Source organism: Citrobacter sp. RHBSTW-00017 (assembly GCF_013797615.1).
In the GTDB taxonomy this organism is placed as follows: domain Bacteria; phylum Pseudomonadota; class Gammaproteobacteria; order Enterobacterales; family Enterobacteriaceae; genus Citrobacter; species Citrobacter braakii.
The window spans coordinates 173,015-288,357 of sequence record NZ_CP056899.1; the positions used below are offsets into that span (position 1 = coordinate 173,015).

At 50.7% G+C, this 115,343-nt stretch carries 97 protein-coding genes, 1 tRNA gene, 1 other RNA gene, 2 pseudogenes and 1 riboswitch (2 of these 102 running past the window's edge); of the genes and pseudogenes, 49 read left to right on the top strand and 52 right to left on the bottom strand.

Annotation, left to right across the window (positions count from 1 at the left end; all coding sequences use genetic code 11):
- Both glyQ and glyS read left to right on the top strand, forming a co-directional pair.
- A protein-coding gene (gene glyQ, locus HV037_RS00810; RefSeq protein WP_181624249.1) for a glycine--tRNA ligase subunit alpha crosses the window boundary here: on the top strand, positions 1 to 543 show its 3' portion. The gene continues 369 nt to the left of window position 1, outside the view; 543 of the gene's 912 nt are visible here — the last part of the coding sequence; the start codon falls outside the window, past its left edge; the stop codon is at positions 541 to 543.
- A gap of 9 nt (positions 544 to 552) precedes the next feature.
- On the top strand, positions 553 to 2,622 hold the full coding sequence (gene glyS, locus HV037_RS00815; protein ID WP_103283331.1) for a glycine--tRNA ligase subunit beta: 2,070 nt from the start codon (positions 553 to 555) through the stop codon (positions 2,620 to 2,622).
- 63 nt (positions 2,623 to 2,685) lie between these two features.
- Here glyS and cueP read toward each other — a convergent pair whose 3' ends face one another.
- The 3 genes from cueP to HV037_RS00830 all read right to left on the bottom strand — a co-directional run bounded on the left by cueP (position 2,686) and on the right by HV037_RS00830 (position 4,195).
- Entirely contained in the window at positions 2,686 to 3,225 is a 540-nt protein-coding gene (gene cueP, locus HV037_RS00820) for a copper-binding periplasmic metallochaperone CueP (RefSeq protein ID WP_046275781.1), read from the bottom strand.
- Positions 3,226 to 3,412: 187 nt separating this feature from the next.
- Complete coding sequence (gene cspA, locus HV037_RS00825) at positions 3,413 to 3,625, bottom strand: RNA chaperone/antiterminator CspA (RefSeq protein ID WP_000014594.1); 213 nt, start codon at positions 3,623 to 3,625, stop codon at positions 3,413 to 3,415.
- 279 nt (positions 3,626 to 3,904) lie between these two features.
- Positions 3,905 to 4,195, bottom strand: coding sequence for an HTH-type transcriptional regulator (locus tag HV037_RS00830; RefSeq protein WP_016157726.1), 291 nt, complete (start codon positions 4,193 to 4,195; stop codon positions 3,905 to 3,907).
- A 380-nt stretch (positions 4,196 to 4,575) separates the two neighbouring features.
- Between HV037_RS00830 and HV037_RS00835 the strand changes: the two genes are divergently transcribed.
- Entirely contained in the window at positions 4,576 to 5,286 is a 711-nt protein-coding gene (locus tag HV037_RS00835) for a DUF3053 domain-containing protein (RefSeq protein ID WP_103283332.1), read from the top strand.
- Between the two features lie 58 nt (positions 5,287 to 5,344).
- Here the strand turns inward: HV037_RS00835 and ghrB are convergent, their stop codons facing one another.
- The 6 genes from ghrB to HV037_RS00865 form a co-directional block, all read right to left on the bottom strand.
- Positions 5,345 to 6,319, bottom strand: coding sequence for a glyoxylate/hydroxypyruvate reductase GhrB (ghrB, locus tag HV037_RS00840; protein ID WP_103283333.1), 975 nt, complete (start codon positions 6,317 to 6,319; stop codon positions 5,345 to 5,347).
- Between the two features lie 22 nt (positions 6,320 to 6,341).
- Positions 6,342 to 7,622, bottom strand: a complete 1,281-nt coding sequence (locus HV037_RS00845; protein ID WP_003827389.1) for an MFS transporter — start codon at positions 7,620 to 7,622, stop codon at positions 6,342 to 6,344.
- A gap of 70 nt (positions 7,623 to 7,692) precedes the next feature.
- A complete protein-coding gene (locus tag HV037_RS00850; RefSeq protein ID WP_046275780.1) occupies positions 7,693 to 8,631 on the bottom strand; it encodes a sugar kinase in 939 nt (312 codons plus the stop codon).
- 3 nt (positions 8,632 to 8,634) lie between these two features.
- A complete protein-coding gene (locus tag HV037_RS00855) occupies positions 8,635 to 9,384 on the bottom strand; it encodes a xylose isomerase (RefSeq protein WP_103283334.1) in 750 nt (249 codons plus the stop codon).
- A 99-nt stretch (positions 9,385 to 9,483) separates the two neighbouring features.
- Positions 9,484 to 10,500, bottom strand: a complete 1,017-nt coding sequence (locus tag HV037_RS00860) for a LacI family DNA-binding transcriptional regulator (protein ID WP_005133828.1) — start codon at positions 10,498 to 10,500, stop codon at positions 9,484 to 9,486.
- Between the two features lie 101 nt (positions 10,501 to 10,601).
- Complete coding sequence (locus HV037_RS00865; protein ID WP_103283335.1) at positions 10,602 to 11,264, bottom strand: OmpA family lipoprotein; 663 nt, start codon at positions 11,262 to 11,264, stop codon at positions 10,602 to 10,604.
- Positions 11,265 to 11,423: 159 nt separating this feature from the next.
- On the opposite strand from HV037_RS00865, the gene HV037_RS00870 reads away from it, so the two are divergent.
- The gene (locus HV037_RS00870) at positions 11,424 to 13,757 is read left to right on the top strand and encodes a molybdopterin guanine dinucleotide-containing S/N-oxide reductase (protein ID WP_181500163.1); all 2,334 of its coding nucleotides are present in this window, start codon (positions 11,424 to 11,426) and stop codon (positions 13,755 to 13,757) included.
- Here the strand turns inward: HV037_RS00870 and HV037_RS00875 are convergent.
- Together HV037_RS00875 and tag are read right to left on the bottom strand one after the other, a co-directional pair.
- Positions 13,726 to 14,166, bottom strand: a pseudogene (locus HV037_RS00875) (N-acetyltransferase). The gene HV037_RS00870 and the pseudogene HV037_RS00875 overlap by 32 nt on opposite strands.
- Positions 14,156 to 14,725 carry a DNA-3-methyladenine glycosylase I gene (tag, locus tag HV037_RS00880; RefSeq protein WP_047358205.1) on the bottom strand — a complete coding sequence of 190 codons (570 nt, stop codon included), beginning with the start codon at positions 14,723 to 14,725 and terminating at the stop codon, positions 14,156 to 14,158. Before tag ends, HV037_RS00875 begins: the two are co-directional and overlap by 11 nt.
- Positions 14,726 to 14,884: 159 nt before the next feature.
- On the opposite strand from tag, the gene HV037_RS00885 reads away from it, so the two are divergent.
- The 12 genes from HV037_RS00885 to HV037_RS00940 all read left to right on the top strand — a co-directional run bounded on the left by HV037_RS00885 (position 14,885) and on the right by HV037_RS00940 (position 26,923).
- A complete protein-coding gene (locus HV037_RS00885) occupies positions 14,885 to 15,586 on the top strand; it encodes an autotransporter outer membrane beta-barrel domain-containing protein (RefSeq protein ID WP_016154907.1) in 702 nt (233 codons plus the stop codon).
- 251 nt (positions 15,587 to 15,837) lie between these two features.
- Positions 15,838 to 17,040 carry an MFS transporter gene (locus HV037_RS00890; protein WP_016154906.1) on the top strand — a complete coding sequence of 401 codons (1,203 nt, stop codon included), beginning with the start codon at positions 15,838 to 15,840 and terminating at the stop codon, positions 17,038 to 17,040.
- Between the two features lie 210 nt (positions 17,041 to 17,250).
- Entirely contained in the window at positions 17,251 to 18,945 is a 1,695-nt protein-coding gene (gene eptB, locus HV037_RS00895; protein ID WP_016157716.1) for a kdo(2)-lipid A phosphoethanolamine 7''-transferase, read from the top strand.
- A 91-nt stretch (positions 18,946 to 19,036) separates the two neighbouring features.
- Positions 19,037 to 19,113: transfer RNA gene (locus tag HV037_RS00900), tRNA-Pro, on the top strand.
- A 33-nt stretch (positions 19,114 to 19,146) separates the two neighbouring features.
- A non-coding RNA gene (locus HV037_RS00905) (RtT sRNA) lies at positions 19,147 to 19,278 on the top strand.
- Positions 19,279 to 19,697: 419 nt separating this feature from the next.
- Positions 19,698 to 19,934: a hypothetical protein gene (locus HV037_RS00910; protein ID WP_137398959.1), complete on the top strand. Its 237-nt coding sequence runs from the start codon at positions 19,698 to 19,700 to the stop codon at positions 19,932 to 19,934.
- Entirely contained in the window at positions 19,849 to 21,456 is a 1,608-nt protein-coding gene (dppA, locus tag HV037_RS00915; RefSeq protein ID WP_181500164.1) for a dipeptide ABC transporter periplasmic-binding protein DppA, read from the top strand. Before HV037_RS00910 ends, dppA begins: the two co-directional genes overlap by 86 nt.
- A 161-nt stretch (positions 21,457 to 21,617) precedes the next feature.
- A complete protein-coding gene (gene dppB, locus HV037_RS00920) occupies positions 21,618 to 22,637 on the top strand; it encodes a dipeptide ABC transporter permease DppB (RefSeq protein WP_016154903.1) in 1,020 nt (339 codons plus the stop codon).
- Between the two features lie 9 nt (positions 22,638 to 22,646).
- A complete protein-coding gene (gene dppC, locus HV037_RS00925; protein ID WP_016154902.1) occupies positions 22,647 to 23,549 on the top strand; it encodes a dipeptide ABC transporter permease DppC in 903 nt (300 codons plus the stop codon).
- Positions 23,550 to 23,559: 10 nt separating this feature from the next.
- Complete coding sequence (gene dppD, locus HV037_RS00930; protein WP_019078085.1) at positions 23,560 to 24,543, top strand: dipeptide ABC transporter ATP-binding protein; 984 nt, start codon at positions 23,560 to 23,562, stop codon at positions 24,541 to 24,543.
- Positions 24,540 to 25,544, top strand: coding sequence for a dipeptide ABC transporter ATP-binding subunit DppF (gene dppF, locus HV037_RS00935; protein WP_103283337.1), 1,005 nt, complete (start codon positions 24,540 to 24,542; stop codon positions 25,542 to 25,544). Before dppD ends, dppF begins: the two co-directional genes overlap by 4 nt.
- A 176-nt stretch (positions 25,545 to 25,720) precedes the next feature.
- On the top strand, positions 25,721 to 26,923 hold the full coding sequence (locus tag HV037_RS00940) for a sigma 54-interacting transcriptional regulator (protein WP_103283338.1): 1,203 nt from the start codon (positions 25,721 to 25,723) through the stop codon (positions 26,921 to 26,923).
- 33 nt (positions 26,924 to 26,956) lie between these two features.
- Here the strand turns inward: HV037_RS00940 and HV037_RS00945 are convergent, their stop codons facing one another.
- Both HV037_RS00945 and megL read right to left on the bottom strand, forming a co-directional pair.
- Positions 26,957 to 28,255: an amino acid permease gene (locus HV037_RS00945; protein ID WP_181500165.1), complete on the bottom strand. Its 1,299-nt coding sequence runs from the start codon at positions 28,253 to 28,255 to the stop codon at positions 26,957 to 26,959.
- A gap of 117 nt (positions 28,256 to 28,372) precedes the next feature.
- Positions 28,373 to 29,569 (bottom strand): methionine gamma-lyase, encoded by a 1,197-nt coding sequence (megL, locus tag HV037_RS00950; protein ID WP_003023295.1) that lies wholly within the window; start codon positions 29,567 to 29,569, stop codon positions 28,373 to 28,375.
- A gap of 425 nt (positions 29,570 to 29,994) precedes the next feature.
- Between megL and HV037_RS00955 the strand changes: the two genes are divergently transcribed.
- From HV037_RS00955 to HV037_RS00970, 4 genes are all read left to right on the top strand, one after another.
- Positions 29,995 to 30,102: a type I toxin-antitoxin system toxin Ldr family protein gene (locus HV037_RS00955; RefSeq protein WP_016154898.1), complete on the top strand. Its 108-nt coding sequence runs from the start codon at positions 29,995 to 29,997 to the stop codon at positions 30,100 to 30,102.
- A 226-nt stretch (positions 30,103 to 30,328) separates the two neighbouring features.
- A complete protein-coding gene (gene hmsP / locus HV037_RS00960; RefSeq protein WP_103283340.1) occupies positions 30,329 to 32,335 on the top strand; it encodes a biofilm formation regulator HmsP in 2,007 nt (668 codons plus the stop codon).
- Positions 32,336 to 32,492: 157 nt separating this feature from the next.
- On the top strand, positions 32,493 to 33,779 hold the full coding sequence (gene dctA / locus HV037_RS00965; protein WP_003023301.1) for a C4-dicarboxylate transporter DctC: 1,287 nt from the start codon (positions 32,493 to 32,495) through the stop codon (positions 33,777 to 33,779).
- A 222-nt stretch (positions 33,780 to 34,001) separates the two neighbouring features.
- Entirely contained in the window at positions 34,002 to 35,495 is a 1,494-nt protein-coding gene (locus HV037_RS00970; RefSeq protein ID WP_103283341.1) for a pitrilysin family protein, read from the top strand.
- A gap of 64 nt (positions 35,496 to 35,559) precedes the next feature.
- On the opposite strand, the gene HV037_RS00975 is transcribed toward HV037_RS00970, so the two are convergent.
- Positions 35,560 to 36,489, bottom strand: a complete 930-nt coding sequence (locus HV037_RS00975; RefSeq protein ID WP_016157709.1) for a sugar kinase — start codon at positions 36,487 to 36,489, stop codon at positions 35,560 to 35,562.
- A gap of 230 nt (positions 36,490 to 36,719) precedes the next feature.
- On the opposite strand from HV037_RS00975, the gene pdeH reads away from it, so the two are divergent.
- Together pdeH and HV037_RS00985 are read left to right on the top strand one after the other, a co-directional pair.
- The gene (gene pdeH, locus HV037_RS00980; protein WP_047415877.1) at positions 36,720 to 37,487 is read left to right on the top strand and encodes a cyclic-guanylate-specific phosphodiesterase; all 768 of its coding nucleotides are present in this window, start codon (positions 36,720 to 36,722) and stop codon (positions 37,485 to 37,487) included.
- Positions 37,488 to 37,563: 76 nt separating this feature from the next.
- On the top strand, positions 37,564 to 39,624 hold the full coding sequence (locus HV037_RS00985) for an AsmA family protein (protein WP_103283342.1): 2,061 nt from the start codon (positions 37,564 to 37,566) through the stop codon (positions 39,622 to 39,624).
- A 93-nt stretch (positions 39,625 to 39,717) separates the two neighbouring features.
- Here HV037_RS00985 and HV037_RS00990 read toward each other — a convergent pair whose 3' ends face one another.
- The 3 genes from HV037_RS00990 to HV037_RS01000 form a co-directional block, all read right to left on the bottom strand.
- Positions 39,718 to 41,040, bottom strand: a complete 1,323-nt coding sequence (locus HV037_RS00990; protein ID WP_003023312.1) for an MFS transporter — start codon at positions 41,038 to 41,040, stop codon at positions 39,718 to 39,720.
- Between the two features lie 294 nt (positions 41,041 to 41,334).
- Complete coding sequence (gene yhjD / locus HV037_RS00995; RefSeq protein WP_019078090.1) at positions 41,335 to 42,363, bottom strand: inner membrane protein YhjD; 1,029 nt, start codon at positions 42,361 to 42,363, stop codon at positions 41,335 to 41,337.
- Between the two features lie 47 nt (positions 42,364 to 42,410).
- Positions 42,411 to 43,310, bottom strand: a complete 900-nt coding sequence (locus HV037_RS01000) for a LysR family transcriptional regulator (protein ID WP_016157706.1) — start codon at positions 43,308 to 43,310, stop codon at positions 42,411 to 42,413.
- Between the two features lie 119 nt (positions 43,311 to 43,429).
- On the opposite strand from HV037_RS01000, the gene HV037_RS01005 reads away from it, so the two are divergent.
- Together HV037_RS01005 and HV037_RS01010 are read left to right on the top strand one after the other, a co-directional pair.
- Positions 43,430 to 44,188 (top strand): SDR family oxidoreductase, encoded by a 759-nt coding sequence (locus HV037_RS01005; protein ID WP_016154890.1) that lies wholly within the window; start codon positions 43,430 to 43,432, stop codon positions 44,186 to 44,188.
- A 547-nt stretch (positions 44,189 to 44,735) separates the two neighbouring features.
- Positions 44,736 to 45,338, top strand: coding sequence for a response regulator transcription factor (locus tag HV037_RS01010; protein WP_103283343.1), 603 nt, complete (start codon positions 44,736 to 44,738; stop codon positions 45,336 to 45,338).
- A gap of 18 nt (positions 45,339 to 45,356) precedes the next feature.
- Here HV037_RS01010 and HV037_RS01015 read toward each other — a convergent pair whose 3' ends face one another.
- Positions 45,357 to 45,707, bottom strand: a complete 351-nt coding sequence (locus HV037_RS01015) for a lysozyme (RefSeq protein WP_181545568.1) — start codon at positions 45,705 to 45,707, stop codon at positions 45,357 to 45,359.
- Positions 45,708 to 45,778: 71 nt separating this feature from the next.
- On the bottom strand, positions 45,779 to 46,333 hold the full coding sequence (locus tag HV037_RS01020; RefSeq protein WP_103283345.1) for a GNAT family protein: 555 nt from the start codon (positions 46,331 to 46,333) through the stop codon (positions 45,779 to 45,781).
- A 167-nt stretch (positions 46,334 to 46,500) separates the two neighbouring features.
- On the opposite strand from HV037_RS01020, the gene HV037_RS01025 reads away from it, so the two are divergent.
- Entirely contained in the window at positions 46,501 to 48,090 is a 1,590-nt protein-coding gene (locus tag HV037_RS01025) for an STY4199 family HEPN domain-containing protein (RefSeq protein WP_016154886.1), read from the top strand.
- A 27-nt stretch (positions 48,091 to 48,117) separates the two neighbouring features.
- On the opposite strand, the gene HV037_RS01030 is transcribed toward HV037_RS01025, so the two are convergent.
- The gene (locus HV037_RS01030; RefSeq protein WP_047501376.1) at positions 48,118 to 49,767 is read right to left on the bottom strand and encodes an alpha,alpha-trehalase; all 1,650 of its coding nucleotides are present in this window, start codon (positions 49,765 to 49,767) and stop codon (positions 48,118 to 48,120) included.
- Between the two features lie 425 nt (positions 49,768 to 50,192).
- Here HV037_RS01030 and HV037_RS01035 point away from each other — a divergent pair, with 425 nt between their 5' ends.
- The gene (locus tag HV037_RS01035; protein ID WP_016157700.1) at positions 50,193 to 51,587 is read left to right on the top strand and encodes a cytochrome-c peroxidase; all 1,395 of its coding nucleotides are present in this window, start codon (positions 50,193 to 50,195) and stop codon (positions 51,585 to 51,587) included.
- A 41-nt stretch (positions 51,588 to 51,628) separates the two neighbouring features.
- On the opposite strand, the gene gorA is transcribed toward HV037_RS01035, so the two are convergent.
- Both gorA and HV037_RS01045 read right to left on the bottom strand, forming a co-directional pair.
- On the bottom strand, positions 51,629 to 52,981 hold the full coding sequence (gene gorA / locus HV037_RS01040; RefSeq protein ID WP_046274489.1) for a glutathione-disulfide reductase: 1,353 nt from the start codon (positions 52,979 to 52,981) through the stop codon (positions 51,629 to 51,631).
- 104 nt (positions 52,982 to 53,085) lie between these two features.
- Positions 53,086 to 53,928, bottom strand: a complete 843-nt coding sequence (locus HV037_RS01045) for a 23S rRNA (adenine(2030)-N(6))-methyltransferase RlmJ (protein WP_016154881.1) — start codon at positions 53,926 to 53,928, stop codon at positions 53,086 to 53,088.
- A gap of 214 nt (positions 53,929 to 54,142) precedes the next feature.
- Here HV037_RS01045 and prlC point away from each other — a divergent pair, with 214 nt between their 5' ends.
- Together prlC and rsmJ are read left to right on the top strand one after the other, a co-directional pair.
- Positions 54,143 to 56,185 carry an oligopeptidase A gene (gene prlC, locus HV037_RS01050; protein ID WP_103283346.1) on the top strand — a complete coding sequence of 681 codons (2,043 nt, stop codon included), beginning with the start codon at positions 54,143 to 54,145 and terminating at the stop codon, positions 56,183 to 56,185.
- Positions 56,186 to 56,193: 8 nt separating this feature from the next.
- Positions 56,194 to 56,946: a 16S rRNA (guanine(1516)-N(2))-methyltransferase RsmJ gene (rsmJ, locus tag HV037_RS01055; protein ID WP_094761590.1), complete on the top strand. Its 753-nt coding sequence runs from the start codon at positions 56,194 to 56,196 to the stop codon at positions 56,944 to 56,946.
- 98 nt (positions 56,947 to 57,044) lie between these two features.
- Here rsmJ and HV037_RS01060 read toward each other — a convergent pair whose 3' ends face one another.
- The 8 genes from HV037_RS01060 to HV037_RS01095 form a co-directional block, all read right to left on the bottom strand.
- Positions 57,045 to 57,332: an HPr family phosphocarrier protein gene (locus tag HV037_RS01060; RefSeq protein ID WP_029139725.1), complete on the bottom strand. Its 288-nt coding sequence runs from the start codon at positions 57,330 to 57,332 to the stop codon at positions 57,045 to 57,047.
- Positions 57,333 to 57,566: 234 nt separating this feature from the next.
- Positions 57,567 to 58,547: an IS5-like element IS5 family transposase gene (locus HV037_RS01065; RefSeq protein WP_220131381.1), complete on the bottom strand. Its 981-nt coding sequence runs from the start codon at positions 58,545 to 58,547 to the stop codon at positions 57,567 to 57,569.
- 40 nt (positions 58,548 to 58,587) lie between these two features.
- Positions 58,588 to 59,706, bottom strand: coding sequence for a mannitol dehydrogenase (locus HV037_RS01070; protein ID WP_181500166.1), 1,119 nt, complete (start codon positions 59,704 to 59,706; stop codon positions 58,588 to 58,590).
- Positions 59,707 to 59,723: 17 nt separating this feature from the next.
- The gene (locus HV037_RS01075) at positions 59,724 to 60,422 is read right to left on the bottom strand and encodes a DeoR/GlpR family DNA-binding transcription regulator (protein WP_016157694.1); all 699 of its coding nucleotides are present in this window, start codon (positions 60,420 to 60,422) and stop codon (positions 59,724 to 59,726) included.
- Positions 60,423 to 60,461: 39 nt separating this feature from the next.
- Positions 60,462 to 60,890, bottom strand: a complete 429-nt coding sequence (locus tag HV037_RS01080; protein ID WP_016157693.1) for a PTS sugar transporter subunit IIA — start codon at positions 60,888 to 60,890, stop codon at positions 60,462 to 60,464.
- Entirely contained in the window at positions 60,887 to 62,335 is a 1,449-nt protein-coding gene (locus HV037_RS01085) for a PTS mannitol transporter subunit IICB (protein ID WP_016157692.1), read from the bottom strand. The genes HV037_RS01080 and HV037_RS01085 overlap by 4 nt, the downstream gene beginning before the upstream one ends.
- A 30-nt stretch (positions 62,336 to 62,365) precedes the next feature.
- Positions 62,366 to 63,175, bottom strand: a complete 810-nt coding sequence (locus HV037_RS01090; protein WP_016157691.1) for a sorbitol-6-phosphate dehydrogenase subunit — start codon at positions 63,173 to 63,175, stop codon at positions 62,366 to 62,368.
- Between the two features lie 451 nt (positions 63,176 to 63,626).
- On the bottom strand, positions 63,627 to 64,826 hold the full coding sequence (locus HV037_RS01095; RefSeq protein ID WP_103283347.1) for an NAD(P)/FAD-dependent oxidoreductase: 1,200 nt from the start codon (positions 64,824 to 64,826) through the stop codon (positions 63,627 to 63,629).
- 232 nt (positions 64,827 to 65,058) lie between these two features.
- On the opposite strand from HV037_RS01095, the gene HV037_RS01100 reads away from it, so the two are divergent.
- Positions 65,059 to 65,562 carry an Rrf2 family transcriptional regulator gene (locus tag HV037_RS01100; protein ID WP_103283348.1) on the top strand — a complete coding sequence of 168 codons (504 nt, stop codon included), beginning with the start codon at positions 65,059 to 65,061 and terminating at the stop codon, positions 65,560 to 65,562.
- A gap of 200 nt (positions 65,563 to 65,762) precedes the next feature.
- On the opposite strand, the gene dtpB is transcribed toward HV037_RS01100, so the two are convergent.
- Positions 65,763 to 67,235, bottom strand: coding sequence for a dipeptide/tripeptide permease DtpB (gene dtpB, locus HV037_RS01105; protein WP_016157689.1), 1,473 nt, complete (start codon positions 67,233 to 67,235; stop codon positions 65,763 to 65,765).
- A gap of 280 nt (positions 67,236 to 67,515) precedes the next feature.
- Positions 67,516 to 67,953, bottom strand: a complete 438-nt coding sequence (uspA, locus tag HV037_RS01110; RefSeq protein WP_003023368.1) for a universal stress protein UspA — start codon at positions 67,951 to 67,953, stop codon at positions 67,516 to 67,518.
- Between the two features lie 393 nt (positions 67,954 to 68,346).
- On the opposite strand from uspA, the gene uspB reads away from it, so the two are divergent.
- On the top strand, positions 68,347 to 68,682 hold the full coding sequence (gene uspB / locus HV037_RS01115) for a universal stress protein UspB (RefSeq protein ID WP_003023371.1): 336 nt from the start codon (positions 68,347 to 68,349) through the stop codon (positions 68,680 to 68,682).
- 64 nt (positions 68,683 to 68,746) lie between these two features.
- On the opposite strand, the gene pitA is transcribed toward uspB, so the two are convergent.
- Positions 68,747 to 70,246 (bottom strand): inorganic phosphate transporter PitA, encoded by a 1,500-nt coding sequence (gene pitA / locus HV037_RS01120; RefSeq protein ID WP_016154875.1) that lies wholly within the window; start codon positions 70,244 to 70,246, stop codon positions 68,747 to 68,749.
- Between the two features lie 229 nt (positions 70,247 to 70,475).
- On the opposite strand from pitA, the gene HV037_RS01125 reads away from it, so the two are divergent.
- From HV037_RS01125 to HV037_RS01190, 15 genes are all read left to right on the top strand, one after another.
- Positions 70,476 to 71,675, top strand: coding sequence for an NAD(P)/FAD-dependent oxidoreductase (locus tag HV037_RS01125; protein ID WP_103283349.1), 1,200 nt, complete (start codon positions 70,476 to 70,478; stop codon positions 71,673 to 71,675).
- A 137-nt stretch (positions 71,676 to 71,812) separates the two neighbouring features.
- A complete protein-coding gene (locus tag HV037_RS01130) occupies positions 71,813 to 72,634 on the top strand; it encodes a TnsA endonuclease N-terminal domain-containing protein (RefSeq protein ID WP_000190554.1) in 822 nt (273 codons plus the stop codon).
- Entirely contained in the window at positions 72,624 to 72,794 is a 171-nt protein-coding gene (locus HV037_RS24395) for a hypothetical protein (protein ID WP_220131382.1), read from the top strand. Before HV037_RS01130 ends, HV037_RS24395 begins: the two co-directional genes overlap by 11 nt.
- 25 nt (positions 72,795 to 72,819) lie before the next feature.
- Positions 72,820 to 74,736: a transposase gene (locus tag HV037_RS01135; protein WP_220131383.1), complete on the top strand. Its 1,917-nt coding sequence runs from the start codon at positions 72,820 to 72,822 to the stop codon at positions 74,734 to 74,736.
- 3 nt (positions 74,737 to 74,739) lie between these two features.
- Positions 74,740 to 76,167 carry an ATP-binding protein gene (locus HV037_RS01140; protein ID WP_001250588.1) on the top strand — a complete coding sequence of 476 codons (1,428 nt, stop codon included), beginning with the start codon at positions 74,740 to 74,742 and terminating at the stop codon, positions 76,165 to 76,167.
- A 170-nt stretch (positions 76,168 to 76,337) separates the two neighbouring features.
- On the top strand, positions 76,338 to 76,787 hold the full coding sequence (locus tag HV037_RS01145; protein WP_001218123.1) for an antitoxin Xre/MbcA/ParS toxin-binding domain-containing protein: 450 nt from the start codon (positions 76,338 to 76,340) through the stop codon (positions 76,785 to 76,787).
- 949 nt (positions 76,788 to 77,736) lie between these two features.
- On the top strand, positions 77,737 to 78,264 hold the full coding sequence (locus HV037_RS01150) for a toll/interleukin-1 receptor domain-containing protein (RefSeq protein WP_000985599.1): 528 nt from the start codon (positions 77,737 to 77,739) through the stop codon (positions 78,262 to 78,264).
- An 11-nt stretch (positions 78,265 to 78,275) separates the two neighbouring features.
- On the top strand, positions 78,276 to 78,761 hold the full coding sequence (locus HV037_RS01155; protein WP_001151554.1) for a TIR domain-containing protein: 486 nt from the start codon (positions 78,276 to 78,278) through the stop codon (positions 78,759 to 78,761).
- Positions 78,762 to 79,298: 537 nt separating this feature from the next.
- Entirely contained in the window at positions 79,299 to 80,915 is a 1,617-nt protein-coding gene (locus HV037_RS01160; protein WP_001395489.1) for a CBASS cGAMP-activated phospholipase, read from the top strand.
- 72 nt (positions 80,916 to 80,987) lie between these two features.
- A complete protein-coding gene (locus HV037_RS01165; protein ID WP_103283350.1) occupies positions 80,988 to 81,821 on the top strand; it encodes a toll/interleukin-1 receptor domain-containing protein in 834 nt (277 codons plus the stop codon).
- 45 nt (positions 81,822 to 81,866) lie between these two features.
- Positions 81,867 to 83,009: a toll/interleukin-1 receptor domain-containing protein gene (locus HV037_RS01170; RefSeq protein WP_000008533.1), complete on the top strand. Its 1,143-nt coding sequence runs from the start codon at positions 81,867 to 81,869 to the stop codon at positions 83,007 to 83,009.
- Between the two features lie 2 nt (positions 83,010 to 83,011).
- On the top strand, positions 83,012 to 83,581 hold the full coding sequence (locus HV037_RS01175; protein WP_000718920.1) for a hypothetical protein: 570 nt from the start codon (positions 83,012 to 83,014) through the stop codon (positions 83,579 to 83,581).
- Positions 83,582 to 83,844: 263 nt separating this feature from the next.
- Entirely contained in the window at positions 83,845 to 84,417 is a 573-nt protein-coding gene (locus HV037_RS01180) for a toll/interleukin-1 receptor domain-containing protein (RefSeq protein ID WP_000974844.1), read from the top strand.
- Positions 84,418 to 84,804: 387 nt separating this feature from the next.
- Positions 84,805 to 86,193, top strand: a complete 1,389-nt coding sequence (locus tag HV037_RS01185; RefSeq protein ID WP_001395486.1) for a TnsD family Tn7-like transposition protein — start codon at positions 84,805 to 84,807, stop codon at positions 86,191 to 86,193.
- A 111-nt stretch (positions 86,194 to 86,304) separates the two neighbouring features.
- Positions 86,305 to 87,414 carry a hypothetical protein gene (locus tag HV037_RS01190; RefSeq protein WP_001025076.1) on the top strand — a complete coding sequence of 370 codons (1,110 nt, stop codon included), beginning with the start codon at positions 86,305 to 86,307 and terminating at the stop codon, positions 87,412 to 87,414.
- Between the two features lie 166 nt (positions 87,415 to 87,580).
- On the opposite strand, the gene HV037_RS01195 is transcribed toward HV037_RS01190, so the two are convergent.
- The 3 genes from HV037_RS01195 to HV037_RS01205 all read right to left on the bottom strand — a co-directional run bounded on the left by HV037_RS01195 (position 87,581) and on the right by HV037_RS01205 (position 96,125).
- Positions 87,581 to 89,008, bottom strand: a complete 1,428-nt coding sequence (locus tag HV037_RS01195; RefSeq protein ID WP_000986687.1) for a hypothetical protein — start codon at positions 89,006 to 89,008, stop codon at positions 87,581 to 87,583.
- Positions 89,005 to 93,957 carry an AAA domain-containing protein gene (locus tag HV037_RS01200; RefSeq protein ID WP_032339738.1) on the bottom strand — a complete coding sequence of 1,651 codons (4,953 nt, stop codon included), beginning with the start codon at positions 93,955 to 93,957 and terminating at the stop codon, positions 89,005 to 89,007. Before HV037_RS01200 ends, HV037_RS01195 begins: the two co-directional genes overlap by 4 nt.
- Positions 93,958 to 95,111: 1,154 nt before the next feature.
- Complete coding sequence (locus HV037_RS01205; protein WP_103283351.1) at positions 95,112 to 96,125, bottom strand: magnesium transporter; 1,014 nt, start codon at positions 96,123 to 96,125, stop codon at positions 95,112 to 95,114.
- Positions 96,126 to 96,180: 55 nt separating this feature from the next.
- A riboswitch (M-box (ykoK) riboswitch) is annotated at positions 96,181 to 96,364 on the bottom strand.
- A gap of 411 nt (positions 96,365 to 96,775) precedes the next feature.
- Between HV037_RS01205 and HV037_RS01210 the strand changes: the two genes are divergently transcribed.
- The 3 genes from HV037_RS01210 to HV037_RS01220 are packed head-to-tail and all read left to right on the top strand — an operon-like array spanning position 96,776 to position 101,711.
- Entirely contained in the window at positions 96,776 to 97,843 is a 1,068-nt protein-coding gene (locus HV037_RS01210) for an HlyD family efflux transporter periplasmic adaptor subunit (RefSeq protein ID WP_046274495.1), read from the top strand.
- Entirely contained in the window at positions 97,840 to 100,587 is a 2,748-nt protein-coding gene (gene rbbA / locus HV037_RS01215; protein ID WP_103283352.1) for a ribosome-associated ATPase/putative transporter RbbA, read from the top strand. Before HV037_RS01210 ends, rbbA begins: the two co-directional genes overlap by 4 nt.
- Positions 100,587 to 101,711, top strand: a complete 1,125-nt coding sequence (locus HV037_RS01220) for an ABC transporter permease (RefSeq protein ID WP_016157684.1) — start codon at positions 100,587 to 100,589, stop codon at positions 101,709 to 101,711. The genes rbbA and HV037_RS01220 overlap by 1 nt, the downstream gene beginning before the upstream one ends.
- A gap of 79 nt (positions 101,712 to 101,790) precedes the next feature.
- Here the strand turns inward: HV037_RS01220 and nikR are convergent, their stop codons facing one another.
- The 3 genes and pseudogenes from nikR to HV037_RS01230 form a co-directional block, all read right to left on the bottom strand.
- Positions 101,791 to 102,192 carry a nickel-responsive transcriptional regulator NikR gene (nikR, locus tag HV037_RS01225; protein WP_005121550.1) on the bottom strand — a complete coding sequence of 134 codons (402 nt, stop codon included), beginning with the start codon at positions 102,190 to 102,192 and terminating at the stop codon, positions 101,791 to 101,793.
- Positions 102,193 to 102,206: 14 nt separating this feature from the next.
- Positions 102,207 to 102,287 (bottom strand): annotated as a pseudogene (gene nikE, locus HV037_RS24480) (nickel import ATP-binding protein NikE); the annotation flags it as partial.
- Complete coding sequence (locus HV037_RS01230; protein WP_103283353.1) at positions 102,284 to 103,144, bottom strand: LysR family transcriptional regulator; 861 nt, start codon at positions 103,142 to 103,144, stop codon at positions 102,284 to 102,286. The pseudogene nikE and the gene HV037_RS01230, both read right to left, overlap by 4 nt.
- 99 nt (positions 103,145 to 103,243) lie before the next feature.
- Here HV037_RS01230 and HV037_RS01235 point away from each other — a divergent pair, with 99 nt between their 5' ends.
- Positions 103,244 to 103,750, top strand: a complete 507-nt coding sequence (locus HV037_RS01235) for a phenolic acid decarboxylase (RefSeq protein WP_016157682.1) — start codon at positions 103,244 to 103,246, stop codon at positions 103,748 to 103,750.
- Here HV037_RS01235 and acpT read toward each other — a convergent pair.
- The 13 genes in view from acpT to HV037_RS01300 are tightly spaced (at most 3 nt apart) and all read right to left on the bottom strand, a layout consistent with a single transcriptional unit that may run on beyond the window.
- The gene (gene acpT / locus HV037_RS01240) at positions 103,742 to 104,332 is read right to left on the bottom strand and encodes a 4'-phosphopantetheinyl transferase AcpT (RefSeq protein ID WP_103283354.1); all 591 of its coding nucleotides are present in this window, start codon (positions 104,330 to 104,332) and stop codon (positions 103,742 to 103,744) included. The two genes, HV037_RS01235 and acpT, sit on opposite strands and share 9 nt — an antisense overlap.
- Position 104,333: 1 nt before the next feature.
- Positions 104,334 to 105,563, bottom strand: a complete 1,230-nt coding sequence (locus tag HV037_RS01245; protein WP_047415909.1) for a beta-ketoacyl-ACP synthase — start codon at positions 105,561 to 105,563, stop codon at positions 104,334 to 104,336.
- Positions 105,560 to 106,291: a 3-ketoacyl-ACP reductase FabG2 gene (locus HV037_RS01250; RefSeq protein WP_103283355.1), complete on the bottom strand. Its 732-nt coding sequence runs from the start codon at positions 106,289 to 106,291 to the stop codon at positions 105,560 to 105,562. The genes HV037_RS01245 and HV037_RS01250 overlap by 4 nt, the downstream gene beginning before the upstream one ends.
- A complete protein-coding gene (locus HV037_RS01255; protein ID WP_103283356.1) occupies positions 106,288 to 106,764 on the bottom strand; it encodes a 3-hydroxy-fatty acyl-ACP dehydratase in 477 nt (158 codons plus the stop codon). The genes HV037_RS01250 and HV037_RS01255 overlap by 4 nt, the downstream gene beginning before the upstream one ends.
- Positions 106,761 to 107,930, bottom strand: a complete 1,170-nt coding sequence (locus tag HV037_RS01260; protein ID WP_103283357.1) for a beta-ketoacyl-[acyl-carrier-protein] synthase family protein — start codon at positions 107,928 to 107,930, stop codon at positions 106,761 to 106,763. Before HV037_RS01260 ends, HV037_RS01255 begins: the two co-directional genes overlap by 4 nt.
- A gap of 1 nt (position 107,931) precedes the next feature.
- The gene (locus tag HV037_RS01265) at positions 107,932 to 108,606 is read right to left on the bottom strand and encodes a DUF3261 domain-containing protein (RefSeq protein WP_233896672.1); all 675 of its coding nucleotides are present in this window, start codon (positions 108,604 to 108,606) and stop codon (positions 107,932 to 107,934) included.
- Positions 108,603 to 110,921, bottom strand: coding sequence for an MMPL family transporter (locus HV037_RS01270; RefSeq protein WP_103283358.1), 2,319 nt, complete (start codon positions 110,919 to 110,921; stop codon positions 108,603 to 108,605). The genes HV037_RS01265 and HV037_RS01270 overlap by 4 nt, the downstream gene beginning before the upstream one ends.
- Positions 110,890 to 111,495: an outer membrane lipoprotein carrier protein LolA gene (locus HV037_RS01275; RefSeq protein WP_019078114.1), complete on the bottom strand. Its 606-nt coding sequence runs from the start codon at positions 111,493 to 111,495 to the stop codon at positions 110,890 to 110,892. Before HV037_RS01275 ends, HV037_RS01270 begins: the two co-directional genes overlap by 32 nt.
- The gene (locus HV037_RS01280; RefSeq protein ID WP_046274504.1) at positions 111,492 to 111,914 is read right to left on the bottom strand and encodes a thioesterase family protein; all 423 of its coding nucleotides are present in this window, start codon (positions 111,912 to 111,914) and stop codon (positions 111,492 to 111,494) included. Before HV037_RS01280 ends, HV037_RS01275 begins: the two co-directional genes overlap by 4 nt.
- A 3-nt stretch (positions 111,915 to 111,917) precedes the next feature.
- A complete protein-coding gene (locus HV037_RS01285) occupies positions 111,918 to 113,609 on the bottom strand; it encodes a glycosyltransferase (protein WP_181500167.1) in 1,692 nt (563 codons plus the stop codon).
- Complete coding sequence (locus HV037_RS01290; protein ID WP_016157672.1) at positions 113,600 to 113,953, bottom strand: hypothetical protein; 354 nt, start codon at positions 113,951 to 113,953, stop codon at positions 113,600 to 113,602. The genes HV037_RS01285 and HV037_RS01290 overlap by 10 nt, the downstream gene beginning before the upstream one ends.
- Positions 113,940 to 115,301 carry an AMP-binding protein gene (locus HV037_RS01295; protein WP_016154857.1) on the bottom strand — a complete coding sequence of 454 codons (1,362 nt, stop codon included), beginning with the start codon at positions 115,299 to 115,301 and terminating at the stop codon, positions 113,940 to 113,942. Before HV037_RS01295 ends, HV037_RS01290 begins: the two co-directional genes overlap by 14 nt.
- A protein-coding gene (locus tag HV037_RS01300) for a hypothetical protein (protein ID WP_016154856.1) crosses the window boundary here: on the bottom strand, positions 115,298 to 115,343 show its end. The gene runs 536 nt beyond the window's last position; only the last 46 of its 582 coding nucleotides appear in the window; the start codon falls outside the window, past its right edge; it ends in the stop codon at positions 115,298 to 115,300. Before HV037_RS01300 ends, HV037_RS01295 begins: the two co-directional genes overlap by 4 nt.

Sequence of the window (115,343 nt, forward strand, 5' to 3'; positions counted from 1 at the left end):
CCAACGCTGGGTGCCTGGGGTCTGGGTTGGGAAGTGTGGCTGAACGGCATGGAAGTCACGCAGTTCACCTACTTCCAGCAGGTTGGTGGTCTGGAATGTAAACCAGTGACCGGGGAAATTACCTACGGTCTGGAACGTCTGACCATGTACATTCAGGGCGTAGACAGCGTTTACGACCTGGTCTGGAGCGACGGCCCGCTGGGTAAAACCACTTACGGCGACGTGTTCCATCAGAACGAAGTGGAGCAATCCACCTACAACTTCGAATACGCCGACGTGGACTTCCTGTTCACCTGCTTCGAGCAGTACGAGAAAGAAGCGCAGCAGCTGCTGGCGCTGGAAAATCCGCTGCCGCTGCCTGCGTATGAACGTATTCTGAAAGCCGCCCATAGCTTCAACCTGCTGGATGCGCGTAAAGCCATCTCCGTCACCGAGCGTCAGCGCTATATCCTGCGTATTCGCACCCTGACCAAAGCAGTGGCAGAAGCTTACTACGCTTCCCGTGAAGCCCTTGGCTTCCCGATGTGCAACAAAGACAAATAAGAGGCGGCCATGTCTGAGAAAACTTTTCTGGTGGAAATTGGCACTGAAGAGCTGCCACCAAAAGCACTGCGCAGCCTGGCTGAGTCCTTTGCTGCGAACTTTACCGCGGAGCTGGATAATGCTGGCATCGCGCACGGCAACGTGGAGTGGTTCGCCGCGCCGCGTCGTCTGGCGTTGAAAGTCGCTGCCCTGGCTGAAGCACAACCCGACCGTGAAGTAGAAAAACGCGGCCCGGCTATCGCCCAGGCGTTTGACGCCGAAGGTAAACCGAGCAAAGCGGCCGAAGGTTGGGCGCGTGGCTGTGGCATCACGGTTGATCAGGCTGAGCGTCTGACCACCGACAAAGGCGAGTGGCTGCTGTATCGCGCGCATGTGAAAGGCGAAAGCGCTGAAGCGTTGCTGCCGAATATGATCGCCACCTCACTGGCGAAGCTGCCGATCCCGAAACTGATGCGCTGGGGCGCGTCTGACGTTCACTTCGTGCGTCCGGTTCACACCGTGACGTTGCTGCTGGGCGACAAAGTTATTCCGGCAACTATTCTGGGTATTCAGTCCGATCGCGTGATCCGCGGGCATCGCTTTATGGGCGAGCCGGAGTTCACCATCGATAATGCCGATCAGTACCCAGAAATTCTGCGTGAGCGCGGCAAAGTGATTGCGGATTACGCTGAGCGTAAAGCCAAAATCAAAGCCGATGCCGAAGACGCGGCGCGTAAAATTGGCGGCAACGCCGATCTGAGTGAAAGCCTGCTGGAAGAAGTCACCTCGCTGGTGGAATGGCCGGTCGTGCTGACCGCGAAGTTCGAAGAGAAATTCCTCGCTGTTCCGTCCGAAGCGCTGGTTCACACCATGAAAGGTGACCAGAAGTACTTCCCGGTATACGCGAACGACGGCAAACTGCTGCCGAATTTTATCTTCGTTGCCAACATCGAATCCAAAGACCCGCAGCAAATCATCTCCGGTAACGAGAAGGTGGTTCGTCCGCGTCTGGCGGATGCCGAATTCTTCTTCAATACTGACCGTAAAAAACGTCTGGAAGACCATCTGCCGCGTCTGCAAACAGTGCTGTTCCAACAGCAACTGGGTACGCTGCGCGACAAAACTGACCGTATCCAGGCGCTGGCGGGCTGGATTGCTGGTCAGATTGGCGCTGACGTTAACCACGCAACGCGTGCTGGCCTGCTGTCCAAGTGCGACCTGATGACCAACATGGTCTTCGAGTTCACCGATACCCAGGGCGTGATGGGCATGCACTACGCGCGTCACGATGGTGAAGCGGAAGATGTCGCTGTGGCGCTGAACGAGCAGTATCAGCCGCGTTTTGCCGGTGATGACCTGCCATCTAATCCGGTTGCCTGTACCGTGGCGATTGCCGATAAGATGGACACACTGGCGGGTATCTTCGGTATCGGTCAGCATCCAAAAGGCGACAAAGACCCGTTTGCGCTGCGTCGTGCCGCGCTGGGCGTACTGCGTATCATCGTTGAGAAGAACCTGAATCTGGATCTACAAACGTTGACCGAAGAAGCGGTTCGTCTGTATGGCGACAAGCTGACTAACGCCAACGTGGTGGATGATGTGATCGACTTTATGCTCGGTCGCTTCCGCGCCTGGTATCAGGATGAAGGTTACACCGTCGATACCATTCAGGCAGTACTGGCGCGTCGTCCGACTCGTCCGGCTGATTTCGACGCACGTATGAAGGCGGTTTCGCACTTCCGTACGCTGGAAGCCGCGTCCGCGCTGGCTGCAGCGAACAAGCGTGTATCGAACATCCTGGCGAAGTCTGAAGAGACGCTGAATGACCGCGTAAATTCGGCAACGCTGAAAGAGCCGGAAGAAATTGCGCTGGCGCTGCAGGTTGTGGTGCTGCGCGATAAGCTGGAGCCTGTCTTTGCAGCTGGTCGTTACCAGGAAGCGCTGGTTGAGTTGGCGGAACTGCGTGAACCGGTTGATGCGTTCTTCGAGAAAGTGATGGTCAACGTGGAAGATAAAGATCTGCGTATTAACCGTCTGTCTATGCTCGCAAAACTGCGCGAACTGTTCCTGCGCGTAGCGGATATTTCTCTGCTGCAGTAACGCTCCTGAGCTGACTTAGAAAAGCCGGATAAGCATTGTGCCATCCGGCTTTTTTGTATGTAGTTAGCGCAGCTGTAATTTTGTCAGACAGGTCTGGCTGTCTTCCATCGTCTTGATGGGATACTCCGCCGTTTTACCGTTGTAACTTACCGCGATTGTGCCTGCCATATTGCGCGGTAGCCATACCCCGACAAAGCCATTTCGACCACTCTTCATCACTTTTTGTACCACCACCTCACCCTTGTTATCCGTCACTTTGACATTGAATGCCTTCTCCGGCATTTCGCCCTGGCAGCCAGAAAGGCTGTGGTTGAAGCAAGGATGTGTTTGCCATTCATAAGGGGCAAATGACAGATAGAACTTGTCACCGAGCGGTAGGGTATAAATCTGATCGCCCGAAGAGAGCTTCAGTTCGGTACTGGTGATAGATGCTGAGTACGGCAGCGGGCGGTTCTGTGGCGACTGGTCAATGGTCTCGACGATTTGCTCGACGGATTTACCGCTGAGCCCGTGTTCCGCCAGAAAAGCAGCTTCCGGAGTTGCTGCGAACGCGCTACCGGTTGTGAGCAAACCTAAAACCAGCAGCAGTGAGGATTTCGACATAACTTCAATTCCTTGTGAATATTGTGGAATACAGACTGGCTCACTATAAAGCTTGCCCTTAGGGAAAGGTCAAAGGGAGGACGGGTAAAGTAATGCAAAGAAGCGTTTGGGCGGGGAGTCTTGCGAAGTACAGATAAAAAAAATCCCCGCCGTTTGGCAGGGATTCAGAATTTTGAGCTTTTTAAGCTTACAGGCTGGTTACGTTGCCAGCTGCCGGGCCTTTAGCGCCGCTTTCGATGGTGAAGGAAACTTTCTGACCTTCGTCCAGAGATTTGTAGCCATCGTTCTGGATAGCAGAGAAGTGTACGAACACGTCTTTAGAGCCATCGTCAGGAGTGATGAAGCCGAAACCTTTGTCAGCGTTGAACCATTTTACGATACCAGTCATTTTACCGGACATAGTGTATTACCTTTTAAAAAATAAGTGTGCCTTTCGGCGATATGGCGTGCTTTACAGATTTTTTAACAGTAAAGGAAATGCTCACTACGAAGGGTATCAACGATAACTCTTGAAGGGACTTGCCTTACTAACTGCTGTAATGGTCTGTACGTCAAACCGTTGAGGGCATTAACTCATTTTACGCATGTGGATGCAACTACTATTTTCTTTTTTGTGGATAACCCCCTTAAGGGAACGGCCCTTTTACAGGGCCGTTCATAAGTAAAATTAAAAAATAGTTCAATCCATCAGTTGCTTACTTAATCTTGGGTCTGCCTGAATCAGGCGCATTAACTTCAATTCGGTATTGGAAGGCTTTACGCGTTTAGACTCCCATTCATGAACCGTCGCGACCGTCACGCCCATCACCCGGGCAAAATCATCTGTTTTTAAACCTGTCCCTCGTCGTAGCTGTTCAAATTCGGTGAAAGGGTTGGTTTTTTGCGTCAGAGTAACCGTCTGCGATACATCTTTAAAAACAATCTGCTCCAGACTGCTCAGCAGTTCAAACATAGGATCTTTGTATTCCATTGAGAACTCCTACAAATCACACAGCGGGATCGTGAATTTCATCGAAGCTCATTAAGAGTAGTCGGAAAAAATGAAGCCGGATTTTAGGTTTGCGTGATGGATTCGTTTCAGCGGATCGGGGTCGACAATCTTTTGCAGGCTAACGAACTGATAAAGGTCGTGATCTGCGAACGATCGATCCCGATTGTAAAGATGACTAAAATATGACGTCGTGTGGTAAATGGCGCATTGTTTAGCAAAACGATGGGTGGCGGGAGCGGTTATTTTCCCCCACAAGATTACGCGGAAAGGGTATCTTGCGGGGCTGACCTGGACTATCCTTGTCAACGTCAGGCACGCGGGTGTCGTTGTGCGCATTTTTGGGTGAAAGGAGTATTAAAATGGCGACAGGTAAGTCCTGCTCTCGCTGGTTTGCGCCTGTTTTGGCGCTCTTAATGGTAGTTGGCCTGAGTGGGTGTTTTGATAAAGAAGGCGATCAACGCAAAGCGTTTATCGATTTTCTGCAGAATACTGCAATGCGTAGCGGAGAGCGTTTACCAACGCTGACCGCCGATCAGAAAAAACAGTTTGGCCCGTTTGTGTCCGATTACGCGATTCTGTATGGCTATTCGCAGCAGGTTAATCAGGCAATGGACTCCGGTCTGCGCCCGGTGGTTGATAGCGTAAATGCGATTCGTGTTCCTCAGGATTATGTGACTCAGCGTGAACCGCTGCGTCAGGCAAATGGTGCGTTGGGCGTATTAGGGCAACAGTTGCAGAATGCGAAACTGCAGGCAGATGCTGCGCATGGCGCGCTGAAGCAGGGCGAGGATCTGAAGCCGGTCTTTGACCAGGTCTACAATAAAGTCGTCACTGTACCTTCAGAGGCGCTACAGCCGCTGATCCCTGCCGCGCAAATCTTCACGCAGCAGTTAGTACAGGTTGGTGATTTTGTGGCACAGCAGGATACGCAGGTGAGCTTTGTCGCTAACGGTATCCAGTTCCCAACTTCACAGCAGGCAAGTCAGTACAACACGCTGATTGGCCCGTTGGCCTCTCAGCATCAGGCATTTAATCAGGCCTGGACTGCTGCGATGAATGCCGCTCAGTAATGAAGGCGCTGTAATACATAAAAGGCCGGGTAAGCGTAAGCGCTACCCGGCCTTTTGTTTATGGCGCGACCTGCGGGTTCACGCAATTCTTCTCAACGCGTCCTTGCAGCGCATCGATTAAGTTATCCACCGCACAGCCCGCCATGTTATAGCGCGTTTCATGCGTCGCTGAACCTATGTGCGGTACGGCTACCACGTTTGGCAGCGCCAATAGCGGTGAGTCTGCTGGTAATGGCTCCTGCTCAAACACATCCAGGCCTGCGGCATGAATTTCCCCGCTTTGCAGGGCGGCAATCAGCGCTTTTTCATCGACCACTGGCCCACGCCCGGCGTTAATGAAAATGGCGGAGGACTTCATTTTGGCAAACTGTTCGGTACTAAACAGATGATGCGTTTCTGCGGTTAACGGCAGGATCAGGCAGACAAAATCGGACTCCTGCAACAGCGTATCGAGGTCGCAGTAACGCGCGTTGAAGCGTTCTTCCGCCTCCTGGTGATGACGGCGCGCGTTATAAAGAATCGGCATGCTAAAACCAAAATGCGCGCGTTGCGCCAGCGCCAGACCAATACGGCCCATGCCGACAATCCCCAGCGTTTTGTGGTGTACATCCGTACCAAACCAGTCCGGCCCGATACTTTTGGTCCACTCGCCAATTTTCACCCGTTCAGCAACTTCTACCACGCGGCGAGCGGTGCTTAACACCAGCGCCATTACCGTATCGGCGACAGTTTCCGTCAGCACGGTTGGCGTGTGCATCAACAGCACCTTGCGCGCGTTGAGGGCATCGACGTCGAAGTTGTCATAACCTACGGAAATCGTGGATGTCGCACGAAGCCTGGGCATTCTCTCCAGTAGGGCGGTATTGACGGCTTCACTGGAACCCAGCAGACCTTCCGCGTTGGCAAAAGCCTCGGCGTGCTGTGCGACCGTTTCCGGGCGCAGGTTAGGCACATGAGTCACAGTAAAATGCTCTTCCAGGCGATGCAGTAAATCGTCAGGTAACGCTTTATAGAGAATAATGGACGGCTTCATGCGAATCTCCGTAAGTTAAAATTTAAGCGTGGCGTGCGCCAATAGGTAATTGCTGATTATTAGCAGGCTTAACAATTAAAGTTAGCCATACTGAGACAAAAAGCGCTACCCCCATAAAAATGTACGAGGCGGATGGGCTGCCGGTTGCGCCATTGAGGTAGCCGACAAACCATGAACCAAAGAATGAGCCTAGCGCGCCCATGCTGTTAATCAGCGCCATTGCACCCCCGGCGACGTTGCGCGGCAGCATTTCCGGGATGATGGCGAAGAAGGGGCCATATGGGGCGTACATTGCCGCACCCGCAATAACTAACAGCGTGTAAGAAATCCAGAAGTGGTCTGCACCCACGGCCCAGGAGCCGATAAAAGCGAAAGCGGCTATCAATAACAGCGGCCAGACAAACAGTTTACGGTTTTGCAGCTTATCGGAGGCCCAGGAGACGAGGATCATCGCCGCCGTCGCCGCCAGATAAGGTACGGATGACAGCCAGCCAACCTCTACCATGCCCAGATTTGCGCCGCCGTTGCGGATAATCGACGGTAGCCACAGGACAAAACCATAGACGCCAATACTCCAGGCGAAATACTGCATGCACAGCAGGATGACGTTACGTGAGCGGAAGGCCTCGCTATAGTTACGCACGGCTTTGATGCCTTGCTGCTCTTTTTCCAGTTGCGCCTGAAGGGCGGCTTTTTCAGATTCTGACAGCCAGCCGACCTGAGACGGTTTGTCTTTTACCAATACCCACCAGCAGAACGCCCAGATGATGGCCGGGAAGCCCTCGATGATAAACATTTCCCGCCAGCCCAGCGCCTGGATCAGATAACCGGAAACCACAGACATCCACAGGACGGTAACCGGGTTACCGAGGATCAGGAAAGTGTTAGCGCGCGAGCGCTCGGATTTCGTAAACCAGTTGCTGATATAAATCAGCATTGCGGGCATCACCGCGGCTTCAACGACGCCAAGAATAAAGCGGATGGCGGCAAGCATTGGAATATTGCTGACCATACCGGTTAACGACGCGCATGCGCCCCAGAGGATCAGACAGACAAAAATCAGTTTTCGTACGCTGCGCCGTTCTGCGTAAATCGCGCCTGGGATCTGAAAGAAGAAATAGCCGAGGAAAAACAGAGCGCCCAGCAGGGAAGAGATCCCTTTGGTAATGCCGAGGTCCTCGTTGATACCGGCGGCGGAGGCGAAGCTGAAGTTCGCACGGTCAAGGTACGCCAGGCTATACGTGATAAACACGATTGGCATAATGTACCACCAGCGTTTTGCTGCATTAGTTGAGCTATTCATAGACTGCCCTCTGGTTATGCTGATACGCCGCCTCTGTATGTAGGGTACAGAGACAGAGTTGGCCGGGAGTTTATTCCCCTAATTGTTCACGTGTGGGTAATCCTTCGCTGTCGCCCTGAACCTGAATGGCCAGTGCGCCGATTTTATTGCCGCGGGTCACCGCCTGATGCAGCGAACGGCCTTCCAGCAGGGCGCTGATAACGCCCACGGCAAAGCCATCGCCTGCGCCGACCGTATCGACCACGTTGTCGACTTTTACCGGTGCAACGCAACCTTGTTCACCGCTGGCTGTTTTGTACCAGGCACCATCAGCCCCGGTTTTGATGATCACGGCCTTCACTCCGTGACGCAGATAAAAGTCGGCGATGGCTTCAGGCGTCTGTTGGCCGGTTAAAATCATCCCCTCTTTTAATCCAGGTAAAACCCAGTCAGCCTGGAATGCCAGCCGGTTCAGTTTTTCCACCATTTCGGCTTCGCTTTTCCACAGTACCGGACGCAAATTTGGGTCGAACGAGATGGTCTTCCCCTGGGCTTTCAGCGTGCGGGCGGTGTGCGCCAGTAGTTCATAGGAACTGGCAGAAAGCGCCGCCGCCACGCCGCTCAGGTGCAAGTGGCGCGCGCTGGCGAAATAGTCCTCGTGATAATCCTCAACGCTGAGGTGGCTGGCGGCGGACCCTTTTCGGAAATACTCCACAATGGGATCGGTTCCATTTTCGACCTTAGATTTAAGCTGAAAGCCGGTAGCGTAACGCCCGTCCTGGGTAACTCCCTGCGCATCTATCCCTTCTTTTTCCAGCGACTTAACGATAAAACGACCAAAACTGTCGTTGCCTACGCGGCTCACCCAGCCGACCTTCAGGCCCAGACGAGCAAGACCGGTCGCCACGTTGAGTTCAGCGCCTGCAACGCGCTTGATAAACTGCTCTACATCCGTCAGTTCGCCGGTTTGCGTGGCGACAAACATCGCCATCGCTTCACCAATAGTGACCGCATCCAGTGAATTTTTCATGTGTTACTCCTCGCGTAACAGCTCGACGTAGTGGCGGGTAACCGCCGTCAAATCCTGCCCTTCCAGGGGGAACTCAATACCGCGCGGAACATCGTTGGGCAGCGTTTTTAACAGCGCCAGCCAGCGTGAATCTGCTTCATCAGGCGGTACGGCACGGTAGCTATCGCGATGCGTAACTGCGGCTTTGACATGGATATATCCGACGGTTGGCGCCAGGTTCTGCGCGGCCTGTTCCGGGGAGTCGCCAACCCACAGCCAGTTGCCCATATCGAAAGTCAGAGATATCGGCAGGCTTTGCGTCTGACAGGCTTCATTAAAACGTTGCATCGGCTGCAGGCGTCCGCAGGCGGTCTGATCGTTTTCCACAACCAGCTCCATACCGCTGTTGTCCAGCCATTCACGTAAATCGTCGAACTGTTCGGTATGGGAAAAATGACCGAGAGAGACTTTTAACCACAGTGCCTGTAGGGCCTGCGCTTCTTCGAGAAGCTGCGGAAGTCGGGGATTCAGGTTCCCATCGTCAAGGAATAACGGTTCAGGCGCTGAATAACAGGCCAGCAGGCCGAAGAGTTCGATTGCAGAGGCCATTGTGGACAGCGTTTTCAGCTCGGCGTCGGTTAATAACTCGCGGCGGATTTCGACGCCGTCAGCACCGGCTTCGGCAATGATGGGCAACATTGCCGTTTGCCCGCCTGCGGCCCGCACCTGGTCGTAGCCGTAGGCGGCGGTAACCACCATAATTTTTCTTTTCATGGAAACTCCAGACTAGCATTCTTGTTATAACGCTAGATGGAACCGGTTCCAAAGAAAAGCTCATGATGTCGAATTTATGATCACCATCACGAAGGAAATTTAACGGGCGGTTGAGCCGCGTACGATCAGCTCGCCGGAGAATACCTGTTCCTGAATGGCAGCAGAGCCGCCATCAATTCGGCGTACAACCTGCTCAACGGCGGTGTAGCCAATCTGCCATGTGGGTTGTTTCAACGTGGTGATACCGACGCCCGCCAGCTCCGCCCATTCCAGTTCGTCAAAACCGAGCAGGCCGATATCGCTGCCCCAGTTAAGGCCAATGCGCTTCAGGGCGCGGGCAACCTGCAGCGTGAGAGCGCCGTTGGCAGAGATAACGGCTTTGCGCATCCCCCGATGCTGCTGGTGAAACTGGCGCAGCGTGTCATCCAGTTGCGTATTGTCCGTTAGCGGGACTTCGGCATTTTGCGCGATAACGCCGGGGTACTGTGCGAGCGTGGCGCGAAAAGCGCTCAGGCGTTCGCGGCGGGTATTCACCATGCCCAGCGGTTCGCTGAGGAACAGGATGGCTTCAAAGCCTTGCTCGACCAGATGTTCAGTGGCAACCGTTGCCGCCTGGGTGTTATCCAGCCCGACCATATCACAGGCGAAATCGGGGATTTTACGGTCAATCAGTACCATCGGTAGCGCAGACTGTTGCAGGCGGTTCAGCCCCTCTTCGCGCATTCCAACGGCGTTGACCACAATCCCTTCGACCTGGTAGCTGCGCAGCAGGTCGAGATAATGCAGCTCCTGATCCACTTCGTTGTTGGTGTTACACACCAGCGGGGTAAAGCCCTTATCGCGACAGGCGGCTTCAATACCGCTTAACACGTTGACGGAGTAGGGATTAGTAATATCGGCGATGATCAGACCAATCAGACGGGTACGACCGTGTTTCAGGCCTCTTGCCATCAGGCTGGGACGGTAGTCGAGATCGGCAATGGCTTGTTCAATGCGGGCCAGTAGCGCGTCGGAAAGCAGGTGCTTTTCACCGTTGAGGTAGCGTGAAATGCTGGTCTTGCCGGTTTTTGCGGCTTTCGCCACATCGCTGATGGTTGCCCGTGTTGATTTGCTCATCGCTGATTTCCCTAAATTTGGTGACAACACCTTAACGCGAAAATCAACGATGGCAAGTGCTTCATGCCGGATAAGACGCTGCCATTATCCGGCACAAAACGTTACTGGAGCGGGCTTAAGGTGATCTCTACGCGGCGGTTTTGCGCTTTACCTTCCGCCGTGCTGTTGCTGGCGATCGGGTTTGCCGGGCCCATACCCTGAGTGCGGATACGGTTAGCGGCGACGCCTTGAGTGATTAAGGCGCTGGCCACGGAGTCCGCGCGCTGCTGCGACAGGCGCATATTCAGATCCTGACTGCCGGTGCTGTCGGTGAAGCCGAGCACGTTGACGGCGGTTTTATTGTACTCTTTCAGTACCATTGCCACGCCGGTCAGGGTGTTGGCACCCGCAGGTTTCAGGTTGCTGCTGTTGCTGTCGAAGGTGACGTTATTTGGCATATTCAGGATGATGTTATCGCCACTGCGCGTCACGCTGACGCCCGTTCCCTGCATTTTGTCGCGCAGTTTTGCTTCCTGCACGTCCATGTAATAGCCGACACCGCCGCCAACGGCCGCGCCAGCCGCCGCACCAATCAGAGCGCCTTTGCTGCGATCTTTCTTCGAAGAAGAGAGTGCGCCAATACCCGCGCCGACCAGAGAGCCAATACCCGCGCCAATGCCGGATTTACCCGCTTCGCGTTCTCCGGTGTAAGGGTTTGTTGTGCAGCCAGAAACCGCCAGGGCGCCGCTCACGATGGCAGCAATAACAAAAACACGTTTCTTCATCTTAATTCCTTAATGACTTTTTCTTCTTTGCCACAGCGACCGTGGCGGTTGATTATGACGTGTGAACATGAAGAAAATTCCAGGGAAGACTCTGAAATTTGTAAGTAACATTGAACGGCATAATAAATAAGCCGTCACATCGCATTCAGGAGCGCCATCTTGGCTAATTCACCCGCACATTACTCGGTGTTAACCGCCGCCCACTGGGGACCTATTCTCGTCGAAACCGATGGCGAGACGGTTTTCTCCTCTCGCGGCGCGCTGCCCACCGCCCATCCCAACTCTTTGCAAACCGTGGTGCGTGACCAGGTACACAGTAAAACGCGGGTACGTTTTCCCATGGTGCGTAAAGGCTTTCTCGCCTCGCCGGAGAATCCGCAGGGGGTGCGCGGGCAAGATGAATTTGTTCGTGTCAGTTGGGACGACGCGCTGAATCTTATACATACGCAACATAAACGCATCCGTGACAGCTACGGGCCGGCCTCGATTTTTGCCGGTTCCTACGGCTGGCGTTCCAACGGCGTGTTACACAAAGCCGCAACCCTGCTACAGCGTTATATGGCGCTGGCGGGTGGTTATACCGGGCATCTGGGGGATTACTCGACGGGTGCTGCGCAGGCCATCATGCCGTACGTGGTGGGCGGTAACGAAGTTTACCAGCAGCAGACCAGTTGGCCGGTGGTGCTGGAGAACAGCGAAGTGGTGGTGTTATGGAGCGCCAATCCGCTGAATACCCTGAAAATTGCCTGGAACGCCTCCGACGAGCAGGGCCTCGCTTACTTTGAGGCACTGCGTGGCAGCGGGAAGCGGTTGATCTGTATCGATCCGATGCGATCGGAAAGCGTCGATTTCTTTGGCGAGAAGATGGAATGGATCGCTCCACATATGGGAACCGACGTGGCGCTGATGCTGGGTATCGCGCATACGCTGGTGGAAAACGGCTGGCACGACGCGGACTTTCTCGCTCGGTGTACGACCGGATATGACCGTTTTGCCGACTATCTGCTGGGCAAATCTGACGATGTTGCAAAAACGGCAGAATGGGCCGCGGGAATTTGTGGTGTTCCGGCGGCGAAAATACGTGAACTTGCGGCGATATTTCACCAAAACACCACCATGCTGATGGCGGGGTGGGGTATGCAACGCCAGCAGTATGGCGAGCAGAAACACTGGATGATTGTCACGCTGGCCGCCATGCTCGGGCAAATCGGGACGCCTGGCGGCGGCTTTGGGCTGTCGTACCATTTTGCCAACGGCGGCAACCCAACGCGCCGTGCTGCGGTGCTGGCTTCAATGCAGGGCAGCGTTAAAAACGGTACCGACGCGGTAGATAAAATCCCGGTGGCGCGAATTGTTGAAGCGCTGGAGAACCCCGGTGGTTTTTATCAGCACAACGGTATGGACCGCCATTTCCCGGACATCCGTATGCTGTGGTGGGCGGGCGGCGCCAACTTCACCCATCATCAGGACACCAACCGTCTGATTCGCGCCTGGCAAAAACCGGAGCTGGTGGTTATCTCGGAGTGTTTCTGGACAGCTGCAGCGAAGCATGCCGATATCGTGCTGCCGGCGACGACGTCCTTTGAGCGTAATGATTTGACCATGACCGGCGATTACAGCAACCAGCATCTGGTGCCGATGAAGCAGGTTGTATCGCCGCAGGCTGAAGCGCGAAATGATTTTGATGTCTTTGCCGAGCTGAGTGAACGCTGGGAGAAGGGCGGGTATGAGCGATTTACCGAAGGCAAAAGCGAGCTGGAATGGCTGGAGACTTTTTACAACATTGCCGGGCAGCGTGGGGCTAGCCAGCAGGTGACGTTGCCGCCATTCACCGAGTTTTGGCAGCGGAATGCGCTGATCGAAATGCCAGAAAACGCCGCCAGCGCGCAGTTTATCCGTTTCGCGGATTTTCGCCGCAACCCACAGGCGCATCCGCTGAAAACGGACAGCGGTAAAATTGAAATCTACTCCGCGAGGATTGCCGGTTACGGTTACGCGGACTGTGCGGGGCATCCGATGTGGCTGGAGCCGGATGAGTGGTTCGGTAACGCCGAGCCGGGCCAGTTACAGCTGCTTTCCGCCCATCCGGCGCACCGTTTGCACAGTCAGCTAAATTACAGCGCGTTGCGCGAACAGTATGCGGTAGCGGATCGTGAGCCCGTCACGATTCATCCGCAGGATGCCAAAGCGCGCGGTATTGCGGATGGCGACACGGTCAGGGTGTGGAACCAGCGTGGGCACGTTCTGGCGGGAGCGGTCGTGACGACGGGAATTAAACCCGGTGTCATCTGTATTCATGAGGGCGCCTGGCCTGATTTGGATCTTGCCTCCAACGGTATTTGTAAAAATGGCGCCGTCAACGTGCTGACCAAAGATCTCCCCAGCTCGAAGCTGGGGAATGGCTGTGCGGGCAACACTGCGCTGGCGTGGCTCGAAAAATACAGCGGACCAACGTTGACGCTTACGGCGTTTGATCCGCCTGCCAACCCATAATCCACGTGGGATGGTGAGTCTCTTCCTGCCATGCGCCATCTTCAATGCGAAAACCCAGCGCATGGTAGAAGTTCACCGCTGATTGATTCTTCTGGTAGACCTCGAGGCTGAGTAACGAAAAGCGCTGCTGTACATGCTGCACCAGCGCTTTGCCGATCCCGCTTCTGATGGCGGCAGGCGCGACGAACAGCGCGCCGAGAAAGCGGTCGTCAATGACGCTGGCAAACCCTTTGAGCACCCCTTCTTCTTCCCATACCCAGGTTTGTGCGGCTGGCAGATAAACATCCCGCACGATGGATTCACTTTCGCGCCAGTAGCGTTCTTAGATAAACGGATGGGCATGGATCGTGCTTTCCATCCACAGCGCCAGAATCGACGGTAGATCGTCAGCCTTTGATTCACGAATCATGTTGTTCTCCCGGGTAACAGATACAGCTGGTGACATGGTCATTGACCAAGCCGCATGCCTGCATAAAGGAGTAACAGATGGTGGTGCCGACAAACTTAAATCCGCGTTTTTTTAACGCTTTAGACAGAGCATCTGACGCCGGTGTAGAGGTGGGGATATCGCTCAGGTTGGCGGCGCGGGTCAGTTGCGGTTGGTTATCAACAAACGACCAGACGAACTCGCTAAACGATTCTCCGTTTTGCGCCATGGTCAGAAAGGCGCGAGCGTTGCCGATAATGGCCTGAATTTTTCCTCTATGGCGAATAATGCCGGCATCCAGTACCAGTCTTTCCACATCCTCTTCGGTCATGGCCGCCACTTTTTCCGGGTCAAAATGGTGGAAGGCGTGGCGATAATTTTCCCGTTTCTTAAGCACAGTGATCCACGATAAACCGGCCTGTTGGCCTTCCAGACAGATCATTTCGAACAGCTTGTTGCCATCTGTTTCGGGGACGCCCCATTCCTTGTCGTGGTAGGCAATGTAAAGTGGGTCCTGGCTGACCCATCCGCAACGCTGCATATTCTTCCTCGCTGTTTTTACTGGCGTAAAAATTTCATTCGGCCCGCCTTGACGCGCCAGCTAAAAAGACAATATTTAATACAGGGCCTGATGGGCCCGATATCCTTCACACAATGACAATAATATCGCCGAATTCGGCTCTTTTCTGGAGTCGCGTTGATGATTATAAGAAACAGTAGTGGTCGCCAAAGGTTAACTCTGGCGAGCGTCGTAGTTTGTGCGCTGTTCATCAATACAGCATATGGCTGGCAACAAGAATATATCGTTGATGCGATGTCAGGGCATACGGCTGAACGTTATACATGGGACAGCGATCACCAACCACGTTATAACGACATTCTGGAAGAACGTATTCGCTCCACTCAAAACGTGGCGGGTCCCGTGGTGAATCTGGCGGATGAAACGCCTATGGATGCGACCAGCGGCATGAGTATGGGCTGGAACTTTCCGCTTTCAAGGCAGGTGATGACTGGTCCGGTGGCCGCGCTGCATTATGACGGTTCGACCACGTCTACTTACAACGAATTTGGCGATAGCGTGACGTCGGTAACGCAGAACGATCCGCTGTGGCATGCCAGCGTCAGCACGTTAGGCTGGCGAGTCAATTCTCAGTTCGGTGATGTGCGACCGTGGGCGCAAATCAGCTATAACCAGCAGTTTGGCGAGAATATCTGGAAAGCGCAGTCGGGCCTCAGTCGCATGACGGCGGCGGGTCAAGACGGTAACTGGCTGGATGTTACCGTTGGCGCAGATATGCTGTTGAACCGGCACATGGCGGCTTACGCGGCGCTTTCGCAGGCGGAAAATAGCACCAATAACAGCGACTATATGTACACCATGGGAGTGAGTGCCAAATTTTAACGCAAACAATCATCATATAAACATCTCTGTTACATATTGAGATCAACAATCACACGCCCCTCAGCGATAGCGTGTACTAACTCTTACGATAAAATTCAGTAACCCGACTTTTTGTCTCGTCATTCATTCCGCATTCCAGGCATTTCATTCCGTCCTGGTGGCATTTCATGCCGTTTTCTCCTGGCCATAAAAGCGCTTCGGTATGGTTGTTGGCAGAGAATTTCCCATTTTGCTTATGCAGGAAGACTGCCATGAAAACTTCTGATTATCAGCGCACTCGCTGGCTAACACTGATCGGCACGATTATTACCCAATTTGCTTTAGGTTCTGTTTATACCTGGAGCCTGTTTAATGGCGCGCTCTCTTCTAAGCTCGATGCGCCGGTCAGTCAGGTGGCATTTTCTTTTGGCTTGCTGAGCCTCGGGCTGGCGATTTCCTCTTCCGTTGCCGGCAAGCTGCAGGAACGTTTTGGCGTGAAACGCGTCACCATGGCCTCCGGTATTTTACTCGGCGTCGGTTTCTTCTTAACCGCCCATTCCAACAGCCTGATTATGCTGTGGCTGAGCGCCGGTGTGCTGGTTGGTCTGGCGGATGGTGCAGGTTACCTGTTAACGCTTTCCAACTGCGTAAAATGGTTCCCTGAGCGTAAAGGGCTGATTTCCGCCTTTGCCATCGGTTCTTATGGCCTTGGCAGCCTCGGTTTTAAATTTATCGACAGCCAACTGCTGAGCACCGTGGGCCTGGAAAAAACCTTCATGATTTGGGGCGCGATCGTACTGGTGATGATCGTCTTTGGCTCTACGCTGATGAAAGATGCGCCGAATCAGGAAGTGAAAGCGAAGAATGGCGTAGTTGAGAACGACTACACCCTGGCGCAGTCCATGCGCAAACCGCAGTACTGGATGCTGGCAGTCATGTTCCTGACAGCGTGTATGAGCGGTCTGTACGTCATTGGCGTGGCGAAAGATATCGCACAAAGCCTGGCGCATATGGATGTGGCGACGGCGGCGAATGCGGTTACCGTCATTTCTATCGCGAACCTGTCGGGTCGTCTGGTGCTGGGGATTCTGTCCGATAAAATCTCCCGTATTCGCGTGATCACCATTGGTCAGGTCGTTTCGCTGGTCGGTATGGCTGCACTGTTGTTCGCGCCGCTGAATGACGTAACCTTCTTTATGGCCATTGCCTGTGTCGCATTTAACTTTGGCGGCACCATCACCGTATTCCCGTCACTGGTCAGCGAGTTCTTCGGTCTGAATAACCTGGCTAAAAACTACGGTGTTATTTACCTGGGCTTCGGTATCGGTAGCATTTGCGGTTCCATTATCGCCTCGCTGTTTGGCGGGTTCTATGTGACCTTCTGCGTCATCTTTGCGCTGTTAATCATTTCGCTGGCGCTTTCTACCACTATTCGTCAGCCACAACGTAGCGTCTATACCGAGGCGCACGCCTAAATCTATTAGTAGTATGATTAATACCTGGCGCATATATTTACAAAAATTTATGCGCCATTTTCATTCTCTATAAGCACTTTTGCTCCCTCCTGTGGTCTACTTACCCGCGCCCGTAGACAATTCACCTCTGCTGTTGTCGCATTTTTCCTCTGTCAGGTCTGATTGATCGCTGCTCAGGGTTTTTTATCCCGATTTCCAGGGTTTGTTTGCATGAGATACATTAAGTCGATGACGCAGCAGAAACTCAGTTTCTTGCTGGCAATCTATATCGGTTTGTTTATGAACTGTGCTGTATTTTTCCGTCGTTTTAGCGGATATGCGCACGATTTTACCGTCTGGAAAGGACTCTCCGCGGTTGTTGAATTGGCCGGCACTGTGCTGGTGACTTTCTTTTTACTACGACTTCTCTCTTTGTTTGGCCGCCGCGCCTGGCGTGTCCTGGCAACCTGTTTGGTGCTGTGTTCTGCCGGCGCCAGTTATTATATGACCTTCCTGAACGTGGTAATTGGTTACGGTATTATCGCCTCCGTAATGACCACGGATATTGATTTATCGAAAGAAGTCGTCGGCTGGCATTTCATCGTGTGGCTGGTTTCGGTCAGTATTATTCCCTTGGTGCTGATTTGGAGTAACCGCTGCCGCTACACGTTGATGAGACAAATTCGTACGCCGGGCATGAGGTGGCGTAGCGTAGCGGTAGTTTTACTGGCCGGCCTGATGGTATGGGCGCCGATTCGCCTGCTGAGCATGCAACAGAGAAGCGTAGAGCGAGAAACAGGTATCGATTTACCCAGCTATGGCGGGGTTGTGGCGAACTCTTACTTGCCGTCAAACTGGCTCTCTGCGCTGGGTTTGTACGCCTGGGCACAGGTGGATGAATCCTCAGACAACAAATCGCTGATGAACCCGGCGAAGAAATTTACCTATGTTGAGCCTAAGAATCTCGACGACACCTATGTGGTCTTTATTATCGGCGAAACCACCCGCTGGGACCATATGGGGATTTTTGGCTATGAGCGAAATACCACGCCAAGGCTCGCTCAGGAGAAAAACCTGGCCGCGTTCCGTGGATATTCCTGTGACACAGCGACCAAGCTTTCGCTGCGCTGTATGTTTGTGCGTGAAGGTGGGGCGGAAGAAAACCCGCAGCGTACCCTGAAAGAACAAAACGTCTTTTCCGTGCTCGGTCAGTTAGGGTTCAAGACAGACCTCTACGCGATGCAAAGCGAGATGTGGTTCTACAGCAATACTATGGCGGAGAACATCGCTTACCGAGAGCAGATTGGCGCAGAGCCGCGTAACCGTGGCAAGAACGTTGACGATATGCTGTTGATTACCGAAATGCAGCAGTCTCTGCAACCGACGGATGATGATGGCAAACGTCTGATTATTCTGCATACCAAAGGTTCGCATTTTAACTACACGCAGCGCTATACCCGCGAATATGCGCAGTGGAAGCCGGAGTGTGTCAATGTGGATAGCGGTTGCTCGAAAGCCGAGATGATTAACTCTTTTGATAACTCGGTAACCTATGTTGATCACTTTATTACCAAAGTGTTTGATCAACTGCGGGATAAGAAAGCGATAGTGTTCTACGCCGCCGATCACGGTGAGTCGATTAACGAGCGTGAGCACCTGCACGGTACGCCGCGTAAAATGGCTCCGCCAGAGCAGTTCCGCGTTCCTATGCTGGTGTGGATGTCAGACAAATATCTGGAAGACCCAGACCATGCGAAGGCGTTTGCACACCTGAAGCAAGAAGCTGATATGAAGGTGCCGCGTCGTCATGTGGAACTGTACGACACTATCTTGGGTTGCCTCGGTTATACCTCGCCAAATGGCGGTATTAACGAGAATAACAACTGGTGCCGTATCCCGGACGCGAAGAAGGTTACGGCTCAGTAATTGGGCTGCTGACTTTCTCGCCGATCAAATGGCATTTTGATACTAAGGGATTGACGGGGGCGCGGCTGAGCAGTAAGATGCGCCCCGCATTCGGTGATTGGCGCAGCCTGGTAGCGCACTTCGTTCGGGACGAAGGGGTCGGAGGTTCGAATCCTCTATCACCGACCAAATTCAAAACCCTGCTCAACGAGCAGGGTTTTTTGCATTTGAAACCCACGAGGATAAGAACCTCCGGGGGTAAGAGGTTCGACTCGAGCGCAGCGAGAGAACGTTGCGTTAGCAACGGCCCGTAGGGCGAGCCACGTCAGTGGCGAGTAATCCTCTCTCCGACCAAAATTGACCTTCCTTTTATCTGCAAAAATTGTGCACCACTTCCCACTGACTGTTAACGATTCTGTGACATATTCCATTGCCTTTTTTTATATTTGCTTGAAACTTTTTTTGCGCTACTTATGGCTGAACCTGGCATTTTCCGCTGTGCGCTTTAGCGTTCATGGCATTAATCGCTCAGATATGCAGCATTAATTTAGAAAGTTTTAATAATTTGCATAAATGTTAATCACCAAATGTTGCGAAATATGAAGATGTTTATTCTGGCATAGTGCGCGTAGCACAAATTTCCCTGCTGAAAATGTCCTTCTGCACTTTTTTTAATCTTTGTTTGCGAATTCTCACCGTTGGTGTAAATCACGGTTACCTGTATTGACGTTTTCACATTCTGTTGACAGATTGTAGGGCATGAGGGGCATTTCATGGAGAATCCGCACTGCAACTCAGTCGCTTATGTGAACGGAATCCCTATCCTCTTAACGCCGACCCGGCCGGGTAAAAAACAAAAAAGGCCAGGCGGTGCAAACCCACTGCAAAGGGTAAAACAACAAACATCACATTTGGAGCAGAAGAATGAGTATTTCCTTGAAGAAGTCAGGGATGCTGAAGCTTGGTCTGAGCCTGGTGGCTATGACCTGCGCCGCAAGCGTACAGGCTAAAACTCTGGTTTATTGTTCAGAAGGATCTCCTGAAGGCTTTAACCCACAGCTTTTCACCTCTGGCGCGACCTATGATGCCAGCTCCGTACCGATCTATAACCGCCTGGTCGAGTTCAAAACCGGTACAACTGAAGTGATCCCGGGCCTTGCTGAGAAGTGGGAAATCAGCGAAGACGGTAAAACCTATACCTTCCACCTGCGCCAGGGCGTGAAGTGGCAGGACAACAAAGATTTCAAACCGACGCGCGATTTAAACGCCGATGACGTGGTGTTCTCTTTCGATCGTCAGAAAAATGCCCAGAACCCGTACCACAAAGTCTCTGGCGGTAGCTATGAATACTTCGAAGGGATGGGTCTGCCAGATCTGATCTCCGAAGTGAAAAAAGTGGACGATAAAACCGTTCAGTTCGTGCTGACTCGCCCGGAAGCGCCTTTCCTGGCTGACCTGGCGATGGACTTCGCTTCTATTCTTTCCAAAGAATATGCAGACAACATGCTGAAAGCCGGCTCCCCGGAGAAAGTGGATCTGAACCCAATTGGGACCGGTCCGTTCCAGCTGCAGCAGTACCAGAAAGACTCCCGTATTCTGTATAAAGCATTCGAAGGTTACTGGGGCACCAAGCCACAGATTGACCGTCTGGTCTTCTCCATTACGCCTGACGCTTCCGTGCGTTACGCCAAACTGCAGAAGAACGAGTGCCAGGTGATGCCGTACCCGAATCCGGCAGATATCGCGCGTATGAAGCAGGATAAAAACATTAACCTGATGGAGCAGGCCGGTCTGAACGTTGGCTACCTCTCTTTCAACACCGAGAAGAAACCGTTTGATGACGTGAAAGTCCGTCAGGCGCTGACCTACGCGGTGAACAAAGAAGCCATCATTAAAGCGGTATATCAGGGCGCTGGCGTTGCCGCGAAAAACCTGATCCCACCGACCATGTGGGGCTATAACGACGACGTTAAAGACTACACCTACGATCCTGAAAAGGCTAAAGCGCTGCTGAAGGAAGCGGGTCAGGATAAAGGCTTCACCGTTGAGCTGTGGGCCATGCCGGTACAGCGTCCTTACAACCCGAACGCCCGCCGTATGGCGGAAATGGTTCAGGCTGACTGGGCGAAAATTGGCGTTCAGGCCAAGATTGTGACCTACGAGTGGGGCGAATATCTGAAACGCGCCAAAGCGGGTGAGCATCAGGCGGTGATGATGGGTTGGACCGGTGACAACGGGGATCCGGACAACTTCTTCGCCACCCTGTTCAGCTGTGCGGCAGCGAAAGACGGTTCCAACTACTCTCGCTGGTGCTACAAGCCGTTTGAAGATCTGATCCAGCCGGCGCGTGCGACCGACGATCACAACAAACGTATTGAACTGTACAAGCAAGCTCAGGTTGTTATGCACGATCAGGCCCCGGCTCTGATTGTTGCTCACTCCACCGTGTATGAACCAGTGCGTAAAGAAGTGAAAGGCTATGTGGTTGATCCATTAGGCAAACATCACTTCGAAAACGTCTCTGTCGAATAATTAAAAGCAAGCCAGGCAGCGCTACGGACCGTTAAGTCGGGTCACCGTAGCTCCACCTGACAGTAATGCTTTATCTCCCTCTCGCTGGAGGGGGAGATAAGATTTGTGAGCAATACAGATTCACGGTTCCAGGCCGTGCGTCATTAGAGAGAATCCGGGTTATGTTGCAGTTCATTCTCCGACGTTTGGGACTCGTCATCCCCACGTTTATCGGTATCACTCTTCTCACCTTTGCTTTCGTTCATATGATCCCCGGCGATCCGGTAATGATCATGGCGGGTGAGCGTGGAATTTCCCCTGAGCGTCATGCTCAACTGTTGGCTGAACTCGGTCTGGATAAACCGATGTGGCAGCAGTACCTCCATTACATCTGGGGGGTTATGCATGGTGATTTAGGTATCTCGCTGAAAAGCCGATTACCGGTGTGGGAAGAGTTCGTTCCTCGCTTTAAAGCAACGCTGGAACTTGGCGTCTGCGCGATGATTTTCGCCGTTGCGGTGGGTATTCCGGTGGGTGTACTTGCTGCCGTTAAGCGCGGCTCCATTTTCGATCACACTGCCGTTGGCCTGGCGCTGACGGGTTACTCCATGCCGATTTTCTGGTGGGGCATGATGCTGATCATGCTGGTTTCCGTGCAGTGGAACCTGACGCCGGTTTCCGGTCGGGTGAGCGACATGGTGTTCCTTGATGATTCCAATCCCCTGACCGGTTTTATGCTGATTGACACCGCCATTTGGGGTGAAGAGGGCAACTTTATCGATGCGCTGGCGCATATGATCCTGCCGGCAATGGTGCTTGGCACCATCCCTCTGGCGGTAATTGTGCGTATGACTCGTTCATCGATGCTGGAAGTACTGGGTGAAGATTACATTCGTACCGCACGCGCCAAAGGCCTGACCCGTATGCGCGTCATCATCATTCACGCTCTGCGTAACGCGATGCTGCCCGTTGTGACCGTTATCGGCCTGCAGGTCGGTACGTTATTGGCTGGGGCGATCCTGACCGAGACTATTTTCTCGTGGCCGGGACTGGGACGCTGGTTGATCGATGCGCTACAACGCCGTGATTATCCAGTGGTACAGGGCGGGGTGCTGCTGGTCGCGACGATGATTATCCTCGTCAACCTGCTGGTAGACCTGCTGTACGGCGTGGTGAACCCGCGTATTCGGCATAGGAAGTAAGGGGCCATCATGTCACAGGTTACTGAAAATAAAGTTATTGCTGCACCGGTGCCCATGACCCCGTTGCAGGAGTTCTGGCACTATTTTAAACGCAACAAAGGTGCGGTTGTTGGGCTGGTGTACGTTGTCGTGATGATCCTGATTGCGGTCTTTGCCAACGTCCTCGCGCCGTACAACCCGGCAGAGCAGTTCCGCGATACGCTGCTGGCTCCTCCTGCGTGGCAGGAAGGCGGTACCATGGCGCATCTGTTTGGTACTGATGATGTGGGCCGCGATGTGCTGTCCCGCCTGATGTACGGTGCGCGTTTGTCTCTGTTGGTCGGCTGTCTGGTGGTGGTGCTCTCCCTGCTGATGGGCGTGATTCTCGGGCTGATTGCCGGTTACTTTGGTGGGATTGTCGATAACGTCATCATGCGTGTGGTCGATATCATGCTGGCACTGCCGAGCCTGTTACTGGCGCTGGTGCTGGTGGCGGTATTTGGGCCCTCGATTGGCAATGCCGCGCTGGCGCTGACGTTCGTGGCATTGCCGCACTATGTGCGTCTGACGCGCGCCGCCGTCCTGGTGGAGGTTAACCGCGACTACGTTACCGCATCCCGCGTGGCCGGAGCCGGTGCGATGCGCCAGATGTTCGTCAATATTCTTCCTAACTGTCTTGCGCCGCTGATTGTTCAGGCGTCGCTTGGCTTCTCTAACGCCATTCTCGATATGGCTGCCCTCGGCTTCCTGGGGATGGGCGCACAGCCGCCTACGCCGGAATGGGGCACCATGCTCTCTGACGTGTTGCAATTTGCCCAAAGTGCCTGGTGGGTCGTGACCTTCCCGGGGCTGGCAATCCTGCTGACGGTGCTGGCATTTAACCTGATGGGTGACGGTCTGCGTGACGCGCTCGATCCCAAACTGAAGCAGTAAGAGGTTCGAGATGGCGTTATTAAATGTAGATAAATTATCGGTGCACTTCGGCGATGTGGGGTCCGAATTCCGTGCCGTAGACCGCATTAGTTACAGCGTGAACCAGGGTGAAGTGGTTGGCATTGTAGGGGAGTCCGGCTCTGGTAAGTCCGTCAGCTCGCTGGCGATTATGGGACTGATTGACTACCCAGGCCGCGTTATGGCCGAAAATCTGGAGTTTAATGGTCGTGACCTGAAGCGCATCTCTGAGAAAGAGCGTCGCCAGTTAGTGGGCGCGGAAGTGGCGATGATCTTCCAGGACCCGATGACCAGCCTTAACCCGTGCTACACCGTCGGCTACCAGATTATGGAAGCCATTAAGGTGCACCAGGGCGGCAACAAAAAAACGCGTATTCAGCGGGCGATTGACCTGCTGACGCTGGTGGGGATCCCCGATCCGGCCTCGCGTCTGGATGTCTATCCGCACCAGTTGTCTGGTGGGATGAGCCAGCGCGTGATGATCGCGATGGCGATTGCCTGTCGTCCAAAGCTGTTGATTGCCGACGAACCGACAACGGCGCTGGATGTGACCATTCAGGCGCAGATCATCGAGCTACTGCTGGAATTGCAGCAAAAAGAGAACATGGCGCTGGTCTTAATCACGCACGACCTGGCGCTGGTGGCCGAAGCGGCGCACAAGATCATTGTGATGTACGCCGGGCAGGTAGTGGAAACCGGGGCCGCGCAGGATATTTTCCGCGCGCCGCGTCATCCGTATACCCAGGCGTTGCTGCGCGCGTTGCCGGAGTTCGCTCAGGATAAAGCGCGTCTGGCTTCGTTGCCGGGCGTGGTGCCAGGTAAATATGACCGCCCGACCGGCTGTTTACTGAACCCGCGCTGCCCCTATGCGACCGACAAATGCCGCGCTGAAGAACCTGAACTGAACCTGCTGGAAGGCGGTCGTCAGTCGAAATGCCACTACCCACTTGATGATGCCGGGAGGCCTGGGCTATGAGTATGCAAAAGGCCGCTTTGCCACAGCCGCTGTTGCAGGCAATTGACCTGAAAAAACACTACCCGGTGAAGAAGGGGATGTTCGCCCCGGAACGCCTGGTGAAAGCGCTGGACGGCGTCTCCTTTACCCTGGAACGCGGCAAAACGCTGGCGGTGGTAGGCGAGTCGGGCTGTGGGAAATCCACCCTTGGTCGTCTGCTGACGATGATTGAAGTCCCGACCGGCGGCGAGCTGTATTACCAGGGGCAGGATCTGCTTAAGCACGACCCGCAGGCGCAGAAGCTGCGCCGGCAGAAAATCCAGATTGTGTTCCAGAATCCTTACGGTTCCCTGAACCCGCGCAAGAAAGTAGGGCAGATTCTGGAAGAACCGCTGCTGATCAACTCCACGCTAAGCAAAGAGGAGCGTCGTGAAAAAGCGCTGGCGATGATGGCGAAAGTGGGGCTGAAAACCGAACACTACGACCGCTATCCGCACATGTTCTCCGGCGGTCAGCGTCAGCGTATTGCCATCGCTCGCGGGCTGATGCTTGATCCAGACGTGGTGATCGCCGACGAACCGGTCTCGGCGCTGGACGTTTCTGTTCGTGCGCAGGTGCTGAACCTGATGATGGACTTGCAGCAGGAACTGGGACTGTCATACGTCTTTATCTCGCATGACCTGTCGGTGGTAGAGCACATTGCCGATGAGGTGATGGTGATGTATTTAGGCCGCTGCGTGGAAAAAGGAACGAAGGATCAGATATTCAATAATCCGCGTCATCCGTATACGCAGGCGCTGCTCTCCGCGACGCCACGCCTGAACCCGGACGATCGCCGCGAGCGTATCAAGCTGACCGGTGAGCTGCCAAGCCCGCTGAATCCACCGCCGGGCTGTGCGTTCAATGCCCGCTGCCGTCGGCGTTTTGGTCCGTGTACCCAGCTTCAGCCGCAGCTGAAGGATTACGGTGGACAACTCGTGGCCTGTTTCGCTGTTGACCAGGATGAAAATCCACAGCAATAAACGTGGGTTATGACCTGATAACCGGAGCCTTGTGCTCCGGTTTTTTTATATTTTGTTTTTACGTCCACAATGTGAGTCCTCTGGCAGAACATTATTCCACAGCGTCTAAAATGTAGTCAGATTTCCTCTCGTCACAGAAATATCTATTTCGCAGTTGCTAACTGTCAGGAGCAAATGTGGTCACGATACGCTGGGATATTAAAACAATTGATCGTCTGTCGATGGTTGAGGATGTCCTGAAGGAATTTTCCTGCTGCGATATCAATATCATCTCCATGAAAGTCACACCTGGACGGATCCTGATTAAATCCTGGTGCCGCCAGTTACAGGATATTTCCTGCGTGCAATCCTGTTTAGGCCGGCGCGCCGATATTATTAACGTCGCTTACCTGTGTGAAGAGATAAGCGAACTGTCAACGCCTGAGCCGGAACGCCCGCGCTATTTCTCTGACATTATTTGTAGCAGCCAGAGCATGCACTCGCTTATCGAAAAGGCGATAAAAATTGCCGACAGCAAATATACCGTTTTGATCCGCGGCGATACGGGTACTGGCAAAGAACTTCTGGCCCGAGCTATTCATAATTCCGGGCAGCGACGTTTTTATCCGTTTATTCCGATCAACTGCTCTGCGCTACCTGAGTCGTTGATGGAGAGTGAATTCTTTGGCTATGAGAAAGGGGCTTTTAGCGGTGCAGATTGTAAAGGCAAAAAAGGGCTGTTTGAAATGGCCGATAAAGGCACCCTTTTTCTCGATGAATTTGGTGAAATGTCGCTGAGCTTACAGGCTAAATTACTGCGCGTACTTCAGGATGGCGGGATCCGTCGCGTTGGCGGGGCGCAAATTATTCCGGTCAATGTGCGCATTATTGTGGCAACCAACGCCAATCTGGAAGAGATGGTGGAACAACGTCTGCTGCGTGCCGATCTCTATTACCGCATCAATGTACTTTCACTGACCATTCCGCCACTGCGGGAGCGCCCGCAGGATATCAGCCTATTGATTCGCCACTTTGTGCAGAAATACGCGAAGGAATTCCAGCGACGGATCATTCTGGATAAAGCCTGCTTTGATGCCCTGCATCATCACACCTGGCCGGGAAACGTTCGCGAACTGGAAAATACCATCATTCGCCTGATGCTGATGGCGGAATCCGACGTCATTACGCGGGAAGAATTAGGGATGGTGAATTTGCCTGCTGTTGAGCTGACGCCGACAGAACGTCCTTTTAAAGAACAGGTTTTGTGTGCTGAACGCCAGCTTATTGAACAGATGGTGGAAGAGAATGTGTCGTCGCGGCATATCGCTAAAGCGCTGGGGGTGTCACATACCACGGTACTGAATAAAATTCGCAGCTATCAACTGGAGAGTGTGAGTTAAGCGCCGTCAGTGACTGACGGCGCTGTAAACGGATTAGTCAATCAGCTTCAATAATGGCGACAGGCACAGCAGGATCCCGTACAACAGGATTAGCCAGGTTTTCAGCCCGCGTAGTTTTTCCAGTTGCGTTACTTTATAGATCAGGAAAAACGGAATAATACAGGACACAATCCCGTAAAGTGGGCTACCCAACTGGAAGAACACCAGTACCGATACACGAAATGACACCCAGATCACCAGGGTGATAACAATAAAGGTGCAAATACCCAGCGTAAGCACCAGGGGATTAATTTTTTCCACATCAATAATACGGCTCAGAACATTAAGAATAATACCCTTAATCGCCTCGTGGAACCCCAGATAAATACCAAAGAATGCGGTTAATACGGCGAAGATATTTAGCACCGTTGAGGTGATATGAATAATTTGCCCAGGAATGACTTGCGCTGCCAGCGCCAGTGCGGAAATATTTTGTTCGAAGGCCGAAACGGCCTCTTCATGACTAATAGAAAAGGTAAAAGAGAATGAGAAAAACAGAATGACCGCAATCAGCGTAATGTAACTGATGCGATGTGTGCGTATTGCCATGCGGGTGGCCAGAACCCGGTCCGCTACCCGCTTGCGGTAGGCGATGTTCATTGGGTTCAACACCTGAATAAACACCGCCGAGAAGAAGCAGAACGGGATGGTCAGCAGCACGTCGCGAAAGAAGACCGATGCTTCAGGGAATGCGCTGATATTAGCGAAGTTCCAGTGCGGAACCATCGCAAAACCAAACACGATGATGATCCCCACTTTGACTACCACCATCGGGCCGGAGATTTTAAACAGCAGCTTTTCTCCCCCGGAAGCAATGGCCACCAGCACGGCAAAAATGGCCACTTTATAGATTATCGATTGTGAAAGATCGGCATCGGTTAAGCCGAAGGTTTTGATATATGAGGCACTGTCAAAAACCACGGATAAGGAATAGATAAATATGCCGTGAATAATCATCAAAAAATAGATGACGCCAAGAAATACACCCCAGTTTTTTCCCAGGTAATGACTGATAATATCGGTATAGTCATTACAAGTTTCACTTTCTGATAATGTTTTTAAATAAATATCCTGCACAATATAGGTTGCTGGATAGGCAATAATAAAGGCGACGATAAATACCCAAATGCCTGTTAAGCCTATTTGTACCGGCATCAGTACCGTTCCGGCACCAATTGCCATACCGATACACAGTAATACCCAGCCAAAGTCATATTTCGTAAACGGTATTTTCTTTGAGAATGGTACGGTGGTTGCTGTATTCTTGCTTAGTTGTAATGTGTCGTCCTGCATAGAACCCCCTGCCCAAAATACGCGCTCTCCCCGAAACAGGATTGCGCGTATTACCAGACTGTTGTGCCTTGATTCTCAACAACCTGAACCGATCGGCGTCGGTTCAGGTCATAATGGTCAGAATGTTGCCTTTCTGATGGCGTGTTCAAGGTCGTTAATAATATCTTCTGGATCTTCAAGACCCACAGAAAGACGGATAAGCCCGTCGGTAATACCTGCTTTAAGCCGTTCCTCTGGCGCAACGGGCGAATGTGTCATAGACGCTGGGTGCTGAATGAGGGTTTCGGTATCACCGAGACTGACCGCGAGGAGGCACAATTCTACAGAATTGATCATCCGTCTGCCAGCCTCGAGGCCGCCAGCGATTTCGAAGCTGATAATTCCTCCTGGCAGGCTCATCTGTCGCTGGCCCAGCTCATACTGCGGGTGTGAAGACAAGCCAGGATAATAAACGCGGGTAATGGATGGATGCCCCTCGAGGAAGCGGGCGATTTTCAATGCGTTTTCACAGTGGCGTTCCATACGTATACCCAGTGTTTTAACGCCGCGTAGCGTCAACCACGCGTTGAAAGGACTCATGCAGCCGCCGGTGATATCTTTCAGACCAACAAACCGCGCCTGGTCAATAAACTCCTGCTTACCAACAATGATCCCGCCAATCACGTCTCCGTGACCGTTGATATATTTAGTGACGCTGTGCACCACAATATCCGCGCCTAGCTGTAAAGGCTGCTGGCAGTACGGTGACATAAAGGTGTTATCCACCACCAGCAATGCGCCTTGTTGATGGGCGATACCGGCTACCGTTTCAATGTCGACCAGCGACAGCGTCGGGTTAGCGGGTGTTTCGATATACACTACTTTGGTTTCCGGGCGCATGGCGGCGCGGATTTCTTCAGGCTTTGCCGCATCGACGAAGCTGACGTTAATCCCAAACTTCGGCATGCTGTGCGACAAAAACGCGTGGGTGCAGCCGTAAATCGCGCTGGCGGAAACGATATGGTCGCCCTGCTGGCACAACGTCAGCAGCGTGGTGGTGATGGCAGAAATACCGGATGCGGTTGCCAGCCCGGCTTCACCTCTTTCCAGTACCGCCAGCTTTTTCTCCAGCGCATCGGTGGTGGGGTTACCCAAACGGGTGTAAATGTACCCGGACTCCTCGAGCGCAAAGCGGGCGGCACCTTGTTCGGCGCTGTCAAAAACAAACGTTGAAGTCTGGAAAATAGGCGTACTGAGCGCGCCAGTAGAAGGGTCGGGTTGTTGCCCCGCGTGAACGATCTGGGTGTTGAATCCGTAAGTACGACAGTCAGACATGATATCTCCTTTGATTCGGAACAGAACAGCTCACAGTCAAATAGCAATCGCTGTGCCAGAAAATGAAGGTATAGATATCAATGAGATATGTCTTTTTCTGTATTGAAGAGTGGCAGGAATGTTGCCAACTGGCAAGAATCTTTCCAGCGCAATGGTGAGAAAACAGGTGAAGTGCGAGGCGCTACGCAGAGCCGTATATTGCGCAGTGATATGGCAAGTAGGCTACCGTAGAATCAGCGGCAAGCCGGGAATTCCCGGTGAGGCGCAATGTTGCGGGGGCTTGATCCCCGGCGGCATCGGTTGCTGGAAAGAGAAAACCCCCGCACGTTGTTCGGTATAAACCTGGCAACAAAACGGGGGCTAACTTGAACCTGAACAACTCAAGAATAGCCGTGAACAGTTGCCATTGCAACACAGGCGGCTATATGACGCTCGCACAGTTAGGCGTGGCCTTCTGGCACGATTTAGCGGCTCCGATCATCGCTGGCATTATTGCCAGCCTGATTGTGAGCTGGCTGCGTAACAGGAAGTAATGCACCTTGCGGGCGTCTGTCTGCCGTGATGGCAACATGCGCCCGAACCAGGCCGCAGGGGGTAACCTTGCGGCCTTTTTCGGCTTAAATGCAGATAAATCTCGTCGCCAGGTGCCTATCCTGTCGGGATAATGCATGCTGGGAAGTTTTCAGATACCGCCTCTCTTAATACCGCTACGATCGGGTATACTCTGACGGCAGTTTCGTCTATCCGTGGAGAGTCAGTTTGCGTGTCAGTCGCTCGTTAACAATTAAGCAGATGGCAATGGTTGCGGCCGTTGTCATGGTGTTTGTGTTTATTTTTTGCACCGTTTTGTTGTTCCATCTGGTCCAGCAGAATCGCTACAACACGGCTACGCAACTGGAAAGTATCGCTCGCTCCGTCCGTGAGCCTCTGTCGGGCACGATCCTGAAAGGGGATATTCCCGAAGCAGAAGCTATTTTAAGAAGTATTCGACCAGCAGGCGTGGTCAGCCGCGCCGATGTGGTGCTTCCCAATCAGTTTCAGGCGCTGCGGATGAGCTTTATTCCTGAACGCCCGGTTCCGGTTACGGTGACTCGCCTGTTTGAACTTCCGGTACAAATTTCGCTGCCGGTCTATTCTCTTGAGCGTTCAGCGAATCCGCAACCGCTGGCGTATCTGGTGCTACAGGCGGATTCGTACCGTATGTACAAGTTCGTGATGAGTACGCTCTCAACGTTAGTGACCATTTACTTACTTCTCTCGTTAATACTCACGGTAGCCATCTCATGGTGTATTAACAGATTGATTTTGCATCCATTACGTAAAATAGCGCGTGAGCTGAACGACATTCCCCAGCAGGATCTGATTGGCTATCAGCTGGCATTGCCGCGTCTGCATCAGGACGACGAGATTGGCCTGCTGGTGCGTAGCTACAACCTCAATCAGCAACTGATTCAGCGCCGCAGTGAAGAGCAAAGCGACCATTCAATGCGGTTCCCGGTTTCTGAGCTGCCCAACAAGTCGTTTCTGATGGCGCTGCTGGAGCAGGTTGTGAACCGCCAGCAGATAACGGCGTTGATGATTGTCACCTGCGAAACCCTGCGTGATACCGCGGGTGTGTTATCCGAGACCCAGCGGGAAATCCTGCTGCTTACGCTGGTTGAAAAGCTGAAGTCAGTATTGGCCCCCAGAATGGTGCTTACCCAGGTGAGCGGCTATGACTTTGCCATCATCGCACATGGTGTAAAAGAACCCTGGCACGCTATTACGCTAGGTCAGCAAGTACTCACTATCGTTAACGAGCGATTACCGATTCAGGGCATTCAACTCCGTCCAACCTGTAACATTGGGGTGGCGATGTTTAATGGCGATTTGACCGCAGAACAGCTTTACCACCGCGCACTCTCAGCTGTGTTAACGTCGCGTCACAAGGGTAAAAACCGGATTCAGTTCTTTGACCCGTTGCAGATGGAAGAGGCGCAACAGCGTTTGACGGAAGAGAACGATATTCTTACCGCGCTGGATAACCATCAGTTTGCGCTCTGGATGCAGCCGCAGGTGGAGATGTCCAGCGGTAAGGTATTGAGCGCAGAAGCATTATTGCGAATGCAGCAGCCAGACGGAAGCTGGGAGCTGCCAGAAGGGTTAATCGACAGGATTGAGTCCTGTGGCCTGATGGTGACGGTCGGTTACTGGGTGCTGGAGGAGACATGTCGCCAGCTGTCAGCCTGGCAGGAACGCGGCCTGATGCTGCCGCTCTCGGTGAACCTGTCTGCGCTGCAGCTGATGCACCCGAGTATGGTGTCGGATCTGCTGGAGTTGCTAAACCGCTATCGCATCAAGCCTGGGACGTTGATTCTGGAAGTGACCGAAAGCCGGCACATTGATGATCCTAATGCCGCTGTGGCTATTTTACGCCCGCTGCGCAACGCGGGCGTGCGTATCGCGCTGGACGATTTTGGTATGGGGTATGCGGGCCTGCGGCAGCTGCAGCACATGAAGTCGCTCCCGGTGGATGTACTCAAAATCGATAAGATGTTTGTCGATGGCGTCCCTGAAGATTGCAGCATGATCTCCGCCATCATTCAGTTGGCGCATAGCCTCAATTTGCAGATGATCGCTGAGGGCGTCGAAACCGAAGCGCAACGCGAATGGTTATCACAAGCGGGGGTAGAAGTGGCACAAGGGTTCCTGTTTGCCCGGCCGGTTCCGGCGAATATCTTCGAAGAACGTTATCTGACGCCGAAAAATGCTGATTACAAAAGTTAAAAAAGGTCTCGCTTGTGCGAGCCAGCTCAAAATTTTTAACATTTCTGTATCAATTATGATCCAGGCGCATTTCTGTCATGTTGTGTGGGTGTTACTTTAAGGCCGCAGGTTAAACAAAACCTTACAAGACCTGTGGTTTTTACTTTAAGGACACCCTATGAAAACCTCTATATTCAAAAGCCTTTACTTTCAGGTCCTGACAGCAATTGCCATAGGTATCCTCCTTGGCCATTACTACCCTGAATTAGGCGCCCAAATGAAGCCACTTGGTGATGCTTTCGTGAAGCTCATCAAAATGGTCATCGCACCTGTCATCTTCTGTACTGTCGTCACCGGCATTGCAGGCATGGAAAGTATGAAAGCCGTAGGCCGCACCGGTGCGGTTGCACTGCTTTATTTTGAAATTGTCAGTACGATTGCGCTGATCATCGGCCTTATCATCGTCAACGTGGTGCAACCCGGTGCCGGTATGAACGTCGATCCGGCGACGCTGGATGCCAAAGCGGTTGCGATTTACGCCGAACAGGCAAAAGACCAGGGGATCGTAGGCTTCCTGATGGATATTATCCCGGGTAGCGTCATTGGCGCGTTCGCCAGTGGCAACATCCTGCAGGTATTGCTGTTTGCGGTTATGTTTGGTTTTGCGCTGCATCGTTTAGGTAGCAAAGGCCAGATGATTTTCAACGTGATTGAAAGCTTCTCGCAGGTTATTTTTGGCATCATCAACATGATCATGCGCCTGGCGCCTATCGGTGCTTTCGGTGCCATGGCCTTTACCATCGGTAAATATGGCGTCGGGACGCTGGTGCAGTTGGGTCAGTTGATCATCTGTTTCTACATCACCTGTATTCTGTTTGTGGTTGTGGTGTTGGGCTCGATTGCGCGCGCAACCGGCTTCAGCATTTTCAAATTCATCCGCTATATCCGTGAAGAACTGCTGATCGTTCTGGGCACCTCTTCTTCCGAGTCCGCGCTGCCGCGTATGCTCGATAAGATGGAAAAACTGGGCTGTCGCAAGTCGGTTGTCGGGTTGGTTATACCCACGGGCTACTCGTTTAACCTTGATGGGACATCAATCTATCTGACGATGGCGGCGGTATTTATCGCTCAGGCCACCAACAGCCATATGGATATCTTCCATCAGATAACCCTGCTGGTGGTGCTCCTGCTCTCTTCAAAAGGTGCTGCGGGTGTGACCGGGAGTGGCTTCATTGTTCTGGCCGCGACTATCTCCGCTGTGGGCCATTTACCGGTTGCTGGTCTGGCGCTGATTCTCGGTATTGACCGCTTTATGTCTGAAGCCCGTGCGCTGACTAACCTGGTCGGTAACGGTGTGGCAACTGTTGTAGTAGCGAAATGGGTGAAAGAACTGGACCATAAAAAGCTGGATGATGTGCTGAATAATCGTGCGCCGGATGGCAAAACGCACGAAATATCCTCTTAATCTCTCCACTTATGCCCGTAGTCCCTTCCAGGACTGCGGGCGTTTGCGCATAATTAACCCCTGTGCCTGAAACCGCCGATTCGGCGGCGTCGGGATTTTTTCACTTCCTCCGTGACATTTTTATGTTCTTGCGGTCTAACACGAAGTGTTTTTAACGTCATATTCAGAGAGTCCTCTCGCGGGCTGTCTTTTTATTTCCAGGATAGTTGATCAGGGGTTCACATGCAGGGCACAAAAATTCGACTTTTAGCGGGCGGCTTGCTGATGATGGCCACTGCCGGCTATGTGCAGGCAGATGCGCTCCAGCCTGACCCGGCGTGGCAACAGGGCACGCTGGCAAATGGTTTACAGTGGCAAGTCTTAGCCACTCCCCAGCGCCCCAGCGACCGTATTGAGGTTCGCCTGCTGGTCAATACCGGTTCACTCACCGAAAGTACACAACAGAGTGGTTTCAGCCATGCGATCCCGCGTATCGCGCTGACGCAAAGCGGTGGCCTCGATGCTACGCAAGCCCGTTCTCTGTGGCAGCAGGGGTTCGATCCCAGTCGTCCCATGCCGCCCGTTATCGTTTCCTATGATTCCACGCTGTATAACCTCAGTCTGCCTAACAGCCGCAACGATCTGCTGAAAGAGTCACTTTCTTATCTGGCGAATATTTCCGGTAATCTGAGCATCACCCCTGAATCGGTCAATCATGCGCTGAGTAGCGAAGATATGGTTGCAACCTGGCCGTCAGATACCAAAGAGGGATGGTGGCGCTATCGTCTGAAGGGATCGACGCTGCTGGGTCACGATCCTGCCGATCCGCTGAAAACGCCTGTTGATGCGACGAAAATCCAGTCCTTCTACCAGAAATGGTATACCCCGGATGCGATGACGCTGATTATCGTCGGTAACGTAGATGCGCGCAGCGTGGCTGATCAAATCAATAAAACCTTCGGCGAATTAAAAGGTAAACGCGAAACGCCTGCGCCGGTACCCACGCTCTCTCCGCTGCGTGCAGAGGCCGTAAGCATAATGACCGATGCGGTACGTCAGGATCGCCTGTCTATTATGTGGGATACGCCGTGGCAGCCGATCCGTGAATCTGCCGCGCTGTTACGTTACTGGCGCGCTGATTTAGCCCGTGAAGCGTTGTTCTGGCACATTCAGCAGGAGCTCACCAAAAACAATGCCAAAGACATTGGCCTTGGCTTTGACTGTCGGGTGTTGTTCCTGCGCGCGCAATGTGCCATTAACGTTGAATCACCGAACGGTAAGCTGAACGCGAACCTCAGCACGGTTGCGCGTGAGCTGGCCAAAGTGCGCGATAAGGGGCTGCCGGAAGAAGAGTTTAATGCGCTGGTGGCGCAAAAGAATCTGGAACTGCAGAAGCTGTTTGCCACCTATGGTCGCACCGATACCGATATTTTGATCAGCCAGCGTTTGCGCTCGCTGCAAAACCAGGTCGTAGATATTGCGCCTGAACAGTATCAGCGTTTACGTCAGAGCTTCTTGAACAACCTGAGTGTTGAGATGCTGAATCAGGACCTGCGTCAGCAACTGTCGCAAGATATGGCGTTAATTCTGTTGCAGCCGAAGGGTGAACCTGAATTCAATATGAAGGATCTGCAGGCGACGTGGGATAGCATTATGGTGCCGGTTACCGCCGCGGCAACGTCGGTAGAAACGGATGAATCACATTCTGAAGTGACGGACATCCCGCCGGTGCAATAAGGGAATCGTGACCTGCAGGCCGGACGCAACGTTAACGTCTAATCCGGCCTGCTAGAACGCCAGATTATTGCGGCATGGCGTCGCGAGGAATAATCGCCCCACGATGCTGAATAACGGTGCTTGCCGTCAGGTGGCCGCGTTTTGCGGCATCAGCGGCATCGCCACCGGTCAGACGTACCGCCAGATACCCGGCGCTGAAGGAGTCTCCCGCAGCGGTCGTATCGATAACCTTCTCTTTCGGTAGTTTTACGGCCGGAACGTCGATGAGTTCTTCGCCTGCGATGGAAACCAGGCAAGAGTCAGCACCGCGTTTCACAACCACTTCCTGTACGCCAGCCGCGTGAGTACGGGCAATCACCTCGGCAACCGGTTTTTCACCCCACAGCGCGTCTTCATCATCCAGCGTCAGAAACGCGATATCGGTGCATTCCAGCATTTGCTGATACACCTGCTGGGTCTCTTCTTTACTGCTCCACAGACGTGGGCGGTAGTTATTGTCAAAAATGACCTTTCCACCGTTGGCGCGGCATTCTTGCAGCAGCGACAGCAGCTTGTCACGACTTGCCGGGCTTAAAATAGCCAGGCTGATTCCGCTCAGATACAGATAGTCAAATGTCGCCAGTTCTTCGCAAATAGCGGCGGACTGTTCGCTCTCAAGCCAGAATTTTGCGGCGGCTTCATTACGCCAGTAATAGAAGGTGCGCTCGCCGGTGCTATCGGTTTCAATGTAATAGAGGCCCGGCAGGCGGTTTTCCATGCGTTGGGTTAATGAGGTATCCACATTTTCGCTCTGCCAGGATTCCAGCATTTGTTGGCTAAAACTGTCGGTACCCAGCGCAGTCACATAGTGTACGGAAAGTGCCGCAGCATCGACCTGACGGGCGATATAAACGGATGTATTCAACGTGTCTCCACCGAATCCGCGCTGAACGTCAGCGCCTTTCTGTGACAGCTCAATCATGCATTCGCCAATCACGGCAATCTTTCTGGACATAGTCGTAACCTGCTCTGAAAAAAATTAGCGTTAGTGTGCGCTGTGGGTGTTAAGTGGTCAACTATATTAAAACATCGTTCCATTATTTTTTTGAGCCAGCACGTGTTCTGCGTCGTTTTTTGCCGCTTAGTTTCTATTTTGCGTAGGGCTGAACGTAAAGTTCTTCGCCTGAGCGCCGATAACCTTTGACGAGTCCGGTCAGTCACACTCTTATTTACAGGACATCTCAGATGATAAAGCAGGTTACCCAGCAGCTAATTACGCTCGATGCGAGTATTGAAAACTTGCAGGAGAGACGCTATTGGCTGCAGTGCGAGCGTGCTTACACCTACCAGCCGATTTATCAGACCAACGGACGGCTGATGGCCGTTGAGCTGCTGACCGTCGTGAGCCATCCTGAAAACCCCTCCCAACGTATCGCGCCGGACCGCTATTTCGCCGAAGTGGCCGTACGACATCGTGTAGATGTGGTGAAAGAGCAGCTTGTACAGCTTGAACAAAAAGGGGCGTTTTTCAAAGCCAACGATCTGCTGGCATCCGTGAATGTCGATGGGCCAACGCTGATTGCAATGCGCCAGGATCCTGAAATCCTGAAAATCATCGAATGTCTGCCGTGGCTGCGCTTTGAACTGGTGGAGCATATCCGCTTGCCGAAAGGTTCGTCGTTCGCCTCAATGTGCGAGTTTGGCCCGCTCTGGCTGGATGATTTTGGTACCGGAATGGCAAACTTCTCGGCTCTGAGCGAAGTGAGTTACGACTATATCAAAGTGGCGCGGGATCTGTTTGTCATGCTGCGCCAGACGCCGGAGGGCCGCAATCTCTTTACGCTGCTGTTACAGCTGATGAACCGCTATTGCCGCGGTGTGATTGTCGAAGGCGTTGAAACGCTGGAAGAGTGGCGTGATGTGCAAAACTCACCGGCTTTCGCTGCGCAAGGCTATTTTCTCTCTCGTCCAGTGCCTCTGGATACCCTTGAAGACGTAATTCTGTCGCTTTGATAAGGATGTAGAGCGCCTCCTTTCCTCTGCTGGACTATCTTTAGGACAGGCAAGGAAGAAAGTAAGGAGGTTAAACATGACGAGAACAGGCAAAATAACCACTTCAGTAATAGGGGTTTTCTTGTTGTTGATCGTCGTACTCATCATCGTGATTGCGACATTTGACTGGAACCGGCTCAAACCGACCATCAACCAGAAAGTCTCTACAGAACTCAACCGTCCCTTCGCCATACGGGGTGACCTGGGCGTGGTTTGGGAACGCCAAAAACAGGAAACCGGCTGGCGTAGCTGGGTTCCGTGGCCGCATGTTCATGCTGAGGATATCATCCTCGGCAACCCGCCGGACATTCCTGACGTCACCATGGTGCATCTCCCGCGCGTTGAAGCAACGCTCGCCCCACTGGCATTGCTGACAAAAACCGTCTGGCTCCCGTGGATCAAGCTGGTAAAACCCGATGCACGGCTTATCCGCCTGTCGGAGGAAAACAATAACTGGACCTTTAACCTGGCAGGGGATGAAAACCGCGATCCCAATGCGCCGCCATCAGCCTGGTCTTTCCGGCTGGATAACATTCTGTTCGACCAAGGGCGCATCGCCATTAACGATAAGGTGACGAAGTCAAAGATTGAAATCCTGGTCGATCCGCTGGGTAAGCCGTTGCCCTTTAGCGAAGTGACTGGCGCAAAAAGTAAAGAGAGCAACGCCTACATTGAGGACTACGTGTTTGGCCTGAAAGCGCAAGGCCGATATAACGGGGAACCGCTAAGCGGTAGCGGGAAAATAGGCGGAATGCTGGCGCTGCGGGGTGAAGGAACTCCTTTCCCGATTCAGGCTGATTTCCGTTCGGGTAATACGCGTGTGGCGTTTATGGGTACGATAAACGATCCGATGAATATGGGCGGGGCGGATCTGCGGCTTAAATTCTCGGGAGATTCGCTAGGGGATTTGTACGATTTGACCGGCGTGCTGCTCCCGGATACGCCGCCGTTTGAAACCGACGGACATCTGGTCGCGAAAATTGACCCGGAAAAATCCTCTGTTTTTGATTACCGCGATTTTAATGGCCGAATTGGCGACAGCGATATTCACGGAACGCTGGCCTATACCACCGGTAAGCCGCGCCCAATGCTGAAAGGGGATGTTGAGTCACGCCAACTGAGGCTGGCTGATTTGGGGCCGCTGATCGGTGTGGATTCAGGCAAAGGGGCGGAGCGGGCTAAACAATCTGAACAGCGCAAAGGTGAGAAGAGCGTCCAGCCCGCGGACAAGGTCTTGCCGTATGACCGTTTTGAAACCGACAAATGGAACGTGATGGACGCTGACGTACGTTTCAAAGGACGGCGTATTGAGCACGGCAGTAGCCTGCCGATCAGCGATCTCTCCACCCATATCATCCTGAAAAATGCCGATCTGCGCCTGCAGCCGCTGAAATTTGGCCTCGCGGGAGGCAGCATTGTCTCCAGCATCCATCTGGAAGGGGATAAAAAGCCGATGCGGGGGCAGGCGGACATCCAGGCTCGCCGCCTGAAGCTAAAAGCGCTGATGCCGGATGTGGAGCTGATGCAGAAAACGCTCGGTGAAATGAACGGTGACGCCAGGTTTAGCGGGAGCGGAAACTCGGTAGCGGCGCTGCTTGGTAACAGCAATGGCAACCTGAAGCTGCTGATGAACGACGGTTTGATCAGCCGGAATCTGATGGAAATTGTTGGCTTGAATCTGGGCAACTATCTTGTTGGACAGATATTTGGTGATGACGAGGTGCGGGTGAACTGCGCGGCGGCGAATCTGGATATTGTTAACGGCGTAGCCCGCCCGCAGATTTTTGCCTTCGACACGGAAAACGCGGTCATTAATGTCACTGGTACGGCGAGTTTTGCGTCGGAGCAACTGGATTTAACCATCGATCCGGAGAGCAAAGGCATTCGTATTATTACTCTGCGTTCGCCGCTGTATGTTCGCGGCACCTTTAAGAATCCGCAGGCCGGTGTGAAGGCCGGGCCGCTGATTGCGCGCGGTGCGGTTGCTGCCGCGCTGGCAACGTTAGTGACGCCCGCGGCGGCCTTGCTGGCGCTGATTTCACCTTCTGAAGGAGACGCTAATCAATGCCGGACCATTTTGTCGCAAATGAAGAAGTGATTTTTGCCGTTGTCGGATGGCGCTAACGCTTCGCTTCTGCGGCCTACATTTCATGCTCAACGTAGGCCGCAGACGGTGCTTACAACCAAAGAATCACAATGATTGATGGCGGGTTTCGTGGGTTAACAGCAGCGCAATCAGCGTTAACGCCGCCATTGATGCCAGATACGTACCTACCGCCGCCAGGCCGTAATTCGCCTGCAGCCATGCGGCAATGTAAGGGGCAACGGAAGCACCAAGAATCGATGAAACGTTGTACGAGAACGACGCCCCCGTGTAGCGCACTTCGGTCGGGAACAGCTCCGGCAGTAGCGCGCCCATCGGACCAAATGTCAAACCCATCAGGCTCAAACCAAGCAACAGGAAGGCGAACACCAGCACCGGATTGCCAGAGCCGAGCAGCGGTTTAAAGGCAAACAGCGCAAACAGAATAATAAGCGTGGTGATGATGAGCATGCTCTTGCGACGACCAAACGCATCGGCCAGCAGGCCCGCCACCGGCACCATGACGCCAAAGCCAATAACCGCCATCATCAGCATCCACAACACTTCATTACGCGGCAGGCCAAGCCCTACAGGCGCCGCGGCGGTGCTGAACGTCATGGAATAGACGGTCATGATATAGAACAGCGTATAGGTCGCCAGCATAATGAACGTGCCGAGGATCGTCACGCGGACATGTTTTGTCAGCAGGGTACCCAGCGGGATTTTCACCTGTTTTTTCGCCGCAGCCACTTTGGCAAAGACCGGGGATTCATGCAGCGAAACGCGAACGTACAGACCGATAATCACCAGCACCGCAGAGAAGATGAACGGTACGCGCCAGCCCCAGCTCATAAACTGCTCGTCGGTCAGCAGCCAGGAGAGCAGCAGGAAAGTGCCGTTGGCGAAGAAGAAGCCGATAGGTGCGCCCAACTGCGGGAATGATCCGTACAGCGCGCGTTTACGCGGCGGTGCGTTTTCCGTCGCCAGTAACGCCGCGCCGCCCCATTCACCGCCCAGTCCTAAACCCTGACCAAAACGCGCCAGCGCCAGCAGCAGCGGGGCGAAAATACCGATAGTTTCATAGCCCGGCAGCAGGCCAATGACAACCGTCGAGATCCCCATAGTGAGCAGTGAGGCAACCAGCGTGACTTTACGCCCTACGCGATCGCCAAAATGCCCGAACACAGCAGAACCGATAGGCCGTGCCACAAAGGCGATAGCAAAGGTGGCAAGGGACTGCAGCGTTGCCGCGGTCGGATCCCCCTGCGGGAAGAAGATATGGGGGAACACGATCACCGCGGCGGTGGCGTAGATATAGAAGTCGAAGAACTCAATGGCAGTGCCAATGAGTGAGGCGACGACGACTTTATTGCGCGAGTTGACCGGGGTGTGTTCCTGTTCGTTGTCGAGCGTTGTGGCTGTTGCTTGCATAATATTTTCTTATTTTTGGTCGAACGAAAGGCCATATTACGCACAGCAAAAGAGACATTTCAATCTGTAACAAACCTTGCGATCGGTCAAAAACAGAGCAAAAAGGGGATAATTTTTAGGCTGGAGATTTCACTTCCATGAAATGCTTCACATAATTTAAAACTTGGATGATAAAACTGGTTTTTGGTTAAACAAAAGTTACGGGCTGGATTTTAATTCTGATAATGCGCAGAATTTCGACGTAAGCATTAGGTTGGCCGGATAAGCGCAGCGTTATCCGGCAGTAAACAAAGATTAGCGGTGGGTTTTCCCCGGCATACGCGGGTCGTCTTTGTACTCCGCTGTGGCAATCCAGGCAGCGCAAAACAGAGTCAGACGGGCGAAGAAGTAGAAGAACGCCATCAAGCCAAGTACGGAACCAAACGCCGCGCCTGACGGCGATTGCACCAGTGATGGCAGCGTGTACGTCATGATCATTTTGATGACTTCAAACCCCAGTGCTGCGATAAACGTGCCGCGAATGAGCGCTTTTTTGCGCGGTCGGTGACGCGGTAGCCGCCAGAAAATCCAGAAGAACAGCAAGTAGTTGGCGAAAATAGAGATGGTCAGGCCGATCAGCCGCCAGGCGGGCTTCAGCCATTCGATGCCGTCGAGATACAGCGCAGAGATAATCATCTGCTGGGCGGAACCGGCGATGGAGGTAATGGACAGCGTAACAATCAGCGCAATCAGTAAGCCAATCAATGAGACAAAATCACGCAGATATTTGACCCAAATTTTTTCCTGATCCTGTGGGGTCCGCTCCCAGACATCCCGCGACTGGGCACGAATAGCTTCGCGCAGGTTTCCCATCCAGTTAATTCCGGAATAGAGCGCGATGGCAAGACCCACCAGACCGACGGTGGTTCGTTGCTGAACGGCGGTATTGATGGTGTTTTTCAGCGTGGAGGCGAGTGTCGGATCGCTGACGTTGAGCAGGATTTTGCTGAAGATATCCTGCAACAGCGTAGGGTGCGAAGCGAGAATAAAACCCGCGGCGGCAAACGACACCATCAGGATAGGGATCATCGACAGAAACGAGAAGTAGGTAATGGCGGCGCCAAACTGATTTCCCATACGATCGTTAAATCTCTCCGCGGCGCGAATCAGATGGGCAATCATGGGCTGGCGTTGAATTTTATCGGCGAAGGTCAGGGCGGTTTTCAGCGCCTGGTTGGTCTTACCGTTGGTTTCTGTATTTTTACGCTCCAGGGGCTCAATTTTTGGGATTGGTGCGTGCTCAAGTTCCTGAATGGGGCGTTTAATCTCTTTTTCCTGCGTCATCAGGGCAGTAATCCTTGTTCTGTTCATTCTCAGGACAGTATAGCTTGTCAGTCCACATAGTCTTTCATCACGCCGGTCAGCCATTCCATAAACAGATGTACGCGGCGGGAGAGGTTACGGCGATGCGGATAGAGCAATGAAACCGGTAATGGTTCGGCGCGATATTGCGGCAATACTTCAATCAGCGTACCGGCGCGCAGGGCATCACGCACGCCCACGCGCGGTACCTGAATAATGCCCAGACCGGCAAGACATGCCGCATGATACGTTTCGGTACTGTTCACCGTCAGCATGCCGCCGGTTTTAACCCATTTAGCACCGTTGTCTGTCGCCACTTCAAAGCCTTGCGCACGTGTTCCCAAATTGACTGAGTAGTGCACCACCGCATGCGAGGCTAAATCCTCCAGGCTTTCCGGATAACCAAATCGGGCGAGGTATTGCGGGCTGGCGCAGTTAATCTGTGTGAGTTTTCCCAGCGGGCGCGCAATCAGCCCTGAATCTTTCAGCGTTCCCACGCGTACCACACAGTCGAAGCCTTCGCGGATCAAGTCCACCAGGCGGTCGCTGCTGCTAAGTTCGAGCTCAAGCCCTGGATACTGATGCAAGAAGGCCGGTAAGCGGGGCATTACCAGATTTCTCGCCACACCAACCGGCATATCGACGCGCAGCTTGCCGCTGATGCTGGCCGGGTCGTGATGGAATAGCCCATCCAGTTCATCGAGATTGCTCAACAAATCTTTCGCTCGTTCGTAATAGATCATGCCGTCTTGCGTGAGCTGAACGCGGCGGGTTGTGCGGTGCAACAACTGTGTGCCCAGGTGATTTTCCAGGGCCTGGATTTGACGCGATACGCTACCTTTAGGAAGTCCGAGGGTGTCTGCCGCGCGCGAAAAGCTCTCCAGTTCTGCGACGCGGATGAACAACTGCATTGCGTGAATTTTATCCATTCTCATGCCCTATTGTTGTTCTAAATGAAACAGTAATGCGCAGTTAGCGGTATTTATTGTTTTTCTACCACCTAATAAGCTTTGTCTCAATCTTCACAACACCTGAAATGAGGTTTCTTATGACGCAACGTATCGCATTGGTGACCGGCGGCGGCCGTGGACTCGGTAAAAACGCGGCGCTAAAGCTGGCGAGTAAAGGCATTGGTGTCATCCTGACGTGGAACAGCAATGAAAAAGAAGCGCAGCAAGTTGTGGATGAAATTCGCCAATCTGGCGGTAAAGCTGTAGCATTACCGTTGAACGTCGGAAATATTTCCACTTTCCCTCAGTTTGTCAAACAGGTGCAGGAAACCCTACAAACGCACTGGCAAAGCGACACCTTTGATTATTTATTGAACAATGCCGGAGTTGGCATTAACGCGCCTTATCCGGCGTTCACTGAAGCGCAATTTGACCAGCTTTTGGACATCCATTTTAAAGGACCTTTTTTCCTGACACAGAACCTGCTGGCGCTGATCAACAACGGCGGACGCATTCTTAATGTCTCGACCGGATTGTCGCGCTTTGCGCTACCGGGTTACAGCGCTTACGCTGCCATGAAAGGGGCGATGGAGGTGTTAACCCGTTATCAGGCGAAAGAGCTGGGAGAGCGCGGCATTACGGCGAATATTATTGCGCCTGGGGCAATCGAGACGGATTTTAGCGGCGGAAACGTGCGGGATAATGCGCAATTGAATGCCTACATTGCATCGCAGACGGCGCTGGGGCGTGTTGGGTTACCGGATGATATTGGCGACGCCATTGCTGCGTTGCTCAGCGATGAGCTGGCCTGGATGACGGCACAGCGTATCGAAGTCTCTGGCGGGATGTTCCTGTAATTGACTGCCTCTTACTTAGCCTTTTGAGCAATCGAAAACTGGCGCGCCATCAGAGGTCAAAATATAGCTGATGGCGTTTGCCGGTATTATTTGGAATCTGATACCGCGATCGCGGTGCTGAAAGAGATCGGGGATAAACGTTCTGAAGAGTTCATTCTTCTTCGGGAGTGGATTTGTTGCATCAGAAACCATGATCACCTTCCCATTCTCATGTCCGTATGATCATTTAATGCGATATTTTGTTTTGTAACATATTTGTCTGTTATCGTGAGTTCCTTATTTTTAGCTAAGAATATAAACTTTGGATTATTAATATTAGCAATCCAGTTTTGAACATCAAATATTAAGGATTTTCTGAATATTTGATCCCGATTTTGATCCTTTGTGTGATTCTTTGGTTTCAGCTGTAACTATTTATAACGTCTGCTTCTTTCTTCTCCGTCTATCGGTAAAATGGCCTCCGCCAAATGGTGACTTCATATTTTGCCCCTCGGATAATACCCTTCCGCGTGTTAAGGCTAATATCTTATTCAGACGGAGATAAATAATGCAGTTAATAATGTTTGACAGGCAGTCAATATTTATTCATGGAATGAATGTAATTTTGCAAGAGCGTATTCCAGGAGTGAATGTTCAGGGTGTCAGTCAGGCAGATGATCTTTGGCGGACGCTGGAAGACAATCCTGATGCACTGGTAATGCTGGATGGAGATTTTGACGCTGAGTTCTGCCGTAGCTTGCTGCAACAGATAGCAGAGCGCTTTGCGAAGGTAAAAGTGCTGATAACCGCAACGGACTGCCGTAAAAAATGGCTACAGGAAGTCACGCAATTAAACGTGCAGGCCATTATTCCGCGCGATTCTGATGCGGAAACCTTCACGCTGGCACTCAATAGCGTCGCGATAGGTATGATGTTTATCCCCAGAGATTGCATCACAGCGACCGAATGTGGCGGGCAAAATATCAGATTGCTCAGCGCGCGTCAGCGGGAGATTCTGACGATGCTGGCCGCCGGAGAATCTAATAAACAAATTGGTCGATTATTAAATATCAGCACTGGAACGGTAAAAGCCCATCTTGAATCGCTGTATCAGCGCCTGGAGGTAAAAAACCGTACGCAGGCGGCAATGATGCTAAACGACACCCTATAATGGGAAAATATTTCACAGTCAGACTATTTCTGGCTGTGAAATAGCCCCCGGCCAGAATTCAGCAGTGCAAAACCGGCTAATCCCCACGCTGAGCATCCATGCAATTAACGCTTCCTGTTGAAACCGATCTTGTATTTGCGGCATTTCCTTATGGATGAATGCCTCGCAGATATTTATATCCGCGAGCAGCAATGTTTCGGCCTGCATCAGCATAATTGGGGCATCAAAGGATTCATCTGCGGTGATTTCGTGCCCGTAGCCAATGACCCAGATCCCCTTTTTGTCCTGATACTTTTCCAGCGACAGGCCCTGCCATTGCTTAATAAATGCGATACAGGCGGGCGTGAAATGCGTCGAATGCAGCTGCATAATAATCTCTGTACAAAAAGACCTATTTTAAGAAACACACCCCGTTACGCCAGCCGCCATCCAGCCATTTTTTACAGCAAAACGCCTGATGGCGCGGGCGGCTGATATTCCTGTTTTAACAGGCCGAAAATCCAGTCATCATGCCAGGTTTGATGTAGCCAGTAGCTTTCTCGCAGCGTGCCTTCGAGAATGAACCCGACCTTTTCCAGTAGACGCCGTGAGGCATCGTTTCCTGCGGTGACGCAGGCCATCAGTCGGCGTAGTCCTCCGGCGGTAAACGCATAATCGCAAACGGCATGCAGGGATTCAGCGCCATAACCTTTGCCCTGCGCCTCGGGAGTGAGCAGAAAGCCGACCTCGGCACATTCATTTTTATCCTGAATATATCCGGTTACCCCAAGCGGTACGCCCGATGCCTTATCGCACAGGACCAGGCACAGCCAGTGTGGACTGCCGGGAGACCATTCAGGCAAGCGGGAGTCAAAGACTGTCCGTATCTCCTCTTCGGTACGCGAGTCAGCGACAAAGCGCATCACATCTGCGTTCTTCTGTAACGTTAAGAAAAACGCCCAGTCGTCATGTGTGAGCGGGCGGCAGATCAAACGCGAGGTTTTCAGTACAGGCACAGGCTTATCTCCAGAATAATTTTCAATGATTGTGCGGAAGTCACTGTAAAACATATTTATTTGCTATATGAATGTGTTTTAGTCTATGGCGGCACAGCGCTGCATTTAAAAAAGATAACTACACACCATTGTGAGGCCGCACTTTTTGGGTCCTTTTAGGGAAGATAATGACCAATAGCGCGTTACAGGCGACATGTACACCATTCGAACATTGTTTGGGGATAATCCGGCAAGCCTCGGTAGAAATTTTGCTGATGCTTGGCGTGCGCGTCGCAGAGGGTAAAGATCCACGCTGGTTTCTCGAGCAGCTTGACCAGGCGCGATTGAATCTGGGAGGTTGGGGTGTTGTCGCCAGGCGGTTGCAGATGAATGACGCGCAATTGAGTCAGTTCACGTTGCGGCTACGCCATCTTCAGCAGAGCGTGCCGCAATATGAAAATGGCCAGGACGTCAGTGAAAACCAGCTGATTTCTGCGCTGCGCTTTGTCGCTTCTCTGGAACAGTTGCGCCAGCAACAGCCCCTCCTGAAGTATCCAACCGAGATTGAACGTGCAGAGCCGGATGCGCAGATGCGGGCGCAGCGTCAGCTTCGCGCAATAGAATTAACCCTCAAATCGCTGATTGCGCGGGTATGGCCGGATCAACATCCGCTCAACAGCTTCCTGAAACAGCACTTTGGCGGTGAACGTCTGCGTCGCTGGTTAAAGCTGGGGGAAAGTCGGGATGCGCTGGACGGCATGATGTTTAGCGAACTGGCGCTGATGGTTGTCGATAAGAAGTTATTCGTTCGGCATTTTAGCGAGATTTTTAACGATACCTCGGTGCTCATGTCGTTTGTTGAGCCACGTATCACGCTGAGGATGTTCCTGGATGACTGCCGCCTGGCCCGTAACTGCGTTATCGCGCAGCAGCCGCTAACCTCAGTACAACTGCTGTTGCTGGATTGCCAGTACCGACAGATTACTCACCCTGTGCAGCGGGCATTTGAAGAACGGCGTACGCGCATTAATCCTGCGTCGTATCTGGCGTCCGATGAGGCGACGGTTCGCCAGTTTTGGGAAAACGCAAAGCAAAAAGACGAGCAGGCAGGGGGCGATAAACAGGAAATCGCAGACAGTATCGATCCGCCGGAGAAGCGGGCCAGGCGCACGGCGGAAGAACGTGAACAGCTGATTTCCGGCATGTTGTGGGTAGCGGTCGGTGTGATGGTGCTGGTGATTTCGCTGGGCGCGTTCTGGTTATTCACTTCGCCAGCGCCACAAGCGTCTTCCGGGCTATCCGTTGAAATCGTGCAGGAGGAGCCACGGCGTGATGCCCCTGGTGCGCGGGAGTCGGTGACCCGAATGGGCATCACCTGGGATGCCTTTAACATGCGCGCGGCTATCGAGCGCAACGACACCCGTGTGACGTCACTTTTCCTACAGGGCGGGATGGACTGGAAGCTGGCGTGGACGGAGCAGGCATTCTCGGCAGGCAATACCGAGGTGTTGAGGCTGCTGCTGCGTTACCCTTCGCAGATGAGTGAGAGTAAGCCATGTCGGCAGTTTATGACCACGGTCAGCCATGCGATGGCGAATGGGGCGTCACTCACATCGCTGCATAAAAGCTATCTGCAAAGTTTTTGTTCGGTGCCGGCGGTTGTCGCGCGTCAGCAGTATGACCTTGAACAGGCCGAGCTACGCGTTCGCGCGCAGCCAAGCCCAGAGAACAAGAAATGGCAGAAAATTCACGCCGAACTGTACGATGCGATTAACTGACCGTCTGATAATTCAGACCGTCAGCTGCTAGGGTTCGCCATACAGACCGATGAGTCGGCGCACCACGCCATTGGTCCAGCCAAAGCCGTCCTGCAACGGATATTCTCCGCCGCCGCCTTCGCGCGGCGCGGCGTCGGCGATGTGGTATTTTTCGATAAGCTTGTGGTGTTCCTGATAAAAGAGATTCACCGTTTTCAACCAGTTACGGGCGATTTCATCCCCTAGATGGTCGTCGCCGTAAAGTTTGAAACCTTGGATCGCCATCCACTGCAGCGGCGCCCAGCCGTTGGGTTTATCCCATTGCTCACCCGTTTCATGCTCCGTGGCTAAAATCCCTCCGGGGGTTAGCAGGCGACTGCGGACCGCATTGGCAAGTCGGTCGGCTTGTTCATGTGTTGCCATGCCGACATACAGCGGCACAATACTGGCGGCAGAGAACAGGGCCATTTGTTCGCGCCGCCAGTCGTAATCGCGATAGCAGCCGTTTTCATCGTCCCAGAGATAGCGATTCACCGCATCGCGGCGGTCATTGGCTTTCTGGCGAAACTGCGCTTCAGTATCTTTGTCGCCTTTCAGTGCGGAAATATTGGCGATAGTGCTTTCCAGCTTGTAGAGGAACGCGTTCAGGTCAATAGGGATGAACTGAGTGGTGCGTATGCTGGCAAGACGGCCTGCATCGCGTAGCCAGCGCGAGGAGTAATCCCAGCCGGAGGCCGCGCCCGCGCGCAAATCCCGATACACTTCATTGGGTGGGCGACCCGAATGCTTGGCGGTCTCGACGTCTTCAAGCCACGACTCATCGCGCGGCGTATCACGATCGTCCCAATAGCGGTTGAGCAGGGAGCCGTCCGACATTCTGATCACGTGGCGGTAGGCCTGGTTGAGTACCAGGGAATCTGCGCCATCCATCCAGAACGCGTACTCCATTTTTAGATGATCAAGGTAACGACGTGCGCCGCGTACGCCATCCTCTTCAAACAGTTCGACCATTAGCGCAAAGACTGGCGGCTGCGAGCGACTCAGGTAGTAAGTACGGTTACCGTTCGGGATGTGACCATAGTTTTCAATCATCCAGGCAAAGTTATCCGCCATACATTTCAGCAGATCTTCGCGACCGCTCTCCGCCAGACCCAGCATGGTGAAGTAGGAATCCCAGTAGTAGGTTTCACTAAAACGCCCGCCGGGCACAATATATGACTGCGGTAACGCCAGCAGCGAGGACCAGGGAATGTGATCCTGTGGTTCGCGCGTCAGCACCGGCCACAGTTGATCGATATGCTCTTTCAGCGAATTTTCCGGGTCAGAAACATATTCACTGGAGGGCGTTTCCGGGAGCCAGAAGTGGTTCTCGACGAAGCGTCGCAGATCAAAGTCGCGGTGGCGTTTAACCTTGCGATAGCGGATCAAAATATCCAGCGGATCCATTTTCGGTGCACAGTCGGGGAAGGTTTTGCTATCGGCAAACAGTTTCGACGACTGAACGTGTTCGAACAGCTCGAGGTAACGATCGGCGGGAGTTAACGCATCTGAGGCGGGTAACCCTTCAATCATCTCCGGTTCAGGCTCTGCCTCAATCATTTCATCCAGCTTTAACTCGCACGGATCCATTTCATAAAGCAGATCGATGTCGATCGTCATTTCTTCAGAAGGGGCGTGGGGTAGTTTCTGGTTGAGCATAATGCGAAAGACCTCCGATGGACGTTGAAAGATTAAGGCTATTGCCCGCTCGTCAATTAAGCGTAGACATTCGCTTCGGTATCTGGTGAGTAAAGCGTGCGGTCGATCACACTTTAGTGTTGCGCAATATCCAAAAAATAAATCTATCCCAATGAAAATAATGAATAATTCCGAATTCTGCGCAACCTGAAGATATTCCATTTTCAGAACATTCGATTGCAACGAGGTGTGAACACAACCTGGTAACGTTTAACTCTATAATAGGCACAGGCTATTCTATCGATAGTTCTCCTCCATGTAATTGCTTGATACTTATCAAAATAGTAATCCCCTCATTTCCTATGATGGTCAGGTCTGACAAAGACTGTCTATTAATTATTCTAATTTTCTGGGTCACAATAACTCACAACGGTGAGGGTAAAATAATGAAAATCATTACCCGTCTTACCGTGATTGCCATAGCTGGCGTCGCGATTTGTTATTTTGGATTATCCGGTTATGTGTGGTATCACGATAATCAACGGAGTAAACAGGCTGATGTTCAGGCCTCTACGCTGGAAGAAAATAATAAAGTACTAGGGTTCTTACGTGAAAAAGGATGCGATTATTGTCACACTCCTTCGGCTGAATTACCTTTCTATTCTTCTTTTCCCGTCGCTAAGCAGTTGATGAATTACGATATTCAACTGGGATACAAATCATTCAATCTGGAGGCCGTTCGTGCGGCGCTGGTCGCGGATAAACCCGTTTCGCAAAGCGATCTGAATAAAATTGAGTGGGTGATGCAATACGAGACCATGCCGCCGACGCGTTATACCGCACTGCACTGGGCTGGCAAGGTAAGCGATACGGAGCGAGCAGAGATCCTGGGCTGGATTGCGAAACAGCGTGAGCAGTACTACGCCAGTAACGATACTGCCACGCAGCATCGTAATGAACCTGTACAGCCGATACCGGAAAGCATCCCGACCGATGCCCGCAAAGTAGCGCTTGGTTTTACGCTTTACCATGACCCGCGTATTTCCGGCGATAGCACGATTTCTTGCGCGCACTGTCACGCCCTGAATGCGGGCGGCGTGGATGGCCGGAAAACGTCAATCGGTGTAGGCGGCGCGGTTGGCCCTATCAATGCGCCAACGGTATTTAACTCGGTCTTTAACGTTGAGCAATTCTGGGATGGCCGTGCGCCAACATTGCAGGCGCAGGCCGGTGGTCCACCGTTGAACCCTATCGAAATGGCGTCTAAATCCTGGGATGAAATTATCCAGAAACTGGACAAGGATCCGCAACTTAAGCAAGAGTTCATTGCCGTTTATCCGCAGGGATTCAGTGGGGATAATATTACCGATGCGATTGCTGAGTTTGAGAAAACGCTGATTACGCCAAATTCGCCGTTTGATAAATGGCTGCGTGGTGATGAAGCGGCCTTAACCGCTCAGCAAAAACATGGCTATCAGTTGTTTAAAGATAATAAGTGCGCGACCTGTCATGGCGGTATTATTTTAGGCGGACGTTCATTTGAGCCATTGGGTCTGAAAAAGGACTTTAATTTCGGCGAGGTCACTGCTGCAGATATTGGCCGCATGAACGTCACCAATGAATTACGTGACAAGCTGCGTCAGAAAGTCCCTGGATTGCGTAACGTTGCGCTGACTGCGCCTTATTTCCATCGCGGTGATGTGCCTACGCTCGACGGCGCGGTAAAACTGATGCTGCGTTATCAGGTGGGTAAAGAACTGCCGCAGGAAGATATCGACGATATCGTAGCATTCCTCGAAAGCCTTAATGGGGTATATACACCGTATATGCAGGGTAAATAAGAGAAAACCGGATGGCAAAGTGCCATCCGGTTTTTTATTGATTAACGCATGGTCACGAACTCTTCAGATGCCGTTGGGTGAATGGCAACGGTGTTATCAAAGTCTTTCTTGGTTGCGCCCATTTTCAGAGCGACCGCGAAGCCTTGCAGCATTTCATCCATCCCAAAACCAATGCCGTGAATACCGACAATCTTCTCTTCCGGGCCGACGCAAACCAGCTTCATGCGGCACGGCTGACGGTGGGTGGTGACAGCGGTATACATCGCGGTAAACGATGATTTATACACTTTCACCTGATCATCGCCGTGCTGTTCGCGAGCCTGCTGCTCGGTCAGGCCCACGGTACCAATAGGCGGATGGCTGAAGACCACGGTCGGGATGTTGCTGTAGTCCAGATGTTCGTCCGGCTTATTGTTAAACAGACGCTCGGACAGACGACGGCCCGCGGCAACGGCAACCGGCGTCAGCTCAACGGCCCCGGTGTTATCGCCGACGGCATAAATACCCGGCACGCTGGTGTTCTGGAATTTATCAACGACGATGTAGCCTTTTTCGTTGGTTTTCACGCCAGTAACCGCCAGGTTGAAGTTGTCGGTGGCAGGTTCACGACCGATCGCCCAAATCAGGCAATCTACCGTTTCGCTACGACCATCTTCCAGTTGCAGGGTCAGGCTACCATCAGCGTTTTTAACGACCGCTTTTGGAATCGCGTGAGTATGCAGAGTCGGGCCTTCGGCGTTCATCACCTCAACGAGCGTGTCGACGATCATCGGGTCGAAGCTGCGCAGCGGCGCGTGTTTACGCACGAACAGATGCGTTTGTGCGCCCAGACCGTTAATTACGCCCGCCAGTTCAACGGCGATGTAGCCTGCGCCAACAACGGCCACGCGTTTTGGCAGCGCGGGCAGCTCAAAGAAACCGTCGGAGTCGATACCGTATTCCACACCCGGAATGCTCGGATGGCTCGGGCGACCACCGGTAGCAATCAAAATATGATCGGCAGTAATGGTTTCACCGTTCACTTCAATGGTTTTGGCATCCACAAAGCGGGCAAAGCCTTTAATCACATCGACATTATTTTTGCCCAGCACGTTGTCGTACGAGGTATGAATGCGATCAATATAAGCGGTACGCGTGGCGATCAGTTTATCCCAATCGAACTTATTGATGGTGGTGTCGAAACCGTAATCCGGCCCGTACATGTGGATTGCTTCGCGGACCTGTGCGGCATGCCACATCACTTTTTTCGGTACGCAGCCAACGTTAACGCAGGTGCCGCCTAGCTCTTTAGCTTCAATCAGCGCGCATTTCTGGCCGTACATTGCTGCACGGTTAATGGAGGCAATGCCACCGCTGCCGCCGCCAATAGCGATGTAATCATAGTGCTTGGTCATGACCGCTCCTTCATGTTCATTGTAGGGCGGAGAAGCGTTACGCCATCCGCCAAAATATTCGCGATTGTATACCTGAAATTAAAAGGTTCCACCGATGACTGCGATTACTCCGGCACGATCCAGCTTACCGACGTATGACCGGTTCCTGCCGGAACCAGTTTGCTGTGCAACCACGGCAGGACACTGTTCATCTGCTGCTCCAGCTTCCACGGCGGGTTTATTACAATCATACCGGACGCCGTCATGCCGCGCTGATCGCTGTCCGGACGCACCGCCAGCTCAATCTGCAGAATTTTGCGGATACCGGTGTCTTCCAGGTCGTGGATCATGCGTTTGATTTGCTGGCGCAGAACTACCGGATACCACAGCGCATAGGTGCCGGTTGCGAAACGCTTATAGCCTTCGTTAATACCGGTCACCACCGCCTGGTAGTCGCTTTTGATTTCGTAGGGGGGATCGATAAGGATCAGCCCGCGACGGGAAACCGGCGGTAATTTTGCTTTTAGCTGCTGATAACCATCGGCTTTGGCCACGCGTGCGCGCTCATCTTTCTGGAATTCGCCGCGCAGCAAAGGAAAGTCGCTCGGGTGCAGTTCCGTTAATTGCAGGCTGTCCTGTTCTCGCAGCAGCTGGCGAGCAATTAACGGAGAGCCGGGGTAATAGCGCAACTGGCCGCTACGGTTGAAGTGCTTCACCACGCCAATGTAGGGTTCCAGTTCGGCAGGCAAATCGTCCTGCTGCCAGATACGGGCGATCCCTTCCAGATATTCACCGGTACGTTCGGCATGCTCACTGCTCAGCTGATAACGGCCTGCGCCAGCATGGGTATCCAAATAGAGAAACGGTTTTTCTTTCTCTTTAAGCGATTCGATGATCAGGCTCTGGACGGTGTGTTTAAGGACGTCGGCGTGGTTGCCAGCGTGATAACTGTGGCGATAACTCAGCATGGGTAAACGTGTTCCAGGTTATAAACGTAGGCCCGAAAACAGCGCAATATCGGGCGAAAATAAAGCGTATCGCCACAGTATACAGAAAAGTCGTCACTGCCGCGAAAGCGCAACGCCTGGCATTGAAATCCTCTACACTTAACCCCATTGTACAAATTAATATGCACAGCGCCGGATACGCGCTTCATTCACTCTTTTCAACAGGACCGCGCTAATGACCAATCCATTGCTGACCCCCTTCGAACTGCCGCCGTTTTCTAAAATTCAGCCTGAGCACGTTGTGCCTGCCGTTACTAAGGCGCTGAACGATTGCCGCGAAAACGTTGAGCGAGTGGTTGCGCAGGGCGCGCCGTACACCTGGGAAAATCTTTGCCAGCCGTTGGCGGAAGTTGACGATGTGCTGGGGCGTATTTTCTCTCCGGTTAGCCACCTGAACTCGGTGAAGAATAGCCCGGAATTGCGCGAAGCCTACGAACAAACGCTGCCGCTGCTGTCTGAATACAGCACCTGGGTTGGGCAACATGAAGGTCTGTACAAAGCGTACCGCGACCTGCGTGACGGCGATCATTACGCCACCCTGAACACCGCACAGAAAAAAGCGGTCGATAACGCGCTGCGCGATTTTGAGCTTTCTGGTATTGGTCTGCCGAAGGAAAAACAGCTGCGCTATGGTGAGATTGCCACCCGCCTGTCTGAGCTGGGCAATCTCTACAGCAATAACGTCCTCGATGCCACGATGGGCTGGACTAAGCTGGTGACTGATGAAGCGGAACTCTCCGGCATGCCGGAAAGCGCGCTGGCGGCTGCAAAAGCCCAGGCTGATGCTAAACAGCAGGAAGGCTACCTGTTAACGCTGGATATCCCAAGCTACCTGCCGGTGATGACCTACTGTGATAACCAGGGGCTGCGTGAGGAGATGTATCGCGCTTACTCCACTCGCGCGTCTGATCAGGGGCCAAACGCTGGTAAATGGGACAACAGCCCGATAATGGAAGAGATCCTCGCGCTGCGCCACGAGCTGGCACAGCTGCTGGGCTTTGAAAGCTACGCTTTTAAATCTCTGTCCACCAAAATGGCGGAAAACCCGCAGCAGGTACTCGACTTCCTGACGGGCCTGGCGAAACGCGCCCGTCCTCAGGGCGAGAAAGAGCTGGCTCAACTGCGCGCCTTCGCGAAAGCGGAATTTGGTGTCGATGAGCTGCAGCCGTGGGATATCGCTTACTACAGCGAGAAACAAAAACAGCACCTCTATAGCATCAGCGACGAGCAGCTGCGTCCATACTTCCCGGAAAACAAAGCCGTTAACGGCCTGTTTGAAGTGGTTAAACGTATTTACGGCATTACCGCTAAAGAGCGCACTGATGTTGATGTCTGGCACCCGGAAGTACGTTTCTTCGAACTGTATGACGAAAACAACGAACTGCGCGGCAGTTTCTATCTTGACCTGTATGCCCGTGAACATAAACGTGGCGGGGCGTGGATGGACGACTGCGTCGGCCAGATGCGTAAAGCCGACGGTACGCTGCAAAAGCCTGTTGCCTACCTGACCTGTAACTTTAACCGCCCGGTGAACGGCAAACCCGCGCTGTTTACCCACGATGAAGTGATCACCCTGTTCCACGAGTTCGGCCACGGTCTGCACCATATGCTGACCCGTATCGAAACCGCCGGTGTTTCAGGTATCAACGGCGTGCCGTGGGATGCGGTCGAACTGCCGAGCCAGTTTATGGAAAACTGGTGCTGGGAGCCCGAAGCGCTGGCATTTATCTCTGGTCACTTTGAGACCGGTGAGCCGCTGCCCAAGGAGTTGCTGGATAAAATGCTGGCGGCGAAAAATTACCAGGCGGCGCTGTTTATTCTGCGTCAACTGGAGTTTGGCCTGTTTGATTTCCGTCTGCATGCGGAGTTTAACCCACAGCAAGGGGCGAAAATCCTCGAAACGCTGGCGGAAATTAAAAAGCAGGTCGCCGTGGTGCCGGGACCAACGTGGGGCCGCTTCCCGCATGCCTTCAGCCACATTTTTGCTGGTGGCTATGCGGCGGGTTACTACAGCTACCTGTGGGCCGACGTGCTGGCGGCGGATGCATTCTCTCGCTTTGAAGATGAAGGGATTTTCAACCGTCAAACCGGACAATCGTTCCTCGATAACATTCTCACCCGTGGTGGTTCTGAAGAGCCGATGGAACTGTTCAAGCGCTTCCGTGGCCGTGAGCCGCAACTGGATGCAATGCTGGAGCATTACGGGATTAAAGGCTGATTATTCACGTGAAAATCTGCTTAGTAGATGAAACAGGCGCCGGAGACGGCGCCTTATCTGTTCTTGCCGCCCGCTGGAATCTTACGCACGATGAAGATAACCTGATGGCGCTGGTGATGACACCGGAACATCTGGAACTGCGCAAACGTGATGAGCCCAAACTCGGCGGTATCTTCGTGGATTTCGTTGGCGGTGCGATGGCCCATCGGCGCAAATTTGGCGGTGGTCGCGGCGAAGCAGTGGCGAAGGCGGTTGGCATCAAAGGCGATTACCTGCCGGATGTGGTTGATGCGACTGCAGGGCTGGGGCGCGATGCGTTTGTGCTGGCCTCAGTAGGCTGCCGCGTGCGAATGCTGGAACGTAACCCGGTCGTGGCGGCGCTGTTGGATGATGGCCTGGCGCGAGGGTATGCTGACCCGGAAATCGGTCCGTGGCTGCAGGAACGTTTGCAACTGATCCACGCCTCAAGCCTGACGGCGTTAACCGATATCACGCCGCGTCCGCAGGTGGTGTACCTCGACCCGATGTTCCCGCATAAGCAGAAAAGCGCGCTGGTGAAAAAAGAGATGCGGGTGTTTCAGTCGTTGGTGGGGCCGGACCTGGATGCGGATGGGCTGCTGGAGCCTGCGCGTCAGCTAGCCACTAAACGTGTGGTAGTGAAGCGCCCGGATTACGCACCGCCGCTGGCGAATGTCGCCACGCCGAACGCGGTAGTTACGAAAGGGCATCGGTTTGATATTTACGCGGGGACTCCTGAATAGCTTTTCCACTTAACTCGATCATGGGTGGTGGTCATCATAATGCTCCCAAATCTTCGGATGTTGGCGCTTATTTAAAAATAAGCGCCAATGATATTAGCTTATTCACCTAAACCATTTTCGATTTCGGCGCTAAGTTTTTGTAATGCAATTTGGGCATCTTCACCCAGGAATACGATATTGACTTCATGGCCTTTTTTTATACCCAGGGACATGAGAGCCATTAGACTCTTTGCATTTACGTATTTATCACTTCTTGCAAGATTTGCGATCTTAACTTCACATTTAAAGGGTTTTAATGTCGCAACCAGGTTTGCTCCTGGACGAGCATGAAGACCATGCTCATTTTTTATGATGAAACGAGCATTGCAATTGGCATCAGGCATCATAATTAACACTGTGTCGTTGGAATTAAATTTTCAGCATCCAGCGCTAAATATTGCTGTGCAACATTAAGCGTCACGGGGTGATTTTTAGGGAAGGTGCGAATAAGCGGGGAAATTCTTCTCGGCTGACTCAGTCATTTCATTTCTTCATGTTTGAGCCGATTTTTTCTCCCGTAAATGCCTTGAATCAGCCTATTTAGACCGTTTCTTCGCCATTTAAGGCGTTATCCCCAGTTTTTAGTGAGATCTCTCCCACTGACGTATCATTTGGTCCGCCCGAAACAGGTTGGCCAGCGTGAATAACATCGCCAGTTGGTTATCGTTTTTCAGCAACCCCTTGTATCTGGCTTTCACGAAGCCGAACTGTCGCTTGATGATGCGAAATGGGTGCTCCACCTTGGCCCGGATGCTGGCTTTCATGTATTCGATGTTGATGGCCGTTTTGTTCTTGCGTGGATGCTGTTTCAAGGTTCTTACCTTGCCGGGGCGCTCGGCGATCAGCCAGTCCACATCCACCTCGGCCAGCTCCTCGCGCTGTGGCGCCCCTTGGTAGCCGGCATCGGCTGAGACAAATTGCTCCTCTCCATGCAGCAGATTACCCAGCTGATTGAGGTCATGCTCGTTGGCCGCGGTGGTGACCAGGCTGTGGGTCAGGCCACTCTTGGCATCGACACCAATGTGGGCCTTCATGCCAAAGTGCCACTGATTGCCTTTCTTGGTCTGATGCATCTCCGGATCGCGTTGCTGCTCTTTGTTCTTGGTCGAGCTGGGTGCCTCAATGATGGTGGCATCGACCAAGGTGCCTCGAGTCATCATGACGCCTGCTTCGGCCAGCCAGCGATTGATGGTCTTGAACAATTGGCGGGCCAGTTGATGCTGCTCCAGCAGGTGGCGGAAATTCATGATGGTGGTGCGGTCCGGCAAGGCGCTATCCAGGGATAACCGGGCAAACAGACGCATGGAGGCGATTTCGTACAGAGCATCTTCCATCGCGCCATCGCTCAGGTTGTACCAATGCTGCATGCAGTGAATGCGTAGCATGGTTTCCAGCGGATAAGGTCGCCGGCCATTACCAGCCTTGGGGTAAAACGGCTCGATGACTTCCACCATGTTTTGCCATGGCAGAATCTGCTCCATGCGGGACAAGAAAATCTCTTTTCTGGTCTGACGGCGCTTACTGCTGAATTCACTGTCGGCGAAGGTAAGTTGATGACTCATGATGAACCCTGTTCCATGGCTCCAGATGACAAACATGATCTCATATCAGGGACTTGTTCGCACCTTCCTTAGGTAAGCCAATGATTTCGGCAGCGGTAGTCAGCAATCCCATTCGTTGCATTTTCTGTTGCAGTTTGACAGAGGCTTGATCGTCTTCGGCATAATAAGCAAGGCCGCAAGCGATCGCTTTTGTGAGGGGGGTGTAATCGAGGTCGTGTTTAAGACAAAGTTGCACTACACCCATTAAGCGATCCTGATAAGCCAATTTCCGAATAGGATCATAGGCGACACGATGAATCGAATCCGGGAGTTCGTTTTTAGCTTTAGGTAAGTACTCCAGATCTTTTAATGCTTCACGCGTGATTTGTGGGTATTCGGTCATTACCGCAGTAATTGTGACATCGTGTACCGCATTGGCCAAATCTGAAACCTGAGGATCGGCTGAGGCATCAGGAATGGTTTTGTAACCTTTCAGATGTCCATACCAGGCGGTAGTAGCGTGAGGGCCATTGATGGAAAATACTTTGATGTCTTTAAGCATTTCCAGATGTTCGCGTGGCTCTAGCCATTCCACACCACTGATGTCGTTATAAAGAGGAGTTTGAATGATCAATGAGGCAACGGCGGTGCTGTCTATCTGGGTTGCGTAGTGCGTTTTGGCATCGGTGGAGCGTCTGACAATTGAGTCGCGGATCGCTACGTGGGTGTCGAACCATTGACGCGCTTCAGCAGATGGGATTGCGTCACGGTACCAGCCTTCAATATCTTTAATAATATGATTTTTATTTGTCAGGCAAATTAATGACATTTTTTTGTTTGGGTCAATATGATATTGATGCTCAAAACATTTGCCAAGATACTGAGCGGATTCTGCAAAATCCTCTGGATAAAGTGGACACATAATGACAGACGACTCAAGAAAGTCATTCATGACAGAATAGTTGTCATCGGTCAAAAAAGCATTAAAGTTGGTGATCTCGTGTAAAATGATGTCATCAGTACGAAAAACCTGAACGGTATATTTGTTTTCACGGTTCAGTTCATCAATAACTCTTTGGTCTTTATCCAGAAATGTTATATCCCAGCCAGCATTGTCAAATGTTTCGCCCACAAAGCCTTTACCAAGGCGGCCAGCGCCTATAATTAATACGCGTTTCATTATAACTCCTCATATTATTAGATATCCTTGCTCGTGAATATATGATTTATATCCTTGAGTGAGGACACCACGAAATTAGATCTGGTCTCAAGTTTTTCTTCGGTTACAAGAATGGCAACTTCATTAGAGACTTCAGCCATTTTTTGTTTGGTATAACACTCATCCAGATCGGGAATAGTTACACCGACTTCACTGTCAACATGCGCAACACCCATAAAGTATATATCCGGGCGAATAGCATTTAATTCGCGAATAGTTTCAGCACCAATTAAAACCAAAGAGTTTTTATAAAGCCTGCCCCCTAATCCTATAACCTCTACATTCTTGTAATCACTTAATAAATGCAGAATAGGGATGTTATTAGAAACAACAGTGCATTTTAAATCTTTGGGTATTAGCTTTATGAGTTCGTAGTTAGTTGTTCCTCCGTCAATTAAAATGACGCTATTTTCTTTAATTAAATGTACGGCTTTCTTTGCCAGCTTTACTTTCTCATTGGTGTTCAGATCCTGCCGGACATTAAACTCAGTGATGGCAGGCCCGACGCGTATTGCGCCACTATGAACACGATGAATTACTCCTTGATTCGCAAGCTCATTTAAGTCGCGTCTTATGGTGTCCTCAGAAACCTTAAGACGCTCACTTAATTTACTGACAACAATCTTTTTCTCTTTCTCAAGTATTTGAAGAATAATATCTTGTCTTGCCGCTTTCATCGTAATGACTCATTTTATTCAGAGAATAATGAGTATATCTTAGATGTTTAGTACTTGTAAAATATATTCTATAGAGTTAGCGGTTCGTAATGCCTGAACATTCTTTTCTTCAATGCAAATTAAGGCGATTTTATTTAACAAGTCCATATGTTCGCCTTCTTTACCCGCGATACCTATGGTTATATAGGCAGTATTTCCATCACCAAAGTCTATACCGTCAGGAAACTGTACTAAAGAAATGCCTGACTTAATGATTTCGCAATCTGAACCATCCGTACCATGTGGTATTGCTAAACCATTGCCTAAATAAGTTGAAACAATCTCCTCTCTGAGTTTCATTCTCTGAACGTATTTATCTGTCACATAGCCATTCATTTTCAGAATATTTCCAGTAAGGGTTATAGCTTCAAATTTATCGTTGGCATGTGCATTAAGAATAATGTTCTCGGGGATAAAGATGTCACTCATGCTGGCACCTCTTCATGGTTTTCATGATTATGCGATTTTATAAACGCAACTGTTTCGTCATAATCACTCAACTTAATAAAGTTATTAACGGTCATAAACACAGTATCGGTGTTTTCACAGCTTAATTTTGCGCGCTCAAGGAGCCCAGATAAAGTAATTACCATATCGTAGTCTCTACCCACTCGGTTTGCTGAATCGTTAATAACCTTAATATAGCCGAGCCCTTCTTCTTGTAGTCGTTTACGTAGAACAGAAGCGCCCATTGCGCTAGAACCCATCCCGGAATCACATGCGACCAATATACGTTGCACCTTTTTTACGCTGGTATTGGATAAGCCTGGGACAAAATCAGCCACAGATTTAACCTGACGCCCGCCGACAGTCACTGGGCTTTCATCATCATCTTCTGAACCGGGGCTGATTTTAAGTATTAACCAGCCCAGCGCGCATGACACGATAAATCCTGCGCTGATGGACACCAGATTGGCAACGATGGCGCTTTTCGGCGTCATCATGGCGATAGCGATTAAACTGCCTGGAGATGCAACGCCGATCAACCCGCCTTCCATGATGACTTGTAAGAATAAGGAGACGGCAAGTCCTCCCATTGTGGCGAATACCAGTAATGGATTTGCCAGCACAAACGGAAAATAGACTTCACCGATCCCCGCTATACCTGCAATAAACATCGCCATCGGTGCTGTTTTCTTCGCGCGTCCACGTCCAAACAGGGCTATCGCCATTAATGTTCCGAGCAGTGGGCCATTATTGGTATCTACCAGGAACATGATTGATTTACCCAGTTCGGGAACCTGGGCGAAACCAATTGGTGCGAGAATGCCGTGGTTAACCACATTATTCAGGAACAGAACCTGAGCGGGCGCCATAAACACTGACAGTAAAGGGAGTAAATTATTGCTGGTACACCAGTTTACCCCTGACGTGATAATGACAATCAGCAGGCGGATAACCGGCCCAACGGTCATATAGGCGAAAATAGCGCATATCAGGCCAATAATTCCGAGACTGAAATTATTGACGAACATTTCAAATCCCGGCTTAATTTTGTCCTGCACTTTTTGGTCAAATTTCTTCAACAGCCAGGAAGAGAGTGGCCCCATGACCATCGCCCCACTGATCATCGTGATTTCTGACCCGACGATAACGCCCATTGTCGCGAATGCAGCAATGACCCCTCCACGTTGACCGTGGATGTTATATCCTGCGGTATAGCCAATCAGTAATGGAAAAAGGTAATTCAGAATTGGGCCAACCATTTCACCTAATTTTTCATTAGGGAACCAGCCATTAGGGATAAAGATGGCGGCCATTAAACCCCATCCCACAAACGCTCCCAGATTCGGCATAACCATGCCGCTCATAACTCCACCAAACTTTCTAATTTTTGCTAACGCAGGGCTATTGGCAATTCGACTGTTCCCCATGGTCGGCTCCATTCTTATATTGATGAGTGATTAATGATGCGATTTACCGCCGGTAATATTGATTACGGACCCGGTGATATAAGAAGAATGATCGGAAACCAGGAAAGAGATCAGGTCGGCAATCTCTTCAAGTTTCCCCGGACGACCAAGAGGAATAATGCCTTTATAGTCTTTATGAACATGATTTGGATCGGTTCCTCGTGTGTAAGCCAGCGCCCGGAAATTGGCTTCGCTGTTCATTGGCGTTGGTACATTGATGGCTGGCTCAACGCTAACAACGCGCACATTGTGGGGGCCCAACTCTTTCGCCCATGAAAATGTGAAGGCGTTAACGGCGGCTTTCGTTGCGGAATAGCAGCTCTGCCCGCGTGAACCCTGAACACCAGCTTCAGAAGTCATATTGATAATGACGCCGGATTCTTGTTCGACCATCTGGCGCCCAATGGACTGCGATACCAGAAAAACAGCTTTCTGGTTAACGTTGACCATAAAGTCGAAATCATCTTCGCTCAGTTCATATTCTGGTTTTTCCTTAAATACATCGACTAACAGGCGTGGACGGCTGACACCAGCATTGTTGACTAAACCGTCTATATGACCAAACCTCTTTACCACTGAGGCCGTGAGCTGCTCAACTTCTGTTTTTTTGGTCACATCGCATTTGATGAAGATGATGTCGTCGAACTGGCTGAAGTTTTTATTGGGTGATAAATCGGCATAAACCACGGTTGCACCGTTGGCGTAGAGATTCTCAACCATTTTTTCACCCAGGCCCATACTGCCACCCGTCACGACCACGACTTTACCGGAAAGATCCAACCACTTTGTTGCTTGATCCATTTACGTTCTCCCACATTTCACGATTGACTGACAGCAGCTGCCCTGGCATTTGACATTCGATGCCCGCAGCATATTGTTTACATATTGATGCGGTTTTTTGCGTGTTTATAATCTATGCGCAGAAAAACGCATTGCCTATGAAGATCGTTGATTTTTGCGATGCTAATCACGGGATATATTTTAAATTCTTTTAATTCAGTTATTTGTTTTTATTTCTTGTGTTTTGCGTAAAGGATCGCATTTGTGGTGTGTACGATTGTTAATCGATTCATTAATGCGTTTATTTGCGCGTTTTCTTTTTTAATGCGTCTTTATGCGTGATTAAAATTGAGGGGAATAATTGATAAAGAAGCATGTATATAACTGATGGGGCATTGCTGGGGAGGTTGTTTGGCACTGGCGACTTCCTGACAGAGTGATTGTCCGTCAGGAAGACTATGTTTACTGGAGGTTAGACAAACGGTGCGTATGGGTCAGCCATCTCAAATGCGACTGCTCTTTCCGCTTTCGGCGGATAAATCAGTTCACTGACAATCGATACTTTCAGTTTCTTCGCTTCTGCGCGAGTGAGTTTGACCTGCTGATCCCATCCTTCGGTATACACCGCGCCCCACGCGCCGAGATCCAGACAGGTGACGTACATCTCCTGACGGTACGGTGAAGGTTCTACACCCAGCAGGCTTGCAGCGGCGTTATTACCGGCAAATTTACCCAACAAAATAGCGTGCTGGCAGGTCATTAACGCATGGTTGCCTTTGTCATCGGTGGCGGCGTAGGCCACATCGCCAGTGGCGTAGATATTATCATGACCCACGACCTGCAGATTGGCATTCACATGCAGGCGGCCCTGTCGATCGCGCGGGGCGTTAATCTGTGCTGTCAGGCTATTGGCCTGCACGCCGACGGTCCAGATAACTGTTTGAGAGGCAATAACCTGCCCATCTTTCAGCGTTACGCCGCCAGCATCCACGCTTTCTACTTCTGCATTTACCAACCATTCGATGCTCAGTTCAGCGGAGGCTTCGATTATCACGTCGCGTAATTCCTGGCTCCAGCGCCCGGCAGGCTGAGCACCGCGTTCAACTACGACCACTCTGGTCTTAGCATCGGCACCCAGAATCTCACGCAGACGACCAGGTAATTCCAGCGCCATCTCAATCCCGGTAAAGCCGCCACCACAGATCACCACCGTATTGCGAGTCTCACTTTCCGGCTGTAATGCCAGGTCTGTTATGTGCTGCTCCAGTGCGGCGGCGCTCTCGAGCTGGTCGAGGTCAAACGCATGCTCGGCTGCACCGACAACGGCGTCGCGGTTAACGTGACTCCCGCTGGCGAGTACCAGGCGGTCGTAGCGGCGCAGATGAATTTCTCCGTTGGCATCTTTCCAGCTCACCTCTTTAGAGTCCGGGATGATCTGCTCGACGTGACCTTGCAGGAAGTTGACGCCGGTAACGTCAAACAAGGGTTGCAGCGGGGCGACCAGGGTTTGTACGGCGCGTTCATAAAAGCGTGGGCGGACACGCAGCTCTGGCTGTGGTGCAATTACTGTAATATCAATGGCCTGCTGATGTTTATCCGCCAGTCGTGCGGCGCTTAATGCTGCCCACATACCGGCAAAGCCGGCGCCTACGATTAGAATTCGTTTACGCATTGGGGGGTTCTCTCTGGTGACTACGAATAATTTACTCGGATTTTATTTGTCGTAGTTAAGAATTGCAATGCGATCAGGATCCTTTTTGTCCTGATGTCGTAGGGTGTTTGATTATCTATTTGATAAATATAAGATTAAAGTTTTTATATAAATATGGGCTGTGCTGCTGTCTGGAATGAATGAGACGAAAAAGCTACAATTAACTCAGATTCATTTTGGCTGAGATAAGAGAATGGCATTTTACAGTTCCGGGGTTGAGTACGGCATTCATAGCCTGATGTGTATGGTCGACATCAAGGGCGACGCGCGGGATATGAGCGTGCGGGAAATTGCCGAGCTGCAAAGCGTGCCGTACGATTACCTGGCGAAAATTTTCACCCGTTTGTCGAAAGCGGGCCTGGTGCGCAGCATTGAGGGAAAGGGCGGCGGTTTCCAGTTGGCTAAACCTGCTGAACACATTACGGTGCTGGACGTGGTGAATGCCATTGATGGCGATAAGCGCATCTTTGAGTGTCGTGAGATTCGCCAGCGGCTGGCGGTATTTGAGGAGCATCCGCCGGAGTGGGCCTGTGAAGGCATTTGTGGTGTGCGCTCGGTAATGGATATGGCTCAGCAGCGAATGGAAGAAGCGCTCGGTCAGCATACGATTCTGGATTTGGCGCGCAAAATGTACCGCAAAGCGCCGGACACTTTTGTGGTCGAAGTTCAGGAGTGGATTAACGCGCGCAAAGGGTAGCGATTGAAAATGCCCGGTGCTTATCCTCGGTGAGAAGCGCTTTCCGTTGGCGTGATAAGACCGAAGTCTTAATCAACGCAATATCGTTCATGGTCATGTCCATTCATGATGACCTGTTTGTATAAAATACGCTCTTACAATGCAGGACTTAAAAGGCAAAAAAAACCGCGATGTGACTCGCGGTTAATGTTAAAAAAAGCTTATTTACTGCTATCTGGCGTATTAATCATTCGGTTCAGCCAGGGCACCATAATCGCCATCACCACCGTGACAGCCAGGGTGACCAGGCCTATCTTGCTGAAGACGTTGGTGTAAATAGGCAGCGTTTGCAGCGGGTCGGTGATGTTCTCCGGTACGGCAGTAAACGTGGCGACATACCCGCCCATCAGGAAGGCGGCGGCTTGCGTCAGGAACCACATCCCGAGAATAAAGCCCATCAGGTGCTGCGGCACGAGAGCGGCGACCATCGCCAGTCCCAGGGCACTAATCAGCAGTTCACCCAGGCTCTGGAACAGATATACCAGCACGATAAACCACGGCGACGTCAGCCCCTGCGCATCCGCAAACCACATCCCGGCAGCTGCGGCCGTCAGGAAGCCCAACGAGCACAGGAACATACCGAGCGTAAATTTCATCGGCATAGTCAGGTCTTTGCCTTTGTTTCCCAGACGGGTATAGATCGCGGCCAATACCGGACTTGCCAACACCACCCAGAACGGGTTCAGCGCCTGGAAGCTCACTGGGTTAATGGCGAAACCGAGAATTTCATGGTGCACGTTATTGATAGCAAAGAAGTTCAGCGATGTCGGCATCTGCGCGTACAGCACGTAGAACACAACCGCTTCCAGCATCAGGATGAAGGCCACGAACATCTTGTTGCGCCCGGTTTTATCCAGTTTGAATGCCTGACGGAAGAAGATGATAGTCACGGCAATCGACAAGACGATCAGCACCAGGTTGGCAATCTGCACGTTGTGCATCAGCCAGGCGCAGACAAATACCATCACTACCGTACCGGCCAGCACGTACAGCAGATTACGGAAATTCAGCGGCTTATGGTCTGGCTCAGAACCGATATTTTTTACCATCCCACGGCAGGCAAAGTAGACCAGCAGCGCGACGATAAGCCCGGCTCCGCACAGGTTGTAGGTCACCGCGTAGCCAAACTTATCGGCAATCACCGGCGCCAGCGACAGCGACAGCAACGAACCGATGTTAATCGACATATAAAACAGGGTGAAAGCACCGTCCAGACGGGCGTCTTTTGGTGGATAGCATTTTGACAACAGGCTTGCCGGGTTGGCTTTAAACAGCCCGTTACCGACGGCAATGGTACCCAAAGCAATAAAGATCAGATCGGGCTTGAGCAGCGACATCCCGGTCATGAAGTAGCCGATTGCCAGCACAATGGCACCGAGAACCAGCGTGCGCTTGGTGCCTAACAGGTGGTCGCCGACGTAGCCGCCGATCGAGATCAGGCCGTAGACCAGCGCAGCAAAGGCACCAAAGGTGACAAATGCCTGTTCCTGTGAAAATCCTAGCTGCTTAACAAAGAATACCGCCAGGATGCCCTGAACGCCGTAATAGCCAAATCGTTCCCATAATTCTACAAAGAAGATCATGAAGAACGGACGAGGTTGCTGCAGCAAGCCCGTAGGTGCAGTTTTATTCATATTCCATCGCCTTTCAAAGCCATCCCGAAAAGTATGAACGCGTATGCTTAAACGCGCCGAAAAAGTCTTATTTTGTTATAGACTGCGGCTATTAGCCGCGAGAGTAGAGTATTATAGAGATGGTTTTCGATCCAATTAGTTGATCACACTAATTATGATTTGTTTGTTGGATTGATGTACTAATTGTGTCCGAATGATAAAAACAAAAACGCCCGCACAGCGGGCGTTTACAGGCTTAACTACTTGCAGCAGGCCGGGCTATTTCCCGGCGGCAAGCATTTTATGCTTCTTCGTCGTCACGCAGCGGAACAATCAACATGTCGACGTGGACGGTGTTGATCAGTTGGCGCGCGGAGGACATCAGTTTGCTCCAGAAATCCTGGTGGTGACCACAAACGACCAAGTCCATGTCGTATTTTTTGATGGCATCAACCAGAACCTGACCCAGGTCGCCGCTACCGCTCAGGGTTTCGGTGATTGGGTAGCCTGCGTTGGTGGACAGCTCGGTTAACGCGTGGTGGGTTTCTTCAGAAATGCGTTTCTGCATGTCGCCCAGATTCACGTCGATAAGGCCGGTGTACAGGTCGGAATAGTTTACGTCAACGTGGATAAGGGAAACTTTAGCATTGTAAGGCCGCGCCATAGAGACCGCTTTTTCAACCAGAACTTTGCTTTCCGGAGAAAGATCAACCGCGATAAGAATGTGTTTATAAGCCATAGTGTTACTCCTTCCATAAGTTGTCGATGACTAGCCTGCTGGCGTTTCTCTGCCGCCGCGTCATCCGCGTCCTGCGAACCTTGTGCGCGGGGCTAGCCCAGTCGTAAAAACGTACCATATAAGGACTATCCTTACATTATAGCGACCAGAATAATCCGTCAATCCGCCTTGCTTGCCAAGCAGTTAAACAAATTTTTTAGTTAATTGCATTGATAGCGATTAACCTTCTGGCAAAAAAATTAACTAATCTCCTACACTATCTAGAGGGGCGTTCGAATGCGTGATACTAATACGAACGGTTTCTTCAGTACTCTTCACTGAATGGTTTGGCAGGGTATCGGGGAGCGGTAGTCCCGGAAAGGAGTTCCGTGGGCGGGTCGCCGGGGAGGGGGTATGATAAGCACCATTGCATTGTTCTGGGCTTTATGTGTCGTTTGCATTGTTAATATGGCGCGCTATTTTTCTTCGCTACGCGCACTGCTAGTAGTACTTCGTGGTTGCGATCCATTGCTTTACCAGTATGTAGATGGAGGGGGCTTTTTTACCTCGCATGGGCAACCGAACAAGCAGATGCGTCTGGTGTGGTATATCTACGCTCAGCGTTACCGCGATCATCATGATGATGAATTTATTCGCCGCTGTGAGCGGGTTCGCGGTCAGTTCATTCTCACCAGCGCGCTATGCGGCCTGGTGCTAATCAGCATGGTTGCGCTGATTATCTGGCACTGATTCCAACGACAGATACAAAAAAAGCGGGCCAGTTTCCTGACCCGCTTTTTTACCGCGCATTCGCTTAGATAAGCTTCAGGGAGAGCCAGTACAGCCCGCCGGAAAGAAGAATTGCTGCTGGCAGGGTGAAGACCCAAGCCATCAGAATGCTGGTCACCGTTTTACGCTGCAAACCGCCGCCATCAACAACCATCGTTCCCGCAACGGAAGAGGAGAGAACGTGTGTGGTGGAAACGGGCATACCGGTGTAGCTGGCAAGACCGATAGAGACTGCGGCGGTCATCTGCGCCGACATCCCCTGGGCATAGGTCATGCCTTTCTTACCGATTTTCTCACCGATAGTGGTTGCCACGCGACGCCAGCCAATCATCGTACCAATACCCAGCGCCAGTGCGACGGCCATAATGATCCAGATAGGCGCGTACTCAATGGTGCTCAGCATGTCAGATTTCAGTTTCTTCAGCAGACGCTGATCGTCAGCGCTTACGCCAGGCAGCTTAACCACTTTATCGGTGGTATCAGAGATGCACAGCATAATACGGCGCAACTGACCACGCTGTTCGACGCTTAACTTGTCGTAGGTTTCCAGGTTCGCCAGCATACCTTTCGCACGTTCCAGCGCGTTGATGGTATTTGCCGGGTGGCAATGGAACTCGGTCGGCGTCGCTGGTGCCGCGTCCGTCGGGGACGGAATCAACTGGTCTACGCCTGTGGCCTGTTTAAGCAGGTCAGGGCGCTGCTGGAAGAAGACTTCGACGTTATTGATTGCATCACGGGTACGGGTAATTTCGTAACCGGAAGCATTCATATTCACCACGAAACCTGCTGGCGCTACGCCAATCAGCACTAGCATCACCAGACCAATGCCTTTCTGACCATCGTTCGCGCCGTGAGAGAACGCCACGCCGATAGCGGAGAGGATCAGTGCAATACGCGTCCAGAACGGCGGCTTTTTCTTTCCATCTTTCTTTTCACGTTCTGCCGGCGTCAGGTGGATACGGGCACGTTTTTTCGTACCGCTCCAGTAGCGACGCAGAATGAAAATAAGACCACCTGCAACCACCAGACCGACAATAGGTGAGATGATAAGCGAGGCAAAAATACCGATAACTTTCGGGATGTTAAGTGCATCCACCACCGAGGTGCCGTTCATCAGCGCATTGGTTAAACCAATACCGATAATGGCGCCAATCAGCGTGTGGGAGCTGGATGCAGGCAGACCAAAGTACCAGGTACCCAGGTTCCAGATAATTGCCGCCAACAACATGGAGAACACCATGGCGAGGCCATGTGACGATCCCATATTAAGCAGCAGATCCGTTGGTAACATATGCACGATGGCATACGCCACGCTGAGACCGCCCAGCAAAACACCAAAGAAGTTGAACACCGCAGCCATGACCACCGCCAATTGCGAACGCATTGCACGGGTATAGATCACAGTTGCGACAGCATTGGCTGTATCATGGAAGCCATTAATTGCTTCGTAGAACAGCACGAAAGCCAGAGCAAGCAATAGTAAAAGCCCGGTATGTAAATCCAGGCCAGCAAACAAATGTAGCATAGGACGTTACGCCATTTTGAGGACATGAACGCGGCGCATTATCAGTGACTTTGGCGGCGCGGGCAAAGTGAAATATAGAGTTTTTTTGATTTGTCTCCTGCTTTGTTTTACACCACTAAAGAATTATCCTATATATTTCAGGTAAATACCCTTTATCGGTAGTTTGGTGCTGGTGCGACCACTGAGGAATCTTTACAATTCACTCCCGCTTTTTAGAGAGGATCGCAACGTGGAAAGGTTTGATACCGTTATTATAGGCGCTGGCGCAGCGGGTATGTTTTGTGCCGCGCAGGCAGGACAAGCAGGTAGTCGCGTACTGCTAATTGATAATGGTAAAAAGCCCGGGCGCAAGATTCTCATGTCTGGCGGGGGCCGCTGCAACTTTACCAACCTTTATGTCGAGCCGGCTGCGTATTTGAGCCAAAACCCGCATTTTTGCAAATCGGCACTGGCGCGTTATACACAGTGGGATTTTATCGATCTGGTGGGTAAGCACGGTATTGACTGGCATGAAAAAACGCTAGGTCAGCTTTTCTGCGATGATTCCGCCCAGCAAATTGTCGATATGCTGGTGGATGAGTGTGAAAAAGGTAACGTAACTATGCGGTTACGTAGCGAAATCCTGAGCGTTGAGCGAGATGGTGACGATTTTATCCTGGAATTGAATGGGATGAGTGTCGGCACGAAAAAGCTGGTTATTGCCTCCGGTGGTCTCTCTATGCCGGGTCTGGGCGCGACGCCGTTTGGTTATAAAATTGCGGAACAGTTCGGCCTGAACGTTTTGCCTACGCGCGCAGGGCTGGTGCCTTTCACCTTACATAAGCCGCTACTGGAGCAGCTTCAGGTGCTCTCTGGCGTATCCGTTTCTTCCGTTATCACCGCCGAGGATGGCACCGTATTTCGTGAAAATCTGCTCTTTACGCACCGCGGGCTTTCTGGTCCGGCCGTGCTGCAGATTTCCAGTTTTTGGCAGCCAGGTGAATTTGTCAGCATTAATTTGTTGCCGGATGTTGACCTCGCGAGCTTCCTCGATGATCAACGTAGCGCACACCCTAATCAAAGCTTAAAGAACACCCTGGCAATGCAGTTGCCAAAGCGTCTGGTGGAATGCTTACAGCAGTTAGGGCAAATCCCGGATGTCTCGCTGAAGCAGCTTAATGTGCGCGATCAGCAAACGCTGGTTGAGACGCTGACCGAATGGCGGGTGCAGCCGAACGGTACGGAAGGGTATCGTACCGCTGAAGTCACGTTGGGCGGCGTCGATACCAACGAGCTGTCATCGCGCACGATGGAAGCGCGCAAAGTGCCGGGACTCTACTTTATCGGCGAAGTCATGGACGTCACCGGCTGGCTGGGCGGCTATAACTTCCAGTGGGCGTGGTCGAGCGCCTGGGCATGCGCGCAGGATTTGACACCTGCTGTGAACTAACAATAAAGTTTGCCCGCAGACAATAAAGATTGCCCTTAAGAGCGTAAAAATACAATAAAGTTTGCCCGTAAGAGAATTTTGCCCATAAGCGAGCTGCATTCTATACTTAAACATCGGGGTATATATGGGTCGTCTCAATGGCTACCGGTAGAAGGTTAAAAACCTTAGATGACTTTAATCGGTCGTTAAAAAATAAGTACGGGGTAGGTGTAGGTACTGAGTATAAACCTTGGCTCCGTATTCAAGATGTGGCCTCTAGGGGCATTCGCTCCCAAATTTGGGGGCGCAAAACCAATCGTGTACATCATCTGTTGTCTTCGATTGAGAGCCAGTTTTTTTACCTAGCTGAATTTAGTGATTCAGTAACCGATATCAGGGAACAATTTCCACTGCTCCCTATTACTCTGTCAAACAAGATAGCGGTAACTTTGGGGGTTGAGCACCCAAAGGTCCCTGTAAATGGGGAGCTCAACATTATGACGACGGATTTCCTGCTGACGTGCCAGAAAGACGGCCGTAAGTTCTATCATGCTGTTTCTGTAAAACCAGAGAATGGCATTGACCAGAGAACTGCTGAGAAACTGGATATTGAGCGTGTATGGTGGGAATTGCTGGGTGTCAAGTATTCGTGCTTTATGGGAAATGAGCTAACAAAGATCCAGAGCGACAATATTAGGTGGGCAACAGCACCGTTCAGATCTGGTATGACTGTATACGATTCTTCTATAGTTCAGCGGGTTTTAACAGCGGTTGAACCGGGCAAATATTTATTATCTGATTTATGTAAAGATCTTACCCTCATGTGTGATAGAGAGCGTGAGGATGGTCTAAATTTGCTGCGCTATCTTATCGCAGATAAATTTATAAATGTTAATTTAGATTATTCGATTGAGGCTTGTGGAGGAGTTGAAATTCAGTCTGTTAGCAGTGATAAAAGGCTGGTTTCTAATGGCTATTGATATAAATAGTGTATGGGATTTGAATGATGTAGAAGGTCTGAAAGATGGACCTTACCGTATCATCGATATTATTCCTCATTTGGACATGTATTATCTTGTTCCCCTTAACGAACAATCACCGCTTGCGAAGACCCACTGCAATATTACTATCATCTTTTGAAAATTACATGGCTTCAGGCAGTGTTATGCTGATTGATTTTCAAATTCCAAGCTTTCTTTTGCTTGCAGAGGAGAATCTTCCATCTTCTTTTAAAGAAAAGAGAGATGCTAATTTTAGTTTGATTAGTGATTTGGTTTCAGAACGTGATTTTTTGTTTACTTACGCTACTTCAAAAAGGATGACCAGTTTAGTTCAATATGCTCAAGAGAAAGGTACTGATCGGAAGAAGTTATCTCGACTACTGAATGCTTTTTGGCAATATGGTCAGACGAAAAATGCATTATTACCTGCCTACTCAAATAGTGGAGGGGCTGGGAAGACTCGGAAGGCAAAGAAAGGAACACTTGGTGCTCCAAAAATATCAAGAACACTCAGTATTCAACGTGCAGATAAATATATGCTTACCGTGATAGATAAACAGAATATTCGTAAATCACTGATGGCGAATTATTTAAGGGTCAATGGTAAATCTCTTGCCGAATCCTATAAGGAGTATCTTCGTAAATACCATGAAGATGAATTGAAAATGGCAAGTATCAGTAATAGAGCACCTAGTGTACCTTCACTCCGTCAGTTTTCATACTGGAAAGAACGCTTATTTTCAGATGATATAGTCATTCGCAAGCGTTCAACTGAGCGTGACTACTTACTAAATAAACGTAGTGTGCTTGGTTATGCCGCGCAGGATGATTTAGTTCCTGGTAGCTGTTTTGAAATTGATGCAACAGTAGCTGATGTACATATCGTATCCAGTTTTGGCGAGCAATATATTCTCGGACGGCCAACTATTTACTCTATTGTCGATCGGGCGACGCTTATGGTAGTTGGACTGCATGTCTCCTTATATTATGCCTCTTGGCGTGCTGCGCGCCAGGCATTGGTTAATTGTTTCTCACCTAAATCTGAATACTGTGCTCAGTATGGGATTTCTATTGATGAGTCTGAGTGGCCTTGTGCGCATGTTCCTAGGCGCTTCATCTGTGATAATGGTGAAATGATTGGCCTAAAACCACAGGAAAAAGTTGTACCTTTTACTGAACTGAGTTTTGCTCCTTCTTATAGACCTGATTATAAAAGTTTCGTTGAACGTCGTTTCAAAATTTTAAATGATAGTTTGATTCACCAACTGCAGGGATCGACGAAAGGTGGGAGAGTTGTACGCGGGGATAGAGATCCGCGTAAGGACTCAAAACATACATTGTATGAAGTGACTTCAATGCTGATTGATGCCGCGCTAGAGCATAACAGAACCATTCAGAAATCCCTTGCCTTCACCCGACCTCTTTTGATTGAAAAAAGTTTAAGTCCTACTCCGCTCAATACGTGGAAGATATATATTTCTCAGCACAGGCATTCACTTAGTCGAGTTGCTCCTGATGAAGTGATTGCTCGATTGTTACCACCAGAACAGGTCAGCATGACCCGAAGTGGTATCAAATACAAAGAAATGTTTTATTCTTGCGCACAGATTGAAGATGAAAGCCTTGCTGCTATTGCGAGGGTACATGGGCGCTGGAAGATGGATGCCCGGGTTGATGATAATACGGTGAATCATATTTATGTGAGATTAGATGAGAAGCAACCGTTTACGAAATGTCATCTATCATCCCGGAATGTAATGCTTAAAGACATACCCGTGAGTGAAGCTGAGTTTATCCAGGACTGGCTGGGGTCACATTTAGAGAAAATGCCTGTTACAGTAGAATCGATAGACATGAAGAAACGGCATGTTCAATTTGAAAAGCAGGCTAAAAAGAGGACAAATACTCACTCTGTGCCATACAGGGAAAAAATAAAGAACATTCGGGAAAATCGCCTTGAGGAGCTCAGGAGAACAACACATTCTTTCCCTGAGCATGGTGAAGACAATACTGCTGAGATTAAGCTGGAAGCAAAGGTGGTAGCTATGCTGCCAAGGCGAAATCGTAAGCCAGGAAAATAGCTGATGCGAAGAGAAAAAGCAGAATATCACCAGGCAATTTTACCAGAGCACAGAGGAAACCCTCTGATTGAAGCACTGAAACCTAAATTAGGTATAAATGAGCTTCTTGAGCAGTTTTCAAATTATCCAGTTTTGGATGAACATATCCGACAGCACCCCGATCCTTTAGTTAGAGAAGAATACACAATACGCCTGAAACAATTGCGTCAGCCTTTTCTTATTTATTATGAATGTTTTAGAGCGATAGAAACTGCAATTAAAGACGGTTATTCGACAAAAAATCCCTTTAGCCCAACTACTGCTCAGTATCTTCACTATCCAGTTGATGCCAGACCTGCGATTGAACCGAGAACAGGTTATTTTGAGCCTAAAGCAGAAAACATCACATTGATAGGTGCTAGTGGAGTAGGTAAAACCAGTATGCTCGAGCAGATACTGAATTATCTACCAAATGTGATAGAACATGATTTCTATCATGGGCATAGAATGGAGTTCACAGAACAGGTTGTCTGGATTAAGGTGGAATGTCCTAATAATTCCAGTGTTCGTGATCTCTGTGAGGAGATCTTGGTAGCATTAGATTTAGCTATGGGTAGAGAAAAATCAATATCTGCAAATACAATCGGTAGTCTGATGAGACAAATAGAACAGCGAATTAAATCAAGTTTTTTGGGGATCTTAGTTATTGATGAAATGCAAAGGTTGGTGTTCAAGCGCACGGGAGGTGAAAATAACCTTCTTAACTTCCTTCACAGCCTAGTAAATAAATTAGGAATCCCCCTCTTTTTCTGCGGCAATCCACCATTCGATGACACGCTATCAAAAACTCTTAAGGCAGCCCGCCGTGCTGAAAGTTCTGGATACTTCCGAATGGAATCCTTAAAAAAAGAGAGCGATGAGTGGGCAGCATTTATTGAGGAACTTTGGGAAATGCAATGGACTTGTATATATAACGAGCTAACGGATGAGTTGAATAACAAAATGTATGAGTTATCTCTCGGTAATTTGGATATTGCTCACCGTATTTATCGGGAGGCGCAGAGACTTGTTATCTTGGCTGATTCAGATGATGAAAGAATTAATACTAGTGTACTGGAACAGGCATATGTAAGAGCTTGTGGTTTGTCTGCTGGTACCGATGAAATCAAAGAGTTACGATCAAAAATGTCTTTACCAAAAGGGCATCGAGGGCAAAAAATACGTAGACCACAGTGTATACCCGATAATCCTCGGGAATTTATTGCAGATATTACTCGGGCTCAGCATCCCGAGTTCGAGCTGAGTTTACGTGAGCTGGTTGGCGCGGTTAACCTTTCGGAAAGGATCGGTGATCCAGATATTTTCCAACGGGCCGCTAAGCAAAAGTATCCTGTTGATCTGCTTAGACAGGTAGGGATTATTGATGATGATCCTTTGGGCCGACTGTCTTGAGTAGATTAATATCTTATAAGTAACAGTTGTAAGTGACCAAAATATTTTTTTCTTAACCGTCAGGGTCAAACAATGTTAAACCGTACTGATAGATAAGGTGAGAGATATTTAGTGTATTATAGGAGAATCTTCATGCATTGTAGCGGAACTATCAACTGGGGAAGCGACGTATGGCTTTAAGAGTCTTTTCCCCTATTATAAGTAGCTCTCTCCAGCAGAGGGGGTGGGATGTCCTTGGACTGGGTTCCCGGGATGGTATTGCTTTGATAAGAAAAATCAACGACGGGCTTGAAGGGAGTGTTGTAAAACGTATTTCTGAATGGGCGAAAATCACGCCGACGGAACTACAAAAAATGTCGGGTATTCCAATCACTACGTTTAAACGTTCTACCAAAAAACGATTTACTGCTAATCAGAGTGAGCGATTGGTGCGTGTTATACGGATAATCGAACGGGCGGTCGCATTGTTCGAGGGTGACAAGGAGGCTGCAAAAAAATGGCTACATGAGCCAAATCGTGCTCTGAATTGGAATATTCCAGCTGAAATTGTAGCTTCTGAAACTGGGGCCCATGAAGTTATTCGCCTTATTGTTAGAATTGAGGATGGTGTTTATTTATGATTCTATGATAACATCATGGAATACAAATTTTGATAGCTTATTTTTTTAGAAATATTAAATGGTGTTGATGTTAATATATTTAATATACGTTTTTAAATTATTTTAATAGTTCGAGGTGGTTGGATATCCAAGAGTCAAAAAATAAATCATGATGAGTTCTTGTCCTAAAAATTAAGATACCTTTCTAGATGATTTTAGTTCTGCATTGCACTCAATGCGAGAATGACCTATTTACAAAAATTATTTGTGATCAACTAATGTATTTCAAAGCCACTTAATTTCCCCATTTCGCAGCCAAAAAATTGATTTACAGCCTTTTTGTAACCAAACTGAAGTATGAAGCGTTGGAATTTTTTTTTGATTAATATGGATAGACCAATTAGGTATAGCTTCTTTTAGGAGTAACAATTCAATCCGCATGCAACATCTCATGGGCAGAAAAATGCTACTGCCCAGTCTTAGTTTTCTTTCCTGGCTAAGATCAAATTACGCTTAAGGAGTTTCAGTGGAGGGGTATCCCCCTCTATCACAATAACCCGTCGGCGAGGCATTAGGGATTCTTTCAGTTTTAAAAACCAACGGAGCCAATTCATTTAGATAGAACATGTTTATTGCTGTAATCTGTCCCATAAGTGTGGAGCCTTTCTCTCTTGATTTCATATAGAGCATTTCGAGTTCAGATCGTATGTCAGGGAGGTTAGCGAAAAGGGCTTTGTTCCTTGGAGCTCTAAACACGTTCGTACTGTTGAAAAACTGAGAAACCTGTATAACTTTCTCTAATTTTTTTTACTGACTCATAGATACATTGACTTGTCTCAAGCTTTTATGCTCCAAAGTTTGATAAGAACATCTAATAACCTAACTTTGCCTGAGCAGTTGATCTATTTTTTATAATGTTGCAAAGTATAAACTATTACTGGTTCGGATTATTACCTATTACAGGATCATAATGGCGATTAAACTAAAAAATTTACGATCTGCAGCTAGTCGTTCCGGAAGAGTCTTTGTTGCTAAATCGCTTAATGAAGCTGTGGCCAAAAAACAGCAAACTGCTTTTTTATGCCATAGCCATCAAGACCATGAATTAGCTAAGGGCCTTCAAGTTTTATTGAAGGAGAATGGATGGGACTTATACATTGACTGGGAAGACAGCGAAATGCCAAGTATTCCCAACAAAGAAACTGCAAACATAATTAAGTTAAAAATAAAGACTACTGATTGGTTCTTGTTTTTAGCAACAAAAAATTCAACTCAATCACGTTGGTGTCCTTGGGAAATTGGTTTTGCAGACATAGCCAAAGGCTACGAAAAGATATTGATTATTCCGACAGAAAATGACTCAGGTGTTTGGTATGGCAACGAATACCTTCAGCTATATAAAAGGATGGATGAAGGAGTTAACAATCAAACGGGTAAGTCTGGATATGCGGTGTATGACGCTGGAATAAATTCCGGCACTTGGGTGGAAAATATTTAAAGGAAACTAAAATGGCTAAAGTTCCTGTTTTTTACAGCTTTCATTTTGATAACGATGTAATGAGAGTTCAACAAATACGTAACATCGGTAGCCTTGACGGTAACCCTCCAACCTCCCCAAATGAATGGGAAAAGCTCAAACGTACTGGTAATAAAGCAGTTGAGAACTGGATAGATCAAAATATGAAATACAAACGATGTATTATTGTTTTGATTGGTAGCGAAACTGCTTCAAGACCATGGGTTGAACATGAAATTATCAAGGCATGGAATGACGGAAAAGCTCTTTTAGGCATCCACATTCATAACCTAAAATGCCCTAGAAATGGCATTAGTAGAAAAGGGAAAAACCCCTTTGACCTGATTAAGTTCACTGATGGTAGAGCACTGTCAAGTGTTGTTCCTTGTTACGACCCTAGCTCTATCAATACTTATCAGGACATAGCAAGCAATATTTCAAACTGGATTGATTACGCCATTCGACATAAGGCAAATTGATTTTTTATTTCATTTTTTCGAAATGAATTAATGATGTAAAATTGACGAGTCATAAGCCACGAAAACCTCTGTAACTTATGTCCTTGCACATCAGTTCACCACTGCTAGGCAATGGGCATTTTACGAAATTTTTCGCAGCATGTTGAAAGATAATAGGCTTCTAACGGAAGATCTATAAGACAAAATAATTAACACTAAGAGCATCGAATAAAATTTACACATCCACTGGATAAAGTGTGAGCCTGCCTAATCAACGGAAAGATTTATTTAGCGGGCGAAAGGATCGTAAAAGGGTGGAACACTTTGGCTACACCTTAGTCATCCCTGCCTCTGATCTGTATTTTGAAGATCATACTAGTAACACAATTGTTAAGCTATCCAAGTACTGCAAGAGATACGAATTCGCGGTTCAAAATGGCCGAGAAAATATCGCAGGCTTGATTGAAACCACAACTATGTTAGCCGGTCGTTGAAAACGTGTCCCCAAGACGTACTTGCTGGCAGAAAATGACATTTCAGGTAATTGAGGTGATACACATGGCAACCACAAGGCGTCTATCCGGAGTCAGAGTTCATCTTTCCGGGTCGAATAAAGAACTGCGAGCAGACATAGATGATTTTGTGCAGAAAATTGCCGCTAAAGTTTTCAGTGAAGGAGGCTCAATTGTTCATGGAAGCCATCCTTCGTTCATTGCGCCACTCCGTAAAGCTGCTGAAGATTTCATCCAAACCGGTGGTAGAAGGGAAGCGCTTACACTTGTGCGGGCGAAGAGTTACTCAACTGACGAGTACGCTGCTGAAATTGAAGAGCAGAGAACATTTGCTTCTGTAGAAATTGTGCCTGCAGATAACAGCGATGGCCAGGCTGTAGACGGCTTGACCCCAATGCGTGATTGGATGGCTGATCGTTCCGATGTAGTCATCTGCATCGGTGGTGCATGGTGGGACATAAATAAAGTAAAAGCAGGCGTCCCCAATGAGCTAGATGCAATGCTTGATCTTGGAAAGCCAGGCTTCGTTGTTGCGGGCTTTGGCGGCGCTATCGCAGGATATCTCGAAGAAGATCCTTCATTGCTATCTCGTTTGCGAAACGGACTATGTCACGAAACGAATGCGACTATTGCCAACAGTACATCGGTTGATCTGGTTGTGAAGCTGATTGCTGATCAGTTGAAGAACCTGCCACTTACTCGGCGTACTTTCTCGCGTGGCCGTAATTTCCGTATTTTGGCGCTCGACGGAGGGGGGCTCAGAGGCACCTTCACTGCTGCAGTTTTGGCCAAGTGGGACGATATGTTGAAGGCCGGTGGCGGGAGTAATTTAATTTCTCATTTCGATTTGGTAGCTGGTACATCCACAGGTGCTATTTTGGCTATTGGACTGGCGATGGGTTTGCAGCCACGTGAAATCCTTGAGTTCTACGAGAAAAAGGGTCCCCAGATTTTTCCGAAGGATCGGAAACTTCGGCACTGGCTTAAATCCAAGCATGACTCAGCAACTCTCCGTGGACTTTTGGCCGAGGTGTACGGGAACAAAACGCTGGCTGAAGATTCTCGCTGCCGCTTGGTGATCCCTACGGTGAGGGCCAAGGAAGGTCAAGCTGAAGCGATTGTTACCCCACATAGCCCCGACCGGACTGCATTCAGAGATATTTCAGCCGTTGAGGCCGCCCTAGCTTCTTCCGCTGCACCTACCTATTTTGATGAAGTTACCTTCGATGGGCCTGTTGCGTTGGAGACGTTCCTGGACGGTGGCGTCTGGGCAAATAACCCCATCCTCCCGGCGTTGGCGGAAGCGGTTCGATACCTGAAGATTCCCCTAGAAAGGATTGATGTGCTGAGCATCGGCACACTCAGTAGCGAAAGTGATTTCACTGACCAACTCGGAAAGGGCAAAGTAGGCTGGGCACCTCACAGTGTAGATCTCTTTTTTGCAGCCCAAGAGCATGGTGCTCTGGTACTCGCTCAAAGTTTCTTGGGTCCAACACGTCATATGCGTGTTAACCAACAGACCAGTGATGAAATTAAGATGGATGATGCTGAAGCTATCCAAGACATGGTCCGACGCGGCAATGAGGCTGGCAAAGAACACTTTGCTGAGGTGCGCTCCAGATTCTTTGACGGACAACACGTTGAGGTGTGGGAGCGATTTTAATTAAGCGCGGATGCCCTAGCGTTACCCGTTTAGACATCCGCTTGGCACGTAGGTCTTGACTGGGGGGAATTAATGTTTATCGATCTAACTGTTAGTAATATCTACCCAACATTTCGTTTTAGTTCTGACGAAATAGTGGCGTACAAGGCCAGAAAAGGGGAACTGTTGATCAGCCTCGAAAAATACCTTCTTGATGGACGTAATATACTTGATGCTGACAAAATACAGAAATCGATCTTTCCGCAGCACGATATTGATGTTTTTATCTCTCATTCTCATTCTCATGCTGATGAAGACGAAGCCATTAGGATAGCCCTCAGCCTGGAGAATATTGGGCTCACGGCTTTCGTTGACTCATGTGTTTGGGGGTATGCTGACGAACTTTTGCGGAAAATCGATGATAAATTCTGTATACCACAGGGATGGAGCCATTACAGTTACAATCTACGTAACAGAACAACGACCAACGTGCATTTGATCCTTAATGCGGCTTTACAGCAAATGATAAAGCGATCAGAGTTGTTCATGTTTTTGGGCACTGAAAACGCAATAAATATCGATGACTACATGTCTGGAGAGGGGCGTCTGTCATCTCCATGGATTTTTTCAGAGCTTACATTTGCTAAAAGTGTCAAGCGTTCGGAACGTAGAATTTTCCAACAGGGTAATGAGAGTTTCGAGAAAATGAAGAGCGAAAGTAGAGCTCTTGAGCCGGGCTTCAGTTATCCCCTGCCGAAGCTGAAACATGAAATGAGCCTACAGGAGTTTAATGGTTGGCTAGATAAAGGAATATCAGTCGAGGCTGGTTTTGCCGGGCGAATAAGCGGGTTGACGCACTTGGATACGTTGTATAGCAAGCTGGGGTTCAGTGAAGTTCAACTGAGTGAGCCAAGATTTAAGATTTAGGTATTTCTGTTTTGTGAGGATTTAGTTGGTTTCTGCGAGGTATGGATGTCATTCATATATAGTTTGGCTGTTTTGGGCTTACCGACCGCTACTCAACTCTCTGAGCTTGAAAACGCTGTCACTGATGCTGTTTCCATGTTTGGATTGAGGGTGGGTCAGGAGATCGGCTGGGAAGTTAGTCCTGATACTTTTATCCCTAATCAACAGCGATCTGCTGCTGTTGTATTTTTCGGCGGATTAGGTGCTGATCATCCCAGCTTACCTAGCTTGCTGCGTAGCGGTGTGCCTGTTGTTCCCGTCGTGTCTGATTTATGCGAAGTGGCGACCAATGTACCGGAGATCCTGCGTCCATTGAATTGTTTGTCCTACGCCAATGGTGGGGCAAAAAGGGTAGCCACTGCACTTTTGGAGTGTGCAGGCCTGCTTCCGAAGCAACGTCGGGTTTTTGTAAGTTATCGGCGAGACGAGGCTCGTCAGGCGGCACTGCAGATGTTCGATGCCCTCTCTGCTAGGCATTTTGACGTTTTCCTGGATACACATAGTATTGCCCCGGCAGAAGATTTTCAGACCATGTTATGGCATCGGCTTTGTGATTCTGACGTGTTGTTGATGCTCGACACTCCCGACTACTTTAACAGTCGATGGACTGCAGCGGAGTTCGGAAGGGCCTTGGCTAAGGGTATCAGTGTTCTTCGAGTAGGATGGCCGGGAGTTCTGTGCTCGGCGCGGTTAGCGACTGCAAGCCTTTCTGAGCTTGGTGAGAGTGAGTTAGATGTCGTATCGGGACGTATTAGTGACCACGCGATTGACCGGATCTGTCTGCAGCTTGAAGAAGTCCGCAGCAAGAGCCATGCGGTGCGTACCGTTAACCTAATGAGCAATCTCCGAATAGGCCTTGAGACTATCGGTGGAGAAGTGATTGGCATGGGCACCGGCCGAGGGATTCGAGTGCGTCTGCCCGATGACCGCATGGTTGTGGTTTATCCAACGGTGGGCGTTCCGACCTCCACGACTATGCACGAAGCATCAATGAATTCTCCTGATGAATCCGTAGCCATACTCTATGATCATGTAGGCCTGCATCCTCAGTGGCTTAGTCACTTGGATTGGCTGGGTCAATACATCCAAGTCACGCGATGGGTTAAGGCTTGCGAGGCGAGTTGGCAATTTGCAGATTGGAGGGTATAGAAATGGCGGCGATTTTCCTCTCAGCAAGTATCCCCGTGATTGGACGAGGGCAATATTACGAGACCGCTGACCCATTTCTTATCCAGTGCGCTGTCCGTGAACTGACTATTGCGACCGTTCGCAGGCACAAAATCGTATGGGGCGGTCATCCAGCAATTACCCCTATGATTTGGAGCATCTGTGAAGATCTTGGGGTTGATTACACTAACTCTGTCATCCTGTATCAAAGCCGCTTCTTCGAAGGTCGCTACCCGGAAGAGAATCAACGATTTGACAACGTGGTTTATACCGACCCCGTGCCCGGCGACATTCAAGGTAGCTTGCAACTAATGCGCGAGCAGATGCTCTCCAGAAAAGATCTTATCGGTGCAGTTTTCATTGGGGGGATGGATGGTGTTGAGGTCGAATACAACATTTTTAGGCGGTTCCATCCTGGGGCATTCATCCTTCCAGTTGCCGCGCCAGGCGGTGCGGCGCTTAATCTTGCACGGGATAATGGTTATTTCAGCGGGAGAGAGCTTGAAGATATAGATTTCGCCACGCTCTTTAGCCGTTATTTAGTTGATCAATAGTTGTCTTGTACGATCCTGTATTTTTGTAAACCAAGCGAGGGCCATTTTGGTTTCTTATCATCATATAGATGTTAATGCGATATACCTCGGAAGGAGCTGCCAATAACGATGGATACGCTTGGGTTACAAAGCATTTTCCATATGTGCCTGAATAATCAATTCGTATCCATAAATCAAAATCATAGAGAGGTATAATCACCAAATACTAGCTTCATGTCGTTACCCTTTAGGTAGATGGATGCAAAATTTAGACGAGAAGAATAATGGCTATAATTCGTAAATCTGAGATACTTCGTCGCTACAATGCCACACAGACAACATTATTAGAGGAGGCCAGTGAAAGGCGCTGGGCAGCAAATAGCCTGCAAAAAGCATTTGAATCTTTCTCCGTTTCTGAGCATTACGATATTTTTCTTTCTCATGCTTATTCTGATGCGCGAATAGTTATGCAAATTAGAAGCATGCTAATCGAAAAAGGTTATTCCGTATATGTTGACTGGATAGAAGATGAGCATTTAGATAGAGGAAAAGTAAGCGAATTTACTGCAACCGTACTGCGTAATAGAATGAATAATTGCTCATCTCTAATCTATTTAACTTCTAATTCAGCAGAAAAATCGGTTTGGATGCCATGGGAGTTAGGATATATGGATGCGCGAACTGGAAGAGTATCAGTTGCGCCTATTATGGAAAATGATGATGAAGAGTTTGATGGGAGAGAATACCTAGGCCTGTACCCTTATTTAGATCTAACTCTAGAAAGCTTTTATATACATAGCGGCGCCGGGTCATGGGTTACGTTTGGAGATTGGATGCAAGGGAAAAAACCGAAGTAAAACATGATATGCCTAACAAGCCGTTGCACAAAAAAACAACGGCGCTCACCAACTAGCGCTTTCCAGCCCACTGCCTTTGGGTACCTGGCTCTATAACCAGGTAAGGCGGATGAAGAATAAATTTCAGCTCTTTGAGCGCAAGTGCTTCATTGATGCGGGCTCCAAACTTCCGGAGCGTGGCGTACATCAGCTTCTGGGAAACGCCCGCTTGTAAGCATCCCGGCAAAACGGCCCATTCACTTTTAGAGATATTCCGATATACTGATTATGTTCCCGGAGGAGACGCTCGGAAGTGTCTAGATTATCCGTGGCGATTCATTTTATCTTAAAAGTAAAATCCGTGATCTTACCTTGTAAGGCATATTTCTAACTATGGTGGAGGTAGGTATGAGGCTTCCTTCTACATTGCCAGACGAAACTTTATATAGTCGTTTAGTTCGTAGTTTAACTTTTATTGGTTTACCTCGTAGTATGTTCCTTACTACTATGTTTGGTAACGATAGGGCAAGTATTCATCCTTGGCTGACTTCGAATCTTTCAATATTGGCTGAAAATAGTGGTGAAGATGCGCAAATACTTTTTAGAGAACAGACACTCTTTCCCTTATTCAGTTTTTTTTTACCGCATTACTGTAAGCGAATCTATTGTGATGCATTAGCATTACATTCGGCAAGTAGAGCATGTCAGCTTACTAATTTCAGAGAATATGAAAGAATTACATTAAAATATTGCCCTATGTGTGCGAGAGAAAATATGGAAATGTATGGTGTAACATATTGGCACTTAGGTCACCAGATACCCGGTATCGAAGCCTGTTATTTACACAAGATATGGTTATATCATATTCCAATGCCACCTCGCCCGCATATTCAAGTGGAATTATTACCATCACTTGAATCGCATGATAGGCATTGTAACTTTCAAGCATATGCTTTCGCAAATTATTCAGTGTCAAAGCTTAAAGCGATAACAAAAGGAGAGGCGGAATTCACAGATTATTTCAGGGGATTTAAAAATATAGGTTATATAACAGATGCTGGACGTGTACGTAGGAAATCAATTGCAACTGCGCTGTATCGATTAGCAAGTCAAATAACAGAGATGAATAATGGGCTTCTACCTAAATCAGATGATGATTATAGTTATTTCTCGAATTTATTGAAGGGGAAGTCTGACCAACATCCTTTTAAACACCTCTTGATTGGTTTTTTTCTAGAACATGTTGATTTGTTTTGCAAGGGAAAAATAGCAGAACTAGAATATAAGAAACCAGATTCATCAGCTTCTAGTGATAAATGTAAGAAATTGCTTTCTCAAGGATTATCGATGGCTGAGGCCAGTCGACGTACGGGAAAAAGTAGATGTTTTATAAAGGCATTAGCTATAAGGTCAAATATTTCGTTGAATCTTCGACCAAGGAAAATAACTGTTTCGGTAAAGGAAAACATTTTGCTATTGGCACAAAAAGGATTTCATCGAAAAGAAATAGCTAGACGTTGGGGAGTTTCTGTTGGTAGTGTAGAAACTCTTATTTCCAGTGTTCCTGGTCTAGTCAATTATCGGAAAGCTGCTAGAATTGAATCAAAATGCCGGCGTCATAAAATAAGAATAATTAGATGGTTAAGTGAGCATCCTCAAGCAATACGGCAGCAATGTAGAAAAGAGTGTGGCGCTGCCTTTTTTTGGCTTTACCGACATAAACCTACTTGGATAGAAAATATATTACCTGTAGCAACATCACCAGTTCAACATAGGAAAGTGAAACATAAACTTTAGACGTTGATTTTATTTGATGTGTAAATAATACTACCCATTCAACGAATATATCTGATATAAACACATAAAAATAATAATGAGATTAGGTATAAATACTGTGAGAAAAAATCTGTGAATATTCCATTAGATGAATCATTGCAAAGCTTCCTTCTTAGACAACAGTTGGTTTTTGCAGATGTCTTTGACCCTAAAGGGGTAGTATCAGGTGATGGTCAATGGTTTAGTAAACCCTATGCACATCATGAAGTTTCATATGTCTTCCATAGATTTGATGATCTTTTTTTACTTGAAACCTCAGATATCGGGAAAAAAATAGGTAGGATGGGACATGGTCTATTTGATACACCATCAGCTTATTGTCATAATCTCCCATCCATATTTCTCTCTGGAGAGCGATCTATAACATATAAATCAGATAAAAAAATAAGAATAAAATTCTGTCAAAAATGTATTACGCAAGCAATTATTGATTTTGGGTTTGGTTATTTTAAGCATGACTGGATTCAGGCCCGACGGTGTCATGAACACAATACACCACTTTATCGTCTTCAGCTGACTTCGTATAATAATGCTCTTATTAATATTAAGCAGGTTATGAATGGAGAACTTCCTAGGAATGCAGTTGAGATCGTCGATTCATATCAAAGAAATAATCCTACATTCGCAGAGCACTCTATATCAAGACCTGAGTTTATATTTCCAATTAGAGCAATGAAGTGTGTCGGTGAGGTTATTGGGGTTATCATTTTAAATAATATAAGAAAATTACCAAGTTTTGATGGCTTATTCGATATCAAGGCATGGTTGCTGTTAGGCGAAGATTTGCTTCTCTGGGGAAAAGATAATTTACGGTTTATGAAGGCTACTCTGGCTGTTGAAAATGCCATAGTGTTGCTGAGTAAATGTGATGATTTTAATTATGAGCTTCAACAGGCTGTGGAGTATGTTAAAGTAATTATCTCTCCTAGAAAACAATTTTCTGAAATTATAATGGTTCCTAAATTTAGATATTGTGCGTCTTGCTTGGAATGTCGAACTTGTGCTGCCGTTGGGGAGGATACAGAAAATATTAGAGACAAAGTCGATCTTCATTTTCTATTTCAACACTCCACATCATTCAAGCGATATGTTTTTGATAATAATATAATTTTACTAACCGGCAACCATGTTTGGTCACCATTTAGGGTGAAAAGAGATATATTAAATGAAAAGTCAGCATAGTAATGCTAAATAATATTTAGCCCATAATAATTTGGTTTGTCCAAGCCTATTCTAAATTTTTATACTTTTAGCTGAAATGAAAGAGGAGTTGGGAGAACACAATCGTGTTCAATAATAAATGAAAGGGCAGTAAATAGCCCTTTCATTGTCAATCAAATAACAGTTTCTAAACCATTGAAGAGATCAATCCACAGTCATGCGGTTTATCAAAACCAGAACTACTATGCACATATTCAGTAATTAGCGATCCAATAATTTTAACTGACTCTTTGTTAGTTGTTATAAATCCCAATGGCATCGTCACTGGCAAAGTTTCTGGTTGAGAAATATGATAGATAACAACAGATAATTCATCCTCGAGATGAAGGATCTCTACATTACCATCTAACAATCCTTCAACAAGCCCTTTAGTGTGCTCGTGGAACGGACCTAGTTCATGCTTCCATTGCCTAGCTGCCCTAGAATCAACATCATCTGAGACGGGTACATATAGCACAGGTTTATATAACCGCTTATCTTTCGTGCTCGACTTGTGGATAAAATCACTCAGGCTAGAGATAAAGCGTTCGCTCTTTGACCAGTATGGATCTGATGGTGCTATCCATATGAAATGACTACCGCCATGATCAGCTTTATCTTTGATTCGCTGACTGAGCACTGGAGCCAAAGCTCTCAGCAGCCTTTCCCAATTATTTTTAGCGTATATTGGGCCTAAGAAAGTTGTTCTACCTGAGGCAGAGTATTCTTCCAAGGCCTGCATATCCTTAATAAAGGCCGGATTAAGCTGATTAGTTTTTGAGTCAAATAGCTTAAGTGTATTTTCATCGTTGAGTGATACCATGGATTTAACAATACTCATTGTATTGTTAGGTCGTAATAACCTTGATATTTCAATAGCCATTAACTCATGAACACATTCAGAGCTATTTAAGTGCTCATAGTCTTCACGCTCGACAGCTTTACCATCGTTATCCATTTTAAACTCAGTTGTTAAACGTAACGGCATTTGCCGGAGTTTATTAACAGAATTAACTGTATAAATAGAAGGCTGTTCTTTTCCGCCCTGAACTTGTAAGTGAGAAAGATAGCCTTTATCTAGAATCTGATTAAACTGATACTGGAAGTGTTTCTCAACCAATTTCTCACTTTGAGAAACATTGTTGTCATCAACCTTTAATAATATCCCCCCCCTCCAGTGGTCTTGGATATTTTGGTTGCTGAAGCAACTAAAAGTGGCTAAATCAAATGATAATGTACCACCACTATCTTGGACAGTTGAAAGGTGTGGCATCTCTCCAACCTCAGAAAAATATCCATTTGATTTGTCAGTTAAGGTCAGTCTACCTTCCGCGGAGAGCGTAAGTTCGCCGCGCTGTACAAGATCTGAGATTGCCTCCTCCGTCTCACAGTGGCTCAAGCCGAAATAAGTTGATATTTGTGCTTTGCTCATTGAGGCTACATGAACAAGCCTCAGAACAAATTCCCGGATAAATGGTAGTCCTTTCTGGGAAATATATGAGAACTGAATGTTAAATTTCTGTGCAGGCAGTAAGAAGTCAACTTCGTGATAGGTTACTTTGTTATCAGACATCATTTCTTTTTCCCTCCCTGTTGAGCGGAGAGGAACACATATCCAGCGTCCTGACCTCGTTCAGTCATATAGCGAACAACGGAGCCTAATGGCAGCTCTTTATTATTTCCCTTCCATATATCGGCATTACCAACTATCAATAAGCGATCCATTGCTCGTGACATTGCTACATTGACACGGTTTGGTGCGCGTAAGAAACCTGGGCTATGTTGCTTATCCGAACGCGTCAGAGATAAAATGATAATTCGATTTTCCTTGCCCTGATAGCTGTCAACCGTATCAATTTTAACAATATCCTTGAAGCCATCGCTCCAGATTTCCTGATTGAATTTCTGACGTAGCAACCGCTTTTGTTCGGCATACATACAAATTACTCCGATTGCTGCTTCATCTTTATTAACGAGCTTTGAAAGCTGAGCGACGAATTCTTCATTCTCTGACACCTGTTTAAGTACAGAAATAATCTCGTCAGCTTCACTTCGGTTGTAAATACTTGTTCCACGGTCTCCAAGGTGGTGGGCCCGATGACCCAAGGAGGCAGTATCCAGCCAAGTCACTACGTTACGTAAAGCTTCTGGTGCATGCTGATAGACATCAGGAATTGCTCGCTCTCCATTTCGAAGCTTCCCTTCGTAGAAGGTCTTTGATACAAGTTCACCAATTGGAGGAGCCATACGATATTGGGTCAGCAGAGCTGCACTAGCTTGTGCACCATAAGTAGAGTTGAAGGCGCGAGCAAAGTCACTTCGTAATACCTCATCAATTTCAGTGCGAGAATTATTGATACCCAATTTCCTCGCTAATGCCGCCTTGTGAGCATCTGAGTACAATGGTGGAAGCTGCAGATGGTCTCCAACTAACAGGACGCGTCTCGCCGACTGCATCGCAATGGCCAGTTCACTCGCAATCGAGCGCGCAGCTTCATCAATAATCACCCAATCGTAGATATTCTCTTGGATACCAATATGCCCCTGTCCAATACCGACGCATGTGCCAGCCACTAGCTGCCTGGAACGTGAATAAAACTCATCAAGGTTCACTCGCTCTCCCGACATAGCATCCTGCATATCCCGGGATATTTTAGCTAATGCCTTTACTCGTCGAGCCTCATCAGGTCTGACACCATACTCCGTACATAGCCTTGAGATCAGAATGTCTTTTGCTGCAGAGACCTTTGCGTCTTTGTCCAGGTTAATCCCATACTCCTGACTCAGTCTGGAGCGGATGGAAAAGTTGAGTTCGACTGCAATATCTTTCAGTTCGTTGATCTCTTTTGGATCGGTTAAATCGTTAACCTGATAGAGCAATTTCTCAAGATGATCTATTTGCTTGAACAGCCTGAGCTCCGCAAGCACGACACCCGAAATAAACCCTGGCTCCAGACCAATGGCTTCACTCAGCGCTTCAACGCGGTACTTAATTTCAGCATTGAACAGTTCGCGTTTCTCTGTTGTGATTGCGTTCGAATAGACATCTTTCAGCCCAGGAGAAACAGCCCCTTCACGGTTACTGAACCTGACGATATCCAGCTCTGTACCAAGTCGAGAACAGTGCTTTCTGATGCGCTCGGCTGCTGTATTCACAGCCTCGTGTGACTGACTAACTAATAAAATGCGTTTGGTGTTCTGTTTCTCAATCAGGTAGTGGACAAAGGCCGCGATAAACTCAGTTTTACCTGTCCCTGGTGGTCCCTGCAACAGGGAGAGAGGTCCATTATTAACCAATATGTTAAACGCCTTTCTTTGCTGTTCATTCAGACTGATCTTGTTTCCGTGTTGGTCTTCACGGTCGTATCTGGCAAAATCGGCATCGCTGACAGTGACACCATAATTTTGAGCATCCTGTTTGCAGGATGGGTCGAACAGGTCAATTAAGTCAGGTAGCACACTCTCCCGATCGATGAGGCGTTCCAGCGCTCGTTTACGCTTCTGATAAGACGCCCGATCCTGCTTTGTGCGGAAGAAGACAATATCAGAATCTTTCAACCTATAGGCTGCTGAACGTACCCTAACCAATCGAATCTCCTTGAGCTCTGACTTCTTAAGTGACACCTCACCTATAAATCGCTCAACCCCTTCCTGATCGACCTGCAAGGCTTCAACGTCATCACTACTTCTAAATGCGCCAAGAGGATCAACGTCTGCAGAGTAAGGAATGAGTAGCTCCCCGTGAGCATCTGCAACAGGTATTACCTCCCCACTGACTTCAATGTTCGGATAGGATTCTGTTTCAGTATCCAGGATTGCACGCCACAGTTTCACCGTTGGGATTTCCAGCACTTCTTTTAAAGCAGGCTCAAGCACCCGCTTATCCAGTCTGGCAAAGGCATCTTTTAACTGAAGAGTAAGCGGGTCCTGCGACTGAATGTCTTCAGATGCGGTAATCAACTCGATTGCCCGGGCAAAAGATTCTTCTTTATTAAGCAATACTGTCAACGCCGACATATCCTGCGGGCTGCCTGGAGTAATCCTGATACCCGTACCAATTTCGAACTGGCTTTCATCAATATCTTGCTTACGAATTGATGAACGAGCCCTTGGATTAAAGCCATAAAGCAGCGTCTTCTGTTCTTTGCTGAACATTGCAGAAAAACTGCCACCAATTCCGGTGAAAGTGACTTTTACTTCAGCTGGCTCTTTACGATTTGGCTCAACTTTGACATACAGATGCCCGTTATCAGGCAGAACAGAGATTATTTCATCGGCGTTTCCTGCTGTAATCTCTATCAGATCTTGTGTTGACGCTTGGTCATAACTGTCTACCGCTTTTTTAAACCGGCCTAAATCTTTAAACCCAAAAATAGGATCTTCCAGTTCAGCCCGGATGGCATTCGCAATCGTTGGGTAAAGGTCTGATTCATCCCCCCAGGACAAACCTAACAACTCGCAGGACATCTTCATCACTGCATAGTTATCGCGTTCAAAGGAAGTGCAATTATCAATATATTCAGGGCTGTAGCTGTGGTTTTTAGGTTCGTCACCCGACGGTGAAAAGTCGGGGATATCGATGAGGAAAAGCGAGCGCCCCTCCGTCCTAAGCATCACATTGCCTGGGTGGATGTCTCCGTGAGAAACACCAAGACCGTGTAAATGCTCAACTGAAGCGACAAACTTATCAATGAGATCGATTTTTTCATCATCCGGGACCACCATTTTGTCCCAGGTATCTCCTTGTATCTGGTCAGTGACCATGTAAAGACTCGATGATTTAGATGCGATACCAAATTCACGGATTTCAGGCAGATACGTTGGTTTAACTAAAGAAAGCTGTTCGATCTGTTTTAAAAACTTCAAAACCTGGAAGTTTATTGATGAATCGTCTCCTTGCCCACCAACATTTAGCCACGCCTTCACGAGCCTTCCACCCGAGATATAGACTTCTTTATCAGATGTTTCTACCAGAAAATCATCATCTTCCCGATACTGACGAGAGTGGTTAATAGGATGCCTGTAAGGGTCAAGCTCAGTATCATCAAATGTTGGGAGCGCCTCGCCAGCAGGTTCAGCTTGTTTAAGGGCATCAAAGAAATCCGTCGCGGAAGTAAATTTTGCAGCAACAGCATCCAGTAATACATCTGAATACCAGTGCTGACTGTTTAACATACTCTCCTGTACAGTCTCCAGACTCTTTGGCGACATTCGCATACCACTTAATAAGTGCCAGGCTACAAGACCCAGGGCATGAACATCCTGCTGAAAAGGCGTAAGTTCGCCCCCATCAAGCATGTCTTTTACCTCGACAGCACCCACTGATAAAAGCTTACGATAATCTCCGACCGTTCCAACTGGTCGATGGTATGCCGAAATAAAGTTTGACAGGGCGACTTCTTTTGAAGGTGAAATCCACAGGCTGTGATCGGCGATATCTCTGTGAGCAATTTTCATCTCATGGAGATCGCTAAACTTTGCAATGAGTAGTTTGACTACATTTAAACGGTCTTGGTCAGAAAACGACTTACCATACTTCCCGATGAATTCGTTAAACCGAACATGACCTGGCGGAAGCTCATAGACTTCGCTGTACTCAGCTGTCACCTCATCTTTCTGAAAACTGGTTAGTGACCTCAGGCAGTGGTTATAAAGGTCCCGATTCTGGTGATTGATGTGCTGTAACACTTCACGCTCACGTGAAACGATCTCAGTTCTTCCTTCCGGCGTGTACGCTTTCGCCCCTGGGATATTCCGGAAATTCCATACTCTGAGTAATGCTTCGCTATTTGCCGATATCTCTGATTTTGCTAGGTATTCCCGATACACCTTTTTAGGATGCTCGAAAATCATATCTTTAGCTTCGAAGCCATTAACCCTCAGAGCTTTGGGCGCTGTCTGAGGTCCTAAGAAAAGGTTATCAAAAAGGGGAAAATCTTTGTTCAGAACTTGGGAACCTGGATGGGGTCTGAAGTAGTTGTTGAATGTGTTGCGATCAGCAAATTTAAGAAAATCTGTTAACGAGATTGTATGGTGAAGTTGTTCTTCCGGTAACTCACTGAAGTCCGCATTGCCAGTCATCACAACAAAGAAATGTACAATTGGAACATAGCCTTTGTTCGTAAAACGCTCTGCCAGACGCTTGAGTTTGTTGTCCAGCGTGAACTTTTTTCCACGGGTTACGCTTACTGGCGAGCGCCCCATGTTTTTGCCGCCCTTATACCAGGTCTCTCCGCGTGCTGTTACAGGCTGATGATTCCAGTCCTTCAATTCAACAATGATCACATTACAATGCGTAACAATGACTAAATCGAATTCACCTTCTTTTTTTGCCTCAACAAAACGAAAACCTGCATAACCTTTCCAGGGAAACATTCCGTTGCCAGTATAGCCATAGCTTTGTAGCTGCTCGCCAATTGAGCCTCCACGTACAGGTTTGTCAGGCTTAGATACGTTATCTGAAAAAGCAGCCTTTATTTTCTCGATTGCTACCACTTCTTGCTCTTGCAAGCCACCATCCCACATCTCTACTTCCAACGGAATTCCCCTTAGATTTCTATCTAATTTGTTCAGATAATTAGGCTGTTATTCTTGTAAGTAACGGATAATATGTCTGAATTTCCTATATGTTTTCCGTAATTAAGAGCTTTTTGCCATAATCAATTGACTGAAATGTCGGCTAACTCACTAGTGAGATTCAATCTATAGGTCAGAGCTTCCTATCAGAAATTTGGATGCCTTCAATACTAAGTCAAACTCGTACAGTTAATAAAATGATGGCAATGTGTTATCGATATGTCCTAAAAGCGATTTACACATCTGGTTCGTGTTCCGTCAGCCCTAACTACGTAAATGTACGCCGAGTGAGCACTCCCTTGTAGCGTGTCCTATCCCGTAAAAATTACGTCAACATACCGCCATCGCAATAACAATAACTACAACACTATGATAAAAAAAGTATTCGTTGACAATTATCAATTCTGATTCGGCCCAGAAACAAATACGGTCTCGTTGGGTAGGCTTCGTGCCTTTGTTCAGGACAACAAAATCCGGGGCTGAGAACGACTACGATGGATAGTCTAGGCGAGCCGCAAACAAGAAAGAAAGTGCGAAACAGAAGAAGGGGGCCAACACCTCTCGGAAGGGCGCTACAGCCTGGGGATAGCTAAGGTTAGTATATCATAATGAAATTTTCTAACTATTGGATCATATGTCAGAATGTTCGGTAATCATCTGATAACAAACCATTTTCTTCAGCGATGCTATTGAGTCTTTGTAAGCCAAAACTATACTCAATTCTCAGGTCGTTTGTTGCCTTGGTCCTTATTTCTTTTTCAACGGAGTCATCCTGTACTTGTACTACAGTCTGGATGCCTTCCTTCCCATGGACATGATGATGCAACCTGGAATTTGACCCAACATGGGATGTTTTTGGACATTTTTTAGTCATAGCGTACACCATACTCAGTAGGTTACCGATATAACGAGTATGCGGCACTTTTGTGTGCATCACAATTAACAGAAGTGTTGCAACTATGTGATAGAAGGTTCTATAGCATAACTACTTGTCCTTACGGGCAAACTTTATTGTTTAATTGTAGGCTTACGGGCAAACTTTATTGTCATTTCACACCTGCCTGACCGTGGTGCCCGACAACCTGGGCTGTCGGGCGTTATCATTAGTTCAGACCAAGAAAATACTGGGCGATTTTAAAGTAGATAATCAACCCAGTACCGTCGATAAGCGTAGCGATAAACGGGGCGGAAACCACGGCGGGATCAATGCCGATACGCTTGAGCACCATGGGGATCACTGATGACACCACGGCGCTCCACAACGTAATGCAAACCAGAGTCAGGCTGACGATTAGCGTGATTTCCACTCCGATACCCATCATCCACGCGCGCAAGCAGCCTGCCAGACCCAGCGTCAGGGCAATCAGCAGCGAAGTTGAAACTTCTTTGCGGATCACCCGACCCATATCGCGCAGCCGCACTTCTCCCAGCGCCATTGAACGTACCAGCGTTGAGGTGATCTGCGTACCGCTGTTGCCGCCAGTACCAATTAATAGTGGAATAAAAAAGGCCAGTGCAATAGCAGATTCCAGCGCCTCTTCAAAATGTTGAAGAACGCTGCTGGTATAGGCTTCTGCGACAAAAAGTAGCAGGAGCCAGACAGAACGTTTTTTCCACAATGTCCACGGGCTAATCTCCAGGTAGGGTTTTTCCAGCGGCAACGTTGCCCCCTGAAGCTGAACATCTTCGGTAACATCATCTTCCTGTAGATGAGCGATCTCTTTTTCCATCAGACAACCGACCAGCTCACCTTTCTCAACGACAGCCACCAGATCGAGTTCGCGTTCGGTTAACTTGGCAACGACCTGTGCCCGTTCATCATCAGGCTTTACATGAAACAAACAACTGTCCGTAAGATGGTTGATGTTCAGCGATGTATCTTTTTCCTGCAATAAGCGCTTGATGGATAACACCCCGCGCAGCGCTTTTCCAGCTACAACAAAGACCTGGCCTGGAATATCATCCGTTGTGAGCTGGGAGACAAAGTATTCACGAGCGCCGTTCACGCTGAGATGATCCGGCAGGGTAATAAAATCGGTGCGCATATATTGCGCGATAGCATCGCCATTGAAATCCGGCATAGGATGATGGGCGGCGCAGAGTGGCATAGATGACATGGTGTAATTCCCTATAAAAATCTCTCATAGGGGCGAACAAGACAGGGTTAGCGCAGGCGGATCCCTACGTCCTGGTTTTAGCACTGAACAACGTATCTGCCCGATGGTGAAATCGTCAGAAGTTACCTTGGCAACACCTTGATTCGATGGATGCCTGTATTTCCCTGAGTGGCCTCTCTCGATACCAGCAGGGCGGTAACTTGTATTTGTACAGGAGCCTCGCCATAACGAGATCGGTAAATGAGCCACTATTATAGCGATGTCTAATTATTGATTATGTTTATAGTTGTGAATGTTTATCAATCGTTGATATACGAAATATTCCCTGTGCCAGAGCGCGATAGGGCTGAAGTGGAAACTACAACCGAATAGACATATTGAATCCAGGTGTTAGTATTCAATAGACAGCAGTTATGAGTATGCGTGTTTCATTTCCGGCCAGGAACGCTGATGATGACAACATTACTACCCGATTTCACAGCATTTTCGTCATTCACTTCCTGCGCGGCGCAGGTTGCCTTAGCGCCTGTCCGCTCTCTGGCCATGGTTTCTTATTCCTTCTCATCCCGGATGGAATCTCCCGCTGAATAGCTATTCAGCGGGCTTTGTGACACGCATCGTTTGATAACAGGGATTACGGCGGGTCGAATATGGATAAGTTTAAGCGTCATGTGATGTGGTGGGGGGCGGGCACCCTGGTCGTGGTGGCTGCGATAGCATGGTGGATGCTCCGTCCTGCCGGAATACCGGAGGGGTTCGCAGCCAGCAACGGCAGAATTGAAGCCACCGAAGTGGATATTGCTACCAAGATTGCCGGGCGAATTGACACAATCCTTGTGTCGGAAGGGCAGTTCGTTCGTCAGGGCGAGGTGTTGGCGAAAATGGATACTCGCGTGCTGCAGGAGCAGCGGCTGGAAGCGATCGCGCAAATCAAAGAGGCCGAAAGCGCGGTGGCGGCGGCGCGAGCGCTGCTGGAACAGCGGCAAAGTGAAATGCGCGCCGCGCAGTCGGTAGTAAAACAGCGCGAGGCGGAGCTGCAGTCGGTTTCTAAACGCCACGTGCGTTCCCGTTCGCTATCCCAGCGTGGGGCCGTGTCTGAGCAACAACTGGATGACGATCGGGCCGCGGCAGAAAGCGCACGTGCGGCGCTGGAATCCGCAAAGGCGCAGGTCTCAGCGGCAAAAGCCGCAATTGAAGCCGCTCGCACCAGCATCATTCAGGCGCAAACCCGCGTAGAAGCCGCGCAGGCCACCGAACGTCGTATTGCGGCTGATATTGATGACAGTGAGCTGAAAGCCCCGCGCGATGGTCGCGTGCAGTACCGCGTTGCTGAGCCGGGTGAGGTGCTTTCTGCGGGTGGGCGCGTCCTGAATATGGTCGATCTCAGCGATGTCTACATGACGTTCTTCTTGCCTACCGAACAGGCTGGCTTACTGAAGATTGGCGGCGAAGCGCGCCTGGTGCTGGATGCCGCACCGGATCTGCGTGTTCCGGCGACCATCAGCTTTGTGGCAAGCGTCGCGCAGTTCACACCGAAAACGGTCGAAACCAGCGATGAGCGGCTGAAGCTGATGTTCCGCGTTAAAGCGCGTATCCCGCCAGAGCTGTTGCAGCAGCATCTCGAGTACGTGAAAACCGGTCTGCCGGGCATGGCGTGGGTGCGTATCGATGAGAATCGAGCCTGGCCTGACGACCTGATGGTGAGGTTGCCGCAATGACGCATCTGGCGCTGGTTCCCGTTCCTCCCGTGGCGCACCTTGACGGCGTGAGTCAGCATTACGGGAAAACGGTAGCGCTGAACAATATCACGCTGGATATCCCCGCCCGCTGTATGGTGGGGCTGATTGGCCCGGATGGCGTCGGAAAATCGAGCCTGCTGTCGCTCATCTCCGGCGCGCGTGTCATTGAACACGGTAACGTGATGGTGCTGGGCGGCGATATGCGCGACCCTAAACATCGCCGGGATGTCTGCCCGCGCATTGCCTGGATGCCGCAGGGGCTGGGGAAAAACCTGTACCACACGCTGTCGGTGTATGAGAACGTCGATTTCTTTGCCCGGCTGTTTGGCCATGACAAAGCGGAGCGTGAAGCGCGGATTACCGAGCTGCTGAACAGCACCGGACTGGCGCCGTTTCGCGATCGTCCGGCCGGGAAACTCTCGGGTGGGATGAAGCAAAAGCTGGGGCTGTGCTGCGCGTTAATCCATGACCCGGAACTGTTAATTCTCGATGAACCTACCACCGGGGTCGACCCGCTGTCCCGCGCCCAGTTCTGGGATCTGATTAACAGCATTCGCCAGCGGCAGACCAACATGAGCGTGCTGGTTGCGACCGCCTACATGGAAGAAGCCGAGCGCTTTGACTGGCTGGTGGCGATGAACGCCGGGGAGGTGCTGGCCACCGGGAGCGCGCAGCAGCTACGCGAAAAAACCAACTCCGACACGCTGGAGCAGGCGTTTATCGCGCTGTTACCCGAAGCCCAGCGTCAGGCGCATAAGCCAGTGGTGATCCCGCCGTATCACGCTGAGCAGGAAGAGATTGCCATCGAGGCGAAAGATCTGACCATGCGCTTCGGCAAGTTCGTGGCCGTTGACCACGTTAACTTTCGTATTCCGCGCGGGGAAATCTTCGGTTTTCTCGGCTCCAACGGCTGCGGTAAATCCACTACCATGAAAATGCTCACCGGGCTGCTACCCGCAAGTGAAGGTGAGGCGTGGCTGTTTGGGCAAGCGGTTGACCCGAAGAATATCGATACCCGTCGCCGGGTAGGCTATATGTCGCAGGCGTTTTCGCTCTACAGCGAGCTGACCGTACGGCAAAACCTCGAGCTACACGCGCGGTTGTTCCATATCCCCGAAGCAGAAATCCCGGGGCGGGTACAAGAGATGAGTGAGCGCTTTTCGCTGACCGATGTCGAAGACGCGTTGCCTGGCGCGCTGCCGTTGGGGATCCGTCAACGCCTGTCGCTGGCGGTGGCGGTGATCCATCGCCCGGAGATGCTCATTCTCGATGAACCAACCTCCGGGGTCGATCCGGTGGCGAGAGACATGTTCTGGCAACTGATGGTCGATCTGTCGCGTCAGGATAAAGTGACCATTTTTATCTCCACCCATTTTATGAACGAAGCGGAGCGCTGCGACCGCATGTCGCTGATGCACGCCGGAAAAGTCCTGGCCAGCGGTACGCCGCAGGAGCTGGTGAAACAGCGTGGTGCCGCCAGTCTGGAAGAAGCGTTTATCTCGTGGTTACAGGAAGCGGCTGGTCCGGCGCCGGAGGCTCAGTTACCGCCAGCCAATGTCCCGGCAGTGCATGAAAACAGTCAGCCGCCGCACCAGGGATTTAGCCTGCGGCGCTTGTTCAGCTACAGCCGCCGCGAGGCGCTGGAGCTGCGACGTGACCCGGTACGTTCAACGCTGGCGCTGATGGGCACGGTGATCCTGATGCTGATCATGGGCTACGGCATCAGCATGGATGTGGAAAACCTGCGTTTTTCGGTGCTCGATCGTGATCAGACAGTCAGCAGCCAGGCGTGGACGCTGAATCTGGCGGGATCGCGCTATTTTATCGAGCAGCCACCGCTTACCAGTTATGACGAGCTGGACAAACGGATGCGCTCGGGCGAAGTCGCGGTAGCCATAGAGATCCCGCCAAATTTTGGCCGCGATATCGCGCGTGGAACGCCGGTGAAGATTGGCGTCTGGGTCGATGGCGCAATGCCGAGCCGTGCGGAAACGGTCAGAGGCTACGTGCAGGCGATGCACCAGACCTGGCTGCAGGATGTGATGGCGCGTCAGCCAAATACCAGCGGGCAAAACGGACTGATGACCATTGAAACTCGCTATCGTTACAACCCGGATGTGAAAAGCCTGCCAGCGATTGTTCCGGCGGTGATCCCGCTGCTGTTGATGATGATCCCCTCCATGCTCAGCGCTCTGAGCGTGGTGCGTGAGAAAGAGCTGGGGTCGATAATCAACCTGTACGTGACGCCCACTACCCGCAGCGAGTTTTTACTCGGCAAACAGTTGCCTTACATCGTGCTGGGCATGCTGAACTTCCTGCTGCTGTGCGCGCTGTCGGTGTTTGTATTCGGCGTCCCGCATAAGGGGAGTTTTGTGACCCTGACGCTGGCCGCGCTGCTGTACGTCACCATTGCCACCGGGCTGGGATTGTTAATTTCCACGTTTATGAAAAGTCAGATCGCCGCCATTTTTGGTACGGCGATTATTACGCTGATCCCGGCGACGCAGTTTTCCGGGATGATCGACCCGGTCGCCTCGCTGGAAGGGCCGGGACGGTGGATTGGCGAAATTTACCCGACCAGCCATTTTCTGACCATCGCGCGCGGGACGTTCTCTAAAGCGCTGGATCTGACCGATCTCTGGCCGCTGTTTATTCCGCTGGCGGTAGCCATTCCAGTGGTCATTGGTCTGAGCGTATTACTGCTGAAAAAACAGGAGGGGTGATGCGCCGATTACGGAATATTTATAACCTCGGCATCAAAGAGTTACGCAGCCTGCTGGGTGACAAAGCGATGCTGACGCTGATCGTCTTCGCCTTCACGGTCTCGGTTTACTCTTCTGCGACCGTTCTGCCAGGGTCGCTGCACCTGGCGCCGATTGCCATTGCCGATATGGACCAGTCGCAGTTGTCGAATCGCATTGTGAACAGTTTTTATCGTCCGTGGTTTTTACCGCCGGAGATGATTACTGCCGATGAGATGGATGCCGGGCTGGATGCCGGGCGCTATACCTTCGCCGTGAACATTCCGCCTGATTTTCAGCGCGATGTACTGGCCGGGCGGCAGCCGGATATTCAGGTTAACGTCGATGCCACGCGGATGAGCCAGGCCTTTACCGGCAACAGCTATATCCAGAATATCATCAGTGGCGAGGTGAACAGCTTTGTGTCGCGTTACCGCGATAACAGCGAGCTGCCGGTGGCGCTGGAAATGCGTATGCGCTTTAACCCTAATCTGGAACCCGCCCGCTTTGGCGCAGTGATGGCGATTATCAACAACATCACCATGCTGGCGATTGTGCTTACCGGGTCGGCGCTGATTCGCGAGCGTGAACATGGGACCATTGAGCACCTGCTGGTGATGCCGGTGACGCCGTTTGAAATCATGATGGCAAAAATCTGGTCGATGGGGCTGGTGGTGCTGGTGGTTTCCGGTCTGTCGTTGATGCTGATGGTAAAAGGTGTGCTTGGCGTACCGATTGAAGGCTCGATACCGCTGTTTATGCTGGGAGTGGCGCTGAGCCTGTTCGCCACCACGTCAATCGGCATTTTTATGGGCACGCTGGCGCGCTCCATGCCACAACTGGGGTTGCTGATGATTTTGGTACTGCTGCCGTTACAGATGCTCTCCGGCGGCTCTACACCGCGTGAAAGCATGCCGCAGGCGGTGCAGGACATTATGCTGACGATGCCGACTACCCATTTTGTTAGCCTTGCGCAGGCGATTCTTTACCGCGGCGCAGGATTTAATATTGTCTGGCCGCAGTTCCTGACGCTGCTGGCGATTGGCAGTACGTTCTTCGTGATAGCGCTGCTGCGTTTCAGAAAGACGATTGGCACGATGGCGTAAATATTATTGCCGGGTGGCGGCTGCGCCTTATCCGGCCTACAAACGGGAATGAATGTAGGCCGGGCAACAAAACAAGCAATTACTCTTCTTTCGGCAGGCACTGCAGATGACCGTGGCGCACGCCGCGCTGGGAAATCACGTCATCGGCAAAATGCTGCACATCGCCCATGTCACCTTTTAGCACAGCGATTTCCAGACAGTCGTCATGGTTGATGTGCACGTGTAGTGTGGCGACTGATAAATCGTGGTGGTGATGTTGGGTGGAAACAATACGGCTCGCCAGGTCACGCTTCTCATGCTCATAAACATACGAGAGCACTGCGAATCCCTGAGTGCCGTGCTCCTGGGTGGTTTCCTGCGCCAGTGCGCCGCGCAGAATATCGCGGATCGCTTCGGAACGGTTGTTATAGCCACGGCGCTGGCTCAGGCTGTCGAGCGTTTCCAGTAAATCGTCATCGAGGGTAATGGTGACTCGTTGCATCTGCAATTAACCTTTCATGTGGCGCGTGGGCGCACAGGGAGTAAGGGGAATAGCGTATTTTGTAACACACGTCCGGCATCCGGGGAAAAGGTTAATGCTCTCGCAATAAACGCAGCAGGGTTGTTACCTGTTCATCCAGCGGCGCGAGCGTGTCTTTGACGATCAGATGCAGCGGGGTGGCACGGCGAGCGCCATGGCTTAACGGCAGCAGTCGTAATAGCCCCTGCTCAAGCTGCTGCTGAATTCGCTCCTCAGGCAACCAGCTGTAACCGACCTGATACATCACCGCCTCAATCGCGGCATCAATGGTCGAGAAGGTCCAGGCATCGCGCACCGCTTGCTGCGGGGTGTCGCGATCGGCAATGCGAATCAGCGGCCACGCGCGTAACGCGTCTTCATCCAGCGGCGCATCCAGCATGCAGAGCGGGTGATCGCGGTGGGCAACGGCCACGAAGTCAATATTCATCAGCCATTCGCCGCGTCCGGTGATATCCTGGCGTCGGGTCAGGACCATCACGTCCGCATCGGCATGCGCCGCCAGTCGATCGTCAGCATTCTCCAGCACTTCGGTCAAACGTACCTGCGTCTGCGGCCACGCCAGCTGAAACTGCTTGAGGATCGCGAACAGGCGTTTGCGTGGGAAGATGCTATCTACCATGAAATCCAGCCGCGTTCGCGTGCCGTTTTGCAACGTTGCTGCCCGGGTTTCCACCCATAAAAAGGCCTTCAGTAACGGTTTGACCTGGCCCAACAGTAGCTCTCCCGCAGGGGTTAATACCGCCCTGCGACCTTCCGGCGTCAGCAGCGTCACGCCAAGCCGCTCCTGCAGTAGCGCCAGATTGTAGCTCACCGAAGACTGGCTACGGTTGGTCTCTTCCGCAGCTTTAGCAAAGCTGCCCAGCTCCACGACTTTCTCCAGTAAGGCCCATTGCTCCAGCGTTGTCTTGTGCATAACTCATCTAAAAATTGAATGAATATGATGTAAACATAGCGTTATTCATCCAATTTTTGAAGCGGTAAGATCCTCGCATCAAGTAAGAGGAGAACGAATATGAGCACTTTTGATAAACATGATTTGAGCGGCTTTGTCGGCAAACATCTGGTCTATACCTACGATAATGGCTGGAATTACGAGATCTACGTGAAAAACGACACCACTCTGGATTACCGTATTCACAGCGGCATTGTGGGGAATCGTTGGGTGAAGGATCAGCGGGCGTACATTGTGCGGGTTGGCGAGAGTGTTTATAAAATTTCATGGACCGAACCGACCGGGACCGACGTCAGCCTGATCGTGAATCTGGGCGACAAACTCTTTCACGGCACCATCTTTTTCCCACGCTGGGTGATTAACAATCCGCAAAAAACGGTCTGTTTCCAGAATGACCATATTCCGCTGATGATGTCATATCGCGATGCGGGGCCGGCATATCCAACTGAGGTGATTGACGAGTTTGCGACCATCACCTTCGTGCGTGACTGTGGGGCGAATAATGACAGCGTTATTGCCTGTGCGGCCAGTGAATTGCCGGAAAACTTCCCGGAAAATTTACGCTAAGGCTTCCAGACGCTGCACGGCGTCGGCGGTCAGGGTAAACGGCGTGGGGGTACACACCGCCAGGCTCAGGGTATCGAGCTGGCACTGGCTGACTGAGAGTGAGGAGGTTAGCGCGGTGCTGTCGACACTGACAATTTGCCAGGCGCTGCCGCCACGCTGTTTCACGATAGCTTCTTTACGCGTCCAGATGCGCCAGAACGCCGCCAGCTGTTGCTCCGGGCGTTCGGCCTCAACTTCGGCATGTTCCCTGAGACTGAACACCGTATTTGCCAGCGTCTGCCAGTTATCGCGCGGGCGAACGACTTCAATATCACAGCCGACTTCCCCTTCGTCGCTGAGCAGCAGGGCAATATCATCACCGCTGTGGCTGAGATTGAACCACAGCGGTGTGTCGGCGGAAAAGGTCGGTTTTCCTTGCTCGCTGTAGACGATGTCCGGTAATGGCGAAAGAGTATGGGAAAGCAGCACGCGACCTGCCAGCCAGCGCGCACGACGAGCGCCTTGCGGGGCCTGCTCACGCAGTGCGGCAGGCAGTGCGCCAGCGCTTAAAACAGAAACTTTCCCAAGAACGATCCGGTACATATCAGGGCCAACGTTTAATGATGATAGAAGTATTTATGCCGCCAAACGCAAAGTTATTGCTCTGCAAAAATTCGCAATCAATCTTGCGGGCTTTACCCATAATGTAATCCAGCGCTCCACAATTAGCATCTGGCTGACTCAAATTTAGCGTAGGCGCAAACCAGCCTTCTCGCATCATTTGCAGACTCATCCAGGCCTCTAGTGCGCCACAAGCGCCAAGGGTATGTCCAAAATAGCTTTTAAGCGAGGATAGCGGCACATTATCACCATAAATTGCAGCGGTTGCCTGACTTTCTGCAATATCACCGCGATCGGTTGCGGTACCGTGCGCTGAAATATATCCGATATCGCGGGCGCTAATACCGGCCATATTCAGCGATTTTTCCATGCAAATCTGCATTGTTTCGCGCTGTGGCTGGGTGATATGGGCAGCATCGCAGTTAGTGGCAAAGCTAACGATTTCACCATAAATCGTTGCTCCGCGCGCTTTAGCGTGTTCCAGCTCTTCCAGCACCAGCGTGCCTGCGCCTTCTCCGATGACCAGACCATCGCGATTTTCATCGAACGGGGAGGGGGTGGTTTTCGGCTCGTCGTTGCGCTGGCTGGTAGCGAACAGTGTATCAAACACGGCGGCTTCGGAAGGACACAGTTCTTCTGCACCGCCGGCGACCATCACTGTTTGATAACCGTGCCGAATGGCTTCCCATGCGTAACCAATTGCCTGGCTACCGGATGTGCAGGCGCTGGATGTCGGAATGACTCGCCCCCGCAGCCCAAAAAATAATCCAGTGTTAACGGCAGTGGTGTGCGGCATCATTTGCACGTAGGTCGTGCCGGTGATGTTATTAGTATGCTTCTCGGTCAGCATGGTCGCGAACTCGCTCACTGGACCGGTACTACCGGTTGATGAACCATAAGCGATCCCGGTTTCACCGTTAGTCAGTACCCGATCGCCAATCAGCCCGGCCTGCTCAAGCGCCAGCTCTGTTGCGCGGGTGGACATCAGCGATACGCGACCCATGGCGCGAATTCGCTTGCGGGTATAGTGTTCCGGTAGAGTGAAGTCGTCGATCGGCGCACCCAGCAGTGTGTGCAGTCCGTCATAAACCTGCCACTCCGGCATTTTGCGTACCGCATTTTCATATGCCAATAACCTGGCGGAGACAGCCTGCCAGTTTTCCCCAAAGGCGGTGACGCCGCCCATGCCTGTAATCACGACACGACGTGTCATAACATCCCTCCATTGATGGAAATCACCTGGCGAGTTACATAGCCCGCCACATCCGACATTAAATAACTGGCAAGCCCGGCCACTTCTTCAGCCTGACCTATCCGTTTCATGGGGATCATCGACATCGCCTCTTTCAATGCGGCTTCTTCCATCTCGATCATCCCGGTATCAATGAGTCCCGGTGCAATGCAGTTTACGGTAATTTTGCGTTTTGCCAGTTCGATGGCCAGCGCTTTAGTGGCACCAATAATTCCGGCTTTTGCCGCACTGTAATTGACCTGACCGCGGTTGCCCATCACGCCCGAAACCGAAGACAGTGTGATGATACGGCCCCCCTTGCGTGCACTGATCATCGGCATAATGCACGGATGAATGACGTTGTAAAAGCTGTCGAGGTTGGTATGGATCACCGCATCCCAGTCGTTATCACTGAGCGCAGGGAAAGCGGCATCACGAGTGACCCCTGCGTTGCTAACAATGCCGTACCATGCGCCGTTTGCCTCAATATCTTGCAACAGTATTTCACGGCACTGCTCGCGATTGGCAACATCAAATGTCAACAGGCGCCCTGCGCCGCCAGCGGCGAGGATAGCATCCAGCGTTTCTTGTGCTCCTTGCACATCGCGATGATAGTGTACGCCGACCACAAAACCGTCCGCGGCCAGTTGTCTGGCGATGGCGCGACCGATACCTTTGCTGGCACCCGTAACTAAAACTGAACGGCTCATGTGGACGCTCCTTGTTGAAATAGCGTGTTAATTTCTTCTGATGTCGGCTGGAAGGTGTTGACGCGACCGGTCGCCAACGTCTCGTTGTCTGCCTGGATGGCACATTCAAAGCTACCGAATCGTGCATCCTGCATCAGCAATTTGACATGGATGCTCAGCTTCTTCCCGGCAGGCAGAACACCTGTGGCACAGACTAAGTCACGTGCGCCCAGTACCATGCCTAACGTAATACTCGCCTGACCTTGTTGCTGGCGGTGCCAGCCAGACCAGACGCCAATGGTCTGCGCCATCAGTTCCAGTGCGAACCAGCCAGGTAGATTGCCATCGGGGTCGAGGAAAGGGGCCAGTACGCTGTTTGCTGATACCGTCACGTGGCAGATGGCGGTTTCGTCCGCCACACTGACGACCTCTTCAAGGAGCAGCATCGGCGCATCATGCGGCAAATAGCCGCCCGGTGATAAATAGTGGCTCATGAGATTCTCCCGAGCAGGATGCTGGCATTATTACCGCCGAAGGCAAACGAATTAGACAAGATAACCGGGCGAGTCAGCGACTGCGGCTGTTCAATGATGCCGCAGGCTGGCAATGTTTCATCGCGTGGTGACTGGCTAAAATCCTGCGGTGGTAGCGGCAGGTCGCGTTGCAGAATCAGTATACTGATCGCTGCTTCGGTGATCCCCGCGGCACCCAGTGTGTGCCCGGTCAGGTGTTTGGTTGAACTGCACGGGACCGTTTCGCCAAATAGCGCGCTCACGACGTTGGACTCAATCTGATCGTTTAGCGGTGTGGCGGTACCGTGCAGATTGATATAGCCCACGTGTTCCGGCGTCATTCCTGCGTCGTTAAGCGCCTGGCCGATGGCGCGAATGGCACCTTCCCCCTGTGGATGGGGAGCCGAAATATGGTACGCGTCGCTGGATTCGCCGACGCCAAGGAGCGCGATAGGCTGTGGCTCGCGGGTTAATACCATCAAGGCGGCGCCTTCGCCAATGGTGATCCCACAACGGTCACGGCCAAACGGCTGACACAACGTTGGGGAGAGTGATTCCAGACTGTGGAATCCGTTGATTGGCATTCGGCTTAGCGTATCCGCACCACCGACAATGGCGATATCGACCAGACCAGATTCGATCAAACGACGTCCGCTCATGATAGCCCTTGCACTGGACGAGCAGGCGGTTGAGAGCGTAAAGGCCGGGCCATCCAGCGCCAGCCAGTGGCTAAGAAAACGCGACGGATCGCCCAGTTCCTGTTGCGGATAGCGCCAGTCAGTGCTCTCTTTGCCGTTGAGCATCAAATCAACGTGAACGTCACCCTCATCCAGGCCGGAGGTGCTGGTGCCGAGAACAACAGCAATACGATCGCGACCAAATCGGGCGATAGCGTCGTCCACCTGCGGCTGGATTTGCATCAGTGCTGCCAGCAATAGCTGGTTGTTGCGCGAACGATGAGCGCTAAAGTGCTGAGGAATAGCGGGTAACTCACCGTCAACGCCTGCTAACACGGCGGATGGGTGTCCTTGCAGCCAGCCCGTGCGCGGGCGCATTCCCGGCGCTATGCCACGAGTGAGGTTGGCTGCGATTTCATCAGTGTTATTGCCCAACGCGTTAATCATGCCAACGGCAGAAATGTAGATCATCTCAGTCACCCAGATATTGAATGGTGATGTGGTATTTAAAAACGTGCTGCTCAATGCTGATCGGTTCGCGTTTTCCTCTTCGATTCAGATACGTGATTTCCGTGACCACTTTGCCGCGTGCATTGCGCAGCTCACGCTTATCACCCGTATCGACGATCGTCCAGCCTGTGGGTAATTGCGGTTGCCAGGTGCTAATCGGCCAATGGCTAAGCATCACGTCAGCCAGCACCTGGCTGGCTGGCGGCAATTGTGGAACGATGATCGATTGCTCGGTGTGCAGTCCTTTTTCATCGTAAGTCACGAGGAACAGGCGAATGCCGACTGATGACAGCCCGGCAAGTGTGATTTTCTTGTCATCAGCATTGAGCATGACCAACAGTGACTGAGTTTTGCCGTTAAAACTACCGGTTAGTAGTTGTTGCGAATTCACCGCGGGAGAAATCCCCGGAGCAGGTAGCGTTACACGAATACCCGGCTCTAACCAGGCTTGCGGGCGGCCTTTCTGTTCCGGCTGTGAGTGGCTGCAACCTGCCAGCAGCAACGTGGCGACGAGCAGGCCCCGTCGGATGGCGCTGCGCTTATCCGGTCTACAAATGGTGTGCTGACGTAGATCGGATAAGGCAATGCCGCCATTCTGCAAAAGCCCACTCAACCAACGAAATATCGGTTTACTCATCGTTTTTTCTTCTCTCTTTTCGTTGGCATCGCCAGCGGTGACAGCAAAAATGCGGTGAAAATACCGCTTACTAGCACAATGCCAAAACTGCTGATTGCCTGAGTGGCACTAAAGACCAGCATGCCGAGCGTCAGGAGCGTGGTCATCATCGCCAGCGTGATAGCCAGCAGCGACGTCAGTGGCGTACCGCGTGGATTACTGAAAAACAGCGTGTAGTTAATGCCAATTCCCAGTACCAGCACCAGTGCCAGCAGCGAGAACAAGTTGAGCGCATGACCGCTCAGGGCCAGTACTGCCAGACCACAACCTAAAGACAGCACTGAGGGCACCAGGCTAATTAAGCCCTTACGCCAGCCAAGCCGAATGATGGCGCCACAGGCAATCACCGCCAGCGCAATGCACAGCAGGCCGGTCAGAATATGGCGATAAAGGGCAAACAGGTTGTCAAAGCTGCTCTTGCGATCCACCCACGCCACGCCGGAATATTTCACGCTGAGCGTATTTAAAGCATCACTTTGTTTCACCCCTTCAACGGGAACCAATACGCTGCTTTCGCCATCAGCCAGAGACAGCCATAGCAAGCGCCAGCCTTCACTGGCTGGGCTGGCAAGCCAGGCATCGACGGTTACAGGCATGGCGCTAAGATCGGGGTTCACCGTTGCCAGCCCGGCGTTGTTTAGGGCTTTCGTGATGGCGGGAGAAGCATCTTTTAGCAGAGAGAGATCCTGGTGTTGCCGGGCGAGTGAATTGAGCGGAATAGTGCGATATCCGCTGAGTAATCCGTCTTTTTTTGCCTGTTCCAGCGCGGGGGTAAAGGTTTCCAGCCGCTCCAGCGTTTGCTGAGCGGATTTGCCGTACACCACAAACCACTTCTGGTCGACGCTTTGCCCGGTCAGGGCGGTAATCGCTTTTTCCTGAGCGAGAATTTCCTGCGGCAACGCCTGTAACTGGGAGATATCATCATCTACGCGCAGCGTCGCTATTCCTGCCAGCGAGAACAACGCCAGTGCCAGCGGCAGGCCAACGGAGAGTTTTTTATTGCGTCGCCATGCAGCAAGCCAGCGTAGCATGAGTACCATTGCCGGCACCGGGCGTACCGGCAACCGACGACACAACCACGGGTGCCAGAAAATGACCGTCAGGCAGGAGGCGCTCAGACCTACCGCCGCGAATACCGCCATCTGGCGAATACCGGGGAAGGGGGCCAGCATCATAATCAGATAAGCCGCTACGGTGGTGAATAGCGCCAGGAGCAGGGCATTGCGCACTTTGGCAAGGCTTTGCCATGGCGATGTTTCCGCACCGTGCACCATTCGTTCGGTCAAATAGTAGAGCGTATAGTCGGCGGAAATACCGATGATGCTCATGCTCATCACCAGCGTCATCAGATGGAGCTCGCCAAAAATCAGCAGCGTGACGACGGTCCCCGCCAGCGCACCAATGCCAATCGAAATCAGGCACAGCAGCAGCGGACGCAGCGAACGAAATACAGCCACGATGAGCAGGATCACCCCGAGCACAGTGGCTATGCCGAGAGTAGAGATATCTTTTTTCGCCTGCTGGCTGGCGTAATCGCTATAGAACAGCGTCCCGCGAGACAGCAGTTGAGCCTGTGGATAGTGGGCTTTGAGCTCACCTTCCAGCGTATTCAACGTGGTGACCAATTGGTGCGTCTGTTGCATATCAAACGATGAACCGGTCAGTTCGCCATGTAACAGATACCAATAGTTGCCTTGCTCATCCTGGGTGACCAGCCAGCCGTCCATCAGGCGCAGACGCTGCCCAGTTTTGGCCATGGCCAGCTGCGAGCCACGCATCAGCATGAAGGGATCGTTTTGTAGCTCTTTGCCACTGACGCCGGAGAATGCGGAGTAAAGTTGGGACAGGATCCACTGGCCCTGCGCTTCGCCGCCGTTTTGCAGCCGGGCGCGGGTCTCGTTATCTATCAGGCCGTTACGATGTTGCCAGAAGAATGCCCCCCAGGCCTGCTGGCTGTCGGCATCCATTGGACCTTTTACCTGGGCTAGCGCGTGCGATTTTTGCAGTAAAGCCAGCCAGTCCCGGGCTATCGCTGGGTCCGGTTGCTCACCGGGACTCACCAGCCAGACCACCTGACGGTCAAGGCGCTGCATAAATCCCTCGTTCAGACCCGGAGGTATAGCGCCCAGCGTCTGCTTTGGCAACATGGCCAGCACGCTGCTGTTAAGGCGGGCCTGAGGTAGCAGCGTCAGAAAGATGCCCAGCAGAAGCAGGCAGATGACTCCCCATAACAGCGCGGGACGTTTACTGGGCGGCAAAGCGTTGGCGTTCGTCATCGGTCAGTTGCGCTGGCGTTAGTTGGTGTTGGGAAAGCGCGATATCGGTGCGATCGCCCTGTTTATCATTGAGCTGAATGCTCTCCAGGTAGGTCTTTCCTGCTAAATCAATCGTCGCAAAAATCTTATCCAGCGGTGTGGTGATTGGCGTCAGGCGTAGCGTCCAGCGACCTTCTCCTAAGTCTGCGAACTCCACGCGGAAGTTTTGTTCCAGCACTTTACGATCCGCCTGGAATAACGCCCGCAGCAGATGATTAAACTGGAACATTTGCGGGTTATTCTCAGCGGTAACGGTCTGCGGTGGTTGACCGTTAATTGCCTGAACCATCCGTTTGTCATCCAGCAGCAGCTGCATCGGGAACGGGGACGTTTGATCCCACAGCAACCCCTTGTCGCGGGCGATCAACATCTTGCCCTGAGATCGCAGCGGTTGTGGTAGATCCTTTATCGTCCGGGTTTGATCGAAGTGGGCGCGAACCACCGGTTGTTCGGTAAAACGCTGTTGTAGGGAGTCGAGCGTCAGGGCACTGACGAAAGGGCTGACGAGCAGCACGAGCAATGGCCATAATTTCATGGTGTCACTCCCATCCGTTCAAACAGAATATTCGGGCTGACAAAGCACAGTTCACGGCTTTTTTCGTCGACGGCGACCTGGATGGTGTAGCCTGTTGTAGCACGTTTACCTGTTTCGGCATCAAAAATTTCGTAGCCGATTCGCAGGCGATTTTCGTACTCTTTAATTTGGGCGCGTACACGGATACGCTGCTCGAAAGTCAGCGCATTGCGATACTTCACCCGAGTGTCGACCACGGGCCACAGATAGCCAGATTCTTTCATCTGCCGATAGCCATAATCGAATTGGTTCAGCAGTGCCTCACGGGCAATCTCGAAGTAACGGAAGTAGTTACCATGCCACGCTACGCCCATCATATCGACGTCGTGAAACGGAATAGTTAGCTCGACTTCAGCCGTAAAACGGGGATCGTTAAGCACCCTTTACTCCTTGTCATTGGTGTCCGGCAGTTGCCAGAAATCGAAAAAGTTAAACCAGTCGAGGGGCGACTGAAGCGCATAGTGCTCAAGGCGTTCGGCGTAGCGATCGACAGTATTCTGTAATGCCTGTTGTCGTGTGGCGCGCGGTAAGAGCAGCGGGTCGGCAAACGGTTCGCAGTAGATGTGGAGTTTCTCCTGCTGGCGCAGGGCAAAAATCAGATCTACAGGGCAGCGTAAAATAGACGCAAGAATAAACGGGCCCTGAGGGAATGGCGCGTTTTGCCCCATAAAGCGGCTCCAGCACACACGCCACTCGCCGCCGCGTTGGGGATTGACTGCGATGCGATCGCCTACGATGGCTACCCATTCACCGCGCTCCAGTTTCTCTTTGAGCAGAATGGCAGTATCTGGACCAATACTGTTCACCGGGAGCAGATTTAATCCAGCCTGCGGCGCCATCTCTTGCATGATCTGTTTAAAGCGTTGGGCGTTATCGCTAAATACCAGCGCATTGATTGTTTTACTGCCCTGTAGCTGGGCCAGTGCCCGACAGGCTTCGACATCGCCAAGATGTGAAGCCAGCAGCAGTTTTCCCCGAGGATCGCTGACATTTAGCGTTTTTTCTGCGCCTGGTGCAAAAATCACATCGCGACCGAAGTGCAGTTCACCGCGCCAACTGGCAATCTTATCCAGCATCGCGCCGCCAAAACGCAGGAAATGCTGATAACTGGTCAGGTTTGGCGGTACTGGCATCCGGCGTGTGATCAGTTGCGCTCTTACGCGGCTAATCCAGCGTTGAGAGGCTTTTCGGGCAGTTGAAGCGCTGAGCCAGTATACGCCGACGACCGGATACAGCAGCAGGGAGAAGGCTTTGCGGCCCAGTACACGCCAGACCAGCAGCATCAGACGCATTCCCCACAACCCTTTGACTTCCTGCTGCTGCGCCCAGTGTGTCGATGAACGACGACACAGCAGGGAGGGGATGCGCGGCAACATGCCAAAGAACAGGCGAGTGTGCATCAATGAAATGTGCAGATTGTCTTTAAGCGCGTCGAAATGGGATAGCCCGTCCTGCGGATAGGTGACTCGCGTGGGGATAAAATAGCTGGTGTTGCCTTGCCAGTAGAGGCGCACCATCACTTCAGTATCAAAATCCATCCGTTTGCCGAGCGTTACGCGCTGTGCCAGTTGCAGCGTGGGAGCCACCGGATACACCCGGAAGCCGCACATACTGTCTTTGAGCTGCAACGAGAGCGTTTCTATCCACACCCAGATATGGGTTACCCAACGACCGTACAGGCGCGAGCGAGGAACCGAATCATCGTAAATCGGTTGTCCGGAAATCAGTGCTGTCGGATGTTCTTTTGCCAATGCAAGCAGCCTGGGAATATCTTCAATGGCATGTTGCCCGTCGGCATCGACCTGCACTGCATGACTGAACCCGGCATCTGCTGCCGTCTGCATTCCGCGAATAACCGCCGCGCCTTTGCCTGCGTTGATGGGCAGGCGAATTAACGTCAAATTGCTGTATTCTGCCGCCAGGCGTGCCAGTTCATCTCGTGTAGTCTCGTCGCTGCCATCGTCCACCACAATGCAGGGGAGATTGAACGGCCGAAGACGAACCAACACGTCCGACATCATCGCGCCGTGGTTGTAGCAGGGGATCAACACGCATGGGGAAAAGGTCAGCGGCATAACCGAATCTTCCCGCTGCTGGCGGTATGGCGCACGTCACCGTCGTGGCGCTGGTAGCTAAAAGTGAGCATCTGACGCGCTTCCTGCCAGCTCAGACTCAGGGTGACGGTGGCCTCTGGCAATAGTGGTGACTGGAACTTCACGTTTTGAATACTGTGAAAACGCCAGCCAGGGACCAGCAGCGTGGTGGCGTAATCCATCGCCCAGTTTAGCTGTGCAACGCCCGGCAGCAGTGGCTGTACGCTAAAATGCCCGCTGAACCAAAACAGAGAAGGGTCGAGTTGTAAAACAATCTCAGCCTGATGAGGCAGTGCCTGATGGCGCTCGATTTCATGGGGTTTCATGAAATAACTCCTGTAATTGCGCATAGACACGCTTGTTCATACTGTTGACCGGAATCTCATCAATCACCCGCCAGTAGCGGGGAACAGCGACCGGCTCCAGCCAGGGCAGCAGCGAACGTCGCCAGGTCAGTTCTTGCGGTTTACCACCGCACTCAAGCCAGCGTTGCCGGGCTTCGTCATCCAGTACCAGCAGGACACCAACGCCCTGACGTCCTCCGCGTGAGACGGGCAATGCTGCGACTTCACGGATACCGTCCAGTGCCAGTAAACGTTGCTCCACTTCGCTGAGTGAAATGCGTTTCTCTTCAATCTTGACCACCCGCCCGCGCCTGCCCATCAGGCGGAACTGTCCGTTTTCGATAAACTGAAGAATATCATCGAGTAACAGGCCATCATCAGCTGCAATTAGTGGTGAAAACACACGAAACGCGTCGTCTTCTGACTGGAATCTGACTCCGGGAAAAGGCAGCCATGTCACATCATCCTGATGGCGATAGCGCCACGCGAGGATTCCGGTTTCAGTGCTGCCGTAGATCTCATCGGGCCAGACATTCAGCCAGTCAGCAGCCTGCTTGACGTCCTGCCAGGACAGCATGCCGCCCGCGGAAAGAATCAACTCGATTGGCGGCGGTGTCAGGTGGTGGTCGAGGCGTTTCAGAAACGCCGGACTGCTGATAAACGCATACCGATGATCAGGGCTCAGTGCCGCCAGTTGTTCGGCATACCAAAGCATCGCCGCATGCAGCGGGAGGCCTAAAGCCATCGGCAAGAAGATACGAAACGTCAGACCATACAGGTGTTGCGGTACCACTGACGCGACGACCCGGCAACCTGCCAGACGATCAGCAAAACGCGTAGCGAGCAATGCTGCTTCGCTATCCAGACGAGCAATCGGTTTGATTACGCGTTTCGGCTGGCCGGTCGAACCGGAAGTGAATAGCTCCACAAAGGCGTCACTGCGTATTATCGGGAACGTGATGTCGTGGGCCACAGATGTCATGGCAGAGCTGACCACTCGCAGCGTTCCCTGCCAGTCCAGCGCTTTATCGCTCAGTACGCCATCAAACAGCAAGTGCTGCTCGTTTAACAACGAAACGCGACAATGTCCCGGGATCACCGGTGTTTTGCCAGCATGGAGCGTTGCCAGCAACGCGACGATGAATAAATAGCTGTTCTCGAAGCATAATGCCCAGCGTTCACCTTCCTGCTGCTGCAGTTGCGTTATCAACTGGGCCACATCATGGCGCAGATGGCCAAGCGTCCACGTATGATCTTCTTGCCACGCAACAGGAATGTCGTCCGGTCGTGGGGCACAGAGCCATTGAGCAAGTGTGAGGGGCTGCTTCATTGGGTATCTCGCTTTATCACCAGTTGGCGAACTAACCACTCG

What these genes read in the sequence shown, in the direction of transcription:
- cueP (WP_046275781.1), bottom strand. Translation starts at nt 3,225, where the DNA reads ATGTCGAAATCCTCACTGCTGCTGGTTTTAGGTTTGCTCACAACCGGT.
- HV037_RS01170 (WP_000008533.1), top strand. Translation starts at nt 81,867, where the DNA reads ATGTCATTCATATATAGTTTGGCTGTTTTGGGCTTACCGACCGCTACT.
- HV037_RS01255 (WP_103283356.1), bottom strand. Translation starts at nt 106,764, where the DNA reads ATGAGCCACTATTTATCACCGGGCGGCTATTTGCCGCATGATGCGCCG.
- HV037_RS00850 (WP_046275780.1), bottom strand. Translation starts at nt 8,631, where the DNA reads ATGAAAAATTCACTGGATGCGGTCACTATTGGTGAAGCGATGGCGATG.
- HV037_RS01085 (WP_016157692.1), bottom strand. Translation starts at nt 62,335, where the DNA reads ATGGGGAACAGTCGAATTGCCAATAGCCCTGCGTTAGCAAAAATTAGA.
- dppF (WP_103283337.1), top strand. Translation starts at nt 24,540, where the DNA reads ATGAGTATGCAAAAGGCCGCTTTGCCACAGCCGCTGTTGCAGGCAATT.
- HV037_RS00865 (WP_103283335.1), bottom strand. Translation starts at nt 11,264, where the DNA reads ATGAAGAAACGTGTTTTTGTTATTGCTGCCATCGTGAGCGGCGCCCTG.
- HV037_RS01210 (WP_046274495.1), top strand. Translation starts at nt 96,776, where the DNA reads ATGGATAAGTTTAAGCGTCATGTGATGTGGTGGGGGGCGGGCACCCTG.
- HV037_RS00970 (WP_103283341.1), top strand. Translation starts at nt 34,002, where the DNA reads ATGCAGGGCACAAAAATTCGACTTTTAGCGGGCGGCTTGCTGATGATG.
- glyS (WP_103283331.1), top strand. Translation starts at nt 553, where the DNA reads ATGTCTGAGAAAACTTTTCTGGTGGAAATTGGCACTGAAGAGCTGCCA.
- HV037_RS01195 (WP_000986687.1), bottom strand. Translation starts at nt 89,008, where the DNA reads ATGATGTCTGATAACAAAGTAACCTATCACGAAGTTGACTTCTTACTG.
- HV037_RS01185 (WP_001395486.1), top strand. Translation starts at nt 84,805, where the DNA reads ATGAGGCTTCCTTCTACATTGCCAGACGAAACTTTATATAGTCGTTTA.
- HV037_RS01260 (WP_103283357.1), bottom strand. Translation starts at nt 107,930, where the DNA reads ATGATCTACATTTCTGCCGTTGGCATGATTAACGCGTTGGGCAATAAC.
- HV037_RS24395 (WP_220131382.1), top strand. Translation starts at nt 72,624, where the DNA reads ATGGCTATTGATATAAATAGTGTATGGGATTTGAATGATGTAGAAGGT.
- gorA (WP_046274489.1), bottom strand. Translation starts at nt 52,981, where the DNA reads ATGACCAAGCACTATGATTACATCGCTATTGGCGGCGGCAGCGGTGGC.
- HV037_RS00945 (WP_181500165.1), bottom strand. Translation starts at nt 28,255, where the DNA reads ATGCAGGACGACACATTACAACTAAGCAAGAATACAGCAACCACCGTA.
- megL (WP_003023295.1), bottom strand. Translation starts at nt 29,569, where the DNA reads ATGTCTGACTGTCGTACTTACGGATTCAACACCCAGATCGTTCACGCG.
- HV037_RS01290 (WP_016157672.1), bottom strand. Translation starts at nt 113,953, where the DNA reads ATGAAACCCCATGAAATCGAGCGCCATCAGGCACTGCCTCATCAGGCT.
- HV037_RS00845 (WP_003827389.1), bottom strand. Translation starts at nt 7,622, where the DNA reads ATGAATAGCTCAACTAATGCAGCAAAACGCTGGTGGTACATTATGCCA.
- HV037_RS01165 (WP_103283350.1), top strand. Translation starts at nt 80,988, where the DNA reads ATGTTTATCGATCTAACTGTTAGTAATATCTACCCAACATTTCGTTTT.
- nikR (WP_005121550.1), bottom strand. Translation starts at nt 102,192, where the DNA reads ATGCAACGAGTCACCATTACCCTCGATGACGATTTACTGGAAACGCTC.
- dppB (WP_016154903.1), top strand. Translation starts at nt 21,618, where the DNA reads ATGTTGCAGTTCATTCTCCGACGTTTGGGACTCGTCATCCCCACGTTT.
- HV037_RS01005 (WP_016154890.1), top strand. Translation starts at nt 43,430, where the DNA reads ATGACGCAACGTATCGCATTGGTGACCGGCGGCGGCCGTGGACTCGGT.
- prlC (WP_103283346.1), top strand. Translation starts at nt 54,143, where the DNA reads ATGACCAATCCATTGCTGACCCCCTTCGAACTGCCGCCGTTTTCTAAA.
- HV037_RS01070 (WP_181500166.1), bottom strand. Translation starts at nt 59,706, where the DNA reads ATGAAACGCGTATTAATTATAGGCGCTGGCCGCCTTGGTAAAGGCTTT.
- pitA (WP_016154875.1), bottom strand. Translation starts at nt 70,246, where the DNA reads ATGCTACATTTGTTTGCTGGCCTGGATTTACATACCGGGCTTTTACTA.
- HV037_RS01150 (WP_000985599.1), top strand. Translation starts at nt 77,737, where the DNA reads ATGGCGATTAAACTAAAAAATTTACGATCTGCAGCTAGTCGTTCCGGA.
- HV037_RS01285 (WP_181500167.1), bottom strand. Translation starts at nt 113,609, where the DNA reads ATGCCGCTGACCTTTTCCCCATGCGTGTTGATCCCCTGCTACAACCAC.
- HV037_RS01030 (WP_047501376.1), bottom strand. Translation starts at nt 49,767, where the DNA reads ATGCTCAACCAGAAACTACCCCACGCCCCTTCTGAAGAAATGACGATC.
- HV037_RS00985 (WP_103283342.1), top strand. Translation starts at nt 37,564, where the DNA reads ATGACGAGAACAGGCAAAATAACCACTTCAGTAATAGGGGTTTTCTTG.
- HV037_RS01045 (WP_016154881.1), bottom strand. Translation starts at nt 53,928, where the DNA reads ATGCTGAGTTATCGCCACAGTTATCACGCTGGCAACCACGCCGACGTC.
- dppD (WP_019078085.1), top strand. Translation starts at nt 23,560, where the DNA reads ATGGCGTTATTAAATGTAGATAAATTATCGGTGCACTTCGGCGATGTG.
- HV037_RS01200 (WP_032339738.1), bottom strand. Translation starts at nt 93,957, where the DNA reads ATGTGGGATGGTGGCTTGCAAGAGCAAGAAGTGGTAGCAATCGAGAAA.
- HV037_RS01060 (WP_029139725.1), bottom strand. Translation starts at nt 57,332, where the DNA reads ATGATGCCTGATGCCAATTGCAATGCTCGTTTCATCATAAAAAATGAG.
- cspA (WP_000014594.1), bottom strand. Translation starts at nt 3,625, where the DNA reads ATGTCCGGTAAAATGACTGGTATCGTAAAATGGTTCAACGCTGACAAA.
- dppA (WP_181500164.1), top strand. Translation starts at nt 19,849, where the DNA reads ATGAGTATTTCCTTGAAGAAGTCAGGGATGCTGAAGCTTGGTCTGAGC.
- uspB (WP_003023371.1), top strand. Translation starts at nt 68,347, where the DNA reads ATGATAAGCACCATTGCATTGTTCTGGGCTTTATGTGTCGTTTGCATT.
- tag (WP_047358205.1), bottom strand. Translation starts at nt 14,725, where the DNA reads ATGCAGCGTTGCGGATGGGTCAGCCAGGACCCACTTTACATTGCCTAC.
- HV037_RS01090 (WP_016157691.1), bottom strand. Translation starts at nt 63,175, where the DNA reads ATGGATCAAGCAACAAAGTGGTTGGATCTTTCCGGTAAAGTCGTGGTC.
- HV037_RS01025 (WP_016154886.1), top strand. Translation starts at nt 46,501, where the DNA reads ATGACCAATAGCGCGTTACAGGCGACATGTACACCATTCGAACATTGT.
- HV037_RS00855 (WP_103283334.1), bottom strand. Translation starts at nt 9,384, where the DNA reads ATGAAAAGAAAAATTATGGTGGTTACCGCCGCCTACGGCTACGACCAG.
- HV037_RS01205 (WP_103283351.1), bottom strand. Translation starts at nt 96,125, where the DNA reads ATGTCATCTATGCCACTCTGCGCCGCCCATCATCCTATGCCGGATTTC.
- HV037_RS01235 (WP_016157682.1), top strand. Translation starts at nt 103,244, where the DNA reads ATGAGCACTTTTGATAAACATGATTTGAGCGGCTTTGTCGGCAAACAT.
- dctA (WP_003023301.1), top strand. Translation starts at nt 32,493, where the DNA reads ATGAAAACCTCTATATTCAAAAGCCTTTACTTTCAGGTCCTGACAGCA.
- HV037_RS01095 (WP_103283347.1), bottom strand. Translation starts at nt 64,826, where the DNA reads ATGCGTAAACGAATTCTAATCGTAGGCGCCGGCTTTGCCGGTATGTGG.
- HV037_RS01230 (WP_103283353.1), bottom strand. Translation starts at nt 103,144, where the DNA reads ATGCACAAGACAACGCTGGAGCAATGGGCCTTACTGGAGAAAGTCGTG.
- HV037_RS00990 (WP_003023312.1), bottom strand. Translation starts at nt 41,040, where the DNA reads ATGCAAGCAACAGCCACAACGCTCGACAACGAACAGGAACACACCCCG.
- uspA (WP_003023368.1), bottom strand. Translation starts at nt 67,953, where the DNA reads ATGGCTTATAAACACATTCTTATCGCGGTTGATCTTTCTCCGGAAAGC.
- HV037_RS01245 (WP_047415909.1), bottom strand. Translation starts at nt 105,563, where the DNA reads ATGACACGTCGTGTCGTGATTACAGGCATGGGCGGCGTCACCGCCTTT.
- HV037_RS01075 (WP_016157694.1), bottom strand. Translation starts at nt 60,422, where the DNA reads ATGAAAGCGGCAAGACAAGATATTATTCTTCAAATACTTGAGAAAGAG.
- HV037_RS01250 (WP_103283355.1), bottom strand. Translation starts at nt 106,291, where the DNA reads ATGAGCCGTTCAGTTTTAGTTACGGGTGCCAGCAAAGGTATCGGTCGC.
- dtpB (WP_016157689.1), bottom strand. Translation starts at nt 67,235, where the DNA reads ATGAATAAAACTGCACCTACGGGCTTGCTGCAGCAACCTCGTCCGTTC.
- HV037_RS01145 (WP_001218123.1), top strand. Translation starts at nt 76,338, where the DNA reads ATGGCTTTAAGAGTCTTTTCCCCTATTATAAGTAGCTCTCTCCAGCAG.
- HV037_RS01220 (WP_016157684.1), top strand. Translation starts at nt 100,587, where the DNA reads ATGCGCCGATTACGGAATATTTATAACCTCGGCATCAAAGAGTTACGC.
- HV037_RS01265 (WP_233896672.1), bottom strand. Translation starts at nt 108,606, where the DNA reads ATGAGTAAACCGATATTTCGTTGGTTGAGTGGGCTTTTGCAGAATGGC.
- HV037_RS01000 (WP_016157706.1), bottom strand. Translation starts at nt 43,310, where the DNA reads ATGGATAAAATTCACGCAATGCAGTTGTTCATCCGCGTCGCAGAACTG.
- HV037_RS01295 (WP_016154857.1), bottom strand. Translation starts at nt 115,301, where the DNA reads ATGAAGCAGCCCCTCACACTTGCTCAATGGCTCTGTGCCCCACGACCG.
- HV037_RS01135 (WP_220131383.1), top strand. Translation starts at nt 72,820, where the DNA reads ATGCTGATTGATTTTCAAATTCCAAGCTTTCTTTTGCTTGCAGAGGAG.
- HV037_RS01035 (WP_016157700.1), top strand. Translation starts at nt 50,193, where the DNA reads ATGAAAATCATTACCCGTCTTACCGTGATTGCCATAGCTGGCGTCGCG.
- pdeH (WP_047415877.1), top strand. Translation starts at nt 36,720, where the DNA reads ATGATAAAGCAGGTTACCCAGCAGCTAATTACGCTCGATGCGAGTATT.
- HV037_RS01130 (WP_000190554.1), top strand. Translation starts at nt 71,813, where the DNA reads ATGGCTACCGGTAGAAGGTTAAAAACCTTAGATGACTTTAATCGGTCG.
- HV037_RS01065 (WP_220131381.1), bottom strand. Translation starts at nt 58,547, where the DNA reads ATGAGTCATCAACTTACCTTCGCCGACAGTGAATTCAGCAGTAAGCGC.
- HV037_RS01140 (WP_001250588.1), top strand. Translation starts at nt 74,740, where the DNA reads ATGCGAAGAGAAAAAGCAGAATATCACCAGGCAATTTTACCAGAGCAC.
- HV037_RS00885 (WP_016154907.1), top strand. Translation starts at nt 14,885, where the DNA reads ATGATTATAAGAAACAGTAGTGGTCGCCAAAGGTTAACTCTGGCGAGC.
- HV037_RS01155 (WP_001151554.1), top strand. Translation starts at nt 78,276, where the DNA reads ATGGCTAAAGTTCCTGTTTTTTACAGCTTTCATTTTGATAACGATGTA.
- HV037_RS00835 (WP_103283332.1), top strand. Translation starts at nt 4,576, where the DNA reads ATGGCGACAGGTAAGTCCTGCTCTCGCTGGTTTGCGCCTGTTTTGGCG.
- HV037_RS00955 (WP_016154898.1), top strand. Translation starts at nt 29,995, where the DNA reads ATGACGCTCGCACAGTTAGGCGTGGCCTTCTGGCACGATTTAGCGGCT.
- HV037_RS00890 (WP_016154906.1), top strand. Translation starts at nt 15,838, where the DNA reads ATGAAAACTTCTGATTATCAGCGCACTCGCTGGCTAACACTGATCGGC.
- eptB (WP_016157716.1), top strand. Translation starts at nt 17,251, where the DNA reads ATGAGATACATTAAGTCGATGACGCAGCAGAAACTCAGTTTCTTGCTG.
- HV037_RS00860 (WP_005133828.1), bottom strand. Translation starts at nt 10,500, where the DNA reads ATGAGCAAATCAACACGGGCAACCATCAGCGATGTGGCGAAAGCCGCA.
- HV037_RS01015 (WP_181545568.1), bottom strand. Translation starts at nt 45,707, where the DNA reads ATGCAGCTGCATTCGACGCATTTCACGCCCGCCTGTATCGCATTTATT.
- HV037_RS01010 (WP_103283343.1), top strand. Translation starts at nt 44,736, where the DNA reads ATGCAGTTAATAATGTTTGACAGGCAGTCAATATTTATTCATGGAATG.
- yhjD (WP_019078090.1), bottom strand. Translation starts at nt 42,363, where the DNA reads ATGACGCAGGAAAAAGAGATTAAACGCCCCATTCAGGAACTTGAGCAC.
- HV037_RS00975 (WP_016157709.1), bottom strand. Translation starts at nt 36,489, where the DNA reads ATGTCCAGAAAGATTGCCGTGATTGGCGAATGCATGATTGAGCTGTCA.
- rbbA (WP_103283352.1), top strand. Translation starts at nt 97,840, where the DNA reads ATGACGCATCTGGCGCTGGTTCCCGTTCCTCCCGTGGCGCACCTTGAC.
- dppC (WP_016154902.1), top strand. Translation starts at nt 22,647, where the DNA reads ATGTCACAGGTTACTGAAAATAAAGTTATTGCTGCACCGGTGCCCATG.
- HV037_RS01100 (WP_103283348.1), top strand. Translation starts at nt 65,059, where the DNA reads ATGGCATTTTACAGTTCCGGGGTTGAGTACGGCATTCATAGCCTGATG.
- HV037_RS00910 (WP_137398959.1), top strand. Translation starts at nt 19,698, where the DNA reads ATGGAGAATCCGCACTGCAACTCAGTCGCTTATGTGAACGGAATCCCT.
- HV037_RS01080 (WP_016157693.1), bottom strand. Translation starts at nt 60,890, where the DNA reads ATGAGTGACATCTTTATCCCCGAGAACATTATTCTTAATGCACATGCC.
- HV037_RS01175 (WP_000718920.1), top strand. Translation starts at nt 83,012, where the DNA reads ATGGCGGCGATTTTCCTCTCAGCAAGTATCCCCGTGATTGGACGAGGG.
- HV037_RS01270 (WP_103283358.1), bottom strand. Translation starts at nt 110,921, where the DNA reads ATGACGAACGCCAACGCTTTGCCGCCCAGTAAACGTCCCGCGCTGTTA.
- HV037_RS01160 (WP_001395489.1), top strand. Translation starts at nt 79,299, where the DNA reads ATGGCAACCACAAGGCGTCTATCCGGAGTCAGAGTTCATCTTTCCGGG.
- HV037_RS00830 (WP_016157726.1), bottom strand. Translation starts at nt 4,195, where the DNA reads ATGGAATACAAAGATCCTATGTTTGAACTGCTGAGCAGTCTGGAGCAG.
- acpT (WP_103283354.1), bottom strand. Translation starts at nt 104,332, where the DNA reads ATGTACCGGATCGTTCTTGGGAAAGTTTCTGTTTTAAGCGCTGGCGCA.
- HV037_RS01180 (WP_000974844.1), top strand. Translation starts at nt 83,845, where the DNA reads ATGGCTATAATTCGTAAATCTGAGATACTTCGTCGCTACAATGCCACA.
- HV037_RS01275 (WP_019078114.1), bottom strand. Translation starts at nt 111,495, where the DNA reads ATGAAATTATGGCCATTGCTCGTGCTGCTCGTCAGCCCTTTCGTCAGT.
- ghrB (WP_103283333.1), bottom strand. Translation starts at nt 6,319, where the DNA reads ATGAAGCCGTCCATTATTCTCTATAAAGCGTTACCTGACGATTTACTG.